Source organism: Streptomyces sp. NPDC058195, from assembly GCF_042883525.1.
Classification (GTDB): Bacteria; Actinomycetota; Actinomycetes; order Streptomycetales; family Streptomycetaceae; genus Streptomyces.
This window is the reverse complement of sequence record NZ_JBHVVM010000006.1, coordinates 225,048-336,816: the sequence shown is the minus strand read 5'-3', so window position 1 is coordinate 336,816 and position 111,769 is coordinate 225,048. Positions and strand designations below refer to the sequence as shown.

Genomic DNA, 111,769 nt, shown 5'->3' with positions numbered 1-111,769 from the left:
CCGACGCTCCGCGTCGGCTCCTTCCTCCGCCTTGCAGCTGCACGCACCAGCCCCCGCTCCCTGATCCAGCCTGATCCAAACGAAAGACCCTAGCCATCCCGCCCTCCGGCATCGCTTCGTGAGAAGGGTCTCCCAAGCAGGCACCTCACCGCGGCGAGGACTCGGCTGCTTGTGCTCACGAATTCTTCGTTCCGCTGTCGCACATGCAGACCAATGCCGCTCGACGTGCGCAAGGTCCTCAACGACGCCGTCTGACGATCGTTCTTGTCGTCGAAGGCCTGGCCGTCACTGCGGGCAGCGGTGACGCAGCGTCACGCCGACGTCTGGTCCGGCCGCATGCGGCGCCGTGTCATCGCTCGGTCGAGAAGGATGACCGGCAGGGTGAGCACGGCCAGGCCGGCGCCGATCCAGATGACCGAGGTGATCGCGGCACCGGAACCGAGGGCGGTCCCGGCCAGGGCGGGGACGAGGCCGATGCCGAGCTGGAACGCGGAGGTGGTGGTGGCCCCGGCGAGTGTCGGCGCGTCCCACGCGACGGTGAAAACGCGCCCGGAGATGGCCGGGTTCACCACGAATCCGGCAACCCCGAGGAGCAGCACCAGAGGGACGACCGCCAGCGCGTACGGGGCGAGGAGCGCCAGCAGGACGGAACGGCCCAGGATTCCGGCCGCCCCGGCCATCAGAGCCTGCCAGGGCCGCCTGTCGGCGATCCGGCCCCGATGGAAAGGCCGATGAAAGCGCCGACACCGAACAGCTCCTGTATCGCGGGAACCCATACCTCGGGGATGCCGGTGACGTCGGTCAGGAACGCCGCGAGGTAGTTGAACGAGATCATGGTAGATGTGTTGTCGGCCCAAAACCCCCGTCTGCGGATACCGCCCGCAGCCGCCCCTCTTCCTCCGCCAGCCCGGCACGCCTCCCGTCCCCGGCAGACTTCAGTCGCCTGGCCCGGGCAGCGCAAGGTCCGGAGCTGGTGAAAGGCGTTCTGCGCACACCAAACGAGGCGAAGAGCGGCGCGGAATCCGGTGGGGACCATGCGGACGCCGCCCTCTCAATTGGCTCACTCTCCTTCGGAAACAGCCTCAGTTCCGGAATCATGTGTGCATGTCACCTACGGATTTAGCGAGTGCCGTCGTCGCCACCCTCGCCTCGGGTGCCGCGTCCGGTGCCGGCACCGCTGCTGGCACCGCTGCCTTCACCCGTCTCGCGGAGCTCGTGCGCAGTCGCCTCGGTCGCTCGGATGAGGGGCTCGGGGCACTCGGCCTGTGGGACGCGGAACCCGGATCGGAGCAGGCGGCGGAGGCGGTACGGGCACGCCTGACCATAGAGCTGGAGGGGGATCCCGGTCTCGCCGAGCAGTTGCGGGCCGCGCTGCAGCCCGGACCTCCACCGGTTCCGACGCACCCGCCGACGATTGTCCAGCGTGTCCACATCGGCGGCGACGCCAACCGCGCCACCATCAACGTTGGGCCGCTGCACCTGAAGAAGACCACGGGCGTGGTGGCGACCCTCGCCGTCATCGGCGTGGTGCTGGCCCTGCTGGTCGCACTGGGCCTCCGCAGTGTGGTGCAGTCGCTCGGCGACGACGAAGGTGAGCGCAAGGTGGCCCCCCTCTCCGGGATGTCCACCGTCAAGAGCGTCCTCCCCGACAGCGACAGCCTGCCAGCCGAGTTCAGGAGCCAGGGCGATCCGGAGGTGACCACAGGGGAACAGAACTGTCAGCCCGAATGCAAGGGGCATCTGTTCACCGCCAGGACGACCTTGGGACGCGAGAGACCGCAGAAGACGGCCGTGCTCTACGTTGCGGCCTACGACAGCGCCCTGCACGCCGCCGAAGGCTTCGAGCAGGTTCGTAAGGATTTGGCCGACTCGTCGGAGAAGACCCTTATCTCGTTCCCGTCCATGGGCGACACCAGTACCGCCTACCAGTTCACCCCCGGCAAGATCAACCTCAACGAGGACGACGAAGCCATCGAGGAGGCCGAAGCAGGGGCCCTTGTCGGAACGGTCGTCGTCTTCGTCCGCTACACCACCGCGGCAGACGACCTGGAACCGTCGCTCACCGCACTCGGACGGATGATGGCGGACCGGGCACAGCAAGCGCAGAACGGGAGCAGCCCCTCTGCCACCGCGTCCTTCTGATGCCTGCGAGCTGCCGGTGTTCCCCTGGCCAGCCCTCCAGAGGAGCCCGGCCCTGACTGCTCTCAGCGGCCTGGATGAATGAGCCTTTCTAGTGGCTCTGCTCCATGGGTCGACCCGTAATTGATCCGGCGGCGTTTGGCCGTTGGGCCTTCTCGCGAAGATCGCATTCGTTACCAAAACAGGACTCGGAAGCCCTTCCGAAAGATTTACTTTTGTGATATTCTGTCAAATTGTTGGGTTAATGTCCGGCATCATGATGAACAAGGGGCAACCCAGCCAGACAGCTCTCATGTCGGCCGCGGCACGCGCGGCACACCTCCTCGTCGACGAGACTCCCTCGATCTTCACCGACACCCTGGCGCAGACCTTCCTGGGTGAGCGTGCTGAAGAACTCCTTGGCTACCACCGGTTCTATGGTGGGCACCCTGTCCTGTCCGGCGCGCGGACGACGGCCGTTACCCGCAGCCGCTACACCGAGGACCGGCTGGCCGAGCTGGCCGGCCGGGGCGTCGACCAGTACGTGATCCTCGGTGCGGGGCTGGACTCCTTCGCTTACCGGTCTGAACTGGCCGACGGCGTGCGGGTGTTCGAGGTGGACAAGCCGACGACCCAGCACTGGAAGCGAGCACTGCTGGTTGAGACGGGGACGACGGTGCCACCGTCCGCCTTCTTCGTCCCGGTCGACTTCGAGAAGGAGTACGCCCAGTCACTTACCGAGCACCTCGTGCGGGCGGGCTTTGCCCCGGGCCGACCCGCACTGGTCAGCTGGCTCGGGGTCACGATGTACCTGACCTCGGAGGCGATCAGGCAGACCCTGGCCGTCATCAGCGGCTTCGCACCCGGGACAGAACTCATCGTGGAGCACCTCCTCCCGGCCGGACTCCGCGACGAGACAGGTCAGTCGTATGCGGAGCTGGTCATGGCAGCGGCGGGCGAGCAGGGCGAACCCTGGCAAACGTTCCTCAGTATCGAGCAGATGAACGCCCTCCTGCTTGAGCACCGGCTCCAGCCGATCGAGTACGCCCGGCAACGAGAAACGATCGACCCTGCGGAGTGGGAACGTACCGACGCGCTCCGCCCGTTCGAGTTGTCCGTCCTCGCCCGTGCGAGCGTCCCCACCCGCTAGGCGGTCTCAGCCCAGGTAGGCCGAGCCGCTCATTGATCTGGTGGCTGTGGGCCGACAGGCTGCTCCCAAGAGCGGATCTTGGAGGTGGTCGTGGGGCGTCGACCGAGTGTGTTCGTCCGGCCGGTGAGCATGGAGGTGGGCCGGAAGCTGCAGCGGACCAGCCGGATCGCGAAGGCCCCGGTGAAACTCCGCCGTGCGATCGTGGTGCAGATGTCCGCCCAGGGCCAGACGGTCAAGGCCATCTCCGTGCTGATGCGGGTCGGCGAGGACTATGTCCGCGAGGTCATTCACGCCTTCAACGAGCAGGGACTGGACGCGCTGGACCCAAAATGGAGCGGGGGACGCCCCAAGACGATCAGTGACCAGGTACGCGAGCACATCTGCCTGATCGCCCGGACGTCCCCCGCCGACTGGAAGATCACCGCGTTCTCCACCTGGAGCCTGAGCAAGCTCGCCGATCACCTCGTCAAGCAGAAGGTGACCGCGGCCATCAGCAGGGAGACCCTGCGCCGGATCCTGCACGCCGGCAAGGTCTCCTGGAAAACCACCACCACGTGGAAGGCGTCCACCGACCCGGAGTTCATCGCCAAGATGCACCACGTCCTGGCGCTGTATGACACCTCGCCCGCCGACGGACGGGTGATATGCGTCGATGAGTTCGGGCCGCTGAACCTGATGCCTCGCAAGGGCAAGGCGTGGGGGCCGTCTGCGGGCCACCTACAACCGCTACGGCGGCGTGAGGCAGATGCTCGCCGCCCTCGATCTGGCCACCGGCAAGCTGTACTACCGAATTCGCCCGCGCAAGCGGTGGCGCGAGTTCCTCGACCTCCTCAAAGCCCTGCGCGCCCGCTGGCCCGAGCAGAAGCTGTATGTGGTGCTGGACAACTTCTCCCCGCACAAGCACGCCAAGGTCCGCACCTGGGCAGCCGACAACAACATCGAGCTGGTCTTCCTGCCGACCTACGGCTCCTGGCTGAACTGGATCGAGGCCGAGTTCGCAGCCTTGCGCTACTTCGCACTCAACGGCACTGACCACCGCAGCCACGACGAACAGAACGCCGCCGTCGCCGCCTACGTCCGCTGGCGTAACACCCGCGCAGAACCAAAGACGAACTTCGCTCCCGGCTCACCGATCCGATCCTGGACCGAATACCCAGCCAAGGCTGCGTGACAAGCCACTAGATCTCTTCGAAGGGTCCGGCCTCCCGGATTGCCGAGTTCCATTTGATGGTGAGCGCGCAGCCGCCGGCCATCACGAGGCGCGGATACCGGCCCGAAGAGTGCGAACAGCCTTCCTCGGAACTGCTCAGCAACCGAGTGCCGGATGCTTCCCCTGTGGCGCCCGGCGCTCGCGGCTCACCGCGTCGTCCGGCCACTCCACCACGGCCGAACCCGTCTCGATCGAGTCCTGCGGGCGCCGCACGACCACGCCCCGCGCCCCCTGCTCGCGCCTCCTCCCCAGCACCTCCGACGCGGCCCCGGTCCGGTCGGCCCTCACGTCCGCGGCCCTTCGGTCACGAGGTCCGCGGCACACCGGGCCGTGGCGCCCGTCACGGCCCGGGAACCGTGATCACGGGGCAGTGTGCGCGGTGCAGCAGTCCGTGGACGACGGAACCGAGCCGCATCCCCGTGTAGCCGCCCCCGCCCCGACGCCCGACGACGACGGCCAGGGCGTGTTCGGCGGCTGCCGCGAGCACCTCGACGGGCGATCCGACGAGCACTTCGTGACTGGCCCGGAGGCCGGGGTACTTCTCCGACCAGCCCGCCGTGGTCTCCGCCAGCAGACGGCGCTCCGCGTCCAGTGGCGTCGCGCCTGTCCACCGGGAGAACACGGGCGGCTGCCAGACCGCGATGGCCCGCAGCTCACAGCGCCTGAGGTCCGCCTCCTCGAAGGCGAAGGCCAGGGCGGAGCGGGAGGACGCGCTGCCGTCGACACCGACGACGAGGTACGGCGGAACCTGGGTGCTGTGTTCCGCGTCCCCCACAACGGCGACGGGGCATCGCGCCTGCGCGGTGACCGGAACGGCCAGGGAGCCGCCGCTCAGGAACTCCTCGGTACGGCTGAGGTGCCGGGAACCGAGGACGACCATGCCGGCCTCCTGCGCCAGCCCTGACACGACGGCTGCCGGGGCGCCGTCGAGGAGTTCGCAGCTGACACGCACATCCGCGTTCCGGGCTCGCGCCCAGTCGGCCGCGGTCCGCAGCGCCTCCCTCCCCGCTCGTGCCTGCGCCTGATGCCTGGGATTCTCGTCGACGAGCTCCGTCTCCCGCAGTGGTGGTACGACGACCACGAGGCGGAGCGCCAGTCGGCGCCGGTGGGCCTCGTCCGTTGCCCAGGCCAGGGCGAGACGCCCGTCGCGGACCGGGTCGATACCGACGACGAGATCCCCTCGATGTCCGGCTGCGGTCATGGTGCGCCTCCTCATCCCGTCCCCGTGCCGATGATCCCGGGGTCGAGCCACTTCCCAGCCTCTCTGCCTGCGCCCCGGAGCCGAAGAGCCACTGGGGGCGCGGATGGGACCGAAGGTCCTGCCCGCGGCGGGGCTGGAGCGGGAGCGGATCGGGGCCGACCGGCCCCGGTGAGGGCCGGTCGGCCTCTCGTGGAGGGGGAAAGGCCGGTGGACGGTGGTGTGGCGGGGGTGATCAGCCACCGAGGCATGAACGGGAGGTCCGCGATGAGGCGTATGAAGGTCGGTCGGCTGATGACCGACGACGTGGTCTGCGCCCTCCCGGATACGTCGTTCCGGGAGGCGGCGAAACTCCTCGCCGAGCACGATGTCACCGGGCTGCCCGTCGTGGACGAGGACGATCACGTCGTCGGGGTCGTCTCCGAGAGCGATCTGCTGGCGCGCCGGGCGCTCACCGCCCGGGAGCTGATGAGCACACCGGCCGTCACGGTACACGCCGAGGAAGCGGTGGCGGAGGCCGCCCGGATCATGGTGCGGCGCGGTGTGGAGCGCCTTCCCGTGGTCGACGAGGAGGAGCGGCTGGTGGGCATCGTGACCCGCCGCGACCTGCTCCGTGTCTTCCTCCGCCCGGACGCAGAGGTCCGGGACCGTATCCGGGACGACGTCATCAGTGATGTTCCGGATCTCCCCGACGATGCGGTGGACGTGCGGGTGCTGGACGGTGTGGTGACCCTCATGGGCCACGTCCGCCGACCGGACCAAGCGGTGACGATCGTGCGGCTCGCCGAACGCGTGGAGGGGGTTGTCACCGTCGTGGACCGGCTGTCCGTCAGCGTGGGCGCGGCACCTCGCGCGCCCGGGACGGCGCAGGACTTCCCCTGGTGACTGCCCACGGGCGAGCGCCCGCGCCTGGGCAGCACGCCCAGATCCGCCGCCCGTCCTGCCCCGCTCGTTCATAGCCGTTCAGAAGGCCGTGGCTCACGCATAACCGTTCAGAAGATCGTGACTCACGCGCGTCCCGGAAGGCCGTGGCTCACACGTCCCGGAAGGCCGTGGCTCACGGGCCGCCGCCGCGCAACCGGAACCACCGTTCCTCCCCCGGCGCGAGTTCGCACCGCCGTCCGCCGGGCAGGGCGACGACGAGTGGCCCCAGCGGTGACACGGGCACCCGTATCCCCAGTCGGCCGGGCAGCATCCGCAGACGTATCCCGCGGTGCCCGCCACAGCACAGGGTGAAGGCGAACCGGGGGAACTCCCGCAGCGCCACCGGGGCCACGCGCAGCCCGTCCGGACCCGCTTCCAGACCGGTGATCCCGCGCTCGACCAGGTCGACCGTGCCGGCCATGGCCCCCAAGTGGATGCCCTCGCCGGTCGTACCGCCCTGCACGTCGGCCACATCGGATATCAGCGCTTCCTCGCAGTACCGCCAGGCGTCAAGGCCCTTCTGGCGGGCCAGCACCCAGCCGTGGACGAGACTGCTGAGGGTCGATCCGTGGCTGGTGCGCCCCAGGTAGTAGTCGACGGTGTCGCGCCAGGTCGCGTCATCCATCCGGTATCCCAGCCGGGCGAACAGTGCCGCCAGTTCGTCGGCCCGGAAGAGGTAGCCGAGCATGAGGACATCGGCCTGTTTCGACGCCTGGTACCGGTTGATGGTGTCGCCCTCGGCTTCCAGGATGCGGTCGAGCCGGCGGATGTCCCCGTAACGGGCCCTGTACGCCTCCCAGTCGAGCTCCGCCAGTTCTCCGTATCCTTCGAACTGGCTGACGACGCCCCGGTGGAACGGCAGGTGAAGGCGGTGTGACACCTCCGCCCAGTGGTCGAGAGCCCCGTCGTCGAGCGCGAGCCGCTCACGCAGCTCGCCCCGCCGGGCGGCCGGCAGTTCGTCCAGCAGATCGAGGCCGCGGGCGAGCACCCACGCGGCCGTCGCGTTCGTGTAGGCGTTGTCGTCGATTCCCGGTGCAGCCGCTCCCGGATACGCGTCGTGGTACTCGTCGGGGCCCACCACTCCACGGATGCGGTACCGGCTGGATGACGGGTCGAACTCCGCGGAACCGGCCCAGTAGCGGCCGACTTCCAGGAGGATGTCGGCCCCCTCCGCATGCAGGAAACCCCGGTCTCCGGTGGCCAGCGCGTACTTCCAGACGTTGTACGCGACGGCCGATCCGACGTGCCGCTGGAGCCGGGAGTGGTCGGGCAGCCACCGGCCCGAGCGCGGGTTGAGGTGGAGCTCCTGCGTCTCCTCGTTTCCGGAACTCCCGCTCTGCCAGGGGTACATGGCTCCCCGCTGACCGGTGCGGCGGGCTGCGGTCCGGGCGGCCGGGAGTCGGCGGTGGCGGTACATGAGCAGCGCCCTGGCCACCTCGGGGAAGTGCAGGTCAAGGTAGGGAAGGACGAAGAGCTCGTCCCAGAAGACATGCCCGCGGTACGCCTCCCCGTGCAGTCCTCTGGCCGGGACGCCCACGTCGAGCTCCGCCGTATGCGGGGAGAGCGTCTGGAGCAAGTGGAACAGGTGAAGCCGCAGGATACGGCCCGCTTCCCCTGGTACGTGCAGCTCCCCCTCCGTCCAGAGACGTTGCCAGGCGGCGTGATGGGTGGCCAGCAGCTGAGGAACCTCCGGGGCCTGTGCGGCCGCCTCCACCGCGACCACGAGGGGGGCGCCGGGCGGGCGGTCCAGCGAGGTGCGCAGGGACATGGTCTTCACCACGCTCGCCGACCCGCTGCGGCCGAGGGGCAGGCGGTACGTCTGGACGGTGCCGGTCGGCGTGGCCACCGCGCGGCCATCACACCGGGGGCGGGTCGTCGTACGCACGGCCATGGCGACCAGATGGCCCGGATCGCTGGTCCGGCAGGACAGAAAGGCGATGCCGCCCGGCTCGAAGCCGCTGCGGTGGCCGATGAGGTGACGGCCGTCCAGATTCCGGTAGCGCTCGACCCCGGCGTTGCTGACGGCACCGTCCAGAACCGACTCGGCCTCGACGGCGCCGCTCCAGCCGTACGCGTGGAACGTGGTGAGCTGGGCCGCGATTCCGGGATCCCCCATGTGCACGATCCGCAGGTGGCTGACGCGCAGGCCGCGCCCTCCGGCGTCCTGGAAGAAGAGGTGCCGGGTGAGAACGCCCCGGTCCAGGTCCAGATGTACGTCGCAGTGGCGCAGCTGAGCGGAGTCGGGGCTGAGCCACTCGCCGGGAGGGCGGTCGTCGGGCAGACAGCGGTAGCGCAGCAGTGTCCAGTTCGGCAGGTTGACGAGATCCTCGTTCTCGACCCGCTGGCCGGTGACGTACGACGTACGCCGGTCATAGCAGCCGGCGAGGTAGGTGCCTGGGTAGTGGACGGCGTCGGCGGTGCACTCGGGCGTGGAACCGCGGACGGCGAACCTGCCGTTCCCGAGTACGCAGAGTGCCTCCACCAAGCGCTCCCGCCCCGGGTCGTAGTCGTCGTACCGCCACATCGTCGCCGAGGTCACGGGGTCGCTCCCCACACGGCTTGCACGAGATCGGTGAGGTCGGCGACGACGAGGTCGGCCCCGTTCTCCCGCAGTGGTGCGGTGCGGTGCCGGTCGGTGGTGCGGTCGATGCCGACGACGAGCCCGAAGTGGCCGTACTGACCCGCCGAGACTCCGGCGAGCGCGTCCTCGACGACCGCGCCGTCCTCGGGGCGGGTGCCGAGGAGACCGGCGGCGTGCAGGAACAGCGCGGGGTCGGGTTTGCCGGGGAGGCCGAGCCGAGCGGCGTCCGAGCCGTCGACGACGGTGGTCAGGAGCCGGTCGAGTCCCGCTGTGGAGAGCAGAGCCCTGGCGTGCCGGGACGCCGATACCGCGGCGCGCGGCACATCGAGGGAGCGCAGCGCGGCAAGTGCCCGCGGGGCGTCCTCGAAGGCGTGGACCGGTTTGTCCCGCAGGGCCTGCTGGTACTCCTGCTCCTTGCGCGCCGCCACGGCCCGGACCGTGTCGCAGCCGGGGCGGGCATCCGCCTGCCCCGGGGGAAGGCGGACTCCGCGGGCGGTCAGGAACGCCGCGGCCCCGTCGTAGCGGGACTTGCCGTCCACGAACCGGTGGTAGTCGGCCTCCGCGTCGAACGGCTTCCAGCCCCGCTCCCCGGGCGCCCATGCGGCGAGGCAGGCGTCGAAGGCGGCTTTCCAGGCTGCCGCGTGGACCGCAGCGGAGGCGAGCAGCACACCGTCGGTGTCGAGGACGACACCGCGCGGCGGCGGGCGGCCGGTGCCCCGGGTGTTCATCCCCGCGTCACCGGCTGAGCGGCCTCGACGACCGTGTGCTGCGGGCTGCCGAGCGCGACCTTGATCGCCCCGGTCTCCTCCGCACGGCCGAAGACGTCGTACGCCTCCTCCATCTGTCCGAGCTCGAAGCGGTGGGTGACCAGTTCCGCGGCGGGGAGCCGACCGGACGCCATCATGCTCAGCAGGACGGGCGTGGACGCCGTGTCGACGAGACCGGTGGTGATGGTGATGTCCTTGTTCCACAGGTCTTCGAGATGCAGGGATGCCGGTCTGCCGTGGACGCCGATATTGGCGACCCGGCCGCCGGGCCGTACCATGCGCGTGCACATCTCGAAGGTCTCCGGGACTCCCACCGCCTCCATGACGACATCGGCACCCAGGCCGTCGGTGAGGTCGGTCACGAGCTGCTCGGGGCCTTCGTCCGCGGTGGCCGTGGCGTCCGCGCCCAGGCGCCGGGCTGCTTCGAGGCGGGATTCCGCCAGGTCGACCGCCACGATCCGCCCGGGACTGTACAGGCGTGCCGTGATGATCGCGGCGAGTCCCACGGGACCGGCGCCGACCACGACGACGGTGTCTCCGGGCCGCACACCGCCGTTGAGGACACCGACCTCGTAGGCGGTGGGGAAGATGTCGGCCAGCAGCACGGCGTCGAAGCTGTCCACCGCGTTCGGCAGCGGGTGGACGGACAGATCGGCGAAGGGCACCCTGACGTACTCGGCCTGTGCCCCGTCGATGGTGTGCCCGAGGACCCATCCTCCTGCGCCCCGGCACTGTCCGTAGCGGCGTTCACGGCAGAACCGGCAGCGTCCGCAGGAGGAAACGCAGGAGATCAGGACACGTTCGCCCGGCACCACCGTGCGCACGTCCCCACCCGTCTCGACGACGGTGCCGACCGCCTCGTGCCCGAGGACGAGGCCGGGTTCGGCCTCCGGCACGTCCCCCTTGATGATGTGCAGGTCGGTACCGCAGATGGTGACGGCTTCGACGCGGACGATCGCGTCGGCCGCGTCCTTGATGCCGGGGTCCGGCACGTCCTGCCACCGGACGCGGCCCGTTCCCTGGAACACGAGAGCCTTCATGACAGCCGCCTTCCCGGTGCCCGCGGGTCTCGTCCCGCTGGTATCAACGCCAGGCTGCCGCCGTGTGCGGACACCGCGCATGGGCCGGCCGGTCCCCGGAACGGCCCCCTCGGGCCCGTGTCCCACCGCCGTGCGGGTGTGAGGGTGAAGGCGGGCCGGTGCGGGACCGAGCCCGCCGAAGGAGACCCTCATGACCCGACTGCCGATCACTGTCGCCGACGTCATGTCCAAGAGGGTCGTCGCCGTCCGGCCCGGTGCGGGGTTCAAGGAGATCGTCGCCGCCATGGGCCGGTGGAAGGTGACCGCGCTGCCCGTGATCGAAGGGGAAGGCCGCGTCGTAGGCATCGTCTCGGAGGCCGACCTGGTCCTCAAGGAGGAACTCCGCGACCGCCGCCTCGGTCTCGTCGAGCAACTGCGCAGGCCCGACGCCGCAGCGAAGGCGGGCTCCGACCGGGCCGCGGATCTGATGACCTCGCCGGCCGTCACCGTCGGCCTTCACGCCTCCCTGCCGCAGGCCGCCCGGCTGATGGCCACGCGTCACGTCAAGCGGCTGCCGGTCGTCGACCCGCAGGGCGTGATCCAGGGGGTCGTCAGCCGGTCCGACCTGCTCAAGGTCTTCCTCCGGCCGGACGAGGATCTCGCCGACGAGGTCCGCCGTGAAGTCGTCGATCGCCTGTTCCCCTTGTCGCGCGGCCAGGTGGGCGTGCACGTCGAAGCGGGCGTGGTCACGCTGACCGGCGACGTGAGCGACCGCGTGCTCCTCCCGGTCGCGGAGCGGCTGGCGCGGGCTGTCGAGGGTGTGGTGGACGTACGGTGCGAACTCGGCGTAGAAGGGCCGTAGCCAGGACGTGCCGCGTTCGCGGGCGGGCCGTCGGCCAGCGGCGCGCGCTCGGGACGTGATCGGCCTGGCGGACGAGGAACGCCCCCGGGCACCGCACCGTTGCCGCCGACCGCCACGAGGGGCGGACGCCGGACGGGGCCCACCCGGCACTCCGGTGGCCGCCCGGCACTCCGGTGGCCGCCCGTACCCGTTCCCGGACCGGCCTCAGGGAACTGCCGGAAGGGGCACGCCGCAGCCAGGCTCCGCAACCACCCGCGCCAACGGGGTCTCCCCGGTTCACCGCCCTGGCTGCCGCCCCGTGCCCGGCGCCGGATCGCCGCAAGCGTCGAAGCGGCCCCGTAGTCCCCCGCGCGAGACGGATCCGCCCTGGAGAGCACGGCCTTTTCCGGCGAGGGCCGTACGGCCCTCGCCGGAAAAGGCCGGTACCGGCGATCCTGAGAGGTGGCGGCGGAGGAATGAGAACGGAAGGGGACCGGCGATGAGGCACCGAAGTGTCGCGGAACTGATGACTCCGGCAGTCGTCAGTGTGGTGCCGGACACACGCTTCAAGGAGATCGCCCGGCTCCTGGACGAGTTCGACATCACCGCGGTCTGTGTGGTGGACGAGGCGGACCGGCCGCTCGGTGTCGTCTCCGAAGCCGATCTCGTACGCAGGCGTGCCGTCGGTTCCGGACTTGAGACCGCCGGGGCTCTCATGTCGAGTCCCGTGGTGGTCGCCCGGCCCGGGTGGAGCGTGGTGCGGGCCGCTCGCGTGATGGACCGGGCCCGGGTGAAGCGCCTGCCCGTGACCGACGACTCCGGGCGGCTCGTGGGTGTGCTGAGCCGGAGCGATCTCATCCAGCTGTTCCTCCGCAGGGACCGGGCGATCCAGGAGGAGATCATCGAGGACGTGATCACCCGCACGCTCGGTCTGAGCCCCTCGGATCTCTCCGTGGAGGTCGAGGACGGACTGGTCACCCTCAGCGGCACCGTTCGCCGCCCCGGACTCGTTCCGATCCTCCTCAGGCTCTGCAACAGCGCCGACGGGGTGGTGGGCGTCGTCGACCGGCTCCACCGCGAGGACGGCGCCGGCTCCGGCAGGTGACGCCCGTACCCGTCTACCGACCGGTGCGGCAGCCGTCCCGCTCAGTGGCCGTCGGCCCCCGGGCCACCGCTGCCCTTCCGGGGCCGACCGGACCACACGGGTTCCACCTGGGCCCACTCGCGTTCGAGCGCCGCGAACGTACGGGCTTCGGCGCGCCGTCGCACCACGAGAAGGACACCGGCCGTGGCCGCTCCGGTGGTGGCCGCTGCGGCGGCACCGCCGCAGAAGGAGGTCAGCACATGTTCCGTTTCGCTGTCCGGTGGACGGACGGGGGAGCCCGCGGCGTCCACCCAGACGGGGACCGCGCGGCCCCGGGGCGTCAGGGGTGGGACGTCAATGGTGCCGGACCTGCGGACGTCCTTCGGGTACGTCCAGACCGCGGGAGCGACGGACTCCGCCCACCCGCTCTGCCCTGCCTGGGGCACCGACGGCTGGGCCGTCCCGGTGGTCGTCGCCGTCACGCGGTGGAGCCGCTCGGCACGTGCCTGGTCCGCCCCTGCCCCGGCGGTCCACAGGAGCCAGGCGGTGACCGTTCCGCAGATCAGCGCCACCACCAGGACGAGCACCACGACCGCGCGCCCCTGGAAACCTCCGCCTGACGGACCGGACAGGCGGCCCGTCTGCTCGTTGCCGGTCATCACGTACCTCCCGGCAGGTCTTCACGCACGTCGGCCCCGCCGCCAGCGGCCGGACCGGGCTTCCGGCTTCCGGCTTCCGGCTCACGGCTCACGGCTCACGGCTCACGGCTCACGGCTCACGGCTCACGGCTCACGGCTCACGGCTCACGGCCAGAGGGTCGCTCACGCCGCGCCGTCCGCGGGTGCGAAGGCCGCTGGAACGATCTCCACGGGGCAGTGCGCGTGGTGGATGAGGGTGTGGGCGACGCGTCCGAGGGACGGTCCCAGCCCCTTCGAGGGGTGGCCCCGGCCCATCACGATGAGGTCGGTGTGGGCGCTCGCCTCGATCAGAACCCCCGGGGTACTCGTTGCGGCCTCCACATGGTGGCCGACGATCAGGCCAGGGTACCTGTCGCGCACGCGGTCCGCGAGCTCCTTCATCTCGCGTACTCGCCGCTGCGCGATCTCGTCGAGGTCGTCGAGCATGGTCGCGACCGTACCGACGTGGGCCAGCACGTTCCACACGCTCACGATGCGCAGCGCCGCCTTGCGGATGTCCGCCTCCGCTGCGGCAAGCAGCAGCCACCCGAGGTCCGCGGAGTCGCGTACGGCCGCGGTCACCGAGCCCGACTCCGGGCGCTCGGCCTCCCCGCGCACCACGACCACGGGCATGTCGGCGCAGGCCGCCACCCCCAGCCCCACCGAGCCGAGCAGCAGGGCGGAGAAGCCTCCGAGCCCTCTGCTCCCGACCACGACCGTTCCCTGCCGTCCGGCGTTGGCCAGAAGTGCGGCGACCGGTTCTTGATGATCTGTCTTCCTGGTGACGTCGAGGTCCGGGAAGCGCTCCCGCACCGCGTCCGCGGTCTCGGCCAGCAGGGCGTGGCTGGCTTCGTGGACGGCGCGGGACGCTCTCGCGTCGCTCGCACGGGCGTGCCGACCGGTGTCGAGGGCGTGCACGAGGCGCAGGGGGCTGGACCGGCGGTCCGCCTCCGCGGCGGCCCAGAGCGCGGCGGTCCGCGCGGAGGGGGAACCGTCGATTCCCACGACGACCTCGGCAAGCTCGGACCGGACGGGCGACTCGCTGTCCATGGCTCCTCCTTCGATCCGTCCCAGGGGCTCGGGCACGCCCCGTAGTCGGCAATCCTCACGCTGGCACTGTTGTGGGTTCCACCGCCATGGGCCGTTCGGCCCCGACCGGGACCTGCCCGGCCGTCCGCCCCGGGCAAGCAGGGCCGGTGCCCTCAGAGCTCCCGCTCATCGGGCCCGTCGGCGGTGCCGGGTGCGCCTGGCACCAGGATCCGCCGTCCCGTCACGCGGTGCGGCGCGAGCAGGACGAGCGTGTCCCGTCCCTCCCCGGCCCACGACTGCGCATGCGCGGCGTCCCGGAGGGGCCGCGACTCGACGGAGTCGGGGACGAGGCGCACCGGGCCGACGAGGAGCACACTCCAGCCCTGGTGGAAGGCCTCGTCCAAGTGGTCCTCCTCGAAGGCGATCTCGGCACCGGAGGCTGCGGCCAGCGCCAGTGCGGACGTGGCCGTGGTCATGAAGAGCACGCTCCCTCCGATAACCCGGTAATTGACGGGGAAGACGTCCAGCACGTCGGCGGCCTCGACGGCCACCCGGCCCACGCCGTGGTCGCCGAGCAGCTCCCAGCATTCCTTCTCGCCGACCTCCTCCAGCCTCGGCCGTGCTCCCGCCGGGCCTTCGCCGGGCGGAAGGTCAGCCGTGAAGCCCATCAGTTCCTGGACCGTCGTCTCCAGGGCGTCCGCGAGCCGGACGAGGAACCCGATCCCCGGGACGGGCAGCCGCTCCTCCACGTAGGTGAGGTAGCCGGCAGTGGCCCCGGCCCGGTCCGCCACCTCTTCCCGGGAGAGGCCGAGCTGCCGACGCCTCGTCGCGACACGGCGGCCGAGATCGCTCTGGTGGTGCCCGTCGTCGAAGGCGTTCATCATGCTTCCTCCTCGGCGGCCACCGACCGGCGCCGCGGTACGGCGGCGAAGTGTCCGGCGTGACGCGGGGGGACGCCGGGCCGCTCCGCCACGCGTCAGCCCGGCGGCAGAGTCACCTGCCGGACCGTGGTGAACCCTGGCGTCCGGACCGGGGAACACCAGGGTGGTCCGACCGGTGTCCGACCAGCGGACGTCGTAGGGCGGGCTGCCGTCCGTGTGGTGCAGCCCGACGATCTCGCCGTCCCGGCCCTTGTCCCCGGCGGTGGCGCCGCCCACGATGAGCCGGTCGCCCGTACGGGCCCACAGCCTGGCACGCGGTTGCACCGAGCCGTCCCGCGCTTCGGTCCCAGCCATGGCCGTCTCCCGTTCGCCGCGGGCTGCGGGGGCCCTTCCTCGGCCCGCCCGCGCTCCCGGACCCATGCTGCGTCCGGCGGACTTCCACCTCATAGGGGCCATCGGTCCCGGAACAGGACCGTTCGGCACTGCCCGCCTGCGCCCTCGCCGCAGCAGGGTGGCCTGTGCCGGGACTCCGCGCCCCGGGAGGAGGGCCGTCATGCAGCAGCGAACGGTTTGCGAGGTCATGACGCACGGTGCCGTCACCGCCACGCCTGCGGCCTCGTTCAAGGACATCGCCCGTCTTCTCCCCGGCAACGGCGTCCCGGCGGTCCGTCGTGCTCGCCGAACAGTTTCTCCCTGACCGGGTGGAGTTCACCGTGCTGGACGGCGTCGTCACTGTTCAGGGGCCGCTCCGGGACCGTTCTCGGGTGCCGCTCCTGGCGTGGGCCATCCGGGCGGTCGAGGGCGTCGTGGACGTCCGCATGGAGTTGACACCGGAGGATTCCTGATCAGGAGGATCCCTGATGATGGGATGGTGCGACCATCGGGGGATGGCACGGTCTCTGGGACGGCGCGTCCGTCACGCGTGATCTCCCGGGAGTGACGGCGCTCCCGGCCCGTTTTCCGGACAGGGGATCCAAGGCCCCTGGGCCGGGTGCGCCTGCCGGCTCCCGAACGGCCAGGAAGCGGTGCTGCTGGCGTCACTGCTGTGCGACGGTGTCACCGCGTGATCACCGGTACTCCCGCAGCAGCGTGAGTCGGCGCTTGTACTCGTCCTCGTCGATCTCTCCGCGCGCGAATCGTTCTGCGAGCACTTCCTCCGCCCGTCGGCCACCCCATCCGCTCTCGCCGGACGAGGGCCGGCCGCTCTGCTGGCTGCGGGCAGCGCGGGTGAGGTACTGGGTGAGGCCGACGATTCCGGCGATCAGCAGTCCCCACAGCAGAGTCACGGTCACGGTCATGAGGAACCATCCGCCCCAGCCCCAGCCGCTGTACCACATCACGCCCATCACCTTCTCCGGCCGGCAGGCCGCCGGTATGCCCAGGATCGCGCGGCGCGGCTCACTGGGCAGAGACATCTGCGTCAGCCGAAACGCACCGACGCGGGCCTCGTGGCGGGGGTCTGACCGCTCAGCCGCCGTGCTTGATCTCCACGTGCCGGGCCGACGGCTTCTCGGCGCCCATGCCCACGCTGACCGTGAGCATGCCATCGGTGTAGTCCGCCGTGACATCCTCCTCGTCCGCGCCCGACGGCAGCGTCACACTGCGGCTCATCACGCCGTAGCGGATCTCACTGTGGTTCTTGTCCACTTCCCTCTCGGTGCGTTCTGCCTGGATCGTCAGCACACCGTCGCTGATGAAAACATCGATGTTCTCGGGAGAGGTGCCCGGAAGCTCCGCACGCACCACGTAGCGCCCGTCCTGCGTGTAGTCCTCGATCCGAACCGTGTACAGCTCACTCATGGTGGGCATCGCGAACCTGGCAGGCAGGTTCTCGAACCATTCCGGGACCTCCGGGAACGGGAACCTCTGCCCGCGCTTGAGGGTGGTCATCGTCGTGCCTCCTCGCTGGTCGGTCTCCGGTAGCCACACACACAGTCCAGCGCGGACGGGTTCCGGTCGCTGAGGCCGATCGGCCCATCCCCAGGGCCCCTCCGGCCCTTTCCTCCCGCTCCCCTGCGCGCGCTCGTTCCCGTCGCCGCCCGCCTCGCACGGAGCGTGGAGGGTGTCATCCGTGTGAACCGCTCACTCGAAGGCCCGGTACCGGCCCGGCAGAGCTGCGCAGACGTGCCCTCCGGGGGCCGTCCGGAACCGGAGCGGGGGCCGAACGGCCCCTACGCACCGGGCGGCGGGCCGCCCCATGCTGAAACCACGGCCCACTCCCTCCCTGAGCGGAAGACCACCATGCACATCGAACCACTCGCCGAGGCTGCACCAGCCGATCCCGTCGTCGGCGCTCCGCCCCCGGCCACCGCCCCCTTCGGCCCGGAGACGGCCGGGGGAGCTCTTCCGGCCTGGGCACGTGCCGAGCGGCCGTCGTGCGCCGCGGCACCTCATCAGGGAAGGTGGCAGGAGCCATGCGGTTCCCGGTAGTCGTCGCGGTGGACGGGTCGGAGGGCAGCCTCCGCGCCCTGGACTGGGCCGCGGCGGAAGCGGCACGCTCACGGCTTCCCCTGCGCGTCGTCCACGCGTCGCTGTGGGAACGCTACGAAGCCGTCCGGCCCGCGTTCGACACCGGCCGTCCGGCCGAGCAGGTCCTCGCCGAGCATCTCGTCGCGTCCGCGCGGGAACGGGTGGAGCGCCTCCACGCCGAGGTGAAGGTGACCGCCGACGTACGGCCCGAGGAACCGGTGCACGCGCTGGTGCGTGAGAGCCACGAGGCGGCCCTGCTCGTCCTCGGCTCCCGCGGCCGGGGCCGGATCGCCGGAATGCTCCTGGGGTCCGTGAGCCTCGCCGTCGCGGGCCGCTCCCACTGCCCGGTGGTCGTGGTGCCCACCGCCGCACCGGACGTCCCGTCGAAGCCGGGTCGCGTCGTCGTCGGGATCGGCGACACCGCAGGGCCGTCCGCCGCCGCCCGCTTCGCACGCGACCAGGCGGCGTCGCGCCACGGCGAGCTGATCGCCGTACGCGCCTGGCGCTGCCCCGCCCACGGAGCGGCGGAGCATCCGCTCCTCTCCGGCTCCGCGGTCTCCGCGCACCGCCAGGAGGCCGCGGATCACCTGGAGGAGGTCCTGGCCGTACTGGAGCGGTCCGGATCCGGAGCCGACATCCACCGGTCCGTCGTGCAGGGGCCCGCGCACCAGGTGCTCATCGAGGAAGCCGAGGGTGCGGAGCTCCTGGTCGTCGGCGTGCGCCGGACCGGTGCGCACGCCGGCTCGCACCTCGGCCGGGTGAACCACGCGGTGCTGCACTACGCGTCCTGCCCCGTCGCCGTCGTCCCTGACAGCCCGGTCCCACGGTGAGGACGCGATCGCGCGATCCTGGGAGACGAGGAGGCCACCATGAACGACGGGACGGGGTTCTCGGCGCAGAACCCGATCCGCGTGTTCCTGCTGGACGACCACGAGGTCGTCAGGCGTGGCGTGCAGGATCTGCTCGACGCGGAGGCGGACATCGAGGTCGTCGGTGACGCGGGCACGGCCGACCACGCGCTGGCCCGCGGCCCGGCGCTCCGCCCCGACGTCGCGATCCTCGACGTCCGGCTGCCGGACGGCGACGGGATCACGGTCTGCCGTGAGCTGCGCTCGCGCATGCCGGAGCTGGCCTGTCTGATGCTCACCTCGTTCGACGACGACGAAGCGCTGCTCGACGCCATCATGGCCGGCGCGGCCGGGTACGTACTGAAGGAGATCAAGGGTTCGGACCTCGTCACCGCGGTCCGTACGCTGGCGTCCGGGCGCTCGACCCTCGATCCGTCGACGACGGCCAGGCTGATGAACAGCCTGCGTGAGGAGGAGTCCGCTGACGGCTCCGCGGAGGGAGACGCGCTGGCGGGGCTGTCACCGAGGGAGAAGGACGTCCTCGCGCTGATCGGTGACGGACTGACCAACCACCAGATCGGCAAGCGTCTCTACCTGTCGGAGAAGACGGTCAAGAACCACATCTCCCGGCTGCTGGCCAAGCTCGGTGTCGAACGCCGCATCCAGGCGGCCGTGATCGCCGCGCATGCCGCGGACGCCCGTGCTCCGGGCATGCACGCTCCGGAGGCGCCCTCGCATGGTGCCGGGCACCACACGGCCTGACCGCTCCCCTCCCTCACCTGACCGCTCCCCTCCCTGAGGTGCCCCGGCCCGGTGTCAGGCGAGATTCAGGGGTACCCGCCAGCTCAGCCTGGTACCGCCCTGCGCCGACTCCCCCACGCTCATCGCTCCGCCGAGCTTCTCCGCGCGCCGGGCGAGGTTGTCCAGCCCGCTGCGGGAAGCGGCGTGCCGGGGCATACCCACGCCGTTGTCGGACACGACCAGTTCCACGGTGCCCTCTCCCACCACCAGCGAGATGTCCACCGCCGTCGCCCGCGCGTGACGGGCGACGTTGCTCAGCGCCTCTCCGAGCACCACGATCACCTGCTCGGCGGTCTCGGCCGACACGTCCGTGTCGATCAGTCCGGCCATCCGCAGCGCGGGCTGGAACCCCAGGGCCCTGGCTGCCTGCTCGACCGTGGCCGCTGTCCGCACGCGCAGCCCCTGACCGGCCCGGCCCGATCCGGTGACACGGAGCCCGAAGATGGTGGACCGGATGATCCTGATGGTCTCGTCCAGATCGTCCACCGCCCGCAAGAGCCGCTCACTCGCCTGCGGCTGTTCCACCAGCCGCACCACGCTCTGCAACGTCATCCCGGTGGCGAACAGCCGCTGAATGGCCAGGTCGTGCAGGTCCCTGGCGATGCGGTCGCGTTCTTCCAGCAGGGCGATCTGCTCGGCGCACTCACGCCGTTCGGTGAGCTCCATCGCCAGTGCGGCCTGTCCGGCGAACGTCAGCAGCGGTGCGGTCTCCGTATCGGTGAAGGCAGGACGCTCCCGTACCCGGGCCAGCAGCAGCACCCCGCGCGCCCGCCCCCCGGTCATCATCGGGACCGCGACGGCAGGGCCCAGCCCCCTCCACCGCCGTGGGCCCTCCGTGATCCTCAGGTCATGTTCGATGTCGGGACTGGTGATCGGCTCGCCCGCGTCCAGGGCAGCGCCGGAGAACGACCCCGCTCGCGGCACGACCAGGCCGAGATGCGACCCGGCGTCCAGCCCGACCGCCTCCGCCACACGCAGACTCTTCCTTTCGGCAGTCAGTGCCAGCACGCCGAGATCCGCGGCGAGGATACGTGCGGAGTGATCGACGGTCATCCGATGGACGCGTGCCTCGTCAGCCCCGCTCAGCAGGGCCTCGACGATCTCGCTGCTGGCTTCCTGCCAGCGTTGCCGGTCGCGCGTCTCCCCGAACAGGCGGGCGTTCTCGATGGCCACTCCCGCCGCGACCGCCAGCGTCGACAGCACGGTTTCGTCCTCGGCGTCGAAGGCCCGGCCGCCTCGCTTCTGTGTCAGGTACAGATTGCCGAACACCGTGTCGCGCACCCTGACGGGAACCCCCAGGAACGAGTGCATCGGCGGATGGTTCGGCGGAAACCCGTACGACGACGGGTGCTCGGAGAGCTCCACCAGCCGCAGCGGCTCGGGGTGGCGGATCAGCTCGCCGAGAATGCCGTGCCCCTCGGGCAGGGGGCCGATGGCCTCCCTCTGCTCCGCCGTGACGCCCACCGGCAGGAACTGGGCGAGCCGGGTGCCCTCACCGACCACTCCCAGCGCCCCGTACTCCGCGTCGACCACCACAACCGCGGCTTCGACGATCCGGCGCAGCACCTGCGGCAGATCGAGTTCTCTGCCGACCGACATGACCGCGTCCAGCAGCAGGGCCGCCTCGACCGGCCCTCGCATCACCGCGTCCAGCCGTTCCTGAAGATCGCCCGGCAGGGTGCCCAGGCGTCGAGGGCGCTCCTGTGCGCAGGAGCCGGATGACCTGTCGTTGTCGCCCACGATGCCTCCGTCGTGGCCCACGCGGCACAGTGGGGCCACATCTTCACGGTAGTAGCCCCACGCCGGGAAGCATCCGGTGGCGGAGATCCCGTACAGCCCCGCCGCCAGAGCCGTGCGTCCCGCCGGGCGGTCTGGTGCTCGCCCCACAGCGGACGGCGGACGCATCGGCGCGGCGTGTACGCGGGGCCGACGGGCCGACGGGCCGACGGGCCGACGGGCCAGCGCATCAGGTCCGAGCGGCCCGTGGCGGCGGGCCCCGCAGGCGCCCACGCCGATCCGTGCGCCAGGCCGTCGCCCCGCCGCCACCGAGTCGGTCGGTCACGGCGAACGGTCGGCTGGTCCCGGCACTCTTCCCCCTTCACCCGGCACGTGGGCGCCGGGGCGATGAGCCCGGCCCGGTACGGAATCCCGCCCGGGTTGAGGGCGGGGTGCCGCATCGCGTGTCCTAGAGTGGGCCACCACTGAACGGGCGTGGGAGCGATGATGAGGCGGGCGAACGCATGCGGGCCGGTGCACACCGGCTTTCGCGCTGCCCTGTCGCTGCTGGTGGCCGTTGTCGCCCTGATGTGCGTGTTCGGCCATGTGCGGCGTGACGATTCGCTCGCCCGGACGTCCTCCGCGGAGTTCGCCCGCGCCTCCGCCTCCCTCGAAGCACCGTCCGGAACGTCCGCGCCGTGCGGCAAGAAGGCTGTCGCCGATCAGACCGCGCAGCGGGCCGAGAACACTGCGCAGGCATCCGACTGCTCCGGCTGCCCGGCGTCCCGGACCGGGGCGGTGGTGTTCCACGCGCTGTGCTCTGGCACGTACTCGGCAGGCCCCGCCCCACCACCTTCTCCCTCATCTCACTCCGTTCTGCGGATTTAGACCGGCCCGTTGGCCGCGTCCCTGAATCCTCCAGAACGGAGTCATCTCACATGTCCCCTTCCCCGCGCTCATGGAGCCGGGCCGGTGCGGCTCTGCGTAGTTGGCGGACCCGGCAGTGGACGGTGGCGGGCCTCGGCGCCCTGGCCACCGCGGTCCTGGTCGGCGCGCCCACCGACGTGGTGCCCAACCCCCTGTTCGGCCGCTCGGTGCCCGTGCAGTGGTGGAACTACCCCGCCCTCGTCGTCACAGCGGTACTGGCGGGCATCGTCCTGAGCACCTATGTGCGGCAGCCCTCCCCGCCCGAGAGGACACCGGCCCGCGACGGTGGTCGGCTGGGAGCGGTCGGCGGTGTGCTGTCCTTCTTCGCCGTTGGCTGCCCGGTGTGCAACAAGCTCGTTCTCGTGCTTCTCGGAGCCTCCGGCGCCATGAGCTATTGGGCTCCCCTGCAGCCCCTGCTGGCGGTCCTTTCCGTGGGCCTGCTGGCGGAGGCCGCGCTGCGCCGCCTGTCCCTCCAGACCGTGTGCCCGGTCACGGCTTCCGCCTGACCCGCGGCCCGGTTCTGCTCCTTCTTCCTCACATCTGAGGTGTGCCATGGCTTCATCCACCCCTTCTTCCGCCCACCGTCCCCGCAGGCGGACCGTTGTGGCGACCACAGCGCTCGTCGCCGCCGCGGCGGTCGCCGGACTCGCCTTCGCTCTGGACGGCCCGGCCCCCGGCGACGAGCCGGAGACCAGGTCCCCGGTTGCCACCGGATCGACCGTCCCGGTGCCCGCCGACGAGGGCCTGCTCGCCCTCGCGCGCCGTACGCCCGGTGACGCCCTGGCCGCCGGACCGGCCGACGCCCCGGTGGTGATGATCGAGTACTCCGACTTCCAGTGCCCCTTCTGCGGTCGCTTCGCCCGGGAGACCGAGCCCGAACTGCTGCGCTCCTACGTGGACAAGGGGGTGCTGCGTATCGAGTGGCGCAACTTCCCCGTCTTCGGTGAGGAGTCCGAGCAGGCCGCGCTGGCAGGATGGGCCGCCGGACGCCAGAAGAAGTTCTGGGAGTTCCACGAGGTCGCCTTCGGCAGGCCACGTGAACGCAACAAGGGCGAGTTCGCTGCGGAGAAACTCGTCGCGATGGCCCGCGAGGCGGGCGTCCCCGACATCGAGCGGTTCCAGTCGGACCTGGCCTCCGACGCGGCCCGCGCCGCCGTGCGCAAGGATCAGGAAGAGGGCTACGGCCTCGGCGTGAGCAGCACCCCGGCGTTCCTGATCAACGGAAAGCCAGTCCTCGGGGCCCAGCCCACGGCCACGTTCAGGGAAGCCGTCGAAGCCGCGGCCGAGGCGGCGGGGCGGTGAGCGAGGTCACTCTGGCGGCGGCCTTCCTCGGTGGGCTGCTCGCGCTCCTCAGCCCGTGCAGCGCGCTGTTGCTGCCGGCCTTCTTCGCGTACTCCTTCACCAGCCGTACGAGACTGCTGGCCCGTACCAGCCTGTTCTACGTCGGTCTGTGCACGACGCTCGTGCCGCTCGGCGTGGCCGGTTCATTCGCCAGCCGGCTCTTCTACGGCCATCGGGACACCCTGGTGACGGCCGGTGGCTGGACCGTCATCGCTCTGGGCGTGGCCCAGATCGCCGGGATGGGGTTCGGCTCCCGGCGCATGGCGCGGGCAGCTGGCGCACGCCGTTCCGGATCGGCGCTGTCCGTGTTCGCTCTGGGCGCCGTCTACGGTCTGGCGGGCTTCTGCGCGGGGCCGGTCCTCGGCGGCATTCTCACCGTGGCGGCGGTGGGCGGCGATCCGTTCCACGGTGGGATGCTGCTCGCCGTGTACGCGCTGGGAATGGCGTTGCCGATGTTCGCTCTGGCCCTGTTGTGGGACCGGTTCGACCTGGGCCGCAAGCGCTGGCTGCGGGGCCGGTCCCTCCAGGTGGGGCGGGTCTCCCTGCACAGCACCTCGGTCATCGGCGGGGTGGTCTTCGTCGCGCTCGGCACGGCGTTCCTGGTGTTCGACGGGACGTCGGCGCTGCCGTCGATGATCAGCACCGACACGGAGTTCGCCCTGGAGGAGCGCCTGTCGGCCGTCGGAGCCGCCGTGTCCGACCGGACCGTGCTCCTGTTCCTGGCGGTCGTGGTGGCTCTGGCTGGGCTTCTGGCGCTGTTGCGGCCAGCAGGGAAGCGGGCGTCGCGGCCCTCGCCCCGGGAGCCGTCGGGGCGCGGGTGACGGACGCCGTACCCGAGTCCGTCGAACGGAGGGGGCGGGAAGCCGGCACGCCGGCCCCCGCCCCCTCTGGGCTCGTCCGTTGCGCGGAGTCGCACCGGGCGTTGGCGAGGCTGCCGACGGGGAGATGGCTGAGGGAGCGTGGCGGTCCTCGCGGCCAGCCACACCTCAGGGGCCGGTCGAGGAGCGGGGCGAGAAGCGCGGGTGGCTGGAAGAACTGGTCCTCTCCGCGCTCCGCCCCTCGCGGCTCCCTCGCTCAGGCGATCACGTCGACGAGCATGAAGGCCGCCACGCCCAGCAGGACGAAGGCGAAGATCCGTTGCAGGGTTCGTCCGGTGATCTTCGAGGAGAGTCTCTTGCCGTCCCAGGCGGCGAGGATCGCGGCTCCGGTGAAGGGGGCGATCACCTCCCAGCGCAGGTCCCCGCCCGTACCGGCGCGCGCGCCCAGCGCGGCCAGCGAGTTCACGACGATGACCAGCAGGCTGGTGCCCACGGCCTGCTTCATGCGCAGACCGAGGACGCTGACCAGGGCGGGAACGGCGAGGAATCCGCCGCCGACGCCCAGAAATCCGGTGACGGCGCCGAGTCCGGCCCCGGCGCCCGCCGCTTTCGCCGGGCGTACCAGCTCCGGCGGCTCGGCCCCCGAAGGGCGCAGCATCCGCAGGGCTGCCAGAGCGGCGACGACCGAGAACGCGGCGGTGAGCACCGCGGCCGGCAGGTGACCGGCGGCCGCCCCGGCGAGGAACGCCGGCACGATGCCCGCTGCCGCGAACAGGGCCCCGGTCTTCCAGACGACGTTGCCGTCCTTCGCGTGGGCGTAGAGGGCGGTGGCCGAGGTCGCCGTGACGATGATCAGGCTGGCGGTGGTCGCCGACGCCGGGGAGAAGCCGAGCAGGTATATCAGCGCCGGGACCGCGAGGACGCTGCCCCCGCCGCCGAGAGCACCGAGAGCGAGACCGATGACGGCCCCGGCGACCAGGGCCAGGATCAGGGTGCTCACGCTATCGAGCCGCTGTTCCCGCGCTCGTCGATGACCGGGAACCCGGCAGCGGCCCACGCGTTCATGCCGCCCTTCACGTCCACCGCGTCCGCGCCCCGTTCGGCCAGGAGTTTCGCGGCCCGCTGCGAGCGTTGTCCACTGCGGCAGATCACCACGAGGGGGCGGCCCTGCGCCGCCGCGGGCAGGGCCGCACCCGCGGCCAGCCCCGTCAGCGGCGCGTGCACGGCCTCGGGGGCGTGTCCGGCCTGCCACTCGGTCTTCTCACGCACGTCCAGCAGAACGGCTTCGGGCCGCTCCCCGCCGGTGCGGTTGCGCGCCTCGTCCACGGACAGGCGCGGTGCGCTCCTGTTGAAGAGGAACATCGTCGGCTTCGCCCTTCTCTCGGTAGGTGTCCTGCTACTGCCCGTCGGCACGGCCGACGGGCACGGTTCAGCCAGCGACGATGGTCAGGCCGGCTTCGGCGGCGGCGTCGAAGCCGTCGTCCACCGCGACGACCCGCCGTCCGGCGGCATCCAGCAGGGAGGCGGCGATACCCGCCCGCATGCCCCCCGCGCAGTGCACCCAGACCGTACCGTCCGGCACCTCACCAAGACGGCGGTGCACCTCATGGACCGGGATGTGGACCGAGCCGGCTATCCAGCCCCCGGCACGCTCGGAGTCACGGCGTACGTCCAGCACCACGACCCCGTCCGTGCGCTGGGCCGCCAGCTGCGCGAACGTCGCCCGCGGGAACGAAGCGGGGCTCTCACCGTCGCGCAGCCACGCGGCGGGCCCGCCCGTCGACGCACCGGCCGGCCGGTCGATGCCGACCCGGACCAGCTCCCGCTGGGCCGCGGCCAGTTGCTCCGGGGTCTCGGCGAGAAGGGTGACGGGCTTGCCCCACGGAATCATCCAGGCCAGATAGGTGGCGAGTTTGCCGTCCGCCTCGAAGTTGAACGAGCCCGCGACATGTCCCTCGGCGAAGGCGATCCGGTTGCGCAGGTCCACGACCCACTCCCCCGCCGCGAGCCGCGCGGCGATCTCCTCCGGATCGGCGGCGGCGGGCGGGGTCAAGTCGACGGGGTCGGGACCTGCCGCATTGGCCGGTCCCATGTGGGCGTAGTAGGCGGGCACGTCTTCCAGTCCCGCGAGAAGTCCGGCGACGAAGGTGTCCACGTCCACGGTCAGGGCCGAGTTCACGGTCTTCTCCCTGCCGATCGTCGTGGCGTCGCCGTCTGCCTGCGCGGAGGAGCAGAAGCTGCCGAACCCGTGGGTGGGCAGCACCGCCGTGTCGTCGGGCAGGGTGTCAGCGAGCCGGTGCGCCGAGGCGTGCTGGGCGCGGGCCAGCCGCTCGGTCAGCCGCGGCTCGACGAGATCGGGCCGGCCGACCGTGCCGATGAGCAGGGATCCACCGGTGAACGCGGCCACGGCCCGACCCGCCTCACTCAGGACGTACGCGGTGTGGTGCGGCGTGTGTCCGGGCGTCGCGACGGCTGTCAGGGTCAGACCGGTATCGACCTTCACGGTGTCGCCGTCGGCGACGGGAGTCCGGGAGAAGGAGACGCGCGCACCGGCCGGCACCAGGTAGACGGCGCCGGTGATCCGGGCCAGTTCCAGACCGCCGGTGACGTAGTCGTTGTGGATGTGCGTCTCCACCACATGCGAGATACGCACTCCCCGCCGGGCGGCGGCCGCAAGTACCTGGTCGATATCCCGGGGCGGGTCGACCGCCACCGCCGCCGACTCGCCCCCGGCGAGATAGCTGCGGTTGCCCAGGCCCTCCAGTTCGATCACGTCAACGAAGAACACCGCGACACTCCTTTCGCGCGAAAGTTACCCCCTGGGGTATACAAATCACCCTAACACCTTTACCCCCGGGGGTATACTCCGAGGAGTGGCAGCCGCCACATGAGCAGCGCGCTCGGCGGGGCACCCCGGCCGAACGCGACGAGCAACGAGGAGGCGGACCATGCCCTACGACCGCACCGTGACACTGGAAGCACCCTTCGATCAGGTGCAGCAGAACGTCCGCCGGGCCTTGGCCGACCAGGGCTTCGGGATCCTGACCGAAATCGATGTGCGGGCGACCCTCAAGGCCAAGCTCGACCACGACATGGAGCCATACCTGATTCTCGGCGCCTGCAACCCGCCACTGGCCCGCCAGGCCCTGGAGGCCGACCGCTCGATCGGTCTGCTCCTGCCCTGCAACGTCGTTGTCCGCGCCGACGGTGACCGCGTGATCGTGCAGGCCGTCGACCCCGGCACCATGGTCACCCTCACCGGCCTGGACGCCATGGCGCCCGTGGCCGAGGAAGCCACCCGCCGCCTGGACGCCGCCCTCGCCTCCCTGCAGGACCCCGCCGCGTGACGGACGCGACCGCGGTGGAGCGGCCCCCGGAACGCTGACGGGGCCGTGCCCGCCGCTACGCCCAAAGGAGTCGGCGGACGTTCGCGAGAGGGCGGCGCCGCATCATTCCCAGTCGTCCGGCTGGCCTGCCCGGTGAGTGGGCGGACGTCGTCGGCGACGATGCTGGCGATGGTGACGGCAGATGCCTCGGCGCCCTCGCGCGCGGACTCCCTCTCGTCCGATGCCGGCGATTCGCCGACCGCGGATGGCCCACCATGCCCCCGGCCTGGGCAGACACGCGAGAGTGCCGCACGCCGGGACGGGAAGGGGCCCCGACCGCTTCGGCACAGTCCACGGCCGTCCGGGCGACCGTCCGCCCCGCCCCCAGCCCCTGAAGCCCCGCGGACGCATACGCTGACCTGCGTCTTTCGATGGACGTGGAACCAGCGGCCGGTGCCGCCGCGCTTCGCGCCCCGGTGCTCCCGCGCGATCCCGGCCGGACCGTTCGGACCATGTCTCCGCGGCTGGCGCGGCACAGAGTTCGGTCATCCGCGGCAGCGTCCAGTCCGAGCCATGGCGCACCGGCGCCACGTTCACCGGCGCCTCGTCAGGGGAACGTACGGCGCTTCAGACCTCGGCCTGCCCCTCGCGCGCCAGTGTGGTGCGCCAGAGAGCGCGGGCCTCGGTCCGGCCCCGGCTTCTGGCGCACCACACTGGTTCACCAGCGCTTGACGAGAACGGAGAGCAGCAAGGCCCCGCGGTCATGGTTGCTGTAACGGAGCATCAGACGGTCGACGAGGTTCGCGGGCTGGAAGTACAGGCTCTGCCAGGCAGCTTCGCCCGGGATTCCGAGCGAGCCGAAGAGCATGGCCGACCCCAGTGCCGCGACTTCGAACCCCTCGGCCCTGGCGGCGTCCACCAAGTGCGCGGGGGAGAGAGGCTCCTCGACAGGTGACAGGCCTTCCTGCGGTTCCCCCTCCGCCGCCCCCTGAGCCGTACGACCGGTGGTGGCCAGCCAGTTCATCAGCTTCTCGGCGGGCTCGAAGAGGTTGCCCGCATAGCGGGCATTGGGTTCCCGCACGATGAGCCGCCCGCCGGGGCGCAGAACGCGCGCCGCCTCTCGCAGCGCGCGCCGCCATTCAGGGAGATGGTGGAGTACGCCCGAGCAGACGACCCCATCGACCACCCCGTCCTTGAGGGGAAGGCTCCGGATGTCGGACCGAAGGACGACTCCCCTCTCCGGAGGGAAGCACTGGCGCGCGTACTCCAGCATCCCGGCGGAACGGTCCACCGCGATGACGCGACGGGTGGACGATGCGATGTGTTCGGCCACCCTGCCCGTGCCACTGCCGAGGTCCAGGACGATGCCTTCTGGGGTCCGCTCCTGAATCCAGTCGAGGAGCCACGCTTCCGAGATCTTCGTGCGGGGGATCTCGCAGTAGGCCTGGTAGTGCGGCGCTTCCTTGTCATGAAAGTTCTCGTCGATGACGGATTCCTCGTCATCGGGGAGGTCCAGTGCTTCGAAGAACGGCACGGCAGCCGCTGTGGGACTGAGCTGCCGGACGCGATCGCGCACCGCGAGCGCGGTGAACCAGGAGACATCAGTTTCTTTTTGCTGACTCATCCAGCCCTCCCGGATATTGAGTAATGCGGCACTTTGCGCCCCTTCGGCCGTGCCATGAGCGAGATCAGGACGCCCACCGCGGCGAGGATCGCACCGACGGACAGGATGCTGTTCGAGGCACCGATGAGTCCGACGGCAGCACCGCCGGCGAACGTGCCCATCGGCGAGGCGAAGCTGGTCATCGAACCGTAGTAGGAGCTGACTTCGTTGAGTTGTGCTGGCGGCAGTTCCCGCTGCATGACCGTGCTGACGATCGGCCCGTAGGGCGCGTAGGAAAGGCCCCCGAGGAACATCGCCACGAGAGCCACGTAGTAGTGCACGGGCATCGCGACGATGAACATGGCGACGCCCCAGCCCGCGGCGCTGAGAGCGGCGATCCGTACGTGGGCGAGGCCGGCGAAACGGCCGGCCACGAGACCGCCGGCCACCGCGCCCAGACCGAACGCGCTCCACAGGACACCCAGCGCCGACCCGGTTCCCAGGCCGTACGACCGTTCTTCCGTCATCAGGGGAAGCCCCACGACGAAGGGCCCGTACAGAAGGTAGAAGACCGCCGTCAGGCCGAACAGCGCGCCGATACCGGGGACTCGGAGCGATCGCAGCACACCCGTCGGCTTCACCGCCGGTTCAGGCTCCGCGTCCGGTCCTGTGTCCTGCGATGACCGCGTCACCGCGGACCGGGGTATCAGCAGCAGAGCCCCGGCGAAGAGGAAGAAGCTCAGTGCGTCAAGGCCGAGCGTCAGCCCCGGACCGAACCACGTGCAGAAGAATCCCGCGGTAGCGGGGCCGATGAGGGAGGCGGACTGTACGGCCAGTCCGACGAGGGAGTTCGCCGTGAAGTGCTGGTCCTCCGGTGCCACCTCCCTCACGATGGCCCTGGCGCCGGTGCCGTTGAGAGGGCGAGTGACCGAGGACAGCGCCAGCAGGACCACGCACCAGGTGAAGCTCAGGTGGGACGTGACGGCCAGAAGCGCGACGAGACCCAGTAGCGTGCCACGCCACAGGTTGTCGGCCAGCAGCATGGTGCGACCGCTCAGCCCTCCGATCCGGCGCGCCATGAGCACGCCACTGACCATGCTCGGAACCAGGTAGGCCCCTGCGGCGACAGCGATCCCCATCGGACGGTCGTCGGCCGCGAGCAAGCTGATCGCGAGCATGACGATCGTGATGTCCGTCATCGCGTCGCCGACGCTCGACACGGTTTCGCCGATGAAGTACCGGCGGAAGGGTTTGTTTCTCAGCTGAGCCCGGTAGCTTGCGCTCACCGTCATGAGGGAGCCTCTCCGGATCCCTCACGAAGCCGGAAGCTGCTGAAGTCGAGGATATTGCCCATCTCGTTCTTCAGCCGGACCCCTTCCCAGCGATCGGCGTACGTCAGGTAGCTGACCTTGCCGGGGACGGCCACGAACAACGACTCCTCCCGGCAGTAGTCGGAGATCCGGCGGTAGTGCTCACCAGCCTCGTCCTCTGTCGAATGCTGGGCGCGGGCCAGGAGCTCGGCGAGCGCGGGCCCGGAGATGCCGAGAACACTCGGCAGCGGGGCGCGCTCGTCCAGCAGGGTCGACGCGAAGGCGTAGGGGTGCGGGTAGTCGGCTGACCAGCCGAGCCACGTCAGCGGGCTGAGTCCGCTGTAGAGCGAACTCATCAGTGCGACGAAGTCGAGCGCCTCGGTCTCCACCACTATTCCGGGATGGACTTGGCGCAGCCCGTCAGCCATGATCTCCGCCGCGCGCACGCGTGAGATGTTGGCCGCGTGCGTGTGCATCACGAGCCGGAGTCCCTTGCGCGCCGCCTCGCCGTCCCAGGCCTGCTCGAACTCCGCCCGCGCGAGGGCGAGGTCGTACGGTGCGAGTGCGGGCGCGCCACCGGGCAGGGCGGGGAGCGGGAAAGGTACCGGGTGGTACAGACCTTCGCCGTCCAGGACCTCCTTGATGTACCTGTCGTGGTCGAAGGCATGCCCGAGCATGCGCCGGAGGTGGATGTCGGAGAACGCGTCAGCCCTGATGCCGTCCGGTCCGAACGCACCGGAGCCGAGGGCAGGGGAATCCTTCGCCACGTTCTGGTTGATGAAGCCCACCGGCGTGAAGCTCCACTCGCCGGGCTGCTTTTCCAGCATGATGCCGCCGAGATCGCCGAGGCGCTCGCGGGACTCCGGCTGGCAGACCGAGAAGTCGCTCTTCCCGGTCAGCAACTCGTTCTCCCGCACGAATCGATCGTCCTCCGAGCGCAGTGTCACCTCGGCGGGAGTTCTCTCGAGGTCCGACCAGTGCGCGTCGTGACGAGTGAAACGCATGAAGCGCTCCTCGCGGTTCCACTCCGCCAGCGCGTACGGGCCCGTGCCGTTGGTGGTGGCGTCGATCTCGCTGGTTCCGGCGTTGATGAACTGCGGGATCGACGTGATGTCGCCGTCCCAGCCACCTGCCGCCACGGACCATTCCTGGCTCACGACGAGCGACCACTCGACGAGGAACGCGGTCAGTGGGTTGAAGTTCCCCCGCAGCTTCAGCAGGAGTCCGTCGCTCGTGATCTGGATCCGCTCGGCCATGGCTCCGGCCACCGCGGCGTCGATGTCCGTCAGCGGCTCACCCAACAGGGCATCGCCCCACAGCGAGGCGGGTCCGGTGGCGGTGATCGCCATGCGCCGCAGCGAGTAGACGACGTCGTGCGGGCGCATGACCGATCCGTCATGGAAGCGGACACCTTCGCGCACGGGCACCGTTGCCCATACCTCGGTCCCCTTCTGCTCCAGTACCGGCAGCGCTTCGGCGAGCGCGGGCACGATCACCCGGTCCGGCGAGAGCTGGTACAACCCGTCGTAGATGTTGACGAGGGGGTGCCTCGACGCCGTGTCGAACGCCTTGTGCGGATCCAGTGTGGCCGGCTCGTCGAAGGCGCCGATGACCAGGCTGGGCGATGTCCTGTCCACTGAGTGAGATCACTCCCCGTTCGGTTCGATGACGCAGCGGAAGCCGGTCTCCGGACCGTGCTGCAGTACGTGCTTGGCCACCCGCGTCGCGCTGCTCAGCTCGTCCGGCGGTGTGGCCCAGCTCCCGCCCTTGACACAGGCGGTGAGGGTCCAGTTACCCGTGCTGTCGGTGTACGAGGCCGCGCCGACGAAAGGAGTGATCTCGTGACCGTCGAGGTAGCGCGTCCGCGTCCACTCCCAGACGTTCCCGAGGAGGTCCATGACTCCGGCCTCCGAAGCCCCCCGCGGGTGTGCGCCGACCCTGCTGGTCAGCTCGGTGAGGTCTCCGCTGACGTATGCCCGCGTGACGTCTCCCCGGTCCGGCTCCCAGCACCGGGCGTGGGCGGGCGTGGGCGCTTCTTCGCCCCAGGGGCGGGAGTGCCCGGCCAGGAGCCCTGCCGCGCGCTCCCACTGAGCAGCACTGGGAAGCCTCTTGCCGCTCCAGGTGGCGTACGCCCAGGCGTCGAACCAGGAGACGTGGGTGACGGGGTGCCGCATCAGCTCTTCTCGCTGGTCGTGCGACACGTGACGCAGGACGTCGTGGTCGTGCTGCGCGTCCTGGCCGGGGTGGCTCCACAGCGGACCGTGCTCGCGAACCGCGTCGACGAAGCGGGCGTAGTCAGCCCAGGTGACCGGGTGGGCGTCTATGCAGAAAGCCCGCGAGCCAGGTGTGGAGTCCGCCGGGATTTCGATCATTCCCGTGGTGTCGAAACCGACGCTTCGCAGATCGGGGCGTCGGCTTCCACTGCTCATGACGAGCCTGCCCCGCTCTGCGGCGGGGTCGTCGTGCCGGCCGATGAGCGAGGAGAGGGCTGTCACCCCTGCGTTGCGCCTGATGTCTCCGGGCGCGGAGGTGGCTCCGTCGAACGCCGCGGCGGACCGGCCGGCTGCGACGAAGACCTCGTCTATGGTGCTGAGGGCACCGTGCTCGCGTATCGCGTCGAGCGCTGCGACGGAGACGCGATCGTCCGCGTCGTTGACCGCCCAGGCCAACAGCGCTGCGGCTTCCTCGTCCTTGGGCTGTTCGGCAGCCACCTGCAAGACGGCGAGCCGCGCGGCGGCATGAGGGTGCATGGCCCCGACGGCCCACAGGTCGTCCGCGGGGAAGCGCCCCTCGGCGACGGCCCGCGCCAGCGTGGACACGGCCGTACGCAGGTCGTCCACCGTGGTCGCTGTGGGGGTTGTGGACTGCAGCAGTGCCCATGCCGCTGCTTCGCCTTCGGCAAGCGGGGTGGACGGATTCACGAAGTCTCCTCGGACGCGGCGCTGACGAAGAGCGAATCCGCTGCGGATATGTGCTCGTAGCGAGAGGAATCGGCATTCTCATCTACCGCACCGCGGCCGGCGCAGTAATAGAAGTACAGTGTCGCCCGCCGGTCGTCCCGGCGGGGCATCGCCTCGGACCCGTGGTAAATCCACTCGTCGTGGCAGACGAGATCGCCCGCTTTCACCTCGACGTAGAAAGGTTCGGGAGCCACCGGGCCGACCGGGTCTCGGTGCGATCCGGGGATAACGGCGAGACAGCCGTTGAAGCGGTTCGAGTCGTTGAGGTAGATGCCCGCGGTGAACGCAGGAGACAGTTCATGTCCGGGCGGGAAATCACCATGCCACCGAATACGCGAGTAGCCACTGCGCGACTCGCCGGTCTTCAACTGCCAGACGACGCCGTTGAGTGAATTCTGCAGGAGCCGGTGGTGCGCGCTTCCCAGACCTACGCGAATAGCGTCCATCGCACGTGAATCGACGAGCTCAGCAGAGGTCTGCGAATGCTTGGTAAAATAGTTGAGCCGATGGTAGTAGGCGATCTCACCCTTCTCGTCACGTGCGACCGGGATCGCCTTGTCGATGCGCTCGGCAGGAATTTTCCCGCCTCGGATCATCTCTTGATACGCTTCGGCCTCTGCAGTGATTCGGGCGACTTCTTCAGAGCTGAGAAAACCCTCATAGATGACGAAGCCATTCTCTTCGTAGAAGGCTTTCTCCTGTGCTGTTACTTCACCGGAGAAGCGGTATCGGCCAGGCATGGAAACTCCGTATTTTTCTTGCTTTCTCAGAGAATCACGAGCAGTCGCAGACACATCTGAACCCGATCTCGAAGTGCCGGTCGAGGGCCAGATCGCGCCCGCGGAAGGCTACGGACACCTGCTCCGGAAGGGAGGTCCACGTGCCTCCCTTGATGACGGCGTAGGAGCGCTGGTCGTAGATCACCTCAAGTGCGTCCCGGCCGCCGTCGAGGGGGCTGAAGGGCGGGCCGTCCGACGACGTGGCGGTCCACTCCCACACGTTGCCCGACATGTCCTGGACGCCGTACGGGCTCTCGCTGCCCACGATCCCCCGGGGAACGGTGGTGATCGCGGGCGAGGAGTCCACGATGTCCAGGAGGTGCCGACGCCACGCTTCGACGCCCGCCCAGCCGGGCTCGGCCCGGAACGACGAGGCATGTGTGCGGGTGGAGTCGAAGGCGTCGCCCCACGGATACGCGCGGCCGTCGGGGCCCTGTGCCGCCGCCTGCCACTCCGTCTCGTCCGGGAGCCGTTTGCCGTGTGCTCGCGCGTACGCGTAGGCGTCGAACCAGTCCACGCCGGTCACCGGATGACTGGGGCCACTGCGCCGGTCCAGCAGCGTGTTGCGCAGGTGGATCTTGTCGGGCTGTTCTGCGGGATGGCAGTACGTGTGATCGGCGGCCGCGGCACTGACCGCGAAGGCGTCGTACTCGGCGTTGCTGACGGGCAGCACATCGATCATGAAATCCCCGCAGGAACGCTCCTCCTGAGGGTCGTCCCAGTCGAACACGAGCGAGTCCCGGTCAAAGGCCCGGGGCGGTCCGCCCGTGACCGAGCCGGCGGGCACACGCACCATGCCTTCGTGGCCGTGGGCGCCCGCGTGCCGCGCGTCCTGGGTCTCCGCCGCCGGATACGAGTTCAGGTCGTATCCGTCCGGGAAGATCTCGTCTTCCAGCTTGGCCAGAGAATCGGGGTCCGCGGTACCCGCTATCGCGGTAATGGCACGCAGCGCCACAGCGTGACCTATTCCCACGGGTTTTCCCGCCTCATGGCTCAGGCGGCGACTTGCCCGGCCGATGATGAGGAGCAGTTCGGGAAGAGCCTGGGTAAGCCGGAGGCGCCCGGCGAGTTCCAAAGCGTCAAAGGCGACAAAGTCTTCGTAATCATGAGTCAGCCAGGTCACCGCATCGTGAACATCGGCATGGTTCGGAGCACGCCGCACGAGAGCGTTCATGAGGCACTGCCGAACCCACGGCATTTCATGCATAGCAGCCGCAGCGGCGATATTTTCGATGTCCTGCTCAGGTGCCTTGCGTACCGCAGAGGCCAGCTCGGCCAGTCCGGATCCAATGCGAGAGCTATCGCCTGCGACGCCGGCCTTCGACAACTCCGCCAGGACGGAAGTCCATTCAGTCAATTCGTCTCCTAGAACGACACCGGGCACACAGGCAGCGCCTGTGTGCCCGATGTGGGATCCGGTATTACCACTTGTTGCCAAGGGCCAGGACCGGGCGGTTCTTACGGGCCTCGCGGGCCGCCTTCCACTGCGCGGAGTACTGCATCTGAATCACCTCCTTCGCGTTTCTCTAATACCCCGGAACAGTAGGTCTTGAAATTTGATAAACGCAAGTGTGACGTGGGGCACGTTTCACACTTCGGCCGGTTTATCGATTGACACCCCGCCCGTTTCGCCGACCTTTATGATCATTTAACATGGGGGCGCGACGACGGGGCGTAAGTACGGAATCAAGGAATCCGATTTCCATCGGATCTAATTTCGGCCAAATATTAATGGACGGCTGATTCTCTGCGGTCTGGCTGCCGACCGGAGGCGCTGGTGAGCCGGGGACGGAGCTGCGACGCGCTGGTGTGGCCTGCGGTCTGCCGCCTTCCGTGGCGGCGCCGCTCCGGCCCGGCCCTGACCGATCGGCCTTTCCTGCCCGCCCTCATGACTGGCTGACAGTCCGCCGCCGCCCGGACCCGGGCGCTCCCGGACCGGGGCTACTCCGCCCCGGGGACACCCGCTCTACGGTCCAGGGCGTACGGCGACGGTCGAGGTTCGCTCCTCGGGCAGCACGGCGCCCTGGGCCTGCGCCGTCGGCCCCGGCCGAAGTGCCCACGGCACGGGGCCGGTGTCCGTCAGCTCCTCGTACGACCGCGGCTGTCGCACGATGGGGCCGTCCACGGATCGGGGCTCCCGGTCCGGGCCCGAGCAGAGCTGGTTGCAGGAGGTGCCGTGGCCGCGCACGGCCCGGGTGTCATCCGATGCTGGCGTCTCGCTGGCCACAGGCGGTCCGCCAACCGCCTGACCTGGGCAGGAGCGCGAACCGCGTGGCGGTGGAACTTCACCGGCCGCAGCCACGACGGCATCGTCCCGGCCCGCGAGGACGGGGAGAACGCCTCCGCGCCCGTCGGCGAGGTCCGGGAGTACCCCGGCGACCGCCTCCCCGAGCCCGCCCTGCCGATCACGCCGATCACACCGCTCAGACCGCTCAGACCGCTCAGACCGCTCAGACCGCACGGAACCACCGCTGGCCTTGGGTGACATCGCAGTGCGCAGGGACCGTCGCGCTCCGGGGCCGGAGTGGCCTCCGGGTGGCAGCGCGACAGGACCCGCACAACGATGGTGGGGATGCCCATCGCCGGGAGGCCTGATGAACCACAAGATCAGCGTCCTGTTCCGAGCCATTCCCCTGCTCATGGGCGCGGTGTCGGCCGCGCTCGGCGGATACGTGCTCGCGCACGCGTACGGGCCGAGCGCGCGCGTCGCGGGTCTGGTCCTCATTTTCCTGGCGGCCATCTGCCTGTGCCTGTTCGCCACCGCGGCGACCATCATCAGACAGCTCATCGGCCGCTACACCGCACTGGACCGGCTGCTGTACCCGGTGTTCGGCTTCGCGGTCAGCGGTGTCACCGTGGGCTACGGACTGAGCCTGCTCACCGAGAGCCCACGACCGCCCCCCGACTTCGTCGCCGGGCACGTGATCTTCGGAGTCGGCATGATCTGCGTCTGCGTCTCGTGCGTGGCCACGGCTTCCACCCGGTTCGTCCTGATCACCGGGAACTCGGCGCTGCCGGAGGGCTCGCCTCCGCGTTCGCCCGCGCCGTTCGGCCGAACCGCCGTCCGGGCCCTGACCGCGCTTCCGGTCCTCGCGTCCCTGGTCACCTGGGCGTGGGCCTTCACGCTGCTGGCGGGTGGAGGCGGCGGACGGGCGGCAGGACGTTTCACCGCCGGGCACGTGATGGTGGGCCTGGCACTCGTCTGCACGTGCCTCATCGGGCTCGTGGCCAGCATTCTGCGGCAGATCCAGAACACCTACACCCCCAGGGAGCGCGTCCTGTGGCCCGCGTCGGCGGCCGTCCTGGGCGCCATCGGCATCGTCTGGGCGCTGACCGTCCTCTCCGTGCACACCCGGCCCTCGCAACTGGCCGCCGCGTACGTTCTGATCGGGCTGGGGCTGATCTGCTGGAGCATCCTCAGCAAGGTGCTGCTGCTCGCACTCGTCTGGCGGCGCAAGGCCCCCCTGGCGAACCGGGTTCCGCTGATCCCGGTCGGCACGGCGCTGCTCTGCCTGTTCCTCTCGTCGTTCCTCTTCGAGTCCGCCGATCCCGCCGTGGTCGTCGCGGCCCGTGTCCTGGTCGGTCTGGGGGGCATCTGCTTCTCGCTGTTCTCCATCGTCTCCATCCTGGAGAGCGGGACCAGCGGCAGCGGCGAGGACACACCCGCGTGAGGCGGTGCTCCGAGCCGCGGAGCACGCCTCCGAACGCTTCGGTGAGGGCCGGGGATACCCTGGTCACCGCCTTCTCCCCCGCCCCACCAGGAACGGACCACCATGAGCCAGGACACCCCCGCCCCCGTCGTGGAGCGCGTCGACGCACGTCACCGGTACACCATCCAGGCCGACGGCGCGCCCGCGGGCTTCACCGTCTACCGCGACCGGGACGGGCAGCGGGTCTTCTACCACACCGAGATCGACGACGCCTTCGCCGGCCGCGGGCTGGCATCGGTGCTCGTGACGGCGGCCCTCAACGACGTACGGAGCAGCGGAATGCGCATCGTCCCCGTCTGCCCGTACGTGGCCAAGTACCTCCAGAAGCACGACGAGTTCGCCGACATCACCGACCCGGTGACTCCGGAAATCCTTGAGTGGCTTCAGGGCGACCGCGCCTGACCTGCATATTCCCTTGGTCTCTGAGCGCGGACTGTGCCAGGGTCCTGCGTCGTGACAGAGAACGACAGCATCCGGATCACCCCGCTGGCCGAGCGGCCCTCGCTGATCCCGCGGCTCTACGAGATCAACGACTCCTGGCCCGTTTTCACCCATCATGAACCGGCCGCGAACGCGCTGCTGAGCCAGGTCCCCGTGGAGTTCCCGGAGTACTGCGTGGTGGCGACGGACGGCGAACGGGTCGTGGCGCGCGGCTTCAGCGTGCCGTTCCACTCCAGGCTCGACGGCCGTGAGGAGATGCCCGACCAGGGCTGGGACCGGGTGCTGGTCTGGGCGTTCCAGGACCGGCGGGCCGGGCGCTCGCCGACGGCGGCCAGCGCGCTGGAGATCACGCTGGACATCGGCCACCTCGGCCGGGGCCTGTCCTACCGGATGCTGGCGGCGCTGCGGGAGGCGGTCGGACGACAGGGTCACGACGCCCTGCTGGCGCCGGTCCGCCCGACGGCCAAGCACCTGGAACCGCGCGTCCCCATGGCCGACTACCTCCGCCGGTACCGGGACGACGGGCTGCCGGCCGACCCATGGGTGCGGGTGCACGTCAGGGCGGGCGGCACCGTCGAGAAGGTCGCGCCGGCGTCCATGACGGTGGCCGGTTCGCTGGCCGACTGGCGGCGGTGGACCGGCCTGCCGTTCGACCGGGACGGTGCCGTCGACGTACCCGGCGCGCTGGCACCGGTCCACTGCGACACCACGCACGACCACGCCGTCTACGTCGAACCCAACGTCTGGATCCGGCACCCCGTCGAACCGCGTACCGGCTGAGCCCCGCGCACCGGCCGCGTCAGCATATCGGCGACCGCGGACGCCGCCCGCCCGAGGCACCGGTCCCCGCAGGGGGCGTCTGCCCGGTGCCGGTCCGGGAGGGCCGCCAGGGCGACGGGCGCGGCGGCCGGGGCGGCGACGGCCCAGGCGATGCCACTGCCGTGCTCGCAGGGGCCCCGGCGCCAGCTCTGTCGCCGACGGTCCAGCCCCCGGACAGACTGACCCACATCACCTCGACCGGCCCAGCCGCGGAGCACGCGCGCGGCAACGCGCCCGAGGCCACCCCGTGGAACGTCGGCGCGCGGGCGGAGCGCTCGTCCACGCGCGGGGGCAGGGTTCGGTTCTCTTCGCGCGGGCGGAGCGCCCGTACGCGCGGGGCGGCCTCGCGGAGGGGTTTACCGGCGTCCTGTTCCTTTCGCTCGACGCGGCCCCCTTAGATGATCAAAGGAGCATGGGGTTACCATATGAGCGCCGCCTAGCTCGAAAGATAAACCTGTGACTGTCAATGACGACTCGTTCACCAGTTGGAAGCACCGCGAGGAGATCGCGGAGTCGATGATCCCGGTCATCGGGAAACTGCACCGCGAGCGGGACGTAACGGTTCTGCTCCACAGCCGCTCCTTGGTCAACAAGTCGGTGGTCAGCATCCTGAAGACCCACCGATTCGCCCGCCAGATCGCCGGTGAGGAACTGTCGGTCACCGACACGCTGCCGTTCCTCCAGGCCCTGACCACGCTCGACCTCGGCCCTTCCCAGATCGACATCGGCATGCTCGCCGCGACCTACGCCGCCGACGAGCGCGGCCTCCCGGTGGAGGAGTTCACCGCCGAGGCCGTCGCGGGCGCCACGGGCACCAACAAGCTGCAGCGCGGGGAGGGACGCGACGTCGTCCTGTACGGTTTCGGCCGAATCGGCCGCCTCGTCGCCCGGCTGCTCATCGAGAAGGCCGGTTCCGGCAACGGACTGCGGCTGCGTGCCATCGTCGTCCGCGGCGGTGGCGACCAGGACATCGTGAAGCGTGCCTCGCTGCTGCGCCGCGACTCGATCCACGGCCAGTTCCAGGGCACGATCACCGTTGACGAGGCGACGAACACCATCGTCGCCAACGGCAACGAGATCAAGGTGATCTACGCCAACGACCCCACCGAGATCGACTACACGGCGTACGGCATCAAGGACGCCATCCTCATCGACAACACCGGCAAGTGGCGCGACCGCGAGGGGCTCTCCAAGCACCTGCGCCCCGGCGTCGACAAGGTCGTCCTGACCGCTCCGGGCAAGGGCGACGTGCCCAACATCGTGCACGGCGTCAACCACGACACCATCAAGCCGGACGAGCGGATCCTTTCCTGCGCGTCCTGCACCACCAACGCGATCGTGCCGCCGCTGAAGGCGATGGCGGACGAGTACGGTGTGCTCCGCGGCCACGTGGAGACCGTCCACTCGTTCACCAACGACCAGAACCTTCTGGACAACTACCACAAGGCCGACCGCCGTGGTCGTTCCGCGCCGCTGAACATGGTCATCACCGAGACCGGCGCCGCCTCCGCGGTGGCCAAGGCCATGCCCGAGCTGGATGCGCCGATCACCGGCAGCTCGATCCGGGTTCCGGTGCCGGACGTGTCGATCGCGATCCTGAGCCTGCGGCTCGGCCGTGAGACGAGCCGCGAGGAGGTTCTCGGCTACCTCCGCAACGTGTCGCTGACCTCGCCGCTCAGGCGTCAGATCGACTTCATCACCGCCCCCGACGCGGTGTCGAGCGACTTCATCGGCTCGCGCCACGCCTCGATCGTCGACGCGGGTGCCACCAAGGTCGACGGCGACAACGCGATCCTCTACCTCTGGTACGACAACGAGTTCGGCTACTCGTGCCAGGTGATCCGCGTCGTCCAGCAGGTCTCCGGCGTGGAGTACCCGACCTTCCCGGCCCCGGCCGTCTGACCCCGGGTTCCGCGCTGCTGAGGGCGCCCGGCGAGCATGTGCTCGCCGGGCGCCCCTTCCGCGTCCGGGCGGCCCTTCGCGCAGGCCGCGCACCCGCAGCCGCGTGCCCGAAGTGCTGTGGCACGATGCCCGGATGATCAACGACACACCCATGTCCCCGGTCGTTCGGGCAGGCCGGATGGGCCGCGAGGACCAGCCTGTGCTCGGGCTCCCGGGCGGCGCGGAGCTGCGCCCCTGGCGGACGCAGGACGCGGGGGCCCTGATGGCCGCGGGCCAGGATCCGGCGATTCGCCGGTGGAACCTCTTCACCGTGGCGTCGGCGCAGGAGGCCCGCGAGCGGATCGCGCGCATGCACGGCCGCTGGCGCGCGGAGACGGGCGCGGTCTGGGCCCTGGCCCGGCCGGGCGGCGACGCCACAGGGCTCGTCGGGCTGAACGACGTTGCCCTCGAAGGCGGCAGCGCGGAGATCATCTACTGGCTCCTGCCCGCGGCCCGCGGCCGGGGCGCCGCGGCCGGGGCCGTGGAACGGGTCAGCCGGTGGGCCCTGGACGAGCTGGGGCTGCACCGCCTGCGGCTGTGCCACTCAACGGCCAATCCCGCTTCCTGCCGAGTGGCGCTCAAAGCCGGTTTCGCCCCCGAGGGCGTCATGCGCGGCGCGCTGCTGCACGCGGACGGATGGCACGACCAGCATCTGCACGCCCGTCTCGGCGGTGACGCCCCGGGCCCGCTCTGATCGCGCCCGGGACGTCCAGGACCGGTCACGCGGTGTGCTCGGCGGACGCCGGTCACGACGGTCTTAGCCACCGCGCCGGAGATGTCCTCGGGAGCGGACCGCCGGACCGCCGATGCCGGTGCCGGTGCCGATGCCCCCCGGCCCCCGGCCCCCGGCCCCCGGCTCCCTGCTCCCTGCTCCCTGCTCCCTGCTCCCTGCTCCCTGCTCCCGGACAGAACGAGGGCCCGAAGGCGGCGGCCAGGGCGCCCTCGATGACGTAGGTGAACCGTCCGGCCGGAACCGAACTCCACGTGCCGCCCGACGGGGTGAGCACCCGTGTGGCGCCCGGCCAGCGGAGCCCGGAACGGGCGGAGGCGCCACGCAGGCCGAGAGCGGCGGCCGGACGGCTGGCCCAACACCCCTGAGACCCCGGCGCTTTCGGTCCGCCTCCTCGCTCCCCGGGCTACGGTGGGGCCGCAACACGGCACGGAGGGGGCCACATTGACGCGGGTCGCGATCATCGGCGGTGGCATGGGCGGCCTGGCCGCCGCGCTGTTCCTGGGACGCCAGGGCCACCGGGTCACACTGTTCGAACGGGACGGCCACCGACCGGGAAGCGACCTCGACAGAGACTTCTTCCGCTGGAACCGGCCCGGCGTTCCTCACGCGGTCCAGCCGCACGGCCTCCTGGCGCCGGTACGGACCGTGCTGCGCGCGGAGGCCCCGGACGTGTACCGCGCGATGCTGCGGATGGGCGCGCGCGAGCACCATGAGCTCGACTGGTTCGACGAGCGCCCGCCCGCCCGCCCCGGCGACGACGACCTCGTGACCCTTCAGTCCCGGCGGATCGTCCTGGAGGCCGCGCTGCACGAGGCGGTGGACCGCGAGCCGGACGTGGACGTACGGCTCGGGGAGGCCGCCGACGGGCTCCTCGTCGACCGGAGGGGCGAGGTCCCCCGGGTCACGGGCGTACGGTCCGGGTCGCGGGCGTACACGGCTGATCTGGTGCTCGACGCCGCCGGTCGCCGGTCGCCGGTGCCCGGGTGGCTCGCCGGGGCGGGCTGCCGGAACGTGGCCGTGGAGAACCACCGCGTGGGCATCGCGTACTTCTGCCGCTGGTACCGGCTGCGCCCTGACGGGCCGCGCCACCCCGGACGCGTCAGGGCCGGTTCGGTCGCCCCCTTCGCCCTCGGCGGGGTGTTCCCTTCGGACAACGGCGTCTTCGCCGCCTCGCTGACGGTCTCCACCGCCGACCCGAGCCGCGCGGCGCTGCGCGACCCCGAGGTGTTCGAGCGGGCCGCCCTGACGTTCCCGGCCATCGCGGCATGGCTGGCACTGGCGCCCTCGGCCGTCTCCGGGGTGCTGGCGATGGGGGGCCTGCACAACCGCTGGACCTCGACGGCCGACGCCGACGGCCCCGTGGTCACCGGCCTGGCGGGCGTCGGGGACTCCCTCGTGTACACCAATCCCACGACGGGGCAGGGCGTGTCCATGGCGCTGTGGGCGGCGCAGTGGGTGGCCCGGCACGCCGACGCGGCCGTGGACCCGGTGTCGTTCACCGCCGCGTACCACCGCTGGACCGGGCAGGTACTGCGCCCGCGGTTCGACCGCCAGGTCACCGCCGACCGGGCCGACGCCGACCGGCTCGCCGACCCGGTGCGGGCAGCGGCCGGGCCCGCCACCCCGGCCGCCCGCGAACGGGCCGCCCTCGCCGCCTGTGCCCTGGAGGACCCGCTGGTCATGCGGGCCCGCGCGAAGGTCCGCCATCTCGTCCTGACTGCCGATCAGGCATACGGAACCGAGGAGGTGCGCTCCCGGCTCGCGCACTGGCTGGACCAGCACCCGGACTTCACGCCTTCGTTCGACGGCCCGGCCCGCGCCGCGTGGGAGGCGGTCACGGCCCGCCCGAGCCACACCGTCTGACCCCCGCCCGGCGGCCGACGGTCACACGGCGGTCAACGAACGACGGGCGACAACTCGAATACCTTTCGCACCATTTTTACACTGTTCTCACCCGTACGGGTGGTGTATCACTGGGTGTGGCCATATTGTCGATGCAGGAACAACGGCTGGAAGAAGGGCGCCGCGTCCGACGACCGCCCCCGGCGGCGTCAGCCCGACGCCAGGCAGCCGAGGAGCCGACATGCAAAAACACCAGCTCAGGACCGCTTTCACGTGGTGCGCCACCACAGCACTCGCCGTGGCGATTTCCCTTCCGGCATCCGCTTCCACCGCCGCGCCCGCTCGCCCGTCCGTGGCCGCCTCCACGGCCTCGCACTCGACGGCCCGTGTCGTGGCCATCGACTGCTTCTCGAACACTCAGGTACGGCCGGGCGACTTCCTGCTCGCCTGCGGGGACGGCAACAACCGCCTCACCGACATCCACTGGTCGCACTGGGGATCTTCCTCCGCCATCGGCACGGCGCTCGATGTCGTGAACGACTGTCAGCCGTACTGCGCTGCGGGTAAGTTCCACTCGTATCCCGTCATCGTGCGGCTGGACCGCCCGGAGCCCACCCGGGCCCACCCCGACGTGCAGCAGTTCACCCGGATCAAGCTCGTCTACACCGATGCCGTACCCGATCACACCGGACGGGTCATGACCCAGGAACTCTGGGACTGACCCCCTCGGGGCCGGGGCTCCGGCGCTCCGGAGCCGCCGTCCAGGACCCGGCCGCGAGGTGAGATGAGTGACCGTCCACGCCCCCGCATCGCACACCCGCGGCCGGTGGCGGCCCGGCTACCCGGCCGCGGCGGCGGTGTTCGCCATCGGGATGGCCGGGACCACCCTGCCCACCCCTCTCTACGGGCTCTACCAGCAGCAGATCGGGTTCTCCGAACTGATGGTGACCGTGGTGTTCGCCGTGTACGCCATCGCGGTCATCACCGTGCTCCTGGTGGCGGGAAACCGCTCCGACGACGTCGGACGGCGGCCCGTTCTGCTCGTCGCCATGGGGCTGTCGGCAGCGAGCGCGGGATGTTTCCTGCTGGAGCGCGGGCTGCCGCTGCTCTTCGCGGGGCGCCTGCTGTCCGGCTGTGCGGCCGGGCTGCTGAGCGGTGCGGCGACGGCGGCCGTCATCGAGCTGGCCCCTCCCGGGCACCGCGCCCGCGCGGGCTTCGCCGCCACCGCCGCGAACATGGGCGGTCTGGGCTGCGGCCCGCTGCTCTCGGGGATCCTGGCCCAGTACACGCCCTGGCCGCTGACCCTGCCGTTCTGGGTCCATCTCGGGCTGGTCGCGCTCGCCTGCGGCATCATCTGGCTGCTGCCGGAGACCGTCGACCGGCCCCGGCCCCGCCCGCCCCTGAGACCCCAGGGGCTGTCGGTTCCCCCCGAGGTCAAGGGAGTCTTCCTGCCCGCCTCACTGGCCGCCTTCGCGGGCTTCGCTCTGCTGGGCCTGTTCACCGCGGTCGCCCCGAGCTTCGTCGCGAAGACCCTGGAGGTGCACAACCTGGCCGTGGCGGGGGCCGTGGTCTTCTCCGTGTTCCTCGCCTCGACCGCAGGGCAGTCCCTGACCCGGCGGACCGGCGGACGGCGCGCGCTGCCGGTCGGCTGCGGCGTCCTGTTCACGGGACTGCTGCTGGTGGCGTCGTCGCTGCTCACCGCCTCGCTGACGCTGCTGATCCTGGGCGCCCTGTTCGGCGGTACCGGCCAGGGGCTGGCCTTCAGGGCCGCGCTCACCCTGGTCAGTGACGCCGCCCCGGCCCGGCATCGCGGCGGCACCATCTCGGCGTTCTTCGTCGTCGCCTATGCCGGGATCTCCGTGCCGGTGGTCGGGGTCGGGGCCCTGGCCGCCTGGCTGGGGCTGCGCCCGGCCGGGCTGATCTTCGCGGGATGCGTGATGCTGCTGACCGCGGGCGCGGGCGTGTTCGCCGCACGCGGACTGCCCGGGGCCGGGTGAGGCCCCGGCAACCGGCCGCCCCGTCGGCCGGGCCCGCCGCAGGGTGGCGGCTTCGGCCGAGTCCGGTCAGCATGGACGCATGCCACTTGATCAAGAAGACCTCATGCCCATCGCGGTGCTCGGCGCGACCGGCGGTCAGGGCGGTGCGGTCGCCGCGGCTCTGCTGGAGAAGGGCCGGGCGGTACGCGCCGTGGTGCGGGATCCCTCCAGCGGACGGGCCCGCGCTCTGTCCGCGGCCGGGGCTCAGCTCGTACCCGGGGACCTGTCCGACCCGGACTCGCTGACCGCGGCGTTCCGGGGCGCATCGGCCGCGTTCGCCGTCACCACTCCGTTCCAGGACGGTCTCGACGCCGAGCTGGCCCAGGGCGCGGCGATCGTGCGGGCCGCGACGGACGCCGCCCTGCCGCACCTGGTGATGGCCTCCGTCGCGAGCGCGGACCGGGACACCGGCGTACCGCACTTCGAGACCAAGGCGAAGACGGAGAAGCTGCTCGCCGCCTCGGGCCTGCCCGCGACGGTGGTGGCGCCCGCCTACTTCTACGACAACGCGCTGGGCGGCAGGGACCAGGTGGCCGCCGGGCTGCTCACCATGCCGATCTCCGGTGACACCCCGCTCCAGCAGGTGGCCCGGCAGGATCTGGGCCGGGTCGTGGCCGCGGTCGTCGCCGACCCGGAGCGCTGGATCGGACAGCGGGTCGAAGTGGCGGGCGACGATCCGACCCCGGTCCGGATGGCCGAGGAGATCGGACGGGCGGCGGGTGGCACGGTCACCTTCCTCCAGTCTCCGCTGGAAGACCTCCGGGACGTCAACCCCGACATGTTCGCCATGTACCGCTTCTTCGCGAACGGCGGCTACCAGGTGGACATCCCGGCGCTACGGGAACAATTCCCGGACGTGCCCTGGACGTCCTACGCCGCGTGGGCGGGCGCCCAGGAGTGGCCGAAGCCCCGTGCCTGACGCCCGCCCGGCGGGGCCGTGGCCTACCAGGTGACCTTGATCCGCCGAGGACTGCGGGAGGTGGAGCCGAGGTGCCACTCCACGGAGTCGGCGGGCTGCGCCAGACTCATCCCGGGGAAACGGCTGGCGAGCCGGTGCAGGGCGAGCTGGAGCTCCAGCCGGGCCAGCCAGGCCCCCATGCAGTAGTGCACGCCCGCCCCGAACGACAACGTGGGCGCCGGAAGGGGCGCGCACAGGTCGTCCATCGGCCGGGGGGCGAACACCTCGGGGTCGCGGTTGGCCGCCTGGCAGTCGGCGAGCACCACCGAACCTGCCGGGATCACCACCCCGCCCACCTCCGCGTCGACGGCGGCATGACGCGGTGATCCCTGGTCGTCACCGAGCGGGATCAGGTGCAGCAGGCTCTCCGCCACGGCCCCGGCCACCTCCTCGTCCTTCGCGAGCCGGGGCCAGATCTCCTGCCGTTCACCGAGCAGGTAGAGCAGCGAGTTGCTGAGCATCGTCATGGTGCTGTCATGGCCACCCACCACCAAACCGCATACCAGATCGATGAGTTGGCCTTCCGGGACTCCTCCCTCCTCGTCGGCGGCCGTGACCAGCATGCTCGTCAGGTCCTCCCCCGGTTCTTTGCGCCGCTGAGCCAGCATTTCCGCACCGAAGGCGGCGAACTCGGACAGGGCCGAAGCCATTTCCTCCTCGGGATGGGATCCGTCGGAGAAGGCGTACTGGCTCCAGTGGCGCAGCCGGTCCCGGGCATCGGGGTCGAGCCCCATCAGCTTGCTGATCACCGCGACCGGCAGCGGCAGGGTGAACCCGGACACCAGGTCCGTCGGGCGGTCACCGGCGGCGAGTTCGTCGAGGCACTGCTCCACGATCGTCTCGATCCAGGGCCGCCAGCGGGCGACGGCACGCGGCGTGAAGGCGCGGCGCATGGTGCGACGGAGCCGGAGATGGTCCTCCCCGTCCTGGTTGAAGATCAGGTCGAGGCTGCTCACCAGCCCGGATTCACCGGAGCGGGACGGGGCGTCCGGCGCGTGCAGCGCGGCGCGGCCGAACCGGCTGTCGGTCAGGACCTTGCGGACGTCGGCGTAACGGGTCACCAGCCATGCCTCGCCGCCGTCCGGCAGCGTGACGATCCGGGGCGGTCCGGCCGGTTCGAACGTCAGCCGGTGCATCGGTGGTGCGGACGGGCCGGGGCGGACGCGGGCGTCGGCGGGGCAGGACACGGGACCTCCTGGTCTGCACGGATACGACGAAGTACTGAACGGAGACGGAACGGGGGCGGAGGCGGGTTCAGAGCTCGACCAGGACCTTGCCCCGGCCGACGCTCGTGTTCTGGTAGAGGCTCTGGTAGGCGTCGGGGATGTTCTCGAAGCCCTGGTGGAGCGTGTGGCCGCAGCGCACCTCTCCCCGTCGGATCAGGCCGCCCAGTTCGTTGTGGAGCGCTCGCCAGTTCTCCTCGGTGAACCACTCCAGCGAGAAGATCCCCCGCACATGGGCGCGCGGGAACATGATGTACGGCAGCAGCCGGGGCCCGACGGCCTCACGGCCCACCTGGGTGGCCCACTGCCAGCAGACGGCGACCTGGCTGCCCACGTTCAGCATGGAGAAGACGGCGTCGGTGACGGTGCCGCCCAGGTTGTCGAAGTACTTGTCGACGCCGTCGGGCGCGGCCCACTGGAGGGCGTCCCGCACGGCCTCGGCGTCATCGCCGTGGCGGTAGACGACGACCGCGTCGAATCCCAGCTCGTCGAGGTAGTCCGCCTTCTCCGTCGACGAGGTGGTGCCGACCACCCGGGCGCCCGCGCGTTTGGCCAACTGGCCGACGAGCGAGCCGACCGATCCGGAGGCGCCGCTGACCACGACGGTGTCTCCCGGGCTGACGGACATGAACTTGGTCAGGGTGCCCCAGGCGGTCATCCCGGGGCCGCCCATGGCGCTGAGCGCGGTCGGGAGCGGCAGCACGTCGTCGTACCACTCCGGATCCAGACGGCGGAAGGCCGGGAAGACCATCGGGAACGTCCCGGTCTGCCAGGGAGTCGCCGCTCCGTTGCTGACGAGATGGGAGCGCCACCCGCCGAATCCCTGGACCAGGTCCCCGGGCCGGTGAGGCGCTTCCGGGCCCGCCTCCAGCACTTCCATGATCGAGTCGGCCCCCATGTGCGCGCCGAGCGGGGTGTCCAGCGCGATGCCCTGGAGGTAGGGGTCCACCGATACGTAGCGGGTCCGCAGGAGCATCTCGTCCGGGGCCAGCCTGGTATCCAGCTCCTCCTCGACCTGTCCGTAGATCCTGGCGATGTCGGGTACGCCCTCGACGTGCTCGCGGACCACCCATTTCCTGGCCTTCATCCCGTTCCCCTTCGCTCGACGAGGGCCGGACGGCCCTCCGTGACGGGCCGTGGCACCGGCCGGGGGCCCACCTCGATGACCCGGTGGGTCGGCGGCGGGCCGCAGTCGTCGACGGACGCGGTGAAGGCGCGCCCGTCGTCGCGGCAGATGAACTGCATGACGTGGCGGCCGGCCGCCGCCGCGCGGATCAGTCCGCCGGTGGTCGCCCAGACGCCGGACTGGTAGAAATTGCCCAGTCCCGGCAGGCCGGGGCCGTGCTTCTTGATGAGCGTCTCCAGCGTTTCCCCGCTCTCGACGAAGGGCTGCCAGCCGAGCACCGTGCCGTCGTAGTTGCCGGTGTAGCGGACCTGGGTGAGGGGACTGGACACGTCCCGTACGGCGATCGCGTCCGAGATCCCCGGGTGCTGCTGCTCCAGGAAGGCCACGAGCGTCTCGCGGGCCCGGCGTTTGGCCGCGTAGTAGCCCTTGCCGTGGCGGACCGGAAGGGTGTGCAGTTCCTGGCCGCCCCGTTTGCGGGTCGCCTGCTCCGGGCCTTCGTCCAGGGCGCGCCAGGGGGCGATGTCACAGAAGTACGTGACGTAGGCGACGCTCGTCCCGGCCGGGGACAGTTCGGGGTAGTGCCGGTTGCGGAACTGGACGTTGACGCTGGGGTGCCGGATGCCGGTGAGTTCCGCCGCCTCCTTCTCGTCGAGCAGATAGGTGGTGCAGGGGTCGGCGTCGGGGAATTCGCGGCGCAGGCCGAGGAAGAGGGTGAAGTAGCCGGGGAACACCATGCCGGGCTGCTCGATGGTGTGGGTGTAGAGGCGGTGGTAGTCCTCGTTGAGGTAGCGGCCCTTCAGCAGGTCCATCATCGTGGTGCGGCCGTCGCAGGCCGAGACGATGATGTCGGCGCGCAGTTCGCGTCCGTCGCTGAGCCGCACCCCGACCGCTCGGTCGTCCTCGACCAGTACCTCCTCGACCTTGGCGTTGTACGTCACCTCGCCGCCGAGCCGCCGGTAGCGCCGCTCGATCGACTCGGCCAGTCCCAGCGAACCCCCTTCGGGGACGCCCGCGGAGAGGTTGGCGTGTGAGGCGAGCTGGAAGTGGAACGGCAGTACGGGGAAGGCCGGATGCTTCTCGTACAGGATGAAGTTGAACGCCTCGCGCAGCAGGGGGTCCTTGAAGCGCGCCGAGTAGTCGGTCATGAGGACGCTGATGGATTTGCGGACGACGTTGAAGTACGGGATGAAGGAGGCCAGCATGCGCCAGCGCTCCATCGTGGGCATCAGTCCGACGGGCCTGAGGAACGGATAGACGGCGAGGCAGCGCCGGAAGGCCCGCAGTTGCTTGCAGAAGTCCCTGATCAGGGATGAGTCCGCGGGTGAGAGTGCGGTGAGGTGGGCCTGGAGCCGGTCCGGGTCGGAGTAGAAGTACACCGCCCGGCCGCACGTGCCGCGCACGACGTTGAACACGTCGAAGTGCCGGATCTCCTTGCCCTGGAGCGCGCCGAGCTCCAGCCAGATCTGGTGCATCTCGTTGCCGGGGCCGCTGCCCAGCAGCCAGCTGACGCAGGGGTCCAGCCGGAAGTCGCCGCGGTCCCACGCCGTGCAGCAGCCGCCGGGCAGCTCGTGCATCTCCAGGACATGGGTCCGGTAGCCGTTCATCCGCGCGTAGCAGCCGGTGGAAAGACCGCCCAGCCCTGCGCCGATGATGATCATCGACTGTCGTTCGGAACGCGGCACGATCCTGCTCTCCTCGGTGTTCATGTCCGGGTGTCACCACGCATGGACCATTTGTCGAGCTGGGGCAGCCGCCCCAGCTTTCCGGGATGCCAGGGCTCGGAACCCCGGCTCTCGGATGCGGTGAACCCGACTCCCAGTTCGTCGCAGAGGTACTGGACGACGAAGCGTCCGGTGGACGCGGCCCGGATCAGTCCGCCCATGCCGACCCATTGCCCGGCCATCGAGAATCCGCTCAGGCCGGGCAGGCGCATGCGGTCCTTGCCGACCAGCTTGGCCGAGATGTCGTCGGCCTCGGAGAACGCCTTCCAGGCCAGGATGGAGCCGTCGTGGTTGCCGGTGTAGCGCCGGGTCGTGGCCGGTGATGCGACGTCGACCAGCTCGATACGGTCGCCCATCCCCGGCATGGTGCGTTCCAGGAACTCCTCGACGAACCGGGCCACCTGTTGCTTCTTCGCGCGGTAGGCCTTGCGGTCCGCGGAGCGCAACGCCTTCCAGTACCCGAAGTCGCTGAAGTAGGTGCAGTGGATCACCGACTTTCCGGGCGGGGCGAAGCCGTCGGAGTAGTCGGAGCGCATCTGGACGACGACGCTGTTCTGCAGGCCGCCGGGCAGTCGCCCGGCGTCCTCGGGCGGGAGCAGGTAGGTGGTGCTGTGGGCCCGGTCTCCGTCCAGTTCGCCCTTGATCCCGACGAAGGCGGAAACCACTGCGGGGAACAGGGATCCGGGCCGGTCCAGCAGTTCGTCGTACAGCTTGTCGATCCGGGGGCCGGTGAACCGGCCCTCCAGCAGTCCGTGGATCGTGGTGTGGCCGTCGCAGGCGGAGACGACGTGGTCGGCGTAGTAGCGCCGGCCGTTGCGCAGCTCGATCCCGATGGCGCGGCCGTCCTCGACGAGGATGCGTTCGACGCGTGCCCGGTAGCTGATCTGGCCGCCGAGTGAGGTGTAGCGGTCCTCGATGGACCGGGCAAGGCCCAGCGAACCCCCTTGGGGAAAACCGGCGTTCTGGTGGTGGGCGCCCGCCATGTTGAACAGGTACGGCAGAAGCGGGAAGCCTTCCGGGTCCTGGAAGAAGATGTTGCGGAACGCCCGGCGCAGCAGCGGGTCCTGGAACCGGTCGGCGAAGGTGTGCATCGGTGTCGCCGCCGTACGCCAGAACAGCCGGAACGCGGGCAGGACGGTCCGCAGCAGCGCCGCCCGCTCCCGTACGGTGCGCAGCGCGGGGGCGGTGAGGAAGGGGTACAGCTCGATACGGGTGAAGCGCCGCAGGTCCCGGCAGAAGGTGCGGATCAGCCGGGCGTCGGCGGGTGAGAGCTCCAGCAGGTGGCGTTCCAGCCGGTCCGGGTCGTTGTAGAACGTCACGGAGCGGCCGGTCTCGTCGACGACCCGGTTGAACATCTCGAAGTTGGTGATCGTCTTGCCGTCGAGCGCTCCCAGTTCGCGCCACACCTGGTTGGCCTCGTTGCCCTCGGCCGTGCCGATCAGCCACTCGATGCAGTAGTCGAAGATGTAGCCCTCGCGCGACCAGGCGGTGCAGCAGCCACCGGGCAGTACGTGCTTCTCGAAGATGCGGGAGCGCATCCCGTTCATCTGCGCGTAGCACCCGGTGGACATGCCCGCGACGCCCGCGCCGATCACGATGACCCGGGGCCTTCCGTCCGCCGCGCGTTCCCGGGTGCTCCACTCGTCTTCCGCGTCAGCGGGCATCCGCGCCGCCCTCCCGGAAGATGTCGCGCACCAGCTCGGCGTTGCGGGCCACGTGCTTGGGGTCGAGCATGTCCGCGTGCACGCCGGAGCCGCGCAGCACTGCTGTGGCCGTGGTGGAGCTGCCGTGCCAGGTGCCGCTCGCGTCCGCCGCGTAGAGCGCCGTCTTCTCCTGGTCGGTGATCACGCTGACCGTCGCGGACACCGTTCCCAGGTTCGGGGTGTGCCCGCAGAAGGCCACGTATTCGGCGGCCTGGTCCATGGTTTCGCGGGCCACGGCGTCCGATCCCGTGTGCTTGCGCAGGTGCTCGGAGAGTTCCGCCTCGAAGAACTCGAGGTGCTCCGGTCCGGGTACGTACGCTTCGACGATGCGGTGCGAGTCCAGCACGACCACATGCGCGACCTCGCGTCCCCTGCCTTCGAGCTCCTTGGCCACCTCGAACGCGAGGTTGCCGCCGAGCGAGTAGCCGAGGAGGAGGCACCGGCCCCGGGGCTGGTCGGCCTCGACCAGGTCGGCGTAGCGGGCGACCTTGTCCGGGCCGGGTACGTAGTTGAACGCGATCAGCCGGTGCTCCGGCATTCTGGCGGAGAACTCCCGGTAGACGAGACCGTGGCCACCGGCTGGCGGGAAGCAGAAGACGGTCCGCTCCTGGTCACTGTTGAAGCCGAGGTAGGGCAGGTCGTCGAAGACCGAACCGGTGGCGATGCGCTCCAGCGACGCGGCCATCCCGTGCAGGGTGGTCACCCGGTAGAGCAGGCTGACGGGAATGCCGACGCCGTACTCCTTGCGCAGCCGGTGGATCAGTTCGATCAGCTTGATGGAGCTGCCGCCGACCTCGAAGAACTCGTGGGTCAGACCGACCCTTTCCAGGCCGAGCAGTTCCTTCCAGTGCCGGGCCATGCTCACCTCGAAGGGTGTGCGCGGCTTCTCCTCGGGCTCGTCGTCCAGATCGAACCGGGGCATCGGCAGGGCGGTCGGGTCGACCTTGCCGTTGGCGGTCAGCGGCAGCTGCGACACGGTGACGAAGTGCGCCGGAACCATGTACCCGGGGAGCTGGTCCGCGAGGTGCCGCCGCAGCGCGCGCCGGTCCGGGGCCGCTCCGTCGACCGGTACGCAGTAGGCGACGAGCACGTCCTCTCCCCGGGCGTCGGGGCGCACGGTGACGACCGCGCGGGCCAGTTCGGGCCGTTGCGCGAGATGTGCCTCGATCTCACCGAGCTCGATCCGGTGCCCCCGGAGCTTGATCTGGTCGTCGGCGCGGCCGAGCAGGTGGATCCGGCCGTCCGCGTCCCAGCGCGCCGCGTCACCGCTGCGGTAGAGGCGTACGGGGCCGGCGCCCGGCTCCCGGCTCAGGGCACGGGTGACGAAGCGGCTGTCGGTCAGTTCGGGGTCGCCCGCGTATCCGAGGGCCACTCCCTCGCCGCCGATCCACAGCTCGCCCGGGACGCCGGGCGGGACCGGCTCACCGTGCCGGTCGAGCACATGAAGGGTGGTGTTGCCCAGCGGCCGTCCGATCGGCACCATCCGCCCGGACTCCAGGTCGTCGGCGGGCCCTTCGAAGCAGGCGCTGTCGATGGTCGCCTCGGTGACCCCGTACGAGTTGATCAGGCGGGTACCCGGACCGCACAGCTCCTGGAGCCTGCGGTACTCCCCCACCTTCCACACGTCGGAACCGACGACCAGCAGGCGCATGAAGTCCAGGCGCAGCGAACGGCGTTCGCAGTGCTCCATGAGGCCGCGCACGACGGCGGGCACGAACTCCGCGCAGTCGACGCGCTCCTCGCGCATCGTGGCGTACAGGCGCTCGGTGTCGAAGAGCAGGTCCCGGTCGACGAGCACCAGGTTGCCGCCCGAGCACAGCGCGCGCACCACGTCACCGGTGAAGACGTCGAACGACGGGGCGGCCATCTGGAGGTGGACGCGGACATCGCGGTCCAGCCGGTACTCCTGGAGCCAGGCTCCGTAGGCCGAGGCGAGGTTGCCGTGGCTGACCCGCACGGCCTTGGGGAGGCCGGTCGAACCGGAGGTGTGGATGACGTACGCCGGTGAGTCCGGGTCCACCGGGGTGGCGGAAGGGCCCGGCTCGCCCGCCGGGGCGGCTTCGTGCAGCTCCCGCAGGGTGAGCGTCCGGGCCGGCAGCTCCGCCAGGCGGTCGCGGCCCGCGTCGTCCGCGGTGAGCACCAGGGCCGCGCCCGCGGTCCGCACCGCGTGGGCGACCCGGTCGGCCGGGTGGTCGGCCGGGACCGGGAGGTAGGCACCGCCGGCCTTGAGGACGGCGAGGAGCTCGACGAGGAGATCGGGCGACTTGTCGAGGCAGAGCGCCACGACCGACCCTGTGCCTACCCCGAGCCCGCGCAACCGCCGGGCGGACTCCTCGGCCCGGCGGTCCAGTTCCGCGTACGTCATCCGGCGGGCGGCCCCTCGGGGCGCCGGAACCGTGATGGCCACGGCATCGGGGCGGCGGGCGGCTGTCTCGCCGATCAGCTGGTGCACGGGACGGAAGCCGTCCGCCCCGTCCTCCCGCGCGGCGGGCAGAGCGAGGTGCGCGGCGCCGCTCCACTCACCGATCAGCCGTTCACGCTCCCCGGCGTCCAGCATCTCCAGCCGGGAGGTCGGCCGGTCCGCCGGAGCCCCGGTCATGCTGTCGACCAGCGCGGTGAAGTGCCGCGCCATCCGCCGCATGGTCTCGGGTACGAAGAGGTCGGTGTTGTACTTCAGGACGCAGTGGAATCGGTGATCCGCCTCGTCCTCGTAGACGGACAGGGTCACATCGAACTGGCCTTCTTCCTCGGGCAGTTCGATGTACTCGAGCCGGTAGCCGTACTTCTCGGTGGCGACCTTGTGGGTGAGCAGGATGAACATGGCCTGGAACACCGCGGAGCGGCTGGGATCGTGCTGGAGTCCCAGTTTGTCGACCAGCAGGACGAACGGGTACTCCTGGTTGTCCAGGCCGCCCAGCACGGTCGTCCGGACCTGCTGCAGCAGCTGGCCGACGGAGGGATCGCCGGACAGGTCGGCGTGGAGCGGCAGCGGGTTGACGAAGTAGCCGTAGACGGAGGCGAATTCCTGCTCGGTGCGGCCCGTCACGGGGCTGCCGACAATCACCTGGTCCTGGCCCGAGTAGCGCTGGAGCAGCACGTAGTAGGCACTGAGCAGCACCATGAAGGGGGTCACATCGTGCTCACGGGCCAGGGTGTGCACCCGGGCGGTGAGCGCGGCGTCCAGGACGAAGAACTCCGAGGCGCCGTTGTGTGTCTGCACGGCGGGACGGGGCTTGTCGACGGGCAGTTCCAGGGTGGGGACCTCGGCCGGCAGATGCGTGCGCCAGTAGTCGAACATGCGCGGTGCGGCGGGTCCGGCCAGGAAGCGGTTCTGCGCGTTGAGGAAGTCCAGGTAGCGGGCGGTGACCGGGGGCAGCGAGGGCGCCTGGCCCTGGCGCAGCCCTTCGTACACCGCGAGGAGTTCCTCGATGAAGGTGAAGGTGGAGATCGCGTCGGAGACGATGTGGTGCACCGCCTTCATGATCACCCAGCGGTCCTCACCGCGCTTGAAGAGCCGGAAGCGGAACAGTGGATCGCGTTCCAGGTCGTACGGCTTGCGGTACTCGGCGACGATGGTGCGGTGGATGTCCTCCCATTCCTGGCCCTGGACGTCGAAGAGCGCGACGTCCGCGTTCGCCTCGCGCGAGACCTGCTGGAGCGGAACGCCGTCGACCGTGAGGAAGTTGGTCCGCAGCGCGGGGTGCCGTGCCACCATGCAGCGCACGGCTTCGAACATGAGGTCGGGGTCGAGGGCGACCCTGACTTCGACGGCGCCTCCGATGTTGTAGGCGTAGCCCTCGGGGTTGAGCTGCCTGAGGAACCACAGGGCCTTCTGGTTCTGCGTCAGCGGGTGCCGGAACTCGTCCTCGAACACCTCGACGGCTTCCTGGTCGGCTCCCCCGGCCTGATGTGCGACCAGCTCGGCGAGTGCATCGTAGAGCTGGGTGATCAGCTCGGCCACGGGCGTGCCGCTCAGCAGGGCCACCACGGGCGGGGCGACGCCGAGCTCGGAGCTGAGCCGGGCGCGCAGCTCCATCGCCAGGAGCGAGTCCAGACCCAGGGCGTTGAGTCCGGCCAGCGGGTCGATCCGTTCGGGGCTGGTCCGCAGCACGGACGCGGTCAGCTCGATGAACCGTCCGGTCACCAGGGTCACGCGCGCGGCCGGGTCGGCGTGGCGGAAGGCGTCGAGGACGCCCTCGCCGGGGCCGCCGGATGTCCCGGCCGGGGCCGCCGCGGCAAGCTCGGAGACCAGCGCGGGCGGTGCCGCGTACCAGGCCAGGAAGACCGGCCAGTCGACGACCGTGGCGACGAGCAGCTGGGCACGGTCCTGGCCGATGACGCGTTCCAGTACGGCCATGCCGACGTCCGGTGCGAGCGAGCTCATCCCGCGGTTGTGGAGGTAGTGGTCGACGAGCCCCAGCTCCTCGATCATGCCGGTGGCCCACGGCCCCCAGTCCACGCTCAGCCCCGGCAGACCAAGAGTCCGGCGGTGCTGGGCCAGCGCGTCCAGGAAGGCGTTGCCCGCGGCGTAGTTGGTCTGGCCCGCCGTGGTCAGCAGTGAGGCGATGGAGGCGAACAGGACGAAGTGGTCCAGCGGTTCGTCCCGCAGATGGCGGTGGAGCAGGTACGCGCCGACGGCCTTGGGGTCGTGGGCTGCCGCGAAGGTCCCGCGGTCCATGTCCTCGACGAGGGTGTCGCGGACCTGCCCGGCCAGGTGGAACACCCCGCGCACCGGGAGCGGATCGGTGCGGCGGTGGGCGTCGAGCCAGGTGGTGAACGAGGTTTCGTCGGTGATGTCGAGCGGTGCCAGGACGACCCGCGCTCCGAGTGCCTCCAGCTCCTTGACGAAGGCGGTGGCGCGGCCCGCGGCGCTGTCCGGTTCCAGGTCCCGCCAGGCGGAGCGCTCGGGCAGCGCGGTGCGCCCGATCAGGATCAGGCTGCGTGCCCCACGCTGTACGAGCGTGCGGCAGAGCAGTCGCCCGAGCGCGCCGAAGGCACCGGTGACCAGGTAGTTCCCATCGGTGCGCAGGCTCAGGGGCAGGGGACGGGTGAGCTGCTCCGCCTGCCGGATGCGGCTGGTGAGGCGCGCCTCACCGCGCAGGGCGATTTCCTCTTCGTCAGCGGTGAGCAGTTCCCGGAGCAGCGCACCGGCCTCGGCCGCTCGGCCCTCGTCGCCCCGCGGGGCGGTACCCAGGTCGATCAGCTTGCCGGGGTGGGAGAGCAGTTCCTGGTGGCGGAGCACCCGCCCCACCCCCCAGGCGGGCGCGCCCAGCGGTTCGACGGTGTCGCCGGGTCCGGTGTTCTGCGTGCCGCGGGTCACGATGTGCAGCCGTCCGGTCGCTTCGCGGCGCAGCAGGGTGCGGGCGAGCGCGATCAGCGAGTAGGCCCCGTTGCCGTTGTGGCGTACGAGGTCCCGCGGGGCGGCCTCGGCGAGCCGGGGCAGGTCGAGGCTCCACAGGTGCACCAGGGTGCCGACGGGGCCATGCGTGCGGCTCGTGCTGTCCGGGCCGCCGCTGGTCGTGCCGAGTTCGGTGAAGAGCCGCTCCCAGTCCGTGTCGGCCCCGGGATCGATGGTGAACGCTTCGCCGTCGTCGCTTCTTCTGTAGGTGTCCCCCGGACGCACCAGGTGGCAGCGCTCGCCGCGTGCGGTGAGCAGGTCCTTCAGGGCATCGGCGACGCCCTGGCGGTCGGCGAACAGCAGCCAGGGACCGCCGGTCGGCGAGGGGAGGCCGGTGTCCTCGGCGGAGGGGCTGTCGGTCCACACGGTCTCGGCCAGCCAGGCGTCGATCGTGCCGAGGCCGACCGTCGTGGACGCCTTCTCCACGTCGGCGGCGCGGAAGCCGTGGATGCCGCCGAGGGGCTCGCCGTCATCGGCGTAGAGCTCGATGTCGCCGACGAGTTCGTCCCCGTTGTCGCGGGTCACCTGTGCGTGTACCCAGATCGGCCGGTCGCCGACCGGGGCGAGGCGCATTTCGTCGATGGACAGGGGCAGCCGGATTCCGGTGTTCTGCTGTTCCGGTCCGCCCGTGCTCCGCGTTTTGGGCAGCTGGGTGGCCAGCAGGGACTGGAAGCAGGCGTCGAGGAGTACCGGATGGATGTGGTGTCCGGCCGCGTCGTCACCGATCGCGGCGGGCGGCCGGAGCCGGGCGAGGACTTCTCCGTGGCCGATCCACACCTCTTCGATGGCCCGGAACGCCGGGCCGTAGTGGTAGCCCAGCTCGGCGAGGGCCGCGTAGCAGTCCGCGCCGTCGAGCTGCCGCTGGGTGCGCGCCCGGAGCGCCGCGGTGTCGGCGCGGGGTCCGGCCGGGCGTGGCTGACCGGAGCGTACGACGCCGCTGGCGTGCACCGCCCGGCCGCTCTCGTCCGCTCCGGCGGACGCGATGGTGAAGGCCGCGTTCTGCGAGGAGAGGCTCAGGCGTACGTCCCGGTCCTCGCCGTCGGGCAGGAACAGCGCCTTGCGGAACTCGATGTCCGTCAGCACGGCGTGGGTGCCGCCGGTCAGGGAGCGGACCGCCTGCGTGGCCATTTCCAGGTAGCCCGCCGCCGGGAAGACCACGGTGGACTGGATGCGGTGGTCGTCGAGGTACGGCAGCCGTTCGGTGTCCAGGGTGGCGTGCCAGGTCGGCTCGGTGTCCTGGGTGCGGCGGCCCAGCAGCGGGTGGTCGATGTGGCCGAGGCGGACCTCGGCGACGGGTGCGGGCTCCGTCCAGTAGCGGTCGCGCCGCCAGGGGTAGCGGGGCAGGACGACGGGGCTGCCCGCCGGGTACAGGGTGCGCCAGTCGATGGAGACACCGAGGTTGTGGAGTTCGGCGAGCGAGGTGGCGAAGCGCCCGGCTTCGTCCTCCTGGCGGCGGATCGACGGGAAGGTCCGGACGGCGGTGGCCCGGTCTTCGAGGCACTCGCGGATGGAATGGCCCAGCACCGGGTGCGGGCCGATCTCCAGGAAGAGCCCGAATCCGTCGTCGGCGAGCTGCTCGACGGCCGAACGGAACCGGACGCGGTCACGGACGTTCTTCCACCAGTAGTGCCCGTCGAGCTCGGTGCCGTGTGCGGTTCCCTCCTGCCCGGTCAGGTACAGCGGGACCGTCGCCGGCCGAGGGTTCAGCCCCTCCAGCGAGGCCAGCAGCTCGTCCTTGATCGCCTCCATTCCGGCGCTGTGGTACGGGACCTGCACGGTGAGGAACTTGGCGAAGACCTGCTCGGCCTGGAGCTGGCCCGCCAGCTCGGCGAGCGCGTCCCGGTCACCGGCCAGGGTGACCGCCGAGGGGCTGTTGACGGCGGCCACCGACACCCGGTCCCCGAAGGGGGCGACCCTGGCCTGGGCCTCCTCCTCGGGCAGGCTCACGGCGAGCATGGTGCCGGTGCCGGTCAGCTTCTGCTGGAGCCGGCTGCGGTGAATCACCACCTTCACCGCGTCCTCCAGGGTGTACACGCCCGCTTCGTAGAAGGCGGCGACCTCCCCGGTGCTGTGGCCGACGATGGCGTCGGGCCGTACCCCGTAGTGGCGCCACATCGCCGCGAGGCCGATCTGCACAGCGAAGTTGGCGGTCTGCGCGAGCCAGGTTTCGGCCATCCGCGATTCCGCTTCGTCGGCCCGCATCTCCTCGATCAGGGACCAGCCCGCGATCGCCCGGATGGCACGGTCGCAGCGGGTGATGGCCTCGCGGAAGACGGGGTCGCCGTCGAGCAACTGGCGGCCCATTCCCCACCACTGTGGGCCCATTCCGGTGAAGACCCAGGCCAGGCCGCGCTGTTCGGTCTCCAGCTGTTTTCCGTGGACGAGGCCGGGGTGCGGTTCGCCCTGGACGTGGGCGGCGAGGGCTTCGTCGAGTCCGGCTCGCGAGGAGTACACCACCGAGAGCCGCGATTCCAGGTGCTGGCGCCGGTGGGCCAGGGTGTGTCCGAGGTCGGACAGCGCGACCGCGGGGCCGTCGGCGCCCGCCAGTTCACGGCGGATGCCCTCCGCCAGCTCGGGCAGCGCTTCCGGAGCCCGAGCCGTCAACGGCAGGATGTTCCAAGCCCGTTCGTCGGGCTCGGGCCGTGCCACGGCCCGGTCCGGCGCCTGCTCCAGTACGACATGGGCGTTGGTTCCGCCGAAGCCGAACGAGTTCACTCCGGCCCGTGCCGGTCCTTCGTGCGTGGGCCAGACAGTCGGCTCGGTCGGGATACGGAACGGGGAGGATTCCTGGTCGATGGCGGTGTTGAGCCGTTCCAGGTTGATGTGCGGCGGGATCATGCGGTGCTTGAGGCAGAGCACGGTCTTGATCAGTCCGGCGATGCCTGCCGCCGACTCGGTGTGCCCGATGTTCGTCTTGACCGAGCCCACATAGCAGGGCGCGCCGGGACGGCGGCCGACGGACAGGGCCCGGCTCAGCGCGTTCGCCTCGATCGGGTCGCCAACCGGGGTGGAGGTGCCGTGGGCCTCGACGTACTGGAGGTCGCCGGGGGTGATTCCGGCCTCGCCGCAGACACGTCGGATGAGGGAGACCTGGGCGTCCGCGTTGGGCACCGTGATGCCGTTGGTGCGGCCGTCCTGGTTGACGCCCGCGCCGAGGATCACCGCGTGGATCGGGTCGCCGTCGCGCAGGGCGTCGTCCAGCCGCTTGAGTGCGACCAGCCCGACGCCTTCGGCCCGGACGTAGCCGTTGGCCCCGGCGTCGAAGGCGCGCGAGCGCCCGTCGGCCGAGAGGAATCCGCCCTTCGTCTCGGCGATGGTGTACTGCGGGGCCATGTGCAGCAGGACGCCACCGGCCAGCGCGAGGTCGGTCTCCCGCTTGTTGAGGCTCTGGCAGGCCAGGTGCACCGCCACCAGCGAGGAGCTGCACGCCGTATCGATCGACAGGCTCGGGCCACGGAAGTCGAAGCAGTACGAGAGACGGTTCGAGACCATCGTCATCATCGTGCCGGTGGCGGTGTGCGCGGCGAGCGACGAGAAGCCCAGGTCGGAGAACTGGAGGATCTTGTAGTCCAGTGTGAACGCACCGACGAATACGGCGGTGTTGCTGCCGGCGAGCTCCGCGGGCCGCTGGCCACCGTCCTCCAGCGCCTCCCAGGCCACTTCGAGCAGCTTCCGCTGCTGCGGGTCCATGTGGTCGGCCTCACGCGGGCTGATCCCGAAGAAGGCCGGGTCGAACTCGTCGAACCCGTCGATGTATCCACCGCGGCCACCGACCAGGCGTCCAGGTTTGTCCTTGTGTCTGCTGCCGAGGCTGCCGACGTCGTAGCGGTCGGCAGGCGTCGGCGTGATGCAGTCCTTTCCCGCCATGAGGTTCTGCCAGTAGGAGCGATGGTCCGACGCGCCGCCGGGCAGTCGGCACCCCATACCGATGATCGCTACCTTGTCGCTCACAGAGGCGCTGTTCATGTCGGGCAAGGTCGTACTCCTAGGTCGTGGCGCCGCGGCACGGCGTGGAAAAGCAAGTTCAGGCGGGACCGGTTCCGGGCGCCTTCGCACGGCGCATGGGGTGGAGAAGGCTGGAAACGATCTCCCCGGTGGACGGGAAGGACGCGGGGTCACCGAGGCCGACCGCGACCGGTTCACGGCCGGGCCGCCAGGTGTAACTGCCGAAGAGGTGGTCCCAGATCGACAGGTCCGAGCCGTAGTGGCCCGCCTCGGACAGGTCGGTGCTGTGGTGCAGCCGGTGCTGCTCCGGACTGGCGAGCAGGTGGTTGAGCGAACCAATGCGCACTTCGATGTTGGCGTGGACGAAATAGCCCTGGGCGGCCACGAAGAGGCCTACGACCAACACCGACTCACGGGAGAACCCGGCCAACGAGAGCGCCAGTTGGACGGCGCCCTGCGCGAGAACGATGTCGAGGACATGATTGACGCCATTGTTCGCGACGTTGACCTTCTCCGGCACGTGGTGCACGCCATGCAGCCGCCAGAGCACGGCGTTGGTGTGCCCCAGCCTGTGCACCAGGTAGCTGGCCAGGGAACCGGTCAGCAGCGCTGCCGGAATTTCCGCCCACAGATTGAGCACCGGCTCGCGCGGCGCGATTCTCGCGACCATCGCGGTGACGAGATACTGGGCGACCGCGCTGGCCGCCATCGTCAGCAGGAAGTAGGCACCGTACCAACGCCATTCGCGGATGTCCGGATGCCAGGACCGCTGGTGCGGGATCAGGCGTTCGAGAGCGGTGAGGTAGACGATGACGCCGATCAGGAAGAGCGGGCTCACGCGGCCGGGATCCCAGTCGAGTTGAAGCGCGGCGGCACCCACGAAGACCGTACTCACCAGGAGGAACGGGTACGCCGACACGCGCAGGACCGCGCGCGTGGAGAATGCCGAAGTATCCTGACCCCGAGCCCGACCGGAACTCACCTCCGGGCCACCGCCGGGCAGCGGTTCGCGACTTTCCACTCTCAGCACCTTTTCGGAAGGAACCAGCACGGGGCAGCACGCACAAGGGCGCGCGGGCCATGCGCGAGAATCTGATTGATTACCTGCGAACGCACGCGACCGGACGAATGTTCGCCACCTGTCACGCGCGGAGAATGGGACTCAAGTGCGAAAGGAGCCTCTCTATGGGCTCCGCGGGCCTGGGCGTTGCCACCGGGGTCCGCCCTAGTAATTTTTCCCTGATGAGCTGACTCAACCGTCGAATTCAAGCCGCGTGACGGTGCATTGCGACGGGCGCGACAAAATCAAGAGCGCCCCCCAAGCCACCCCAAAATGCCACGCATATTAATTACTTTTCATATCGGCGACTTCATTCGGCGAGGTGCCGGAATTCACCCGGCCCGGCATGCGCGCTCAACTGCCTGACCCTCAGAGCCCCTTGAAGCGGCGACGCCCGCGCACGCACCACCCCGGCACACCCTCACCCCGATGACCACCGCGCGCTCACCTCCGACGGTGATCACGGATGTCCGGTAGTCGACCCCGGCCACCTGATCAGGCAGGGCCGAATAGTCCATTGCCTGGTGAATTCCCCGTAGTTGTCATCCGAGTGCGGTCAACTCCCTTGATCTGTAAGCCCGAAGAAGACCGCGACCGCACGCATCTCCCCACCGGGCCGCCGGGCCGACCGCGACACCATGCGCTCACGTGTCCAGATCTGGTTGGCGATGGCCCGTTCGATGCCCTTGACCGTCACCCGGTCAGCGGTTGCGGCGCACTCACGGACCTCGCCGCACAGCGGCGCATCGATGGTATGGACATGACCAATTGCCCTGACTAGTCTTTTAGTTGGTCTAGACCTAGTGAGGGTGGGGCACCCCTTCCCTCACTCGTCTCGCAGCGCCCCCACACCTCCCTCAGGAGCGAAGCATGCGCAGAAGGATCACCTCATTCGTCCTGGGTCTCGGAATGGCCGGAGCCTCCCTGCTCGCCACCACCGGCAGCGCCCAGGCACACGGCTACACCGACGCCCCCATCAGCCGTCAGCAGCTCTGCGGCATCGGCACCGTGCGCAACTGCGGCCAGATCCAGTGGGAGCCGCCGAGCGTCGAAGGGCCGAAGGGATTCCCCGCCCGTGGCCCGGTCGACGGCACCATCTGCGCCGGTGGCATCGGCCGGTTCTCCGAGCTCGACGACCCGCGCGGCGGCGCCTGGCCCGCGACGCGGGTCACCGCCGGACAGAGCTACACCTTCCGCTGGCAGATCGAGGCCCGGCACGCCACGACCGACTTCCGCTACTACATCACCAAGGACGGCTACGACCCCACGAAGCCGCTGACCAGGGCCGACCTGGATCCGCAGCCGTTCTTGACCGTGCCCTTCGGCGGCCGTCTGCCGGGGTCCACCGTGTCCCACGCCGGGGTGCTGCCCCAGAAGTCGGGCAAGCACCTGATCCTCGGCGTCTGGACGATCTCGGACACCGGCAACGCGTTCTACGCCTGCTCGGACGTCACCTTCTGAGTCCGGCTCGCACCAGGTCCTGTTGCCCGGGGCGGCCCCCGCCCCGGGCAACAGGCCGCCGGCGCCTGGAACCCGGGCCCCGAACAGCCCGGCCCCGTCCCTCTCTCATTGCGCCTGCGCGTCTTCCGCTTCCGCACCGTCGAGCCGTCGCGGCCCCGGCTGTACCGTGACGAGCGCGATGCCGCCGCAGCACACCGTGAGCAGCAGCAGCTCCGCGGCGGAGGGCGCGGGTGCGGAGCCGAGCACCCCGTCACCGAGACGCACCGTGAAGGGGACCGCCAGCTGCACAGCCGCCGTGAAGACCGGCCCGCGCAGCAGGATGAGCCGGTGCTGCACGAGGTAGGCGGGCGCGTACACGGCTCCGCCCAGCAGCACGATCCCGCCGGTCGCGGCGGGCGTCGGGGGGTGTGAGACCAGCGCGGGCAGGGCCATCGGCAGCAGCAGACAGGTGGCGGCCGCGAGCAGGACGGGCAGCACGGTGAGCGGCGGCAGACGCGACATCCGCTTCCGGTACAGGAAGCCGTACACCGCGAACGCCACGGTCGCCCCCGCGACCAGCAGCAGACCGGTCCCGTCCGCGTCCCCTGCCTCGGCGCCGAGCGCCGCGTACCCGACGGCCGCCGCGCAGGCGAGCACCGCGCCGGCCACGCCGCGGGCCCCGGTGCGTTCGCCGAAGAACAGGGCGCCGACCGCCACGGTGGCGCACGGCAGCAACGCCACGACGATGTTGGCCAGCGAGGTCCCGATCCGGGAGATGGCGAGGAGCGTCCCTGCCGCGTATCCGGCGAAACCGAGCAGGCCCAGCAGCCATACGGTGCCCGGCCGGGCGGCGGCCCGGCGCAGTGCCACCCGCCCGTCCGCGCGGGTGGCCGCGACGGCGGTGAGCACGGCGCAGCACACGGCCGTGCGGCCCACGGCGACGATGAGCGGGTCGGTCCCGGTGACCAGGGCGCCGGACAGCAGCCAGGTGCCGGACAGCAGGAGTACGAGGACGGCCGGCATCGCGTGGCCCCTTCCGTGGATGGCGGCGGTGCGGGCGGCACGAGCCCTCCCGGGCGTCGTCCACGGCCCAGCAGGAGGGAGGCACGGAACGCCCGGCCGGTGGTGGCCGCGCTCGCCCCTCCCCGTGGCCGCTGTCCCGCAGCGGCCGACTATAGCGGCGTCGGCCGGATCCGTCGGCGGGGATCCGGCAACAGTCCTAAGGGGCGAGGTGGAGGTGGGTCAGGTCGTGCGGGACCGGCCCGTCGTGGCGGAAGAGCGGCGCGCTCTCGCCGTCGGCCGCCGCGGCGGGTGCGTCCGTGAGGCGCAGGCGGGTGCGCAGGCGACCGTAGAAGTCGTGCGGACCGAGCCGGACGATCCGCAGGCGGCGCGGTGCCGCGTACACCCCGAGCCAGTCCCCGGCGTCCAGCACGCCGCGCAGTTGGCCGTCGATGGTCACCGCGGCCTGGCCGGAGTGCGGCAGGACCCGTACGGCGATCGGTTCGTCGGCCGCGGCGACCACGGTGCGGTCGAAGGTCATGTGCGCCGCGACGGGGGTGAAGAGGACCGCGTCCATGCGTGGTGAGACCACCGGGCCGCCGGCGGCGAAGCTGTACGCGGTCGAGCCGGTGGGCGTCGCCATGATGACGGCGTCGGCGGAGTACGCGGCGAGGAGCCGGCCGCCGATGTAGACGCCGAGGCTCACCTGCCGGTCCCGGGCGAGCTTCTCCACGACGATGTCGTTGAGGGCGGTGACGTCCAGTGCCACTCCCCAGCCCTCCGCCGCGGCCTCCGCGTCCGGGGCGACCTGCGGCGGGGGCAGCATCGGTCGCCGCCCGTAGCCCATCAGGGCGTCGATGTCCGGGGGCACTTCGAGCACCCGGGAGGCCCGCATGGTCAGGGTCATGCGCTCCTCGAACTCCGCCCGGCCCCGGTGGACGGCGTCGAGCGCCCGCACCACGTCACCGGATGGCACCTCGGTCAGGAAGCCGACACGGCCCAGGTCGATCCCGAGCACGGCGCCGTCGTTCTTCGCGGCGATCCTGGCGCCGCGCAGGAACGTGCCGTCGCCGCCGAGTGTCACGATCAGATCGGGGTTCCCGGCGACGTCGGCCTCCTCGCGCCCGCCGCGCCTGTGTCCGTCCCCCCTCCACACGTCGATGTCCGTGCAGGGGATCGCTTCGCGGGCGCACCAGTCGCGTACGACACCGGCGGTGATGACGGCCTCGGGGCGGCCCTGATGTACGACGATTCCGACGCGTTGGACGCCCATCCCGCCACTGCTCCCCGTGTTCCGACGACGCCCCCTGCGTCCCACTGTGGGCATGGCCGGGCGGGTCCGCCCGTCGCCGGGGCGGCGCTGCGCCCGGTCGGGCGACGGACAGGGACGGGCGCGGCCCGCCGGTGGAGGATCTCCACCGGCGGGCCGGACACCGCGCGGAACACGCCCCGGTCAGGGCTGGGCGTCCTCCGGAATGCTGACCAGCCAGCGGGTCTCGCGGCGGGGCCGCAGGTAGAACGCCCAGTAGAGCGTGGCGACCGCGGTGATGCCGCCGGTCCACAGCAGGTACTCGGCCTCCTGCTGGGTCAGGATGTACGCCAGCACGGCGATCAGCAGCACGGGCACGGCGGGCCAGAGCGGCATGCGCCAGGCCGGTGCCTCGCGGTGGGTGCCGCGGCGGCAGAGCAGGGCCGCGACGGCGACCAGCAGGTACATGGCGGTGACGGAGACGCCGGTGACGCCGTACAGGGTGTCGAGGTTGACGAAGCAGAGCGCCGCCCCGGGAACACCGACGAGCAGGGTCGCGACCCACGGCGAGCCGAACCGGCCGAGCCGGGCCAGGGCGTTGTTGACCGGTGCGGGCCATGCCTTGTCGCGGGCCGAGGCGAAGAGCACCCGGGAGTTCTGGATGACCATGACGATGCCCGCGTTGATGATCGCGAGGGCGACGCAGAGGCTGACGAAGGTGCCGACCGCCGAGTTGGACCAGGCGGCGACCATGGTGTTGAGGTCGCCTGAGGTCAGGGCCTCCAGGTCCGGGGCACCCAGGGTGATGGCGATGACCGGGATCAGGATGACGGCGCTGGAGATGGCGAGGGTGGCGAGCACGGTGCGGGCCACGTTGCGCCGCGGGTTCTCCAGCTCTTCGGAGAGGTAGACGGCGGTGGAGAAGCCCTGGGTGATGAAGAGCGCGATGGCCAGTCCGGAGATCACCATCATCGCGGTGACGGTGGAGTGGGAACCGCCGGTCGTGGCGACCGTGCCGTGCACCAGCGCCGATCCGCCGCGCTCGGTGTGGGCGAAGCCCAGCACGGCGACGACGCCCGCCGCGATCACTTCGAGGACCAGGAAGATTCCGGTGATCCACGCGTTGGCGCGCAGGTCCAGCAGGCCCGCGAGGGTGGCGAGCAGCATGACTCCGGCGCCTGCGATGGGGGCCGGTATGTGCACGAGGGGCGCCAGGTAGTCCGCCGTCCCCATGGAGATCACCGGGGGCACGATCATCACGACCAGCAGCGAGAGCACGAAGACGAGCCATCCGGCGAGCCGTCCCGCCATGGTCGACACCATGGCGTACTCACCGCCGGCGCTGGGAATGAGGGTGCCCAGTTCCGAGTAGCAGAAGGCGACCGCGACGCAGAGCAGCGAGCCGATGGCGATGGTCAGGGCGGTGTACGTACCGAGGCTGGAGAAGAGGTCCGGCACGACCACGAAGAGGGTCGAGGCGGGCGTCACGCAGGAGAGCGTGAGCAGCGTGCCGCCCACGACGCCGATGGAGCGCTTGAGCTTCTGGGGGGTGGGGCCGGTCGCCGGGGCGAGTGCCTGTGGTGCGCTGAGCGTGTCGGTCATCGTGCGGTTCCGATCAAAAGTGCGGTGTCTGAGCACGGGAGCGGTATCGCCTCCAGACGAGGACATGAAGTGTGGTTTCGTCGCTCCCAGCGCGCCATGCAATCCTGACGTCTTCCGCAGGTCAAGAGGTGTTCACCTACGGAATCCGTTGTTCCAGCAACCTTCTTCGACGATTTGACGTGAACTGGGTAGGAGGCGTCCGGAGATCGGCGGTGCGGGAACCGAAGGGGGGACGGACGGAAAATTTCGCCCGTGTCCAGCATCCGGCGCGCGGGCGGGGCCCATGGGTCGCGCATTCGCCGCCCCGGTGCCAGCCTGGATGCATGGCTTGGGCGTCGTGGACGACTTGTGGTGTGTTCTCCGGGCACGGTGGCGTGCTGACGGAGGAGGTCGGAGTCCTGTCCGGGGACCTGACGGTGCACACGACCTGGGCCGAGGACACGGCCCAGATCACGGTGCAGTACTCGGGGGCGATCGACTGGTTCACCATGGCGGGCAGCCCCGTGGCGTGCTGTTCGGAGGAGGACAGCCGCCGCCTGCACGAAGCCGCGGTGCGGGCGGTGCGGAACGGGGCGGCGGCCACCGTGCCGCTCCCGCCCCGCGCCGAACCGGAGCAGGCGGCGGGATCCGCCCCGGAGTGACCGGGGTCAGTAGGCGCCGTTGACGTTGTCGATGGAACCGTACCGGTCGGCGGCGTAGTTGCACGCCGCGGCGATGTTGGCGACGGGGTCGAAGCTGTCCGTCGATGTGCCGGGCACGTGGTAGGCGAGGAACGTCGGGTCGATGATCTGGAGCAGGCCCTTGGACGGGGTTCCGGCGGCGGCGTTGGAGTCCCAGTTGTTGACGGCGAGCGGGTTGCCGGAGGACTCGCGCATGATGTTGCGGTGGATTCCCTCGTAGCTGCCGGGGATGCTGTGCTCGGCCATGACGGCGAGCGATTCCTTGATCCAGCCGTCCAGATCGTCCGTGTAGGCCGCGGGCTGCGCGGCGGTCGCGGTGATGGCCTGCGGGGCCGGTGCCGCCGAGGCGGCCTGGGCACCGAGCAGCGGCAGCAGCAGCGCGGCCACTCCCGTGCCCATGCCTATGAAGCCCCTGGTCAGCGAGGTGGCGGTGCGTCGACGGCGCGTACCGGTGAAGGTCATGGTGGTTCCTCTCCGTCGCCTGCGAGGTGAGCTGTCGGGTTCGGGCTGGAGCTGCCCGGCCGCGCGAGAGCGCGGCTTCACCCCGAGCCGCCCGGTGTCCGGACCGGCGACGTACCTGGGTTCCCCGCTCCTGCCGTACACGAGTGGTCGGAATGGGCCGGACAGCGGCAGGATTCGGCGTTCCGCCCGGATTGAGGGAGACCGTAGGCGAGGGAAGCCGAAGCGGACAAGACCCTATTTTCCGCAGGTAGTTCGCATACAAGATCAAGAAGCCGAATTCCCCGTAACCCACCTCACACCGACCGGGCCCGGCCCTTGCGGGAAAAGGGTTCCGGAGCGCGCGGCACCGTCACCACGGGCAGGGTGTGACTCGCGCCACGGAATAACGAAAGAGGCATTCCGCATCCGGCTCCACGCACCTCCCCCGCAGGTCGGCGGACGTTGCCAACCCAGCTCCCCGCCGTTATGGTTTTCACGTCCTGTTGTCTCCGATAGAGGTGGACGTTGCGCATCTGAGGTCCGCGAACACCACGCCGTACGGCATCCCGCCGTACGCACGTCACGTTGCCGCAGTGCTTCCGCACTGCCCGTGACCTCGCGTGGATGCGACCTCGGTGCATGAGCCGTCCCTCGATCTCCAGGACCGCCGTACCTTTTCTCCGCCGCCCGGTCGCGTGGTGCTCGCATACGAATCCCCCCTTCATTGCGACCCGCGACTGCGAGGAAAACCATGGCGACACCCACCGCCCCCAGCGCCTCTCTCACCTGCTCGGCCCTGACCTTCCGCTGGCCGGACGGCACCACGGTCTTCGACGGGCTCTCGCTGAGCATCGGCCGCGGCCGGATCGGACTCGTCGGCAACAACGGTGCCGGCAAGTCCACTCTGCTGCGGCTGCTCACCGGGCAGCTGCGCCCGTCCGAAGGCTCGGTGACCATCGGCGGCAGCCTCGCGTACCTGCCGCAGAACATCACTCTCGACACCACCCTGCGGGTGGACGTCGCGCTCGGCATCGCGAAGCGGCGCGAGGCGCTGCGGGCCATCGAGTCCGGAGATGTCGACGAGAAGCACTTCGAGACGGTCGGCGACGACTGGGACGTCGAGGAAAGGGCCCTGGCGACCCTGGGCTCGCTCGGCCTCGGCAGCGTCGAACTCGACCGCACCGTGGGCGAGTTGTCCGGTGGGGAGACCGTGCTGCTGCGCCTGGCGGCGCTGCTGCTCGAACGGCCCGACATCCTGCTCCTGGACGAACCCACCAACAACCTGGACCTGTTCGCGCGCCAGAGGCTGTACGAGGCCGTCGACTCCTGGCACTCGGGCGTACTGGTCGTGGTCAGCCACGACCGCGAGCTGCTGGAGCGCGTGGACCGCATCGCCGAACTGCGCGCAGGATCGGTGAACTGGTACGGGGGCGGCTGGTCGGCGTACCAGGAGGCCGTGGCCACCGGGCAGGAGGCCGCCGGCCGGATGCTCCGCGCCGCCGAGGCGGACGTACGCCGCCAGAAGCGCGAACTGGAGGAGACCCGTACGAAGCTGGCCCGGCGTCAGCGCACCGGAAAGAAGGCCGAGATCGAGGGGGGCCTGCCGAAGATCCTGGCCGGCCGCCGCAAGCGGTCCGCCCAGGAGTCCGCGGGCAAGCTCCGCGGCGTCCACGAGGAGCGGCTCAGTGAGGCGCGCGAGCGGCGCGAGGAGGCCGCGGACGCGATCCGCGACGATGCCGAGATCCGGGTGAGCCTGCCGCACACCGCGGTGCCCGCCGGGCGCACCGTACTGACCGTGAGCGAACTGCGCCCCCGGTTCGGCCGCCTGCGCGACGGAAACCTCCAGGTGCACGGCCCCGAACGGGTCGCGCTCGTCGGCCGCAACGGCGCGGGGAAGACGACGCTGCTGCGCACGCTCACCGGCGAGCTGGCCCCGCTGTCCGGCGAGGCCAGGACCTACGTGCCGACGCGGTTCCTCCCGCAGCGGCTCGATGTGCTGGACCCGGAGCTGAGCGTGGCGGCGAACGCGGCCCGCATGGCTCCCGGGATCACCGACAACCACATCCGCGCCCAGCTCGCGCGCTTCCTCTTCCAGGGGAAACGCGCCGAGCAGCCGGCGGGCACCCTCTCGGGCGGCGAACGGTTCCGTGCCGCGCTGGCCGCGACGATGCTCGCCGCACCCGCCCCGCAGCTGCTGATGATGGACGAGCCGACCAACAATCTCGACCTCGCCAGTGTGCGGCAGCTGACCGGTGCGCTGGAGTCCTACGAGGGGGCGCTGCTGATCGCCAGTCACGACCTGCCGTTCCTCGAAGCGGTCGGCACCACCCGGTGGCTGCTGGCCGAGGAGGAGCTGCGGGAGATCACCGCCGAGGAGGTGGCCGAACTGCTCGCCGCGCCCGTGACCTCCGCGTAGGCGCGGGCAGGCAGGAACGCGGGAGGCGCGGGCCCCGTACGGACGCCGTACGGGGCCCGCGCCCCTGCCGGGTCAGAGCCGGTCGAGGATCTTGTTCATCTGCTCGATCTCGGCGGTCTGGGCCGTGACGACGGCTTCGGCGAGCTTCTTCGCTTCGGCGTTCCCGCCTTCCTTCTGCTCGTCCTCGGCCATGGTGACCGCGCCCTCGTGGTGACCGATCATGAGCTGGGCGAACTTCCTGTCGAAGTCCTTGCCCTTGGCGGCCTTGAGGTCGGCCATGTCCTTGTCGGACATCATTCCGGGCATGCCCGCGCCGTCCGAGCCATGGTCCATCCCGGGCATGTCACCCATCGAGGAGTCGGGCAGCGGCTTTCCCCAGGACGTCAGCCAGCCCTTCATCGTGTTGATCTCGGGGTCCTGGGCGTTCTCGATCGCGGCGGCCAGCTTCGTGATCTCGGCGTCGGCGGACCGGCCGTCGGCCAGCTTCGCCATCTCGATGGCCTGCTGGTGGTGCGGGATCATCTGCTGGGCGAACTCCACGTCCGCGTCGTTGAACGTACCGGCGGCGGCCGGGGCGGACGCCTTGGCCGAGCCGTGATCCATGCCCGGCATGGACGAGTCGTCCGAGGAGTCGTCGGAGGAACCGCAGGCCGTCAGCGCCAGGGCGAGTGCGGCGGCGGTCCCGGCCGCGGCGAGCGTACGACGGCGGCGGGCGGCGAAGGGCGGAACAACGGACATCACAGTTCTCTTTCCAGGTGGCTGCGCCACGTCCGTGGCGCGCGGAAGGGCAGGGTGATCCGGCCGGTTCGGCCCCAGGGGTCTGACACCCTGGGCCGTGAACCGGCGGTTTCCCGTCACGTCCGCGCGACGCACACCTGAAGCAGCAGCCCTCTCCCGCTGAACGGCGGTCCCCGCCGCCCCGGTCCCCGTACGGCGGTACGGCGCCCGGCGAGCACCACGGCGGCCGGCACCACCAGCCCGAGTGCCATCAGCAGGGGCAGCAACCGGTCCCGGGACTGGGTGAACACGCACGACTCGCCGCTGGTCCCGGGCGCCGCGGCGGCCACCCGCTCAGCCCCGTCCCCCTCGGCCATGGCGGCGTGGCCACCGGTCGCCGCCGCATCCGGCGCGGCGGCGGTCATCGCCCGCGCGTCGTGACAGCCCTCCACGGCACTGGCCGGTGCGCCGTGCATGAGGAACAGCCCCCACAGGACGGCGCACAGCACGAACAGCCGGGACGCTCCCGGTGCGCGTGTCCGTCCGCGGTCCACGGCTGCCTCGATCTCTGGGGTCGTACGAGCCCTGCGTTGCTTGCCCCGACGATACCCCCACCGGGTTTCCTGAGGGGTGGCGCCCCCGTACCGGGAGAGCCGCCGATCGCATGCGGAACCACATACCTCCGCATACGCTCATATGTGGATCTATGGCGCCGACCGTCGCGGACCGACAGGAAGCGAGTTCCCCATGGGGCGGCTCAGGAACTCGGGACTCGCCGGGGAACTCTCCGCGGAGTTCCTCGGCACGCTCATTCTCATTCTGTTCGGCTGCGGGGTCGTGGCCCAGGTGGCGGCGGGCGGTGCGCTCACCGATCCGCCCGGGGGCCTCGGCGATCACGACAGCATCGCCTGGGCCTGGGGGCTCGGCGTCACCCTGGGCGTCTATGTGGCGGGCCGCTTGAGCGGCGCTCATCTCAATCCGGCGGTGACGGTCTCCCTGGCCGCGTTCAAGGGCTTTCCCTGGAAGAAGGTGATGCCCTACTCGCTCGCCCAGGTCATGGGCGCGTTCGTCGCGGCGCTGCTGGTGCGGTGGAACTACTCGGAGGCGCTGGCGACGGTCGACCCGGGGCACACGATCAAGACGCAGGGGGTGTTCTCCACACTGCCCGCCAACGGGAACCACGCGCTCCCGATCCATGAGTGGGGAGCCTTCCGCGACCAGGTCATCGGCACCGCGATCCTCGTCCTGCTGATCTTCGCGGTGACCGATCTCCTCAACACCCCGCCGGGCGCAAACCTCGGCCCGTTCATCGTGGGCCTCATCGTGGTGGCCATCGGCATGGCGTTCGGCACCAACGCCGGATACGCGATCAACCCGGCCCGTGACCTCGGCCCCCGGCTCGCGAGCTTCCTCACCGGGTACGGCGGGGCCTGGCGGGATCAGTACGGAGAACTCTACTTCTGGGTGCCGATCGTGGGACCGCTGGTCGGCGGGGTGGCGGGGGCGTTCCTCTACAAGGTCCTCATCAGCCCCTTCCTTCCCTCGCCCGAGGAGGAGCCGGAGGGCACGATCCCCGTACTGCCCGAGAAATGAGTCCCGGTCCGCCCGGCGGACCGGGATCCAGGAGAGGCGGCATGCCATGGCGGACTTCATCGGCGCGGTGGACCAAGGCACCACCAGCAGCCGCTTCATGATCTTCGATCACGGCGGCAACGAGGTGGCCAGGCACCAGCTGGAGCACGAGCAGATCATGCCCCGCTCGGGCTGGGTGGAGCATGACCCGGTGGAGATCTGGGAGCGCACCAACTCCGTGATGCAGACCGCGTTGCGCACCTGCGGGTTGAGCGGAACCGATCTCCACGCCCTCGGAATCACCAACCAGCGCGAGACGACCGTGGTGTGGGATCCGCGCAACGGCCGCCCGTACTGCAACGCCATCGTGTGGCAGGACACCCGCACCGACTCGATCGCCAAGGCCCTGGAGGACACGGGGCACGGAGAGGTCATCCGGCGCAAGGCCGGACTGCCCCCGGCGACGTACTTCTCCGGTGGGAAGATCAAGTGGATCCTCGACCATGTCGAAGGCGTACGGGCGGCCGCGGAGCGGGGGCACGCGGTGTTCGGCACCACGGACTCCTGGGTGCTGTGGAACCTCACCGGCGGCCCCGACGGCGGCATCCACGCCACCGATGTGACCAACGCCAGCCGGACGATGCTGATGAACCTGGAGACGCTGGACTGGGACGAGGAACTGCTGGAGATCTTCGGCGTGCCCCGGGCGATGCTCCCGGTCATCCGGCCGTCCTCCGACCCCGAGGCGTACGGCCGCACCCGCACCTCCAGGCCGCTGCGGGCCGCGGTCCCGGTCGCCGGGGTCCTCGGTGACCAGCAGGCGGCGACGGTGGGGCAGGTGTGCTTCGAGCCCGGCGAGGCGAAGAACACCTACGGCACCGGTAACTTCCTGCTGCTCAACACCGGTACGACGCCGGTCCGCTCGAAGCACGGCCTGCTCACCACGGTGGCCTACCGATTCGGCACCGGTCCGGCGGTCTACGCCCTGGAGGGCTCCATCGCGGTCACCGGGTCGGCGGTGCAGTGGCTGCGGGACCAGATGAAGGTGATCAGGGACGCGGGCGACAGCGAGCGGCTCGCCCGGACGGTGGACGACAACGGCGGGATGTACTTCGTACCGGCCTTCTCGGGTCTCTTCGCCCCGTACTGGCGCTCCGACGCCCGGGGCGCCATCGTCGGACTGGCCCGGTACAACACCAACGCCCATCTGGCGCGGGCCACTCTGGAGGCGATCTGCTACCAGAGCCGCGACGTGGTGGAGGCGATGGAGCAGGACTCCGGTGTCCACCTCGACGTGCTCAAGGCCGACGGCGGGGTGACGGCCAACGACCTCTGCATGCAGATCCAGGCGGATGTGCTGGGTGTCCCGGTCAGCCGTCCGGTGGTGGCCGAGACGACGGCGCTGGGTGCGGCGTACGCGGCCGGGCTGGCCACCGGGTACTGGCGGGACGAGGCGGAGTTGCGGGAGCACTGGCAGGAGTCGAAGCGCTGGGAGCCGCAGTGGGACGAGGACCGGCGCAACCGGGGCTACACGGACTGGAAGCGTGCCGTGCAGAGGACGCTCGACTGGGTGCGTGTGGAGTGACCGCGCCGACGCGCCGTGCGGGCGGGACCGGGGCCCGTCCGCACGGCGTGCCGGGGCTCAGATGTCCGTCCGCAGTCCGGCCAGGAGCTGGTAGACGGTCTCGGTGCCCTGCCGCAGCGCCTCGACACCGATGTGTTCGTCGGTGCCGTGCATGCGCTTGAGCATGTCCCGGTTCACGGTGAACGGGTACATGCCGTACACGGGGACGTTCTGTTCCCGGAACGGGACCGCGCTGGTGACCGCCTCGAACTGGCAGGCGGTGGCCCGCGCGCCGGGGTGGGTACGGCGTACGGCGCGCTGCCAGGCGCGGAAGACGTCCGTGTCGTAGTCGGAGTCGGGGGTGGCGAGATAGCCGCGCAGCCGGTCCAGTGCCTGCTGCTCGCTCTCACCGGGGTTGCCGACCACGCTCAGCGTCGCCCGGCTGCCGATCAGCGAGCGCAGTTCGGCGACGACACGTCCGGGGTCGTCGGCCCCCGGCAGGAAGGCGGCCCGGAATTCCGCGGTCGCCGTGCCCGGCACGATGCTCGGGTAGTAACCGGACTGGGCGGCGGTGAAGGCCAGCGTGGTCCGCAGCATCGCGTTGTGCAGCTCCGGGGTCTCGCTCAGCCGCACCACCTCCTCCCCCGCCCGGTCCCGCTGCCGGTCCGTGCGTGCGTCGAGCATCTCCCGCAGGGCCCCGGCGAAGGACCGGTCGGTGGTGGCCTCGGCCAGTTCGGCGAAGTACCGCCGGGACAGGGCGTTCGGGCGTACGCGGGCCCGCCACTGCCCGAGCTGGTCGAGCACCTCGCCCAGCCGGATCACCGCCTGCCCGCTGAACGGCTTGGAGGTGTGGGTGGCGTACGAGGCGGTCTCCAGACGCAGCAGCAGGGAACGCTTGTCGTTGCAGGTGAGCGAGGCGATCATGGGCGTGGTGCCGTCGCGCTGGTTGAGCACCCAGCCGCCCTCGGTGATGACCGCGCCCGCCGCCACCTTGCCGGGGTGTTCGGTGAGGAACCAGCGCACTCCGTAGGGGCCCTGCTCCTCGTCGCAGTCGGACCAGAAGACGATGTCGCGGTCGAAGGCGGCTCCCTCGCGGACGTGGCGCAGCAGGGCCGCGACGAAGGCCGCGTTGACGCCCTTCATGTCCAGCGAGCCGCGGCCGTACAGCTTGCCGTCCTTGATCTCCCCGGCGAAGGGGTCCGTCTCCCAGCGGTCGCCGATGGCGGGCACCACGTCGGAGTGGCCGAGCAGGACCAGGGGCTTCTTGGTGACCGGTCCGCTGCCGGGGACACGGGCGAAGAAGTGGACGTTGCCGTCCTTCGGCGTGGGCACGATCTCGGTGCCGGCCCCGGCGGACCGGAAGATGCCCTGGAGCATCCGGGCGAGCGGCAGGGTGACGGCGCCGTCGCCCGGGTTGCTGGTGTTCTGCCGGATCATGGCGACGGCGAGTCCCACGGGGTCGGTGGCGTCGCCGTCGAAGGAGGCGCTGCCCGTCGCCGCCGCGTCGGCCCGCGCCGCCGGTGACGTCGAGGCCACCGCGCCGAGGCCCAGCACCGTGGACGCGACGGCCGTCGCCCCGGCACCGAGCACGGAGCGGCGGGAGGGCCGGGTTCCGGGGAGGGTGCCGAGGCAGGCGGAGATGACCGCGTCCGGGTTCTCCTGGTGGGCGTAGTGCCCGCCCTCGACGGACGCCACGGTGCATTCGCCCCGGGTCCACTCGGCCCATCGGCGCACGGTGACCTCGGGCACGTGCGGGTCGTCGGTGGCCCACACCGCACGCAGCCCGACCTGTGGAACGTCCCCCCGCCGGCCGTCGTACCCGGCGGCCAGCCGCAGATCGGCCAGGACGGGGGGCAGCAGCACCTCCTCGAACTCGGGGTCCGCGAGCAGCTCCGGATCGGTCAGTCCCGTTCCGGCGACGAAGGCGCGGGCGTCCTCGACGGTCACCTCCTCGCCGCGGCCGTGGAAGTCGCCGGGGCACTGTCCGGCCACGGCGCACAGCCGCGCGACGGGCACCCCGGAGTCGAGCAGCCGGCGGCAGGTCTCGTAGGCGAGCAGGGCGCCGAGGCTGACCCCGATCAGCACCAGGCGCCGCGCGCCCAGCAGTTCGCGTGTCCCGGCCGCCACCGCGTCGGCGAAGGCGGCCATGTCGGTGACGGGCTCCTCATCGACGCGGGTGCCGCGGCCCGGCGGCACGACGAGGGCGAGGGCGGTGTCCTCGGGGAGCCGGTCGCGCCAGCCCGCGAACGTGGAACCGTGGGCGCCGGTGGGCGCGAAACAGACGACGAGGGTGGTGGCCGCGTCCGGTATTCGCCCGCCGGGCACGGTCAGCCAGGGGCTGCTCATATCTGTTCCTCCTGCTGGATCTCACGGCATGCGGTGGCGATAGCGGCGACGGTGGGTGCGCCGAGGATGCGGCGCAGCGGAACCCGGCGCCCCGCCACCGCCGCCAGCCGGTTGGCGAGCCGTACGGCGAGCAGGGAGTGGCCCCCGGCGTCGAAGAAGTTCTGGTCCGCCGCTGCGGGCGGTGCGCCGAGCAGTTCGTGCCAGAGTGCCGCGACGGCCGTCTCGGTGGCGTCGGCCGGGGTGAATCCGGACGCCCGCTCCTGCCCGATGCCCGCCACGAGGGTGCGCAGGGCGGTGCGGTCCAGCTTGCCGTTGGTGCCGAGCGGGAGGTGCGGGAGCTGCTGGATGCGGGCGGGCAGCATGTAGTCGGGCAGCCGGTCGCGTACGTAGGCGCGCAGGGCCGCCTCCGCTGGTTCCTCGCCGGAAGCGGTGACGCAGGCGACGATGCGGGTGTCACCGTCCTCGCTCTCCGCGTAGACCCCCGCGTCGGTGATGCCGGGTGCCTTGCGAAGGGTGGCCTCGATCTCCTCCAGTTCGACGCGGTAGCCGCGCACCTTGATCTGGTTGTCGGCGCGGCCGGTGATCTCCAGTCCCGCGTCCGGGAGCAGGCGGCCCCGGTCGCCGGTGCGGTAGTGGCGGTTTCCGGCGTCATCGGTGGTGAAGCGGTCCTCGCCGTCGCCGCCGACGTAGCCGAGGGCCAGGGGCGGCCCGGAGACCCACACCTCGCCGGTCACACCGGGCGGCAGCCGACGGCCGTGCCGGTCGCGGACGGTGAGCGAGGCGCCCGCCACGGGGCTGCCGACCGGGACGCGTCCGGCGTCGGCGGGCAGCTGGGCGGTGTCGTAGGCGGCGACGTTGGAGGCCGTCTCCGTCATGCCGTACAGGTTGAGCAGGGTGGTGCCGGGCCAGACCTCGCGCAGTCGCAGGACGGTGTCCACGGGGAGGGTGTCGGCACCGCTGGTGACCAGGAGCGGCCGGTGTCCGCCGGGGCGTCGCGCGCTCTCCTCCAGCAGTCCGGCGATGAGCTGCGGGGTGAGGAAGAGGTGGGTGACGCGTTCCTGTTCGACGGCGGCGGCGAAGAGCGCGGGGTCGAGGAGTTCGTCGGTGGCGAGCACGACGGACGGAACACCCTGGAGCAGTCCGCCCAGCAGTTCCCAGGGCGAGGCGACCAGCGCCAGGGACTTCTGGACGGCGAGTACCGCGTTCCCGGGGAACGGGTGGTCCCGCCACATCCATTCCAGCCTGCCCCGGACCGAACGGTGGCTGATGCGTACGCCCTTGGGGTTTCCGGTCGTTCCCGAGGTGTAGACGATGTGGAACAGCGCGTCCTCGTCCGGCCGCTGTCCGGGCGCCTGGTGCAGCGGGCCCTCGGCGAGGGGGGCCAGCGTGACGCGCGGCGCGTCCAGGGTGGGGAACTGGTCGAGTCCGGGTTCGGCCAGTACGCACCGGGGCCCGGTCTCCTCCACCATCCGGCGCTGCCTGCGCACGGGGATCGCGGGGTCCAGCCCGAGGTAGGCGGCGCCGGTCTTCAGTACGGCGAGGACTCCGGCGACGGCGGCGGGTCCGCGCTGGGCGGCGAGGGCCACCAGTGTGCCGGGGCCGACGCCCTTGGCGGTGAGCCGGGCGGCCAGTCGGCCGCTCCATTCGTCGAGTTCGCGGTAGCTGACGCTGGTGCCGGTGTGGCGCAGGGCGGTGGCCCGGGGGCGGGCCGCCACCTGCTCGGCGAAGCGTTCCAGCAGGGTCGGCGTGGTCATCGTTGATCGTCTCCGGGCAGCAGATCGAGGGAACGAACGGTGGTGTGCTCGGCGCGCCGCGGGTCGGTCAGGGCCCGCAGTGCGATCAGGGTGGATTCCAGTACGTTGCGGGCGGCCGGGGCGTCGAGGAGTTCTTGCTGGTAGGCGTACTGGAGGAGGAGTTGGCCGGGGCCGTGCGGCTGGACGTACAGGGCGCAGTCGTACTTGGTGTAGCCGGTGTCCAGTTCGACGAAGCGGAACCGGACGTCGGAGGCGGTGGTGGCGCGCGCCGGGTAGGGCAGCATGTTGAGCATGGTCTGGAAGACCGGGGTCGCCGATGAGCTCCGCGAGGCGGCCGGAAGCCGCCGCAGCGTCCAGCCGAAGGGGTGCTCGGCGGCGGCGTAGGCGTCGTACACCGTCTCCCTGACCTGTGCGGTGAACTCGGCGAGGGTGGCGGCCGGGTCGAGGTCCAGACGCAGGGGCAGCATGGCGAGTGTGAAGGCGGGCACGTCGGCGGTCTCCGGGCGCTCCCGCCCCGCCATCGGGGCGCCGACGATCACCTCGTCGGCGTCGCTGTAGTAGCCCAGGGCCAGTGCGTAGGCGGCCAGCAGGGGGACGAAGGCGGTGGCGGAGGCGGCCACCGCGGTGGCGCGCAGCTGCCCGGTGAGTTCCGCGTCCAGGACCGCCTCGGTGATCTCGCCCCGGTAGGTGGGGGCGGCGGGCCGTGGTTTCTGGGCGATCTGGAGTGCCGGGAGCTCGCCCGTGAGGCGGCGCAGCCAGTACTCCCCCGCCTCGGCCACCTCGTCGGTGGACAGCCGCTCCGCCAGGTGGTCGAGGTAGCGGTCGTAGCGGCTGGCGCGCTCGGGGTCGGGAGCGGCGGGCCGCTGTGCGTAGAGCTCGGCCAGCCGCTGGAACAGTACGGTCGCGCCCCAGCCGTCGAGGAGGAGTTCGTGCATGGTGACCAGGAGCCGGTGCTGTCCGCCGGGAAGCTTGAACAGCGCGGTGCGCAGGGCCGGTTCGCCCAGGAGGTCGAAGGGCCGGGCGGCCTCCTCGGCGGCCGCCGCGCGGAACGCTTCGGCGGTGATCTCGCGGGCGGTGGCGGGCAGCGGCACTTCCCAGTGGGGGTAGTGGTGCACCACCTCGTGCCCCGGTTCCGGCCCGTCCGCCTCCGCGCTCTCACGCGTCTCATCGGTCTCGCTGAACCGGGCGAGGAGCAGCGGGTTCTCGGCGAGCAGCAGGTGCCAGGCCCGCGCCAGGCGGGGTACGTCGAGGGGGCCGTCGAGTTCCAGGGAGCCCTGGTAGCTGTAGGAGGGGCTGAGCGGGTCGAGTCGCCAGTGGAAGTAGACCCCGGCCTGCTGCGGAGTGAGCGGCCGGGTGCGCGGCGCGCCGTCCCGCGGGGTCGCCGAGCGGGGGCCGTTCGCGGGCTGGCGGCCGTGGCCGAGCGCGGCGAGCGCGGCGGGGCTGCCGTCGCGCAGCACCTCGCGCAGTCCGGCCGGCGATCCGGTCTCGCGCAGGGCGGCGACCAGTCGCATGGCGAGCAGGGAGTCCCCGCCCAGTTCGAGGAATCTGTCGGTGCGGCCGACCCTGCCGGTACCGAGGAGTCCGGCGACGAGCGCGGCGATCGCGCTCTCCGTCTCCCCGTGCGGCGGGATGTAGGCACGGGTGCCGGGGCGGCTGCGGCGCGGTGGGGCGGGCAGGGCCTTGTAGTCCGTCTTGCCGTTGCGGGTGAGCGGGAGCCGGGGCAGGACGACGAAGGTGTGCGGCACCATGGGGGCGGGGAGCCGTTCGCCGAGGTGGGCGCGCAGGTCCGCCTCCGTCGGCTCGTCGCCAGAGGCGGTGACGTAGGCGACGAGGCGGGGCGGCTGGGCGGCCGCCGGGGCATGGGCGCTCTCCCGGGCCACCAGGGCTCCGGTGTCGTCGGGGGTGTGGACGGTGACGGCGCAGGCGGCGACGGCGGGGTGGCCGCCCAGAACCGCCTCGATCTCGGCGAGTTCCATGCGTACGCCGCCGATCTTCACCTGCCGGTCCACCCGGCCCAGGTACTCCAGCTGGCCGTCCGGGCGTGCGCGTACGGCGTCCCCGGTGCGGTAGAGGCGTCCGCCGCCGGCGGCGAAGGGGTCGGTGAAGAAGGCGCGCGCGGTGCGCTCCGGGTCGCCGAGGTAACCGCGTCCCACGACGAGTCCGCCGACGAACAGTTCCCCTGTCTCGCCATGCGCGCAGGCGTGCCAGTGCCCGTTCTCCTCCCGCAGGACGTACAGTTCGGCGTTGCCGATGGGCGAGCCGATCGGCAGGTGGCGTACCCCGGGGCCGGGCGGGCCGAGTACGGCGTGGGTGACGTCGTCGGAACACTCGGTGGGGCCGTAGGCGTTCAGCAGCCGGATCCCGGGCAGGGCGTTGTGCCACCGCAGGGCCAGGGCCGGGGGCAGCTCCTCACCGGTGGCGATCATCCAGCGCAGTGCGCCGGGCCTGATTCCCGCGGTCTCCTGCGCGTCGAGCAGGAAGCGCATCAGGGTGGGCACGGTCTCCAGCACGGTGGTTCCGCGTCCGCGCAGCTCCTCCAGCAGCAGGGCCCCGTCCTGCGCCCGCTCGTCGGCGAAGATCTGTACCCGGCCGCCGACGAGCAGCGGGGCCAGCATCTGCCAGACGGAGATGTCGAAGCTCAGCGGTGCGGTCTGGGCCAGCCGGTCGTCGGCGGTGAGTCCGAGGTCGTCGATCTTGGCGCGGAGGTGGTTGAGCATGCCGCGGTGCTCGACGATCGCGGCCTTGGGGCGGCCGGTGGAGCCCGAGGTGTAGAGGACGTAGCGCACCTCGTCGGCGGCGGGCGGCAGGGCCCGGGGGTGCGGGGCGTCTGCCGGTCGCGGCGGTGTCGAGGGCACGCCCGCGGCGCGGGCGCCCTTGACCAGTTCGACGCTGTCCTCCGGTGCGCCGGTGGTCAGCAGCAGTGCCGCGCCGCTGTCGGTGAGCAGGGATTCGACGCGGGCGGCGGGCCAGCTCGCGTCCACCGGCAGGTAGACGGCGCCGAGCAGCTCCAGGGCGAGGAAGGCGGTGATGACCTCGGCACCGCGTCGGCCGCCGACCGCGACGATCGTGCCTTCCCGGATCCCGGCGGCCGCCAGTCGCGCCGCGGTGCGCCGCGTCAGGTCGGCCAGCCTGCCGTACCCGAGCGTCACGTCGCCGTCCTCGACCGCGGTCCGGTCGGGATGCGTGGCCGCGAGCCGCTCGACGTGGACGTGGACCTTGTCCCCCAGTTCGTACGGTTCGCGCCGGGTGAGGGCCGTGGCGACGGCCTGTTCCCGCGCCCCCTGGGCCAGCGGGAGGCGCGGGTAGTGCTCGGGCAGGCCGGTCACCGGGTGGCCCGCTTCTCCGCGACGACCAGCAGGTACTCGACGGGGACGCCCGTGCCGCGCGTGTCCGTGGTGTGGAACCCTTCGGTCATCTCGACCATTTCCGCGCGCAGTTCCTTCCACCGCAGGGGCGGCGAGATGGTGTTCCTCGCCGCGATGCAGGGGCCGAAGCAGTCCTCGAAGAAGCTCACCAGGTCCTCGGCCGTGGCGAACGGGTAGAAGAGTTCACGGCGTTCGGCGGTGACGGTGAATCCGGGACCGAGGAGCTCGGCAAGGTAGTCCGGTGAGCCCCACAGCATGGGCTGCCCCTGGTGGCCGTTGGGCGAGGGGAAGTAGGCGGAGAGGATCTCCTGGAAGTGCGCGGTCCAGCTGCGGGCCGTCCAGTTGCACATGCCGATGCGTCCGCCGGGCCTGAGCACCCGGGAGATCTCCGCGCCCGACGCGGCGTGGTCGGGGGCGAACTGGATGCCGTAGGTGGAGGTCACCAGGTCGAACGAGGCGTCGCCGAAGGGAAGGTCCTGGGCGTCGCCGCGGTGCAGTTCCGCCTCGACACCGGCCGTGGCGAACCGCTCGCGCGCGTCGGGGAAGAACTCGTCGGTGAGGTCGAGTCCGGTGACGCGGCAGCCGCGCAGGGCGGACAGCAGCGCGACGTTTCCGTTGCCGGTGGCGACGTCCAGGTGGTCGGTGCCCGGCGCGGGGGCGAGCCGGTCGACCAGTTCGACGGCGCCCGGCCGCAGCAGGTCGGCGACGTGCCGGTACTCGCCGTAGGACCACATGGTGCGGTTGATCTCCTGGATGTTCTGATCGATCGTCACGCGAATTCCCCTCAGAGCGTGAGCCGGGCGCCGAGACCGGCGGCTTCGGCGCGGGCGTGGATGCGGTCGGCCACGGCGACGTCGAGGATCGACATCCCGAACGGATTGCTGATCACGATCTCGTCCTCGTCCTGGCGGCCGGGATGCCGCCCGGCGAGGACGTCACCGAGCGTGCCGTCGACGGGACGCGCCCCGGGACGGGCGGTCACCCCCTGCCGCGGAGTGCCGTCGGGGCCGAGCAGGGTGCCCGCCCGGTGCATCCGGCCGAGCAGCCGTCGCGGGTCGTCACGGACCAGGCTCCAGTCGTCGACGATCACCGTGCCCGCCGCGAGCACGGCCGCCTCGGTGAGGTCGTCCAGCGAGACGTGGCAGACGAGCGCGCCGGGCCGCAGCCAGTCCGGTTCGATGTAACCCTCCGTGACCGTGGTGACGGGAACGACCAGGTCGGCCTCCCGTACCGCCTCGCGCGGCCCGTCGGCGACCACCGTCTCGATGCCGTCGGCGCCGGGCAGCGAGGCGATGTGACCGGCGAGGGACTTCGCCCGGCCGGGCGCCACGTCGTACAGCGTGACGCGGCGCAGGGTGGGAACGGTGCGCAGCAGGAGCGCGAGGTGTGCCTGGGCGAGCGGGCCGCAGCCGAGGAGTGCCAGCCCGCGCGGCTGTGCCACCGCCAGATGGCGCACCGCGAGCGCGGTCACCGCGGCGGTGCGCATCGCGCTGATGTAGGCGGCCTCCATCAGGGCGAGGGGCCGGGCGGTCTCCGGGTCGAGGAGCAGGGTGAAGCCCTGGGAGCGGGGTATCCCGCGGCCCGGGTTGCCGATCGAGGCGTTGATGGTCTTCATGCCGATGACCGGCGGACGCCCCTGCGGGGTGAGCGCGCCGGGCATGGCCAGCAGCCTGGCGGCGTCGCCCTGGGGGGTGGTCCAGCCGAGATAGGCCTCCTCGGGGAGGACGGACTGTCCGGCGGAGTGCAGGGCGAGCGCCTTCGCCACCGTCGCCACGATGTCCAGGTCGCGGGCGGCCTCGATGACGTCCGCGCGGGACAGGTAGCGGAAGTGGCTGTCGGGATAGTGCTCGAAGTCCATGACGGGCGGAGCTCCTTGACGAGGGGTCGGTTGCGGTGGAGCGGTACGGGGACGGTTTCAGCCGCCGGTGGCGCGTGCCGCGCGGAGCATCGCGAAGGGGACGAGCGAGCCCAGCAGCAGTACGCAGGCGAGGGCGATCCAGCCGGCCGTGCCGAGGGCGAGGACGACGCCGGTCATCAGTACCGGGCCCGCGACCCGGTTGGCCACGGTGCGGCTGGTGTTGAACAGCACCAGGTAGGCGCTGCGTGCGCCATCCGGTGCCAGCTCGAAGGAGAGGGTCCACGAGGCTCCGACCTGGAGCAGTTCGGCGAACGTCAGCAGGACGACGGCCCCGCCGAGCACCAGGAGCGCCTCCCGGGTCGCGAAGCCGGGCGCGGCGGCGAAGGCCAGGGCGCCCCCGCCGAGCAGGAGGGACGCGGCGGCGTAGGAGAGCCAGGCCCGTCGCATGGTGCTGTAGCAGCGGTTGAGCGGGTACTGGAGGGCGATGCACAGCACGGTGTTGACCGCGTACAGGATGCCGACGTAGCGCTCCGGTACGTCGGTCTCAAGGACGAGCCAGAGCGGGAAGGCCACGTTGAGGACCGGCATCCAGAGCGACACCAGGGCGTTGTACGCGGTGAAGCCCAGCAGTCGGCGGTCCTTGAGCAGGTCGGACACCCGGGCGCTCTCGACCGTCGTCGCGGCGTCCTCCCGCCGTGCGGTGGCGTACACGGCGGCGACCGCCACGTAGGCGAGCGCGCCACCGATCAGCAGCGGCCGGAAGGCTTCCGGTGAGCCGGTTCCCAGGGCGGCTCCGGCGATCAGCCCGCCCAGGCTGATGCCGAGGTTGACCACGGTGCGCTGGACGGCCATGACCTTGGCGCGCAGGCTCTCCGGGGCGCGCGCGCCGACGTACGACTGGACCAGGGGGGGCGAGGACTGCTCGGTGACGGCGATGACGGCGACCACGAGGAGGAAGCTCCACCAGCCGTTGACCCGGAGGTAGCCGATGGTGGCCAGGGCGCGCAGCAGCATCACGCCGATCAGCACCGGCTTCGGCCCGAACCGTCCGGCCAGCCGGGCGATGGGTACGGCGGCGGCGATGGCGAGCGCCCCGCCGATGGTCAGGCCGGTGCCGACGGACGAGGTGCTGAGGTGGGCGACCTTGACGAAGTAGATGGTCGAAACGGCGAGGAAGAGGCCCGTTCCGGTCCACTCGATCAGCGTGGCGCCCTGCACCAGCGGCAGGAACTGCCGCAGGGCGGGGCGTGCTGGCCGCCGGTCGAGGGTGGTGCTCGTGCTCATGTTCAGGGCTCCTGGTGCTTCCGGTCGAAGAAGAGTCCTTCGCTGCGCAGCCGTCGCACGGCGGAGGTGATCTCCTTGGCCACGCCCTGCTCCGCCGCCCAGTCGTCGGAGTAGAGGGTGTCCCGGTACTTGGTGCCGCCGTCCGCGGCCAGGCAGACCGCGAGGCGGCCGTCGTCGGCCTCTTCCCGGTCGCTCAGCATCGCCCGCACCGCGCAGCCGCTGGAGCCGCCGAGTGCGAGGCCGATGTCCTCGGCGATGATCCGGCAGACGGCGATGGCCTCGATGTCGTCGACGTGCACCGCACGGTCGTAGCTGTGCGGCGTGCGCAAAAAGGTGGAGGGCCTGCTCGCTCCGATGCCCGGGACCAGGCGTCGTCCGGCGCTGCCGGACACGGCCAGCGAGCCGCTCACATCCACGGCGACCGCGGCGACGTCCGGCCGGTGCTCGCGCAGGTGGGCGGCGATGCCCGCGAGGGTGCCGCCGGTGGAGACGGGGACGTACACGGTGCCGAGGTCCGGTCCGGCCTGCCGGGTGAGTTCGGGGCCGGTGGTGCGACGGTGGATGTCGGGCGCGGCCCAGTTCTCGTACTGGTCGGGCCAGCGGAATCCTGGGTTGTCCGCGCACAGTTCGCGTACCCTGCTCAGCCTGCTCAGCAAGTAGCCTCCCAGGCCGTCGGGTTCCTCGACGACGATCACCCGGGCTCCGCTGCCGGTGAGTCCGTGGCGGGTGGCGTGCGGGGTCTTGAGGTCGACCACGGCGAGGAAGTGGCAGCCGACCGCCGGGAGCAGCCGGGCCAGGGCGAGGCCCAGGTTGCCCGAGGTGGACTCCACCACCACCGTGCCGGGGACGAGCGGCCGTTCTTCGTGCAGGGCCCGCAGCAGGCCGACGGCACTGCGGTCCTTCACCGACCCGGTGGGGCCGTGTGCTTCGAGTTTCAGCCCCAGACGCCGCATCCGCCCCCGGTGGGCGACGTCCAGGCGGAGTAAGGGAGTTGTGCTGAGCGCCCGCGCCAGGACGGGATTGACACGTGACACTGGTTCCCCTTGTGCGAGACGTGTGTGGCCATGACCGGTCGATCGACCGGCCCGGCTGCGCACTCCCTGACCTTAGGCATGTGACCCCGGCACCACCACGTCATGGTCATAGGGCGGTTGGCGGTGTTGGCCGGAACAGCGCTTGACGCCCCGTCTGTTCGGCCCGTCGGCCGACGCCTCGCCGACAGACGGTGCAGAAACGGTCCTGCACCCTGGCGAACCCGGGCGGACGGGGAGAAACGAATTGGCCGGTTCGGCCTGCGCCACGGGCTCCGCGCGGCCACCCCCCGGACGGTCCCGGCCGCGAAGAGAGCCGAGCGGGAACGCCTCGCCCGGGGCCTGTTATCTTTACGTGACTTCGCGCCGCAACTCTCGGTCATCCTTTGGCCTTTGCTGTGCCGGAGTTGCCTGCTCACAGGCCGCTCTCCGGGCGCCACGGGGGACACCGGTTCCCACCGGGTGTGGCGACGGACGCGCAATGACCACCGCACGGGCGCGGTCGCCGTCCGCGACCACGCCCGGCCTGGCACGGCTGGACGGGATGACACAGCTCAACGTATTCGGCAGAACCCTGCGCACCGCACGGGCGTTGTCGGCCCGGGGAACCGGACGCCGCAAACAGCGAAAGCGCCCGCTCGCCCGGCTGGCCCGCAAGCCCGACTACCCGCGGGCGGGCCGCAGCGGCTGGCGAAGATGGATACCCTCGTGGCGCCTGGTCCTGGGCTCGGTCCTCATGTTCACCGCGACCCTGGCGACCGTGGTGGGCATCGCCTACGCGCGGACCGAGATACCCGAGGACCTCAACTCCTTCGCCACGCAGCAGGACACCGTCTACTACTGGTCCGACGGCACACCGATGGCCCGGACCGGCTGGGTGAGCCGCCAGGAGATGCCCCTGTCGAAGATCCCCGAACACGTCCGGTGGGCCGTCCTGGCGGCGGAGAACGCCGACTTCTACTCCGACCACGGGATTTCGGCGCAGGGCATCACCCGTGCCCTGTGGCGCACGGTCGGCGACGGGGACACCCAGGGCGGGTCCACCATCACCCAGCAGTACGTCAAGAACGTCTATCTCACGCAGGACCAGTCGTTCTCCCGGAAGTTCACCGAGATGCTGCTGGCGGTCAAACTGGACAGGCAGCTGAGCAAGGACAAGATCCTCCAGGAGTACCTCAACACCAGCTGGTTCGGCCGCGGCACCTACGGCCTCCAGCGCGCCTCGCAGGCGTACTACGGAAAGGAGGTCACCCAGCTCAACGCGAGCGAGGGCGCCTTCCTCGCCTCACTGCTGAAGGGCGCCTCGCTGTACGACCCGGCCGTCAACCCCCGCAACCGGCAGCGGGCCGTCGAGCGCTGGTCGTGGACGCTGGACCGCATGGTGGAGATCGGCAGACTGAGCAAGGCCGAACGGGCCACGTACACCGCCTTCCCCGACCCGAAGCCACCCCACCGGCCGAGCAACGCGGGCGGACAGGACGGCTATCTCGTCCAGCTCGCCGAGTCGTACGCCAAACGGGCCGGTCACATCTCGGACGCCCGCTTCGACCTCGGCGGCTACCAGATCTACACCACCTTCGACAAGTCCCGGATGACCGCGCTCACCCGGTCCGTCGGCCAGGCCCGCCGCGCGCTCGACCCCAAACAGCGCAAGGCCGACCGGTTCGTCCGCTTCGGCGCCGCCTCCGTCGCCCCGGACGGCCGCATCCTCGCGGTCTACGGCGGACCGGACTTCGAGCGGCAGGCGTTCAACGAGTCCAACGCGGGCACCGTCCCGGCGGGTTCGGCCTTCACCCCGTTCGTCTACGCCGCCGGTCTCCAGCACGGTGTGGCCAGAGTCCGTGACGCCCCGCGCTCCACCATCGTCCCCTCCACCGTGTACGAGGGCGACGACGGCACCCCGGTCATGACGCCCGAGGGGCCCTACTGGGACCGCAGCGGAAAGATGGTCAAGGGCGAGAACGACAAGGACGCCTCGTACGGACGCATCAGCCTCCACGACGCCATGGCGAAGTCCGCGAACGCTCCCTTCCTCCAGCTCGGCATGGACACCGGCCTGAAGCTGGTCCGCAGCACGGCCGAGGCGTCCGGGATGCTCCCGTCGAGCTTCGGTCCGCCCGTTCCGGCGTTCGCGATGGGCAACTCCACACCCAGCGCCATCCGGATGGCCGACGCGTACGCGACGTTCGCCGCCCGCGGTGTGCACATGGATCCCTACTCGGTCCGCAAGGTCACCCGCAACGGAGAGCCGGTCCGCCTCGACCTGCCGCGCCCCCGGCGCGCCGTGCGGTCCGATGTCGCCGACGAGATCACCTCGGCGCTCGCCCGGCCCTCCGCCAGGAACGGCACGGTGCCCCCGGCCCGGCTCGCGGGCAAGGCGGGGACCACCGAGGACGACACCGCGCGCTGGTACGTCGGCTACGGGCCTTCGGAGTCCACCGCCGTCGTCGTCTACCGGATGGACCTGACGAAGAGCCTCGCGCCGCTGCCGCTCAAGGGGCTGGCCGGCGGCGCCGGGGCCGACGGGAAGATCCCGGCCGGGATCTGGAACACCTACACGGAAGCGACGACCAAGTGACCGAGACCACAGCCAAGTCCACCGTCCGCCGCGTCCGCGACCGTCTCACACGCCGGGTCGTCCTGGGCATCGCCGTGTGCGTGGCGGTGTCGGGCACCGCGGCACTCGTACCGATGCTGTCCGCGGGCTCCTCCGACGACCGCACCCCGACCGGTACCCGTACCGTCGCCGCGCCGACGCCGACCGCCCGGGAGCGTCCCGAGGGCGGCGGCAGCACGGAGGAGGACTGGGACGGCAAGACCCAGATCCTCGGGGACGGCTCCACCTCCTACACCGGGCCGCAGCCGGGTCAGTTGAAGGCCGAGCGGCTGAAGCCCGGCGAACGGCCGCCGCAGTTCGTGGTGTTCTCCTGGGACGGAGCGCTGGAGGGCGACGACCGGATGTTCTCGCGCTTCCGGCGTGCCGCGAAGGAGAGCAACGCCCATATGACGTTCTTCCTCACCGGCATCTACCTGCTGCCGCAGGAGAAGCGGAGCCTGTACCGGCCGCCCCAGCACAAGCCCGGATCCGCCGCGATCTCGTACCCGACGCGCGAGCATATCCGGATGACGCTGGACCAGCTCGGCGGTGCCTGGCGGGAGGGCAACGAGATCGGCTCCCACTTCAACGGCCACTTCTGCGAGAAGAAGGGCGGCGGGGACTGGAGCACCAGCGAATGGACCAGTGAGATAGCCCAGTTCTACTCCTTCGTGCAGAACTGGAAGACCAACACCGGATTCAAGGACCTCGATCCGCTCCCCTTCGACCCCACCCGCGAGGTCGTCGGCGGTCGCGCGCCCTGTCTGGAGGGCCAGAAGACGCTGATGCCCGCGACCAAGCCGTTCGGCTGGCGCTACGACGCAAGCTCCCCCGGCGACTTCCAGATCTGGCCGTCCAAGAAGAAGGGCGTCTGGGACTTCCCGTTGCAGATGCTGCCGTTCCCCGGCAAGGACTTCCAGGTGCTGTCGATGGACTTCAACTTCCTCTACAACCAGTCCAAGGGCAGCACCGAGGGCGACTCCGCCCAGTACCCGACCTGGCGCAAGGAGGCCAGCAGCGCCTACCTCGCGGGCTTCAACCGGGTCTTCCACGGCAGCCGCGCCCCGCTGTTCATCGGGAACCACTTCGAGGACTGGAACGGCGGGATCTACATGGACGCCGTCGAGGACACCATGCGCAAGGTCTGCCCGCGCAAGGAGGTGCGCTGCGTGTCGTTCCGCGAACTGGCCGACTGGCTCGACGCCCAGGACCCCGAGGTCCTCGCCCAGTGGCGGAACCTCGACCCCGCCCAGCCCCCGAGCTGGAAGCAGTAGCCGTACGCCGAAGGCTGGTCCGGTCCGTCCCCGGGGACGGACCGGGCCGGCCGGGGCGTGTCACTTCGCCCGGTCGACGAACTGCGTGGTGTACGTCCTGGCGAGATCCACCTTCGCGTCCTTCAGGTTCGGGTTGAACGCCTTCAGGACCCGCTCGACGGTGGCGGGGCCGTCCGCGGGCATGACGCCGTCGGTGGTGAACATGGGCAGCGTGCTCTTGATGGCCTGGGCGTAGAGGGCCTTGCCGCCGCCCTGGGCGTAGTCGGCGGGCATCTTCCCGGCGATCTCGTCGGCGCTGTGGGTGGACATCCACTTCAGCGTCCGGACGAAGGCGTTGGCCAGCTTCTGGACGGTGTCCTTGTGGCTGTTGACCCACTCGGTCCGCATGTAGAGGCTGGATGACGGGTAGAGCCCGCCGAGCGCCTGCCTGGAGCCCTCCGGCGTACGCATGTCGATGAGGATCTTGCCGAGCTTCTTGTCCAGGATGGTGGCGACCGTCGGGTCGGTGGTCATCCCGCCCTGGATGGAGCCCTGCTGGAGGGCGGAGATGAACGTCTGCCCGGCACCCACCGCGACCGGGGTGAACTGGCTGGTCCGCACACCGTTGCTGACGGCGAGGTACTTGGTGAGGAAGTCGGTGGAGGATCCGATGCCGGTCACGCCGAGCTGCTTGCCCTTGAAGTCCTTCGCCGACCTCAGTTCGTCCGCCGCCCGGCCGGAGACGATCTCGACCTCGCCGGGGGCCTGCGAGAACTGGACGACGGACTCGACCTGCTTGCCCTTCACCTGGAGGTCGAGGGTGTGGTCGTAGAAGCCGACGGTGCCCTGGACGTCGCCGGAGACCAGCGCCGTCTCGGCCTGCACACCCGCGGGCTCGGTCAGGAGCTGGACGAGGACACCCTCGTCCTCGAAGTAGCCGAGCCGTTCGGTGAGCATCGCGGGCAGGTAGATGACCTTGTCGAGGCCGCCGACCATGATCTTGACCTGGTCCCCCTCGCCTTCGGAGCCGGAGTCCCCGCCGCAGGCGGTGAGGGTGGTCAGGGCAAGCACACCGGCGACGGCCAGGGCGGGAAAGCGGAGGGAGGTACGCATCTGACGCGGGTCCTTTGCGGAGGGAAGGGGGTGGGGAGGAGGGGCCGCGGGACGGGTCAGCGGGCGCTGTCCGCGTCCGCGGGCTTCCAGCGGAAGAGCCGTTTCTCCAGGAAGGTGAGCAGCCCCTCGGCCAGCAGCGCGACGATCGCGAGGATGGCCATCGCGGCGTAGACACCGGCGGCGTTGAACGTGCCCTGGGAGGCGGCGACCAGCAGTCCGAGCCCCTTGGTGGCGCCGATGTACTCGCCGACGATCGCCCCGATGAGCGCGAAGCCGAAGCTGACGTGCAGGCTGGTGAAGATCCACGAGGTGGCGGAGGGGATCACCACCTGGAGGGTGACCTGCCGTCTGCTGGCCCCCAGGATGCGGGAGTTGGCGACGAGGTCGCGGTCGACCTCCCGCGCCCCCTGGAAGGCGTTGAAGAAGACCGGGAAGAACACCAGGACGACCGCGGAGGCCACCTTGGAGGCCGGTCCGAGCCCGAACCAGATGAGGAAGACCGGCGCGAGCACGATCCGGGGCAGCGCGTTGAGCACCTTGATGTACGGGCCGAGGACGTCGGCCGCGAACCGCACCCGGCCCAGCGCGATCCCGAGCAGCACACCGGCGACCACACCGATGACCCAGCCGAGCAGCGCCTCGTAGAGCGTGTACCGGATCTGCTCCCCGAGGGAGCCCTGTGCCGTGCCGTCCACGGCCCAGGTGCGGATCTGGTCCCAGATCTTCGACGGCATGGAGAAGTTGAACGGATCGATGACGGCGGTGCGGGCCAGCCACTCCCACAGTCCGACGACCGCGAGGAGCACCGCGATCCTGCTGCCCGTCACCAGGTACGCGCGGTTCCTGGCCGCCCGCGCCCTGGCCCGTGCCCGGTCGGCCTGGCCGACGGCGGTGCCGGCCGTGGTGGTGTCAGGCGACATGGTGGGCACCCCTCTCGCGGGTGATACGGACCTCTTCACCGAGGGAGGACCAGATCTCCCGGTAGATCTCGACGAACCGGGGCTGCAGCCGCACCTCCTCGACCTTGCGGGGGCGGGGCAGGCCGATCTCGAAGACCTCCTTGACGGTGGCCGGTCCGGCGGTCATGACCACGACCTTGTCGGCCAGCGCGATGGACTCCTCCAGGTCGTGGGTGACGAAGACGACGCAGGCACCGGTCCCGGCCCACAGCTCCAGCAGCTCGTCCGACATCAGCGCCCTGGTCTGCACGTCCAGCGCCGAGAACGGCTCGTCCATGAGCAGGATCCCGGGATCGTTGACGAACGTCGCCGCGAGGGCGACGCGCTTGCGCTGCCCGCCGGACAGCTGGTGCGGGTAGCGGTCCTCGAAGGAGGCGAGCCCGACCCGGGCGAGCCACTCCCGTGCCCGCTGCCTGGCCTCGGACGTGGGCACACCGCGGAACCGGGGGCCCGCCATCACGTTGGACAGCACGGTCCGCCACGGGAAGACCGCGTCCTGCTGGAAGACGAAGCCGACCTTGTCGCCGATGCCGCGCACCGGCTCGCCTCCCACCAGCACCTCTCCCCCGGTGGGCTCCTCCAGTCCGCTCACCAGGGTCAGCGTGGTCGACTTGCCGCATCCGGTGGGCCCCACGACCGCGACGAACTCGCCGCGCCCGACAGTCAGGTCCAGATCACGTACGGCGGTGTGGAGCGCCCCCGACGGAGTCCGGAACGCTTTGCTCACCCCCCGCAGCTCGATGGCGGGGCTCGTTTCGCTGTTCATGGGGCGGAACGCTAGAGGCGGCCCCCGGAGCCCGGGGAGTCTTGCGCCCACAACGCGCGGTTCTGCCCATAACCCGGGGTTCTGCTCGTTCTGCTCGCGGCAGGACGGCGAATGCGCCGCGGGGACTGGCCATCGGCGATCTCGGCGTTTACGTTGCGATCACACGAGGACGAAACGGAGCAACGTGGTCCACACCGGCGGAAGGCGGGGGGACAGCAGATGCGCGTTCACTGGCCCCGCCGCGTCTTCGCCCAGGTGCTCCTCACTCAGGTGGCCATCACCACCGGGGTGATCATGCTCATCACGGGACTCTTCCTCGGCCCGCTCAGCCGTCAGCTCGACAACCAGGCGATGCACCAGGCGCTGTCCATCGCCCAGACCACGGCGGCCGAACCCGGACTGGTCCGCGATCTGCGCACCACCGGCCCCACGCCCGGCGGACCGGTTCAGGCCGAGGCCGAGCGCATCCGGCGGGCCACCGGAGCGCTGTACATCGTCGTCATGGACACCCGCGGGGTGCGCTGGTCGCACACCGACACAGTCCAGATCGGCAGGCATGTCTCGACCGACCCCAGTACGGCGCTGGGCGGCCGGGAGATCATGCAGATCGACGACGGCACCCTGGGCAGGTCGGCACGGGCGAAGGTCCCGCTCCGCGACGAGCGGGGCGGGATCGTGGGCGCCGTGTCGGTGGGCCTCGCCTACGACAGCGTCCACGACCGGCTGCTGGGCACGATTCCGGGGCTGCTGCTCTACTCCGGGACAGCGCTCGCCGTGGGCGTCCTGGCCGCGCTGTTCGTCTCGCGACGGCTCCAGCGCAGCACGCACGGGATCGCCTTCGCCGACATCTCGGCACTGCTGGACGAGCGCGAGGCGATGCTGCACAGCATCCGTGAGGCGGTGCTCGCCCTCGACACGCGGGGCAGGATCCGGCTGCTCAACGACGAGGCGCAGCGGCTGCTGGAGCTGGACCGCGGTGCCGTGGGCCGTCCGCTGGGCGAGGTGATGCCGCCGGGCCGCATGACCGAGGTGCTGGCGGGCCGGGTCGGCGGCGACAACCTGATCACGGTGGGCCGGGGGCGGGTGCTGATCGCCAATCGCATGCCCACGGGCGACGGCGGTGCGGTGGTCACCCTGCGCGACCGTACGGAGCTGGAGCTGCTGAGGCGGGAGCTGGACTCCACGCACGGCCTGCTGGACGCGCTGCGGGCCCAGGACCACGAGCACGCCAACCGGCTGCACACCCTGCTGGGCCTGCTGGATCTCGGCAGGCACGATGCCGCGAGGGAGTTCGTGGAGGAAGTGACCAGCGGGCACCGCGCGTCGGCGGAGCAGGTCGCCGAGCGGGTCAACGACCCCCTGCTGTCGGCGCTGCTGGTGGGCAAGTCGGCGGTGGCGGCGGAGCGGGGCGCCTCGCTGGACATCTCGCCGGACACACTGCTCCCGGACGCGGTCGTGGACCCGCGGGACCTGGTGACGGTGCTCGGCAACCTCATCGACAACGCGCTGGACGTCGCCACGCTCGTCGAGGTGGAGCTGCTGGCCGAGGGGAGCACGGCGGTCCTGCGGGTCAGCGACAACGGTCCGGGGGTGCCGCCCGCGATACGCGAGCAGATCTTCACCGAGGGCTGGTCCACCAAGGAGTCCCCCGCGCACCGTGGCCGCGGCCTGGGGCTGGCACTGGTGCGCCGGCTGGCCGAGCGCTACGGTGGCGCGGCCCGTGTCACGGCACGTGCGGGCGGCGGAGCGGTCTTCACCGTCGTCCTGCCCGAGGCACTCACCGTCCGGCCCCGGACAGAAGTGGGAGAGTCGCGATGATCGATGTCCTGGTGGTGGACGACGACTTCCGGGTCGCCGAGATCAATGCCGCGTACGTGGCGAAGGTGCCCGGCTTCCGGGTGATCTCCCGTGCGCACACCGCCGCGCAGGCCCTGGCCTTCCTGGAGCGCGACCGTGTCGATCTGGTCCTGCTCGATCACTATCTGCCGGACGAGACGGGGCTGACACTGGTGCGGCGGTTGCGTCAGCTCGGCCACCCGGCCGACGTGATCATGGTGACCGCCGCCCGCGACGTGGCGACCGTACGGACCGCGATGCGGTACGGCGCCCTGCAGTACCTGGTGAAGCCGTTCAGCTTCGGCGGACTGCGGTCCAAGCTGGAGAGCTACGCGGCGCTGCGCCGGACCCTCGAAGGGGTGGGCGGCGCCCGGGGCGAGGCCGGGCAGGAGCAGGTCGACCAGATCTTCGGGGCCCTGCGCACCGCGCGGTCCGGTCCGTCGGCCGGGCTGCCCAAGGGGCATTCGGCACCCACCGCCGATGTCATCCGCCATGTGCTGTCGGCGGCCGAGGGGCCGCTGTCCGCGCACGAGGTCGCCGCCCGCGCGGGGCTCAGCCGCTCCACGGCGCAGCGTTACCTCAAGTATCTGGAGGGGGCGGGCCGGATCCGGCTCAGCCTCAGGTACGGCGATACCGGCCGTCCCGAGCACCGCTACGCCTGGGCGGATCTGCGTGCGGAGCCGCTGCGATGAGCCCGGCGCAGGCGGCGCCGGTGGAACTCACCCCGGCCGCCGAGGAGCTGCTTCGGCGGCTGCGGGCGGTGCACGGGCCGTTGATGTTCCATCAGTCCGGCGGCTGCTGCGACGGCAGCGCGCCCATGTGCTACCAGGACGGCGAATTCCGTACCGGCGGCTCCGACGTGCTGGTGGCGTCGCTCGACGTGGCGGGGGTGGCGGAGCGCATCCCGTTCTGGATGTCGCGGAGCCAGTTCGAGCTGTGGTCGCACACCCGGCTGATCGTCGACGTGGTGGCGGGGCGGGGCAGCGGTTTCTCGCTGGAGGCCCCGGAGGGGGTGCGCTTCCTCATCCGTTCCCGGCTGGCCGGAGGGGACGGGGGCTGATACGGGCGTGGGGGGGGGGGGGGGGGGGGGGGCGGGGGCGGGGGGGGGGGCGGGGGGGTGGCCGCCCCCCGCGCCGGGTCAGGGCCTGAGACTGCCGACGACGTCGGCCGTGGCGGCCAGGCTGTCCTGGATGGTCGGTCCCATGCTGGAGCCCGCGAGGAAGAAGCCGAGGAGCGCGCAGACCAGTGCGTGCGAGAGCTTCAGCCCGTTGCGGAGGAAGACCACCGCCAGGATCAGGAGTAGCACCACCAGTGAGATCGAAATGGCCATGGCCAACCTCCTCCGCCGCGCCCGGTAGGCGGCATTCGGCCGCCAGTCTGGCGCAGGGGAGAGGCCGTTCGGTGACCCGGCGTGTCCGCCATCCGGGTGGGTGACCGTCCGCTACGCCCAGGGGAGGGCATCTCCGGGCCGGGCTCCGCGGTCGTGGGCCCGCAGGAAGCGTGCGAGACCCGCGAGGTCATCGGTGTTGAGGTGGTCGACCCCGGCGGCCAGCAGCTCTGTCCAGACCGCTTCCCGCTCCGGTACGGAGGCGTCGGGGGTGGCCCAGAAGCGGACGCGGCGGCCTTCCCGGTGGGCCTGGGCGACCATGGCACGCAGTCTTTGCCGCTCCTCGGCGGGGATGGGCCCGGTGCCCCGCCAGTCGAACGCGTCGCTCCAGCTCGCGCTGATCAGCGGGGCGAAGGAGGCAGGAGCCGGGGCGCCGAGGTCCTCGGGCCGCCCGTCGTAGAAGGCGTAGCGCGTGCGCTGGGCCTCCATCGGGATGCGGGCGGCGCGATCGCCGGAGATGACGGGAGTGACGGCGCCGGGCCGTACCCGGCCCTGGTGGTACGACGTCAGCATGGTCCGGTAGCGCCGGAGTTGCCGGTCCAGTGCGCGGTAGGCCGCGGCACCGTCGGTCTTGATGTCGATCAGCAGTTGTACGGGGTCGTGGTGGCCGGGGTGGACCGTGCCGTGATGGGCCCGGACCCTGGCCCGCAGCGGGTCGAGGTAGAGCGAGGCGAGGGTGCGGGCCGGGTCGGTCCCGGTGGCCTCATGGGCGACGAGCAGTTCTCCGTCCACCAGGAAGATGTCCGCCTCGACACTGGTGAAGCCCTGGTCGAGCGCGTCGTACAGCGGGCGCGGGTGCAGGTAGTCGTTGTGCGCGTGGGCCCTGCGCAGCACCTGGGGGCGGGGGCGTGGGCGTGGTGCCGGGCGGGACGCGGCGGCCGTCCTCGGGGGCAGGAAGCTGCCTGCGGCCGCGGTGACGAGCGCGGCGGTGACGACGCTTCGGCGGGTCGGGGGCGCCATGGATTCTCCCGGGAGCGAGTGGCGGACGGGCGGACGCGACCGAGTATGCGCCGGTGAGCGTCCCAACCGGCATATGGCGCACAAGAGTTGACTCATTCGCCGTCCGCCTGTCGGCACCCGTTCGCCCGTGCGGGCCGGAAGGGGCAAAAGGGCCGAGCGCTGACCGGCGGCGCTACCGGGACGGACGCCGGGCGGAGTTCCGTCGGTGCCGGTGAGCGATCCGGACGAGGAATGGCCGATGCCGTCCTCGTGGCCAGTGCCGTCCTCGTGGGCAGTGCCGTCCTCGTGGGCAGTGCCGTCCTCGTGCCCGCTGCCGACCGACGATGCCGCCGCGGCCGCTCGCCGCGGCGCCGTCGGCGCGGGTCACGCTGACACCGGGAGCGACGGTGCCGGGCATGCCGTCCACGGCGCTTCCGGACGGGCCGAAGAGGGCCTGGGAGAACGGAGATTCGGCGTGGGCGGCCGCGTCGCGGCTCCGGTCGAAGGAGCCAGCCCGGCGACGCGGCTGGCCCGGACGGCCATGCCGTTCCCCGGAGGTCCTGGCCCCGTCGGGGGCACGGGCTTGTCCGCTCGGGCTCGTGGACCGCGGTGAACCTCGGTCCGGAGCCGGGGGAACGGGTGCGCGTACGCCGCCCCGCTCCCCCGGCCGCCTCCGGCTCTCCGGCTCTCCGGCTCTCCGGCTCTCCGGCTCTCCGGCGCTACGGCGCTACGGCGCGGGCAGCTCCACCAGTGCGGCGACCGTCTCGCGGTGGCGTCCGGCGGTGCCGTACGCGATCGAGTCGGCCTTGGCCCGCTTCAGGTACAGATGAGCCGGGTGCTCCCAGGTCATCCCGATGCCGCCGTGCAGCTGGACGCACTCCTGCGCGGCGTGCACGGCGACCCCGGAGCAGTACGCCTGCGCGACGGCCACCGCGAGCGGGGCCTCGGGGCTGTCGGTGGCGAGGGCGTCGGCGGCGTTCCGCGCGGCGGCGCGGGCCGACACGACTTCGAGCCAGAGCTGCGCCATGCGGTGCTTGAGCGCCTGGAAGGAGCCCACCGGCCGGTTGAACTGGTGGCGTTCACGGGTGTGGCGGACCGTCTCGGCCAGGCACCACTCGGCGACGCCGAGCTGCTCGGAGGCGAGCAGTCCGGCGCCCGCCAGCAGTCCCCGGCGTACGGCGCCGACCGCGGCCGCGCCGTCGGCCAGCCGGGTTCCCGCGGCTCCGGTGAGGGTGACCGTGGCGAGCGGGCGGGTCAGGTCGAGCGACACCAGCGGGGCCACGGCGACCCCTTCGGCGTCCGCCTCGACCGCGTACAGACCGTCCGTCGTCGGCATCAGCAGCACGTCGGCGGCCACCGCGTCCGCGACACCGCTCACGCTTCCTTCCACCCGGCCCGCCACCACCGCCGCGGGCCGGATCGCGTCGGGCGTGGCGGCGGCGAACGGCACCGCGAGCACCGCGACCCGGCGCCCCTCGGCGATCTCGCCGAGCAGCGCGGCGACCGGCCCGGCGGGCTCCCCGAGCGCGAGCAGCGTCTGCACGGCGACGACCGCACCGGTCAGATACGGGGCCGGGGTCACCCCGCGGCCCAGCTCCTCCAGCACCACCGCGGCCTCGCGGTGGCTCGCTCCCTGGCCGCCCAGCCGCTCCGGGACCAGCAGCCCCGCTCCGCCGATGCCGCCCGCCAGGGCCTGCCAGAGTTCCGGGTCGTACGGGGTGCCGGACTCGGCACGGGCGAGCAGCGCCGGGACGTCGCTCCGGTCGGTGAGGAGGGCGCGCACCGCTGCCCGCAGGTCCTCCTCCGCCTCCGAGTACAGCAGGTCCGGCACGTCGGTCTCTTCGATCGGTGCGGTCATCGGGCCAGGTCCTTCCAGGCGACGTCCTTGTCGGTGCGCGGCTCGGCGGGCAGGCCGAGCACGCGCTCGGCGACGATGTTGAGCAGCACCTCGCTGGTGCCGCCCTCGATGGAGTTGCCCTTGGAGCGGAGGTAGCGGTAGCCGGCGTCCCGTCCGGTGAAGTCGACGAGTTCGGGCCTGCGCATGGTCCATTCGTCGTACAGCAGACCTTCCTGGCCCAGGAGTTCGACCTCCAGTCCGCTGATCTCCTGATTGAGCCGGGCGAAGGCGAGCTTCATCCCGGAGCCTTCCGGGCCGGGCTGTCCGGCGACGAGCTGCTGGCGCAGGCGGGTGGCGGTGAGCCGGGCCACCTCTGCCTCGACCCAGAGGGTCATCAGCCGTTGGTGGAGGTCGTGGGTGCGCAGTTCGGGGCGTTCGCGCCAGGTCCGGGCGACGGGGCCGATCATGCCGCCCTCGCGCGGGACGCGGGCTCCGCCGATGGAGACGCGCTCGTTCATCAGCGTGGTCTGCGCGACCTTCCAGCCCTCACCGACCGGGCCGAGCCGGTGGCGGTCGGGGATGCGTACGCCGGTGAGGAAGACCTCGTTGAACTCGGCCTCTCCGGTGATCTGGCGCAGCGGCCGGACCTCGACACCGGGGTCGGTCATGTCGCAGATGAAGTAGCTGATCCCTCGGTGCTTGGGCACGTCGGGGTCAGTACGGGCGATCAGGATCGCCCAGCGTGCCAGGTGGGCACTGGATGTCCAGACCTTCTGTCCGTCGACCACCCAGTCCTCTCCGTCGCGGACCGCACGAGTGGCGAGCGCGGCGAGGTCGGAACCGGCGCCGGGTTCGCTGAAGAGCTGGCACCAGACCTCCTCTCCGGTCCAGAGCGGGCGCAGGAATCGCCGCTTCTGCTCGTCGGTGCCGAAGCCGAGGAGGGTCGGGGCGGCCATGCCGAGGCCGATGCCGATCCGGCGCGGGTCGTTGTCGGGGGCGTCCGCGGCGGCGAGTGCGGCGTCGACCACGCTCTGCAGGGAACGGGGCGCGTCGAGGCCGCCGAGTCCGGCCGGATAGTGCACCCAGGCCAGTCCCGCGTCGAAGCGCGCCCGGAGAAAGGCGGTGCGCTCCGTGGTGGCCGGGGGGTACTCGGCGAGCAACTCCTGGGTGCGGCGGCGGAGTTCCGCCGCGTCGGGTGCGGTCATCGGGCGGCTCCCCGGGGAAGGACGGTGATCCGGCCGGTGCTGGCGCCGTCGGCGACGCGCTGGACGGCGTCGGCCGCCCCGGCGAGCCCGACTCGTTCGCTGACCAGCGGGGCGATGGCCCCTTCGGCGGCGAGCCGGGTGAGTGCGTCGTGACACGCGCGGACGGCGGCCGGATCCTTGGTGCGGTAGAGGCCCCAGTGGAGTCCGAGGATCGAGTAGTTCTTGACGAGGGCGTGGTTCAGCGCCGGGGCCGGGACGGCGCCGCTCGCGAAGCCGACGACGATCACCCGGCCCTCGAAGGCGACGCACTTGACGGACTTGGCGTAGGCGTCACCGCCGACCGGGTCGTACACCACGTCGGCGCCGCGTCCCCCGGTGGCCTCCTTGACGACGGCGACGATGTCCTGGGTGTGCCGGTCGATGACCAGGTCGCAGCCGAGCCGCGCGGCGGCCTTCGCCTTCTCCGGGCCTGCGACGACTCCGATGACGGTGGCACCCGCTGCCTTGCCGAGCTGAACGGCGGCGCTGCCGACGCCTCCGGCCGCCGCGTGCACCAGCAGGGTCTCACCGGCCCTCAGACGGGCCCTGCGGTGCAGGCCGAACCAGCCGGTCTGGTAGCCGATGTGCAGGGCGGCCGCCTCGGCGTCGTCCAGGGTGTCCGGGGCGGGCAGCAGGGCCGCCTCGTCGGCGACGGCGTACTCGGCGAAACCGCCGTGCGGCAAGGACGGGGCGGCGAGCACCCGCCGCCCGTCCGCCGTCCGGCCGCAGATCTCCACGCCGGGGGTAAAGGGCAGCGGCGGCCGTACCTGGTACTGGCCCCGGCAGAGCAGCGCGTCCGGGAAGTTGATGTTCGCGGCGAGCACCTCGATAAGCACCTGCCCCTCGCCGGGCACGGGCCTGCCGGTCTCCTCCAGCCGCATCACCTCGCTCGGTTCGCCGTTCCGGTGCACTCGCCATGTCTGCATCAGGAGCCTCCACAACACTGTCGGCACTACCACTGCTCCGGCGCATACTAAGCGGTCGCTTGCCTGTCTGGGAACAACCCGCCGCGCGCGACACTCGCGATGCGCGGGGGCGGCCCCGGCCCGTCACCACCGTCTCGGCGGCCTGCGGAGCCCCTGCCCCGGCACGCAGCCGGTCCGCACCGCGTCGGCGGACTCCCCCGCCGCGCCCACCCGGGGCACGGACCGTCGAACGTGCCGCGAGGGCGCGGACCACCTGACCGCTCTCCGCGAGGCCACGTTCCCGCGAGCAGACGCCGGAAGGGCGGCAGTCCCGTCCCAGGCGAGTCACCCGCTCCGAAAACGGGACGGCGGCCCGCCCGCACGGCTTCTGGAGGAGGAGCGTGATGTCCGCGCCGACCAGTGCTCGACGGACCGGCCGCACCGCGCCGTGCGGTCGACACCGATACCGTGCGGTAGGCCGGGCTGCCACGCTCCGAGTGCGCGCCCTGATGTACCTGTCCGGCGCGGACAGCGCGGACAGCGCGGACACCGCGGACAGCGCGGACACCCCGGACACCGCGGACACCGCGGACAGCGCGGACACCGCGGACAGCGCGGACAGCGCGGACAGCGCGGACAGCGCGGACAGCGCGGACAGCGCGGACAGCGCGGACGAGCCGAACCGGTCGCAGCCCGAGTCGGTCACGGGTGACCGCCCGACGCGTGCGGAGCGGCTTCAGCAGTCCTCGGCCGTGGGGCGCTCGGTCATCGGGCGGCCCGCAGCCCGACTTCACCCGTCCGGACGGCACGCACCGCGCGTTCGGCGGTCTGCGGCTTCTCACCGACCGGGGCCACGTAGTCGAGGACGCCGCGCGCGGCGTCCTCACCGAGCGTGCGGGTGATCACCCAGGTGGCGAGGTACTGGGACGCCAGACAGCCACCCGCGGTGGCGACGTTCCCCCGCGCGTGGAACGGCGCGTCCAGCACGGTGACACCGCACGCCTCGACGAACGGCCGGCTCACCGTATCCGTGCAGGCGGGCGTGGAGTCCAGCAGCCCGAGGTGCGCCAGGACCAGCGCACCGGAGCACTGCGAACCGATCAGCTGGCGCGTCGGGTCGAGCGGCAGCATGGAGAGCAGCCGGCCCTCAGCGACCACGTCGCGCGTCTTCACCCCGCTGCCGATCAGCACGACATCGGCCTCGGACACGAACCCCATGGGCCGCTGCCCGGTCACCTGCACGCCGTTCATCGATGTGACCACGGGCGTCGGCGTCGTGATGAAGGCCTCCAGACCGTTCCCGCGGCACCGATTGATCAGCGCGGAGGCGATGAAGCTGTCCAGCTCGTTGAATCCGTCAAAGGTGACCACAGCTACCTGCACCACAACTTCTCCCTGGACGGCGCGGATTGCGGAATCGGCAGCATAGCGCCGCAGGCCGAAGCACCGGCCAGCGATGGGCGGCTCGCCCGCCGTCGTTCCCGCACGGCCGCCGTGAGCGAGCGGCCCGCGCTCACGCAGCGGTGCTGCGACGTCCCGTCGAGCTGCGCCGCGCGTCGCGGGCAGAGGTGGCGTGGGGACGACGTCGCCGTCACCCGGACGTGCGGTGTGAGGCTCCAGCGCGTTCCCGGACGGTCCCTGCGGACCGTTTACGGCCCTGCCCGGCGAAAGGACCGTACTCGGCAGTCACGCGGCATGCGGCCGTGGCCTCCCCCTTCGGCTCCCGCTGCCGTGGGGCGGCCCTTGACCCTCACGTGACGTCAGGCTGCATAGTCGGTGCCGTGGAGGATCACTGGACCGTCGGACGCGTGGCCGGGCTGGGCGGCGTGAGCGTCCGCACGCTGCATCACTATGACGCGATCGGGCTCGTACGTCCCTCGGCGCGGACCCCGGCCGGATACCGGGCCTACTCGGCGGACGACGTGGAGCGGCTCAGGGAGGTGCTGGCCTACCGGCGGCTGGGCTTCGGACTACGGGAGGTCGCGGAACTGGTGGGCGACTCGTCCACCGGCGCGCTCGCGCACCTGCACCGGCTGCGCGGCCTGCTGCTGGAGCGGCGTGACCGCGCTGACGCCATGGTGACGGCCATCGACAGGGAACTCGAGGCACGGGCGAAGGGACTGAGGGTGACACCGGAGGAGCAGCTGGAGATGCTCGGTGCACGGCTGTACGACGCGATCGGAGGCGCCTACACGGCGACTCGGCGCACCGAGCCGAGGATCGCCGCGCAGATCCTGGACGCGCTCGGGGACGCGCGGACGGTGCTGAACGTCGGGGCGGGCACCGGCTCCTACGAGCCTGCTGGCCGTGACGTGACCGCGGTGGAGCCGTCCGCGGTGATGCGGGGGCAGCGCCCGGCCGGCTCGGCGCCGTGCGTGGCCGCCGCCGCGGAGAGCCTGCCGTTCGAGGACCGCTCCTTCGATGCCGCGATGGCCGTCTCCACCGTTCACCACTGGGCGGACCCGATAGCGGGGCTGCGCGAGATGCGGCGCGTGGCCCGCCGCGTGGTGGTGCTCACCTTCGACACCGACGAGCCCGGATGGCAGGACCGGTTCTGGCTCACGCGCGACTACCTGCCGGAGTTCGCCGCCGTCCTCGCGGAATTTCCCTCGCTCGCCGGGATGGCCGACGCGATCGGCGCCCGCACCGAGCCGGTGCCCGTCCCGTGGGACTGCGCCGACGGCCTGTTCGAGGCGTACTGGCGCCGACCGGGCGCGTATCTGGAGGATCGCGTGCGCCGCGCGGCGTCCGTGTGGACGCGGGTCGGGCCGGAGGCCGAGCGGCGAGCGGTACGCAGCCTCGGTGACGACCTCGCCTCCGGCCGGTGGGCCGAGCGCAACGGCGACCTCGCTCACCTCGACGCGGCAGATCTCGGCCTGCGCCTGCTCATCGCCTGAGTGGACCGCCGGTGGCGGCCCTCGCCCCGGCGGCCGCCAGGACAACGGCGCACGTTCCTCCTGAGGGCCGCGGTGCCCCAGGGGCCGCCCCGCCCGTCCTCCGCCCCGCCCGTCCTCCGCCCCGAGCCCGGCCGCGCCCGGGTCAGCGCCCGGGTCGCCGCGCGCGAGACATCGCTGCTCAGGGGCATGAAGTCACGCTCACGCCAGGAAGCCGGGAGGTCAGGAGAGCCAGTCGGCGTAGCGGGTGGCGGCGAGGTGGGCGTCGTTGTCGGTGAGGACACCGCCCTTGACGGCGGCGAACATGCCGGCGGTGGGGTCGGTGACGACGGTGCGGTGGTCGCCCTTGTGGGCCAGGGTGATCCGGCCCAGCTCGTCCAGGGGAAGGATGTCGGGGCCCGCGATGGCGCGGATGCCGTTGAGCGGGGCTCCCGCGGCGACCTCCGCCACCGCGGCGGCCACGTCCTTGGAGGCGATCGGCTGGATCGGTGTGGCGGGCAGCCGGACGGTGTCGGCGTCGGCGGTCCAGGACAGGACGGCGTCGATGAACTCCATGAACTGCGTCGCCCGGACGATCGAGTAGGGGATCGCCCCGGCGGCGAGGAGTCTTTCCTGGAGGGCCTTGGCACGGTAGTAGTCCAGCTCCGGTACCTGGTCCGTGCCGACGATCGAGAGGATGACGACGTGGCCGACGTGACCCTTGCGGGCCGCGGCGAGAAGGTTGTCCATGGAGGTCTGGAAGAAAGCCGGGGAGGCGTCGTCGAAGGTCGGTGAGTTCGTCAGGTTGACGACGACGTCGGCTCCCGCCACCGCCTCCTCCAGCCCCCGGCCGCTGATGACGTCGACCCCGGTGGACTTCGAGTGCGGCACCGCCTCGTGTCCGGCGGCGTTCAGATTCCTGACGACCTGCGACCCGATCAGTCCGGTGCCACCGATGACCGCGATCTTCATGACATGCCTTTCATGAGGGCCATACGGCGAATATGGCAGAGGAACGGTTACGTGGGAGGGGCAAGAAACGCCCCCGGTCGCCGGGGAAGGAAGGCCGTCACAGGCCGTCGGCGAACGTGACCGTTCTGCCCAGGGGCGTGCCCGGCCCGTGCGGGCGCCACCTGCGGCGAGGCCCTCGTACCCGGCCGGCGCGCGACCGCGTGGGCGGCGTCGAAGAGCTCCGGGACCTGGGGGTGACCTCCACCGCCCGCACCCGCCGGTCCCCCGCGACCGCCGTGCGTACGACCAGACCCTCGCGCTCCGGACCGTCCGCACGCGCACGGTCCCGGCCCCGCTGGTACCCCACCCGACACCCTTGGGGAAAATACCCCTGGGGGTATTGGTGTTAGCCTGGGTCGCGTAATACCCCCTGGGGTAAAGCTTTACAGAAGGAGCCGTGTCGTGTTCTTCGTCGACACCCCCGGGGCATCGGCCCCACTGCGCGGAGAGCGGGGCTCCACCGCCCCGGCCGCGAGCGGTGACCGCATATGACCGCGCTGATCGTGGCGCTGATCGCCGGTGCCGTGGTCGGGCTCGCGCTCGGCGGACTGGGCGGCGGCGGCAGCGTGCTCGCCGTCCCCGCACTGATCTACCTGCTCGGTTTCACCCCGGCCGCGGCCACCACCGCCGCGCTGCTCATCGTCATCGCGACCTCGGTCACCGGGCTGGTCGCCCACGCCCGTGAGGGGCATGTCCGCTGGCGTACCGGCGGGCTCTTCGCGGCTGCCGGGCTGGTCCCGGCGGCGGTCGCGGGGGCCCTGTCGGCCCACATCCCCTCCGGCGTGCTGACCGCGGGCTTCGCCGCGCTCGCGGTGGTCGCCGGGGTCCGGATGATCCGCCCGCGCGCCGGGGCGTCCGCGCCGGACGAGGACGGGGCGCGGCCCGCGTCCACCGCGCGGGTGGCCCGGACCGGAGCGGGACTGGGCACGGTGACCGGCTTCCTCGGGGTGGGCGGCGGGTTCTTGGTGGTACCCGCGCTGGTCACGGTCGTCGCCGTGCCGATGACCTCGGCGGTCGGCACCAGCCTGCTGGTCATCATCGTGAACTCCGCAGCCGCGCTGGCCACCCGGCTCACCACGCCCACCGTGCTGGACTGGGCGACGATCGCCCCGTTCACGGCGGCGGCGGTACTCGGCGCCTGGGACGGCAAACGGCTGGCCGCGAAGGTGTCCACGGCCGCTCTGCAACGGATCTTCGGCGTGGTGCTGCTGGCCGTGGCCGCCTTCATGCTCGTCGACGCGGTGGTGTGAGACACACCGCCCCAGGGGCGCTCATGGGAAGAGGCGGCGGGACGGGACGCGGCAGCGTGAGCCGCGTCCCATCCCACCGCCTCCTCCGCGGCTCAGGCCAGCGAGAGGAAGAGCTTCTCCAGCCGCGCCCGCATCTGGTCGCGGTCAGCGGGCTCCTGACCGCCATCGGCCATGCAGTGCTGAAGCCCCGTCGCGATGATCGCGAATCCGGCCCGGTCCAGCGCCCGGGAGACGGCCGCCATCTGCGTGATCACGTCCTCGCAGTCCCGGCCCTCCTCGACCATCTTGATGATCCCGTTGAGCTGGCCCTGCGCGCGGCGAAGGCGATTGAGGACCGACTTCAGTTCGTCGGCCGCCATGTCGAGTTCCACAAGATCCTCCTCCTCAATACCCCAAGGGGTATTCTAACCTGACCGGGGAAGGAGGGACCGCCTCCCTCCTCTCCCGGTGAACGAAAGGAATCACTGCTCGTGACCAGCACCGTCTCCCTCTCCCCCGCCCAGGCCGCGGCCCGTCTCGCGGAGTTCACCGTGATCGACGTGCGCGCCCCCGGCGAGTACGCCTCGGGGCACGTCCCCGGTGCGCTGAACATCCCGCTCGACCGGCTCACCGAGGCCGTGCCCGCGCTGAAGTCCGCCGCCGCCCGCGGCTCGCTGCTCATGGTGTGCGCCTCCGGCGTCCGCTCCACCCGCGCCTGCGACGTCCTCGCCGCCGCCGACATCGACACCATGACGCTCACCGGCGGCACCTCCGCCTGGGAGGCCGAGGGCCACGCGATCGAGCATCCGGCCGGGGCGCGCACCACCTGGCCGATGGAGCGCCAGGTCCGGCTCGCCGCCGGCTCGCTCGTGGTGGCTGGTCTGCTCGCGGGGCTGCGCTTCCCCGCGGCGCGCTGGGTCTCGGCCGGTGTCGGCTCCGGCCTGGTGTTCTCGGCCGTGTCCAACACCTGTGGCATGGCCGCCGCCCTGTCGAAGCTCCCGTACAACCGGGCGCCGCGCTCGGCCACCGGCTTCGACGACACGCTGCACATCCTGCAGAACCGTCACGCCTGACCCGCCCGCCGACGAGGAGCCGGTCGTGCCGCGAACATCACGGTGCGACCGGCTCCTGGTCTGTCGCGGACCCGCTCAGACCTCGTCGCGGACCAGGGCGAGCAGCCGGTCCAGGACCTTCGGACCGCCCGCCCGCACCCCGTCGTGCTCGTACTCGTTGGTGACCCAGGTGCGCAGGCCCCGGATCGAGGCGGCCGTGCGCAGCGCATGGGCCGTGTCGACGTACATGTCGTCGTGGTAGACCGCCGCCGCGACCGGCACCTCGTTGGCCGCCAGGCGCTCGACGTCGTACAGCGGGGCCCAGTCGGTGCGGGCGGCGAGCAGTTCGGCGGTCTCGCGCAGCGGGCGCAGCGCCGGGTCCACCTCGAAGTGCCAGGGGTGGATGCTCTCCCCGGTGAACAGCACCGGGCCGTCACCCTTGAGCGCCGTGGCGGCGTCGAACTGCGGGAACTCGGTGCGGACCCGCTCGGCGGACCAGGCGGTGGGCCGTGCGTCCTGTCCGTAGATCGCCTCGTGCATCAGCGCGTAGAGCGGATGTCCGGCGAAGGAGGTGGCGGTCCGCACAGCCTCCTGGAAGGTGTCGGAGAGTTCGGTGCCCCGCGGGGTGCGGACGAAGGCGTTCTCCAGCAGGTAGTGCAGCTGGTGGCTGCCGCTGCCGCCGCCCAGCATGATGCCGAGGGACTGGACCGACGCGGCCGTCAGCTGGTGCCCGGCGCTCTCGGCGGGGCGTTCCAGCAGGTGGGCGGCGATCTTCCGGACGCGCTCGACGTCCTGCGGGTAGCGGGCGTAGTGGGCGGCGACCTTGCGCTCGATCCGGGGGTAAGCGGCGCGGTAGACATCGTCGGCGTGGGCGTCGAGCGAGGGCAGCCCGCCGGTGATCAGGACGGCCTTGAGCCCCTCGGGCGCGGCCGACAGGTAGCGGACGGCGCAGAAACCGCCGAAGGACTGGCCGAGGACCGTCCACGGCTCGCCGCCGGTCAGCTGCGGGCGGATCAGCTCGCAGTCGCGCACGATGCTGTCGGACCGGAAGTGGGCGAGGTAGTCGGCCTGCTCGCGCGGGCCGCCGCGCAGCGGCAGGGTCTGACGGTTGGCGGGCGTGGACAGGCCGGTGCCGCGCTGGTCGAGCAGGAGCACCCGGAATTCCCGTACGGCCCGGCCGAGCCAGGCCTCCGCGCCGACGAAGCGCCGGGCGCCGAAGCCGGGGCCGCCCTCCAGGTAGACCAGCCAGGGCAGCTCCTCGCCGGTCCGGCCGCTCGCGACGGCCTCCCTGCCGAAGACTTCGATCTGTTCGCCGCCCGGGTCGCTGTGGTCGAGCGGGACCGTGAAATAGCGGTCGGTGAAGACGATGCCGGGTTGCCGGTAGCTGCTCACAAGGTGCTCCTGAATCAGTTGTTCTCCGGACAGTTCAGCACACGGCCGTGACCCGGACGGTCGCGGCCCGTGTGCGGGGCTCCCCGGTGGCTCCTACCGTGCAGGCATGATCCGGTTCGAGCAGGTCGGCAAGGTGTATCCGGACGGCACGAGCGCGGTCGACGACCTGTCCTTCGAGGTCACCGAGGGGGAGCTGGTCACCCTGGTGGGCCCGTCCGGCTGCGGGAAGACCACCACCATGATGATGGTGAACCGGCTGATCGAGCCGACGTCGGGCCGGATTCTCGTCGACGGTGAGGACATCGCGGGCGTCGATCCCGTGAAGTTGCGCCGCCGGATCGGCTACGTCATCCAGCAGGTGGGACTCTTCCCGCACCGCACCGTCCTCGACAACACCGCGACCGTTCCCTCGCTGGTCGGCTGGAAGCGGGCGCGGGCCCGGGAGCGGGCCGCCGAGCTGCTGGACCTGGTGGGCCTCGATCCGGGGACGTACGGCTCCCGGTATCCCGCGCAGCTCTCCGGCGGGCAGCGCCAGCGGGTGGGGGTGGCACGGGCGCTGGCCGCCGATCCGCCGGTGCTGCTGATGGACGAGCCGTTCGGCGCGGTCGACCCGGTGGTGCGCGAGCGGTTGCAGAACGAGTTCCTGAACCTCCAGTCGAGAGTCCGCAAGACGGTCCTCATGGTCACGCACGACATCGAGGAGGCGGTCCGGATGGGCGACCGGATCGCGGTGTACGGGGCGGGCCGCATCGAGCAGTTCGACACCCCGGGCGCGGTGCTCGGCGCCCCGGCGACTCCGTACGTGGCCCGGTTCGTGGGCACCGACCGGGGGCTGAAGCGGCTCTCGGTCACCGCGATCGAACCGGACGACCTGGAGGAGCCGCCGGTAGCCCGGCTGGACGAGCCCGCCGGTGCCGCGGCGGCCCGTCTGGGGGACGCGGGCGCCCGTTGGGCGGTGGTGCTGAACGGGGTGGGCGAGCTGCACGGCTGGGTGGCGGCCGATGCGCTGAGGATCGCCGGGGAGCACGGCACGGTCGGCGAGCTGGCCCGCCGGATGGACGCCTGGGTACCGGTCGGGGCACCGCTGAAGCGGGCGTTCAGCGAGATGCTCCAGCACGACGCGGGCTGGGTCGCGGTCCTGGACGGGGCCCGTTTCCTCGGCGTGCTCACTCCGGCCCGGCTCCATGAGGCGCTGCGCCGTTCGGTCGACGCGGACGCGCGGGGCGTGGCCCGGGACGAGGTGCGGTTCGACTCGGTCGCGGACGCGTGAGAGCGGTGGAACCGGTCCCGGCCGGGACCGAGCCCGCCGCCGACGCCCATCGCCGTGCCGTCGGCCGCCTGGGCCCGAGTGCCGCCACGGCGTCCGGGCCTCGCCGCGAGGCCCGGCTCCGAGCGGGGCGGTCGGCGGTCGGCGGTCGGCGGTCGGCGGTCGGCGGTCGGCGGTCGGCGGTCGGCGGTCGGCGGTCGGCGGTCGGCGGTCGGCGGTCGGCGGTGAGGAACGCTGACCGGCACGTGCGGGAGGCCCTCCTCCCCGGTCTCACCCGACCGGTTTCCGGGGCCGGTGTGCTCAGCCGTCCGGGACGAGGTTCCTGGAGCGCAGGTAGGTACGCGCCACCTCCTCGGGCAGGCGCCGCCAGCTGTCGACCTGCTCGTTGAGCCGGGCCAGGTCGGCGGTGGTCAGTACGGTGTTGAGGCGGCCCAGTGCCGTACGGACGCCCTCGCCGCCCGCCCGGGACCGGTTGACGACGGGGACGATGCGGTCGGCGTTCTGGAGGTGCCGGTCGTCGGCGAGCAGGACCAGCCCGAAGCCGTCGAGCGTGGCGTCGGTCGTGGTGGTCAGCACCATCTGGTCCTCGCCGTTGCGGACGGCCTGCTTGGCCTGGGTGGTGCCGACGCCCTTGGGGTCCACGGCGGTGATCCGGATGCCGTACGTCTTCTTCAGGCCGGGCGCGCAGTAGGGCCGCTGTACGCATTCGTCGCCGGCCGCCAGGCGTACCGGCAGCCCGGAGCGGCCCAGGTCGGTGAG

Annotated in this window: 90 protein-coding genes, 1 pseudogene and 1 riboswitch (1 of these 92 running past the window's edge); of the genes and pseudogenes, 36 read left to right on the top strand and 55 right to left on the bottom strand. The window is 71.2% G+C overall.

Annotated features, from left to right (window positions below; genetic code table 11):
• Positions 1 to 311: 311 nt before the first annotated feature.
• Positions 312 to 680 carry a hypothetical protein gene (locus ACFVWY_RS11000; RefSeq protein WP_389869692.1) on the bottom strand — a complete coding sequence of 123 codons (369 nt, stop codon included), beginning with the start codon at positions 678 to 680 and terminating at the stop codon, positions 312 to 314.
• Positions 680 to 835 (bottom strand): hypothetical protein, encoded by a 156-nt coding sequence (locus ACFVWY_RS10995; protein WP_389869690.1) that lies wholly within the window; start codon positions 833 to 835, stop codon positions 680 to 682. The genes ACFVWY_RS11000 and ACFVWY_RS10995 overlap by 1 nt, the downstream gene beginning before the upstream one ends.
• A gap of 269 nt (positions 836 to 1,104) precedes the next feature.
• On the opposite strand from ACFVWY_RS10995, the gene ACFVWY_RS10990 reads away from it, so the two are divergent.
• From ACFVWY_RS10990 to ACFVWY_RS10980, 3 genes and pseudogenes are all read left to right on the top strand, one after another.
• A complete protein-coding gene (locus ACFVWY_RS10990) occupies positions 1,105 to 2,142 on the top strand; it encodes a hypothetical protein (protein ID WP_389869687.1) in 1,038 nt (345 codons plus the stop codon).
• Between the two features lie 241 nt (positions 2,143 to 2,383).
• Positions 2,384 to 3,268 carry a class I SAM-dependent methyltransferase gene (locus tag ACFVWY_RS10985; RefSeq protein ID WP_389869684.1) on the top strand — a complete coding sequence of 295 codons (885 nt, stop codon included), beginning with the start codon at positions 2,384 to 2,386 and terminating at the stop codon, positions 3,266 to 3,268.
• A 129-nt stretch (positions 3,269 to 3,397) separates the two neighbouring features.
• Positions 3,398 to 4,439, top strand: a pseudogene (locus ACFVWY_RS10980) (IS630 family transposase).
• Between the two features lie 7 nt (positions 4,440 to 4,446).
• On the opposite strand, the gene ACFVWY_RS10975 reads toward ACFVWY_RS10980, so the two are convergent.
• Positions 4,447 to 4,521: a carbamoyltransferase N-terminal domain-containing protein gene (locus ACFVWY_RS10975; RefSeq protein WP_389869726.1), complete on the bottom strand. Its 75-nt coding sequence runs from the start codon at positions 4,519 to 4,521 to the stop codon at positions 4,447 to 4,449.
• A gap of 297 nt (positions 4,522 to 4,818) precedes the next feature.
• Positions 4,819 to 5,679 carry a universal stress protein gene (locus tag ACFVWY_RS10970; RefSeq protein WP_389869682.1) on the bottom strand — a complete coding sequence of 287 codons (861 nt, stop codon included), beginning with the start codon at positions 5,677 to 5,679 and terminating at the stop codon, positions 4,819 to 4,821.
• Positions 5,680 to 5,943: 264 nt separating this feature from the next.
• Between ACFVWY_RS10970 and ACFVWY_RS10965 the strand changes: the two genes are divergently transcribed.
• Positions 5,944 to 6,561, top strand: coding sequence for a CBS domain-containing protein (locus ACFVWY_RS10965; RefSeq protein ID WP_389869679.1), 618 nt, complete (start codon positions 5,944 to 5,946; stop codon positions 6,559 to 6,561).
• 172 nt (positions 6,562 to 6,733) lie between these two features.
• On the opposite strand, the gene ACFVWY_RS10960 is transcribed toward ACFVWY_RS10965, so the two are convergent.
• The 3 genes from ACFVWY_RS10960 to ACFVWY_RS10950 are packed head-to-tail and all read right to left on the bottom strand — an operon-like array spanning position 6,734 to position 10,988.
• Positions 6,734 to 9,124, bottom strand: a complete 2,391-nt coding sequence (locus ACFVWY_RS10960) for a glycoside hydrolase family 65 protein (protein ID WP_389869724.1) — start codon at positions 9,122 to 9,124, stop codon at positions 6,734 to 6,736.
• An 11-nt stretch (positions 9,125 to 9,135) separates the two neighbouring features.
• The gene (locus ACFVWY_RS10955; protein WP_389869677.1) at positions 9,136 to 9,909 is read right to left on the bottom strand and encodes an HAD family hydrolase; all 774 of its coding nucleotides are present in this window, start codon (positions 9,907 to 9,909) and stop codon (positions 9,136 to 9,138) included.
• Positions 9,906 to 10,988 (bottom strand): alcohol dehydrogenase catalytic domain-containing protein, encoded by a 1,083-nt coding sequence (locus ACFVWY_RS10950; protein ID WP_389869674.1) that lies wholly within the window; start codon positions 10,986 to 10,988, stop codon positions 9,906 to 9,908. Before ACFVWY_RS10950 ends, ACFVWY_RS10955 begins: the two co-directional genes overlap by 4 nt.
• A 190-nt stretch (positions 10,989 to 11,178) precedes the next feature.
• Here ACFVWY_RS10950 and ACFVWY_RS10945 point away from each other — a divergent pair, with 190 nt between their 5' ends.
• Together ACFVWY_RS10945 and ACFVWY_RS10940 are read left to right on the top strand one after the other, a co-directional pair.
• Complete coding sequence (locus ACFVWY_RS10945; RefSeq protein ID WP_389869671.1) at positions 11,179 to 11,829, top strand: CBS domain-containing protein; 651 nt, start codon at positions 11,179 to 11,181, stop codon at positions 11,827 to 11,829.
• A gap of 478 nt (positions 11,830 to 12,307) precedes the next feature.
• The gene (locus ACFVWY_RS10940; RefSeq protein ID WP_389869668.1) at positions 12,308 to 12,913 is read left to right on the top strand and encodes a CBS domain-containing protein; all 606 of its coding nucleotides are present in this window, start codon (positions 12,308 to 12,310) and stop codon (positions 12,911 to 12,913) included.
• A gap of 41 nt (positions 12,914 to 12,954) precedes the next feature.
• Here the strand turns inward: ACFVWY_RS10940 and ACFVWY_RS10935 are convergent, their stop codons facing one another.
• From ACFVWY_RS10935 to ACFVWY_RS10925, 3 genes are all read right to left on the bottom strand, one after another.
• Positions 12,955 to 13,551 (bottom strand): hypothetical protein, encoded by a 597-nt coding sequence (locus tag ACFVWY_RS10935; protein ID WP_389869665.1) that lies wholly within the window; start codon positions 13,549 to 13,551, stop codon positions 12,955 to 12,957.
• Between the two features lie 162 nt (positions 13,552 to 13,713).
• Positions 13,714 to 14,619, bottom strand: coding sequence for a universal stress protein (locus tag ACFVWY_RS10930; RefSeq protein WP_389869663.1), 906 nt, complete (start codon positions 14,617 to 14,619; stop codon positions 13,714 to 13,716).
• Positions 14,620 to 14,771: 152 nt separating this feature from the next.
• The gene (locus ACFVWY_RS10925) at positions 14,772 to 15,833 is read right to left on the bottom strand and encodes a DUF1918 domain-containing protein (protein ID WP_389869661.1); all 1,062 of its coding nucleotides are present in this window, start codon (positions 15,831 to 15,833) and stop codon (positions 14,772 to 14,774) included.
• Positions 15,834 to 16,150: 317 nt separating this feature from the next.
• Here ACFVWY_RS10925 and ACFVWY_RS10920 point away from each other — a divergent pair, with 317 nt between their 5' ends.
• Positions 16,151 to 16,324 carry a hypothetical protein gene (locus ACFVWY_RS10920; protein ID WP_389869659.1) on the top strand — a complete coding sequence of 58 codons (174 nt, stop codon included), beginning with the start codon at positions 16,151 to 16,153 and terminating at the stop codon, positions 16,322 to 16,324.
• 222 nt (positions 16,325 to 16,546) lie between these two features.
• On the opposite strand, the gene ACFVWY_RS10915 is transcribed toward ACFVWY_RS10920, so the two are convergent.
• Positions 16,547 to 16,894 carry an SHOCT domain-containing protein gene (locus ACFVWY_RS10915; protein ID WP_389869656.1) on the bottom strand — a complete coding sequence of 116 codons (348 nt, stop codon included), beginning with the start codon at positions 16,892 to 16,894 and terminating at the stop codon, positions 16,547 to 16,549.
• Between the two features lie 52 nt (positions 16,895 to 16,946).
• The gene (locus tag ACFVWY_RS10910) at positions 16,947 to 17,369 is read right to left on the bottom strand and encodes an Hsp20/alpha crystallin family protein (protein ID WP_389869653.1); all 423 of its coding nucleotides are present in this window, start codon (positions 17,367 to 17,369) and stop codon (positions 16,947 to 16,949) included.
• 524 nt (positions 17,370 to 17,893) lie between these two features.
• Between ACFVWY_RS10910 and ACFVWY_RS10905 the strand changes: the two genes are divergently transcribed.
• Together ACFVWY_RS10905 and ACFVWY_RS10900 are read left to right on the top strand one after the other, a co-directional pair.
• Positions 17,894 to 18,778, top strand: coding sequence for a universal stress protein (locus ACFVWY_RS10905; RefSeq protein ID WP_389869652.1), 885 nt, complete (start codon positions 17,894 to 17,896; stop codon positions 18,776 to 18,778).
• Positions 18,779 to 18,817: 39 nt separating this feature from the next.
• Positions 18,818 to 19,558, top strand: a complete 741-nt coding sequence (locus ACFVWY_RS10900) for a response regulator (protein ID WP_389869650.1) — start codon at positions 18,818 to 18,820, stop codon at positions 19,556 to 19,558.
• A 54-nt stretch (positions 19,559 to 19,612) separates the two neighbouring features.
• Here ACFVWY_RS10900 and ACFVWY_RS10895 read toward each other — a convergent pair whose 3' ends face one another.
• Positions 19,613 to 21,358, bottom strand: coding sequence for a GAF domain-containing protein (locus ACFVWY_RS10895; protein WP_389869647.1), 1,746 nt, complete (start codon positions 21,356 to 21,358; stop codon positions 19,613 to 19,615).
• Positions 21,359 to 22,251: 893 nt separating this feature from the next.
• On the opposite strand from ACFVWY_RS10895, the gene ACFVWY_RS10890 reads away from it, so the two are divergent.
• The 3 genes from ACFVWY_RS10890 to ACFVWY_RS10880 are packed head-to-tail and all read left to right on the top strand — an operon-like array spanning position 22,252 to position 24,402.
• Positions 22,252 to 22,746: a hypothetical protein gene (locus ACFVWY_RS10890; RefSeq protein ID WP_389869644.1), complete on the top strand. Its 495-nt coding sequence runs from the start codon at positions 22,252 to 22,254 to the stop codon at positions 22,744 to 22,746.
• A gap of 46 nt (positions 22,747 to 22,792) precedes the next feature.
• Positions 22,793 to 23,542: a DsbA family protein gene (locus ACFVWY_RS10885; RefSeq protein WP_389869642.1), complete on the top strand. Its 750-nt coding sequence runs from the start codon at positions 22,793 to 22,795 to the stop codon at positions 23,540 to 23,542.
• The gene (locus ACFVWY_RS10880) at positions 23,539 to 24,402 is read left to right on the top strand and encodes a cytochrome c biogenesis CcdA family protein (protein ID WP_389869639.1); all 864 of its coding nucleotides are present in this window, start codon (positions 23,539 to 23,541) and stop codon (positions 24,400 to 24,402) included. The genes ACFVWY_RS10885 and ACFVWY_RS10880 overlap by 4 nt, the downstream gene beginning before the upstream one ends.
• Positions 24,403 to 24,655: 253 nt before the next feature.
• Here the strand turns inward: ACFVWY_RS10880 and ACFVWY_RS10875 are convergent, their stop codons facing one another.
• The 3 genes from ACFVWY_RS10875 to ACFVWY_RS10865 form a co-directional block, all read right to left on the bottom strand.
• Entirely contained in the window at positions 24,656 to 25,399 is a 744-nt protein-coding gene (locus tag ACFVWY_RS10875; protein ID WP_389869637.1) for a sulfite exporter TauE/SafE family protein, read from the bottom strand.
• Positions 25,396 to 25,761, bottom strand: a complete 366-nt coding sequence (locus tag ACFVWY_RS10870) for a rhodanese-like domain-containing protein (protein ID WP_389869634.1) — start codon at positions 25,759 to 25,761, stop codon at positions 25,396 to 25,398. Before ACFVWY_RS10870 ends, ACFVWY_RS10875 begins: the two co-directional genes overlap by 4 nt.
• A gap of 67 nt (positions 25,762 to 25,828) precedes the next feature.
• Entirely contained in the window at positions 25,829 to 27,187 is a 1,359-nt protein-coding gene (locus tag ACFVWY_RS10865) for a rhodanese-like domain-containing protein (RefSeq protein ID WP_389869632.1), read from the bottom strand.
• 160 nt (positions 27,188 to 27,347) lie between these two features.
• Between ACFVWY_RS10865 and ACFVWY_RS10860 the strand changes: the two genes are divergently transcribed.
• Positions 27,348 to 27,746 (top strand): DUF302 domain-containing protein, encoded by a 399-nt coding sequence (locus ACFVWY_RS10860; protein WP_389869629.1) that lies wholly within the window; start codon positions 27,348 to 27,350, stop codon positions 27,744 to 27,746.
• Positions 27,747 to 28,443: 697 nt separating this feature from the next.
• On the opposite strand, the gene ACFVWY_RS10855 is transcribed toward ACFVWY_RS10860, so the two are convergent.
• The 7 genes from ACFVWY_RS10855 to ACFVWY_RS10825 form a co-directional block, all read right to left on the bottom strand.
• The gene (locus ACFVWY_RS10855) at positions 28,444 to 29,349 is read right to left on the bottom strand and encodes a class I SAM-dependent methyltransferase (protein ID WP_389869627.1); all 906 of its coding nucleotides are present in this window, start codon (positions 29,347 to 29,349) and stop codon (positions 28,444 to 28,446) included.
• Positions 29,346 to 30,620: an MFS transporter gene (locus ACFVWY_RS10850; RefSeq protein ID WP_389869625.1), complete on the bottom strand. Its 1,275-nt coding sequence runs from the start codon at positions 30,618 to 30,620 to the stop codon at positions 29,346 to 29,348. Before ACFVWY_RS10850 ends, ACFVWY_RS10855 begins: the two co-directional genes overlap by 4 nt.
• A complete protein-coding gene (locus ACFVWY_RS10845; RefSeq protein ID WP_389869623.1) occupies positions 30,617 to 32,275 on the bottom strand; it encodes an ABC transporter substrate-binding protein in 1,659 nt (552 codons plus the stop codon). Before ACFVWY_RS10845 ends, ACFVWY_RS10850 begins: the two co-directional genes overlap by 4 nt.
• Before the next feature lie 9 nt (positions 32,276 to 32,284).
• Positions 32,285 to 33,559, bottom strand: a complete 1,275-nt coding sequence (locus ACFVWY_RS10840; protein ID WP_389869621.1) for a formylglycine-generating enzyme family protein — start codon at positions 33,557 to 33,559, stop codon at positions 32,285 to 32,287.
• On the bottom strand, positions 33,556 to 34,338 hold the full coding sequence (locus tag ACFVWY_RS10835; RefSeq protein ID WP_389869620.1) for a phytanoyl-CoA dioxygenase family protein: 783 nt from the start codon (positions 34,336 to 34,338) through the stop codon (positions 33,556 to 33,558). Before ACFVWY_RS10835 ends, ACFVWY_RS10840 begins: the two co-directional genes overlap by 4 nt.
• A gap of 34 nt (positions 34,339 to 34,372) precedes the next feature.
• On the bottom strand, positions 34,373 to 35,734 hold the full coding sequence (locus ACFVWY_RS10830; protein ID WP_389869618.1) for a formylglycine-generating enzyme family protein: 1,362 nt from the start codon (positions 35,732 to 35,734) through the stop codon (positions 34,373 to 34,375).
• A 609-nt stretch (positions 35,735 to 36,343) separates the two neighbouring features.
• A complete protein-coding gene (locus ACFVWY_RS10825; RefSeq protein WP_389869616.1) occupies positions 36,344 to 36,502 on the bottom strand; it encodes a hypothetical protein in 159 nt (52 codons plus the stop codon).
• Positions 36,503 to 36,971: 469 nt separating this feature from the next.
• Here ACFVWY_RS10825 and ACFVWY_RS10820 point away from each other — a divergent pair, with 469 nt between their 5' ends.
• From ACFVWY_RS10820 to ACFVWY_RS10780, 9 genes are all read left to right on the top strand, one after another.
• Positions 36,972 to 38,048, top strand: a complete 1,077-nt coding sequence (locus ACFVWY_RS10820; protein ID WP_389869614.1) for a DUF2776 family protein — start codon at positions 36,972 to 36,974, stop codon at positions 38,046 to 38,048.
• Positions 38,049 to 38,150: 102 nt separating this feature from the next.
• Entirely contained in the window at positions 38,151 to 38,489 is a 339-nt protein-coding gene (locus tag ACFVWY_RS10815) for a GNAT family N-acetyltransferase (protein WP_389869612.1), read from the top strand.
• 51 nt (positions 38,490 to 38,540) lie between these two features.
• Positions 38,541 to 39,308 (top strand): N-acetyltransferase, encoded by a 768-nt coding sequence (locus ACFVWY_RS10810; RefSeq protein ID WP_389869610.1) that lies wholly within the window; start codon positions 38,541 to 38,543, stop codon positions 39,306 to 39,308.
• A gap of 495 nt (positions 39,309 to 39,803) precedes the next feature.
• Positions 39,804 to 41,249 (top strand): glyceraldehyde-3-phosphate dehydrogenase, encoded by a 1,446-nt coding sequence (locus ACFVWY_RS10805; RefSeq protein ID WP_389869608.1) that lies wholly within the window; start codon positions 39,804 to 39,806, stop codon positions 41,247 to 41,249.
• A gap of 133 nt (positions 41,250 to 41,382) precedes the next feature.
• On the top strand, positions 41,383 to 41,982 hold the full coding sequence (locus ACFVWY_RS10800; RefSeq protein WP_389869606.1) for a GNAT family N-acetyltransferase: 600 nt from the start codon (positions 41,383 to 41,385) through the stop codon (positions 41,980 to 41,982).
• A 480-nt stretch (positions 41,983 to 42,462) separates the two neighbouring features.
• Positions 42,463 to 43,884, top strand: coding sequence for an NAD(P)/FAD-dependent oxidoreductase (locus ACFVWY_RS10795; protein ID WP_389869604.1), 1,422 nt, complete (start codon positions 42,463 to 42,465; stop codon positions 43,882 to 43,884).
• A gap of 220 nt (positions 43,885 to 44,104) precedes the next feature.
• A complete protein-coding gene (locus tag ACFVWY_RS10790; protein ID WP_389869601.1) occupies positions 44,105 to 44,584 on the top strand; it encodes a hypothetical protein in 480 nt (159 codons plus the stop codon).
• 67 nt (positions 44,585 to 44,651) lie between these two features.
• Positions 44,652 to 45,860, top strand: a complete 1,209-nt coding sequence (locus ACFVWY_RS10785; protein WP_389869599.1) for an MFS transporter — start codon at positions 44,652 to 44,654, stop codon at positions 45,858 to 45,860.
• 79 nt (positions 45,861 to 45,939) lie between these two features.
• Positions 45,940 to 46,818 carry an NmrA/HSCARG family protein gene (locus ACFVWY_RS10780; protein ID WP_389869597.1) on the top strand — a complete coding sequence of 293 codons (879 nt, stop codon included), beginning with the start codon at positions 45,940 to 45,942 and terminating at the stop codon, positions 46,816 to 46,818.
• Positions 46,819 to 46,841: 23 nt separating this feature from the next.
• Here ACFVWY_RS10780 and ACFVWY_RS10775 read toward each other — a convergent pair whose 3' ends face one another.
• The 6 genes from ACFVWY_RS10775 to ACFVWY_RS10750 form a co-directional block, all read right to left on the bottom strand.
• Positions 46,842 to 47,993, bottom strand: a complete 1,152-nt coding sequence (locus ACFVWY_RS10775) for a cytochrome P450 (RefSeq protein ID WP_389869721.1) — start codon at positions 47,991 to 47,993, stop codon at positions 46,842 to 46,844.
• A gap of 118 nt (positions 47,994 to 48,111) precedes the next feature.
• On the bottom strand, positions 48,112 to 49,167 hold the full coding sequence (locus ACFVWY_RS10770; RefSeq protein ID WP_389869595.1) for an MDR family NADP-dependent oxidoreductase: 1,056 nt from the start codon (positions 49,165 to 49,167) through the stop codon (positions 48,112 to 48,114).
• On the bottom strand, positions 49,164 to 50,912 hold the full coding sequence (locus ACFVWY_RS10765; RefSeq protein WP_389869593.1) for a phytoene desaturase family protein: 1,749 nt from the start codon (positions 50,910 to 50,912) through the stop codon (positions 49,164 to 49,166). The genes ACFVWY_RS10770 and ACFVWY_RS10765 overlap by 4 nt, the downstream gene beginning before the upstream one ends.
• Positions 50,909 to 52,591 (bottom strand): phytoene desaturase family protein, encoded by a 1,683-nt coding sequence (locus tag ACFVWY_RS10760; RefSeq protein ID WP_389869591.1) that lies wholly within the window; start codon positions 52,589 to 52,591, stop codon positions 50,909 to 50,911. Before ACFVWY_RS10760 ends, ACFVWY_RS10765 begins: the two co-directional genes overlap by 4 nt.
• Positions 52,581 to 62,003 carry an amino acid adenylation domain-containing protein gene (locus ACFVWY_RS10755; protein ID WP_389869588.1) on the bottom strand — a complete coding sequence of 3,141 codons (9,423 nt, stop codon included), beginning with the start codon at positions 62,001 to 62,003 and terminating at the stop codon, positions 52,581 to 52,583. The genes ACFVWY_RS10760 and ACFVWY_RS10755 overlap by 11 nt, the downstream gene beginning before the upstream one ends.
• 49 nt (positions 62,004 to 62,052) lie before the next feature.
• Positions 62,053 to 62,955, bottom strand: a complete 903-nt coding sequence (locus ACFVWY_RS10750; RefSeq protein ID WP_389869718.1) for a sterol desaturase family protein — start codon at positions 62,953 to 62,955, stop codon at positions 62,053 to 62,055.
• A gap of 948 nt (positions 62,956 to 63,903) precedes the next feature.
• Between ACFVWY_RS10750 and ACFVWY_RS10745 the strand changes: the two genes are divergently transcribed.
• Positions 63,904 to 64,494 carry a lytic polysaccharide monooxygenase gene (locus tag ACFVWY_RS10745; protein ID WP_389869585.1) on the top strand — a complete coding sequence of 197 codons (591 nt, stop codon included), beginning with the start codon at positions 63,904 to 63,906 and terminating at the stop codon, positions 64,492 to 64,494.
• 105 nt (positions 64,495 to 64,599) lie between these two features.
• Here the strand turns inward: ACFVWY_RS10745 and ACFVWY_RS10740 are convergent, their stop codons facing one another.
• The 3 genes from ACFVWY_RS10740 to ACFVWY_RS10730 form a co-directional block, all read right to left on the bottom strand.
• Positions 64,600 to 65,496, bottom strand: a complete 897-nt coding sequence (locus ACFVWY_RS10740; RefSeq protein ID WP_389869583.1) for a DMT family transporter — start codon at positions 65,494 to 65,496, stop codon at positions 64,600 to 64,602.
• A gap of 196 nt (positions 65,497 to 65,692) precedes the next feature.
• Positions 65,693 to 66,745: an NAD(+)/NADH kinase gene (locus ACFVWY_RS10735; protein WP_389869580.1), complete on the bottom strand. Its 1,053-nt coding sequence runs from the start codon at positions 66,743 to 66,745 to the stop codon at positions 65,693 to 65,695.
• A gap of 180 nt (positions 66,746 to 66,925) precedes the next feature.
• On the bottom strand, positions 66,926 to 68,323 hold the full coding sequence (locus tag ACFVWY_RS10730) for an APC family permease (protein WP_389869577.1): 1,398 nt from the start codon (positions 68,321 to 68,323) through the stop codon (positions 66,926 to 66,928).
• A gap of 323 nt (positions 68,324 to 68,646) precedes the next feature.
• On the opposite strand from ACFVWY_RS10730, the gene ACFVWY_RS10725 reads away from it, so the two are divergent.
• Complete coding sequence (locus ACFVWY_RS10725) at positions 68,647 to 68,964, top strand: hypothetical protein (RefSeq protein WP_389869575.1); 318 nt, start codon at positions 68,647 to 68,649, stop codon at positions 68,962 to 68,964.
• A gap of 6 nt (positions 68,965 to 68,970) precedes the next feature.
• Here ACFVWY_RS10725 and ACFVWY_RS10720 read toward each other — a convergent pair whose 3' ends face one another.
• Complete coding sequence (locus ACFVWY_RS10720; protein ID WP_389869715.1) at positions 68,971 to 69,402, bottom strand: transglycosylase SLT domain-containing protein; 432 nt, start codon at positions 69,400 to 69,402, stop codon at positions 68,971 to 68,973.
• Between the two features lie 66 nt (positions 69,403 to 69,468).
• Positions 69,469 to 69,634, bottom strand: a riboswitch (cyclic di-AMP (ydaO/yuaA leader).
• A gap of 561 nt (positions 69,635 to 70,195) precedes the next feature.
• Between ACFVWY_RS10720 and ACFVWY_RS10715 the strand changes: the two genes are divergently transcribed.
• Positions 70,196 to 71,860: an ABC-F family ATP-binding cassette domain-containing protein gene (locus ACFVWY_RS10715; protein ID WP_389869573.1), complete on the top strand. Its 1,665-nt coding sequence runs from the start codon at positions 70,196 to 70,198 to the stop codon at positions 71,858 to 71,860.
• 72 nt (positions 71,861 to 71,932) lie between these two features.
• Here the strand turns inward: ACFVWY_RS10715 and ACFVWY_RS10710 are convergent, their stop codons facing one another.
• Both ACFVWY_RS10710 and ACFVWY_RS10705 read right to left on the bottom strand, forming a co-directional pair.
• Complete coding sequence (locus ACFVWY_RS10710) at positions 71,933 to 72,598, bottom strand: DUF305 domain-containing protein (RefSeq protein ID WP_389869570.1); 666 nt, start codon at positions 72,596 to 72,598, stop codon at positions 71,933 to 71,935.
• 116 nt (positions 72,599 to 72,714) lie between these two features.
• A complete protein-coding gene (locus ACFVWY_RS10705; protein WP_389869568.1) occupies positions 72,715 to 73,131 on the bottom strand; it encodes a hypothetical protein in 417 nt (138 codons plus the stop codon).
• Between the two features lie 193 nt (positions 73,132 to 73,324).
• On the opposite strand from ACFVWY_RS10705, the gene ACFVWY_RS10700 reads away from it, so the two are divergent.
• Together ACFVWY_RS10700 and glpK are read left to right on the top strand one after the other, a co-directional pair.
• The gene (locus ACFVWY_RS10700; protein ID WP_389869566.1) at positions 73,325 to 74,170 is read left to right on the top strand and encodes an MIP/aquaporin family protein; all 846 of its coding nucleotides are present in this window, start codon (positions 73,325 to 73,327) and stop codon (positions 74,168 to 74,170) included.
• A 46-nt stretch (positions 74,171 to 74,216) separates the two neighbouring features.
• On the top strand, positions 74,217 to 75,734 hold the full coding sequence (glpK, locus tag ACFVWY_RS10695) for a glycerol kinase GlpK (protein WP_389869564.1): 1,518 nt from the start codon (positions 74,217 to 74,219) through the stop codon (positions 75,732 to 75,734).
• A gap of 57 nt (positions 75,735 to 75,791) precedes the next feature.
• On the opposite strand, the gene ACFVWY_RS10690 is transcribed toward glpK, so the two are convergent.
• Genes ACFVWY_RS10690 through ACFVWY_RS10660 form a run of 7 tightly spaced genes read right to left on the bottom strand, consistent with a single transcriptional unit; the run spans position 75,792 to position 87,354 of the window.
• Positions 75,792 to 78,059 (bottom strand): M20/M25/M40 family metallo-hydrolase, encoded by a 2,268-nt coding sequence (locus ACFVWY_RS10690; RefSeq protein ID WP_389869562.1) that lies wholly within the window; start codon positions 78,057 to 78,059, stop codon positions 75,792 to 75,794.
• The gene (locus ACFVWY_RS10685; RefSeq protein ID WP_389869560.1) at positions 78,056 to 79,813 is read right to left on the bottom strand and encodes an amino acid adenylation domain-containing protein; all 1,758 of its coding nucleotides are present in this window, start codon (positions 79,811 to 79,813) and stop codon (positions 78,056 to 78,058) included. The genes ACFVWY_RS10690 and ACFVWY_RS10685 overlap by 4 nt, the downstream gene beginning before the upstream one ends.
• Entirely contained in the window at positions 79,810 to 83,139 is a 3,330-nt protein-coding gene (locus ACFVWY_RS10680) for an amino acid adenylation domain-containing protein (RefSeq protein ID WP_389869557.1), read from the bottom strand. Before ACFVWY_RS10680 ends, ACFVWY_RS10685 begins: the two co-directional genes overlap by 4 nt.
• A complete protein-coding gene (locus ACFVWY_RS10675; RefSeq protein WP_389869555.1) occupies positions 83,136 to 83,951 on the bottom strand; it encodes a class I SAM-dependent methyltransferase in 816 nt (271 codons plus the stop codon). The genes ACFVWY_RS10680 and ACFVWY_RS10675 overlap by 4 nt, the downstream gene beginning before the upstream one ends.
• A gap of 11 nt (positions 83,952 to 83,962) precedes the next feature.
• A complete protein-coding gene (locus tag ACFVWY_RS10670) occupies positions 83,963 to 85,036 on the bottom strand; it encodes an ornithine cyclodeaminase family protein (protein ID WP_389869553.1) in 1,074 nt (357 codons plus the stop codon).
• A gap of 57 nt (positions 85,037 to 85,093) precedes the next feature.
• Positions 85,094 to 86,320 carry an MFS transporter gene (locus tag ACFVWY_RS10665; protein WP_389869550.1) on the bottom strand — a complete coding sequence of 409 codons (1,227 nt, stop codon included), beginning with the start codon at positions 86,318 to 86,320 and terminating at the stop codon, positions 85,094 to 85,096.
• Positions 86,321 to 86,322: 2 nt separating this feature from the next.
• Positions 86,323 to 87,354 (bottom strand): pyridoxal-phosphate dependent enzyme, encoded by a 1,032-nt coding sequence (locus ACFVWY_RS10660; protein ID WP_389869547.1) that lies wholly within the window; start codon positions 87,352 to 87,354, stop codon positions 86,323 to 86,325.
• A 478-nt stretch (positions 87,355 to 87,832) separates the two neighbouring features.
• Between ACFVWY_RS10660 and ACFVWY_RS10655 the strand changes: the two genes are divergently transcribed.
• Together ACFVWY_RS10655 and ACFVWY_RS10650 are read left to right on the top strand one after the other, a co-directional pair.
• A complete protein-coding gene (locus ACFVWY_RS10655; protein WP_389869544.1) occupies positions 87,833 to 89,929 on the top strand; it encodes a transglycosylase domain-containing protein in 2,097 nt (698 codons plus the stop codon).
• Positions 89,926 to 91,221 carry a hypothetical protein gene (locus tag ACFVWY_RS10650; protein ID WP_389869541.1) on the top strand — a complete coding sequence of 432 codons (1,296 nt, stop codon included), beginning with the start codon at positions 89,926 to 89,928 and terminating at the stop codon, positions 91,219 to 91,221. Before ACFVWY_RS10655 ends, ACFVWY_RS10650 begins: the two co-directional genes overlap by 4 nt.
• Positions 91,222 to 91,281: 60 nt before the next feature.
• Here the strand turns inward: ACFVWY_RS10650 and ACFVWY_RS10645 are convergent, their stop codons facing one another.
• From ACFVWY_RS10645 to ACFVWY_RS10635, 3 genes are read right to left on the bottom strand one after another with little or no spacing between them, the layout of a single operon-like run.
• Complete coding sequence (locus tag ACFVWY_RS10645) at positions 91,282 to 92,313, bottom strand: ABC transporter substrate-binding protein (protein WP_389869539.1); 1,032 nt, start codon at positions 92,311 to 92,313, stop codon at positions 91,282 to 91,284.
• Between the two features lie 56 nt (positions 92,314 to 92,369).
• Positions 92,370 to 93,233, bottom strand: a complete 864-nt coding sequence (locus ACFVWY_RS10640; protein ID WP_389869536.1) for an ABC transporter permease — start codon at positions 93,231 to 93,233, stop codon at positions 92,370 to 92,372.
• On the bottom strand, positions 93,223 to 94,038 hold the full coding sequence (locus ACFVWY_RS10635; RefSeq protein ID WP_389869534.1) for an ABC transporter ATP-binding protein: 816 nt from the start codon (positions 94,036 to 94,038) through the stop codon (positions 93,223 to 93,225). The genes ACFVWY_RS10640 and ACFVWY_RS10635 overlap by 11 nt, the downstream gene beginning before the upstream one ends.
• 219 nt (positions 94,039 to 94,257) lie before the next feature.
• On the opposite strand from ACFVWY_RS10635, the gene ACFVWY_RS10630 reads away from it, so the two are divergent.
• The 3 genes from ACFVWY_RS10630 to ACFVWY_RS10620 are packed head-to-tail and all read left to right on the top strand — an operon-like array spanning position 94,258 to position 96,934.
• Entirely contained in the window at positions 94,258 to 95,856 is a 1,599-nt protein-coding gene (locus ACFVWY_RS10630) for an ATP-binding protein (RefSeq protein WP_389869532.1), read from the top strand.
• Complete coding sequence (locus tag ACFVWY_RS10625) at positions 95,853 to 96,566, top strand: response regulator (protein ID WP_389869530.1); 714 nt, start codon at positions 95,853 to 95,855, stop codon at positions 96,564 to 96,566. The genes ACFVWY_RS10630 and ACFVWY_RS10625 overlap by 4 nt, the downstream gene beginning before the upstream one ends.
• On the top strand, positions 96,563 to 96,934 hold the full coding sequence (locus tag ACFVWY_RS10620) for a DUF779 domain-containing protein (RefSeq protein ID WP_389869528.1): 372 nt from the start codon (positions 96,563 to 96,565) through the stop codon (positions 96,932 to 96,934). Before ACFVWY_RS10625 ends, ACFVWY_RS10620 begins: the two co-directional genes overlap by 4 nt.
• Before the next feature lie 78 nt (positions 96,935 to 97,012).
• Here ACFVWY_RS10620 and ACFVWY_RS10615 read toward each other — a convergent pair whose 3' ends face one another.
• The 6 genes from ACFVWY_RS10615 to ACFVWY_RS10590 form a co-directional block, all read right to left on the bottom strand.
• The gene (locus ACFVWY_RS10615) at positions 97,013 to 97,204 is read right to left on the bottom strand and encodes a hypothetical protein (protein ID WP_376689780.1); all 192 of its coding nucleotides are present in this window, start codon (positions 97,202 to 97,204) and stop codon (positions 97,013 to 97,015) included.
• A gap of 111 nt (positions 97,205 to 97,315) precedes the next feature.
• Positions 97,316 to 98,221 (bottom strand): phosphatidylinositol-specific phospholipase C/glycerophosphodiester phosphodiesterase family protein, encoded by a 906-nt coding sequence (locus tag ACFVWY_RS10610; protein WP_389869526.1) that lies wholly within the window; start codon positions 98,219 to 98,221, stop codon positions 97,316 to 97,318.
• 706 nt (positions 98,222 to 98,927) lie between these two features.
• On the bottom strand, positions 98,928 to 100,058 hold the full coding sequence (locus ACFVWY_RS10605; protein ID WP_389869523.1) for an acyl-CoA dehydrogenase family protein: 1,131 nt from the start codon (positions 100,056 to 100,058) through the stop codon (positions 98,928 to 98,930).
• On the bottom strand, positions 100,055 to 101,242 hold the full coding sequence (locus tag ACFVWY_RS10600) for an acyl-CoA dehydrogenase family protein (RefSeq protein ID WP_389869522.1): 1,188 nt from the start codon (positions 101,240 to 101,242) through the stop codon (positions 100,055 to 100,057). Before ACFVWY_RS10600 ends, ACFVWY_RS10605 begins: the two co-directional genes overlap by 4 nt.
• Entirely contained in the window at positions 101,239 to 102,207 is a 969-nt protein-coding gene (locus ACFVWY_RS10595) for an NADPH:quinone oxidoreductase family protein (RefSeq protein ID WP_389869519.1), read from the bottom strand. The genes ACFVWY_RS10600 and ACFVWY_RS10595 overlap by 4 nt, the downstream gene beginning before the upstream one ends.
• A gap of 744 nt (positions 102,208 to 102,951) precedes the next feature.
• Positions 102,952 to 103,569 carry an AraC family transcriptional regulator gene (locus ACFVWY_RS10590; protein ID WP_389869713.1) on the bottom strand — a complete coding sequence of 206 codons (618 nt, stop codon included), beginning with the start codon at positions 103,567 to 103,569 and terminating at the stop codon, positions 102,952 to 102,954.
• A 398-nt stretch (positions 103,570 to 103,967) separates the two neighbouring features.
• Here ACFVWY_RS10590 and ACFVWY_RS10585 point away from each other — a divergent pair, with 398 nt between their 5' ends.
• Positions 103,968 to 105,083, top strand: coding sequence for a methyltransferase domain-containing protein (locus tag ACFVWY_RS10585; RefSeq protein ID WP_389869517.1), 1,116 nt, complete (start codon positions 103,968 to 103,970; stop codon positions 105,081 to 105,083).
• Positions 105,084 to 105,302: 219 nt separating this feature from the next.
• Here the strand turns inward: ACFVWY_RS10585 and ACFVWY_RS10580 are convergent, their stop codons facing one another.
• Positions 105,303 to 106,031 (bottom strand): SDR family oxidoreductase, encoded by a 729-nt coding sequence (locus tag ACFVWY_RS10580; protein ID WP_389869515.1) that lies wholly within the window; start codon positions 106,029 to 106,031, stop codon positions 105,303 to 105,305.
• 527 nt (positions 106,032 to 106,558) lie between these two features.
• On the opposite strand from ACFVWY_RS10580, the gene ACFVWY_RS10575 reads away from it, so the two are divergent.
• A complete protein-coding gene (locus ACFVWY_RS10575) occupies positions 106,559 to 107,320 on the top strand; it encodes a sulfite exporter TauE/SafE family protein (protein WP_389869512.1) in 762 nt (253 codons plus the stop codon).
• Positions 107,321 to 107,412: 92 nt separating this feature from the next.
• Here the strand turns inward: ACFVWY_RS10575 and ACFVWY_RS10570 are convergent, their stop codons facing one another.
• Complete coding sequence (locus tag ACFVWY_RS10570; protein ID WP_389869510.1) at positions 107,413 to 107,691, bottom strand: metal-sensitive transcriptional regulator; 279 nt, start codon at positions 107,689 to 107,691, stop codon at positions 107,413 to 107,415.
• A 99-nt stretch (positions 107,692 to 107,790) separates the two neighbouring features.
• Here ACFVWY_RS10570 and ACFVWY_RS10565 point away from each other — a divergent pair, with 99 nt between their 5' ends.
• Positions 107,791 to 108,372 (top strand): rhodanese-like domain-containing protein, encoded by a 582-nt coding sequence (locus tag ACFVWY_RS10565; protein ID WP_389869507.1) that lies wholly within the window; start codon positions 107,791 to 107,793, stop codon positions 108,370 to 108,372.
• A gap of 75 nt (positions 108,373 to 108,447) precedes the next feature.
• Here ACFVWY_RS10565 and ACFVWY_RS10560 read toward each other — a convergent pair whose 3' ends face one another.
• The gene (locus tag ACFVWY_RS10560; RefSeq protein WP_389869504.1) at positions 108,448 to 109,743 is read right to left on the bottom strand and encodes an alpha/beta fold hydrolase; all 1,296 of its coding nucleotides are present in this window, start codon (positions 109,741 to 109,743) and stop codon (positions 108,448 to 108,450) included.
• Between the two features lie 106 nt (positions 109,744 to 109,849).
• Between ACFVWY_RS10560 and ACFVWY_RS10555 the strand changes: the two genes are divergently transcribed.
• Positions 109,850 to 111,013: an ABC transporter ATP-binding protein gene (locus ACFVWY_RS10555; RefSeq protein ID WP_389869501.1), complete on the top strand. Its 1,164-nt coding sequence runs from the start codon at positions 109,850 to 109,852 to the stop codon at positions 111,011 to 111,013.
• 297 nt (positions 111,014 to 111,310) lie between these two features.
• Here the strand turns inward: ACFVWY_RS10555 and ACFVWY_RS10550 are convergent, their stop codons facing one another.
• Positions 111,311 to 111,769: the end of an ABC transporter substrate-binding protein gene (locus ACFVWY_RS10550; protein WP_389869498.1), read on the bottom strand. It continues 492 nt past the right edge of the window; 459 of the gene's 951 nt are visible here — the last part of the coding sequence; its start codon lies off the right edge, out of view — the gene reads right to left on this strand; its stop codon occupies positions 111,311 to 111,313.

What these genes read in the sequence shown, in the direction of transcription:
- ACFVWY_RS11000 (WP_389869692.1), bottom strand. Translation starts at nt 680, where the DNA reads ATGGCCGGGGCGGCCGGAATCCTGGGCCGTTCCGTCCTGCTGGCGCTC.
- ACFVWY_RS10995 (WP_389869690.1), bottom strand. Translation starts at nt 835, where the DNA reads ATGATCTCGTTCAACTACCTCGCGGCGTTCCTGACCGACGTCACCGGC.
- ACFVWY_RS10990 (WP_389869687.1), top strand. Translation starts at nt 1,105, where the DNA reads ATGTCACCTACGGATTTAGCGAGTGCCGTCGTCGCCACCCTCGCCTCG.
- ACFVWY_RS10985 (WP_389869684.1), top strand. Translation starts at nt 2,384, where the DNA reads ATGTCCGGCATCATGATGAACAAGGGGCAACCCAGCCAGACAGCTCTC.
- ACFVWY_RS10970 (WP_389869682.1), bottom strand. Translation starts at nt 5,679, where the DNA reads ATGACCGCAGCCGGACATCGAGGGGATCTCGTCGTCGGTATCGACCCG.
- ACFVWY_RS10965 (WP_389869679.1), top strand. Translation starts at nt 5,944, where the DNA reads ATGAGGCGTATGAAGGTCGGTCGGCTGATGACCGACGACGTGGTCTGC.
- ACFVWY_RS10960 (WP_389869724.1), bottom strand. Translation starts at nt 9,124, where the DNA reads ATGTGGCGGTACGACGACTACGACCCGGGGCGGGAGCGCTTGGTGGAG.
- ACFVWY_RS10955 (WP_389869677.1), bottom strand. Translation starts at nt 9,909, where the DNA reads ATGAACACCCGGGGCACCGGCCGCCCGCCGCCGCGCGGTGTCGTCCTC.
- ACFVWY_RS10950 (WP_389869674.1), bottom strand. Translation starts at nt 10,988, where the DNA reads ATGAAGGCTCTCGTGTTCCAGGGAACGGGCCGCGTCCGGTGGCAGGAC.
- ACFVWY_RS10945 (WP_389869671.1), top strand. Translation starts at nt 11,179, where the DNA reads ATGACCCGACTGCCGATCACTGTCGCCGACGTCATGTCCAAGAGGGTC.
- ACFVWY_RS10940 (WP_389869668.1), top strand. Translation starts at nt 12,308, where the DNA reads ATGAGGCACCGAAGTGTCGCGGAACTGATGACTCCGGCAGTCGTCAGT.
- ACFVWY_RS10935 (WP_389869665.1), bottom strand. Translation starts at nt 13,551, where the DNA reads ATGACCGGCAACGAGCAGACGGGCCGCCTGTCCGGTCCGTCAGGCGGA.
- ACFVWY_RS10930 (WP_389869663.1), bottom strand. Translation starts at nt 14,619, where the DNA reads ATGGACAGCGAGTCGCCCGTCCGGTCCGAGCTTGCCGAGGTCGTCGTG.
- ACFVWY_RS10925 (WP_389869661.1), bottom strand. Translation starts at nt 15,833, where the DNA reads ATGGCTGGGACCGAAGCGCGGGACGGCTCGGTGCAACCGCGTGCCAGG.
- ACFVWY_RS10915 (WP_389869656.1), bottom strand. Translation starts at nt 16,894, where the DNA reads ATGTCTCTGCCCAGTGAGCCGCGCCGCGCGATCCTGGGCATACCGGCG.
- ACFVWY_RS10910 (WP_389869653.1), bottom strand. Translation starts at nt 17,369, where the DNA reads ATGACCACCCTCAAGCGCGGGCAGAGGTTCCCGTTCCCGGAGGTCCCG.
- ACFVWY_RS10905 (WP_389869652.1), top strand. Translation starts at nt 17,894, where the DNA reads ATGCGGTTCCCGGTAGTCGTCGCGGTGGACGGGTCGGAGGGCAGCCTC.
- ACFVWY_RS10900 (WP_389869650.1), top strand. Translation starts at nt 18,818, where the DNA reads ATGAACGACGGGACGGGGTTCTCGGCGCAGAACCCGATCCGCGTGTTC.
- ACFVWY_RS10890 (WP_389869644.1), top strand. Translation starts at nt 22,252, where the DNA reads ATGTCCCCTTCCCCGCGCTCATGGAGCCGGGCCGGTGCGGCTCTGCGT.
- ACFVWY_RS10885 (WP_389869642.1), top strand. Translation starts at nt 22,793, where the DNA reads ATGGCTTCATCCACCCCTTCTTCCGCCCACCGTCCCCGCAGGCGGACC.
- ACFVWY_RS10870 (WP_389869634.1), bottom strand. Translation starts at nt 25,761, where the DNA reads ATGTTCCTCTTCAACAGGAGCGCACCGCGCCTGTCCGTGGACGAGGCG.
- ACFVWY_RS10860 (WP_389869629.1), top strand. Translation starts at nt 27,348, where the DNA reads ATGCCCTACGACCGCACCGTGACACTGGAAGCACCCTTCGATCAGGTG.
- ACFVWY_RS10855 (WP_389869627.1), bottom strand. Translation starts at nt 29,349, where the DNA reads ATGAGTCAGCAAAAAGAAACTGATGTCTCCTGGTTCACCGCGCTCGCG.
- ACFVWY_RS10850 (WP_389869625.1), bottom strand. Translation starts at nt 30,620, where the DNA reads ATGACGGTGAGCGCAAGCTACCGGGCTCAGCTGAGAAACAAACCCTTC.
- ACFVWY_RS10835 (WP_389869620.1), bottom strand. Translation starts at nt 34,338, where the DNA reads ATGCCTGGCCGATACCGCTTCTCCGGTGAAGTAACAGCACAGGAGAAA.
- ACFVWY_RS10820 (WP_389869614.1), top strand. Translation starts at nt 36,972, where the DNA reads ATGAACCACAAGATCAGCGTCCTGTTCCGAGCCATTCCCCTGCTCATG.
- ACFVWY_RS10815 (WP_389869612.1), top strand. Translation starts at nt 38,151, where the DNA reads ATGAGCCAGGACACCCCCGCCCCCGTCGTGGAGCGCGTCGACGCACGT.
- ACFVWY_RS10800 (WP_389869606.1), top strand. Translation starts at nt 41,383, where the DNA reads ATGATCAACGACACACCCATGTCCCCGGTCGTTCGGGCAGGCCGGATG.
- ACFVWY_RS10790 (WP_389869601.1), top strand. Translation starts at nt 44,105, where the DNA reads ATGCAAAAACACCAGCTCAGGACCGCTTTCACGTGGTGCGCCACCACA.
- ACFVWY_RS10780 (WP_389869597.1), top strand. Translation starts at nt 45,940, where the DNA reads ATGCCACTTGATCAAGAAGACCTCATGCCCATCGCGGTGCTCGGCGCG.
- ACFVWY_RS10775 (WP_389869721.1), bottom strand. Translation starts at nt 47,993, where the DNA reads ATGCACCGGCTGACGTTCGAACCGGCCGGACCGCCCCGGATCGTCACG.
- ACFVWY_RS10770 (WP_389869595.1), bottom strand. Translation starts at nt 49,167, where the DNA reads ATGAAGGCCAGGAAATGGGTGGTCCGCGAGCACGTCGAGGGCGTACCC.
- ACFVWY_RS10765 (WP_389869593.1), bottom strand. Translation starts at nt 50,912, where the DNA reads ATGAACACCGAGGAGAGCAGGATCGTGCCGCGTTCCGAACGACAGTCG.
- ACFVWY_RS10760 (WP_389869591.1), bottom strand. Translation starts at nt 52,591, where the DNA reads ATGCCCGCTGACGCGGAAGACGAGTGGAGCACCCGGGAACGCGCGGCG.
- ACFVWY_RS10745 (WP_389869585.1), top strand. Translation starts at nt 63,904, where the DNA reads ATGCGCAGAAGGATCACCTCATTCGTCCTGGGTCTCGGAATGGCCGGA.
- ACFVWY_RS10740 (WP_389869583.1), bottom strand. Translation starts at nt 65,496, where the DNA reads ATGCCGGCCGTCCTCGTACTCCTGCTGTCCGGCACCTGGCTGCTGTCC.
- ACFVWY_RS10735 (WP_389869580.1), bottom strand. Translation starts at nt 66,745, where the DNA reads ATGGGCGTCCAACGCGTCGGAATCGTCGTACATCAGGGCCGCCCCGAG.
- ACFVWY_RS10730 (WP_389869577.1), bottom strand. Translation starts at nt 68,323, where the DNA reads ATGACCGACACGCTCAGCGCACCACAGGCACTCGCCCCGGCGACCGGC.
- ACFVWY_RS10725 (WP_389869575.1), top strand. Translation starts at nt 68,647, where the DNA reads ATGGCTTGGGCGTCGTGGACGACTTGTGGTGTGTTCTCCGGGCACGGT.
- ACFVWY_RS10720 (WP_389869715.1), bottom strand. Translation starts at nt 69,402, where the DNA reads ATGGGCACGGGAGTGGCCGCGCTGCTGCTGCCGCTGCTCGGTGCCCAG.
- ACFVWY_RS10715 (WP_389869573.1), top strand. Translation starts at nt 70,196, where the DNA reads ATGGCGACACCCACCGCCCCCAGCGCCTCTCTCACCTGCTCGGCCCTG.
- ACFVWY_RS10710 (WP_389869570.1), bottom strand. Translation starts at nt 72,598, where the DNA reads ATGTCCGTTGTTCCGCCCTTCGCCGCCCGCCGCCGTCGTACGCTCGCC.
- ACFVWY_RS10700 (WP_389869566.1), top strand. Translation starts at nt 73,325, where the DNA reads ATGGGGCGGCTCAGGAACTCGGGACTCGCCGGGGAACTCTCCGCGGAG.
- glpK (WP_389869564.1), top strand. Translation starts at nt 74,217, where the DNA reads ATGGCGGACTTCATCGGCGCGGTGGACCAAGGCACCACCAGCAGCCGC.
- ACFVWY_RS10690 (WP_389869562.1), bottom strand. Translation starts at nt 78,059, where the DNA reads ATGAGCAGCCCCTGGCTGACCGTGCCCGGCGGGCGAATACCGGACGCG.
- ACFVWY_RS10685 (WP_389869560.1), bottom strand. Translation starts at nt 79,813, where the DNA reads ATGACCACGCCGACCCTGCTGGAACGCTTCGCCGAGCAGGTGGCGGCC.
- ACFVWY_RS10670 (WP_389869553.1), bottom strand. Translation starts at nt 85,036, where the DNA reads ATGGACTTCGAGCACTATCCCGACAGCCACTTCCGCTACCTGTCCCGC.
- ACFVWY_RS10665 (WP_389869550.1), bottom strand. Translation starts at nt 86,320, where the DNA reads ATGAGCACGAGCACCACCCTCGACCGGCGGCCAGCACGCCCCGCCCTG.
- ACFVWY_RS10655 (WP_389869544.1), top strand. Translation starts at nt 87,833, where the DNA reads ATGACCACCGCACGGGCGCGGTCGCCGTCCGCGACCACGCCCGGCCTG.
- ACFVWY_RS10645 (WP_389869539.1), bottom strand. Translation starts at nt 92,313, where the DNA reads ATGCGTACCTCCCTCCGCTTTCCCGCCCTGGCCGTCGCCGGTGTGCTT.
- ACFVWY_RS10640 (WP_389869536.1), bottom strand. Translation starts at nt 93,233, where the DNA reads ATGTCGCCTGACACCACCACGGCCGGCACCGCCGTCGGCCAGGCCGAC.
- ACFVWY_RS10635 (WP_389869534.1), bottom strand. Translation starts at nt 94,038, where the DNA reads ATGAACAGCGAAACGAGCCCCGCCATCGAGCTGCGGGGGGTGAGCAAA.
- ACFVWY_RS10630 (WP_389869532.1), top strand. Translation starts at nt 94,258, where the DNA reads ATGCGCGTTCACTGGCCCCGCCGCGTCTTCGCCCAGGTGCTCCTCACT.
- ACFVWY_RS10625 (WP_389869530.1), top strand. Translation starts at nt 95,853, where the DNA reads ATGATCGATGTCCTGGTGGTGGACGACGACTTCCGGGTCGCCGAGATC.
- ACFVWY_RS10620 (WP_389869528.1), top strand. Translation starts at nt 96,563, where the DNA reads ATGAGCCCGGCGCAGGCGGCGCCGGTGGAACTCACCCCGGCCGCCGAG.
- ACFVWY_RS10615 (WP_376689780.1), bottom strand. Translation starts at nt 97,204, where the DNA reads ATGGCCATTTCGATCTCACTGGTGGTGCTACTCCTGATCCTGGCGGTG.
- ACFVWY_RS10610 (WP_389869526.1), bottom strand. Translation starts at nt 98,221, where the DNA reads ATGGCGCCCCCGACCCGCCGAAGCGTCGTCACCGCCGCGCTCGTCACC.
- ACFVWY_RS10605 (WP_389869523.1), bottom strand. Translation starts at nt 100,058, where the DNA reads ATGACCGCACCGATCGAAGAGACCGACGTGCCGGACCTGCTGTACTCG.
- ACFVWY_RS10600 (WP_389869522.1), bottom strand. Translation starts at nt 101,242, where the DNA reads ATGACCGCACCCGACGCGGCGGAACTCCGCCGCCGCACCCAGGAGTTG.
- ACFVWY_RS10595 (WP_389869519.1), bottom strand. Translation starts at nt 102,207, where the DNA reads ATGCAGACATGGCGAGTGCACCGGAACGGCGAACCGAGCGAGGTGATG.
- ACFVWY_RS10580 (WP_389869515.1), bottom strand. Translation starts at nt 106,031, where the DNA reads ATGAAGATCGCGGTCATCGGTGGCACCGGACTGATCGGGTCGCAGGTC.
- ACFVWY_RS10575 (WP_389869512.1), top strand. Translation starts at nt 106,559, where the DNA reads ATGACCGCGCTGATCGTGGCGCTGATCGCCGGTGCCGTGGTCGGGCTC.
- ACFVWY_RS10555 (WP_389869501.1), top strand. Translation starts at nt 109,850, where the DNA reads ATGATCCGGTTCGAGCAGGTCGGCAAGGTGTATCCGGACGGCACGAGC.